This window comes from Nocardia spongicola (assembly GCF_047200775.1).
GTDB lineage: Bacteria > Actinomycetota > Actinomycetes > Mycobacteriales > Mycobacteriaceae > Nocardia.
The window spans coordinates 346,030-461,372 of record NZ_JBJZOO010000003.1 but is presented as its reverse complement, the minus strand read 5'-3'; the positions used below and the strand labels follow the sequence as shown (position 1 = coordinate 461,372).

Here is a 115,343-nt window from a genome sequence, read left to right as displayed (position 1 = left end):
CAAGGTGCCGTTCGTGGAACTGGCCGACGGACGCCTGCAGGGTGTGGTGTCGAGTGGCTCCGATATCTCACGCGTGTACGTGGCGTCGGTGACCGCGGGGACGCACGGGCTGAGCTGTAGCACCAACAACAATCGGCCATGCGGCGGATTGAACCAGGGGTGGATCTGCAAGCATCTGGACGCGCTCATCAATGAAGCTGCGCTCCAGTACGGGCAGGACCGGGTGGCGCGGTTCCTTCGGGTCGAGGTCCCCGAGGGCGACCGGCTCGCGAACTGTCTGGAAGGAACTCGCGATCCAGCCCCGGCCGCCGCCGTGTTCAGCCGGTTCCTGCGGCATCTGACCTACTTGGAGCTGCCGGGTAGTACGACGCCGATTCCGGAACTGCACTGGTTCCCGGCGGGGGTGGGTCGCTGATGCAGGCTGTACAACTGGCCGCGCTGGCTGAGGCGCCCGCAGGCGTCGCTGCGGCCATGGACACGGTGAGCGGTTTCGATGCCGCGCTGGTCAACGGCTTGGCCCGGGTTTCGGAACCACAGAGCGCGGCGCTGGCGGCGCTGGCCGGAGCCATGGCGGGTTCGCCGCTGGCCGAGACGGTGGCAGCGGCGGTGTCGAAAGTGAGCACGGGGGCGATCGGCACGGATGAGCTGTCGGCGCTGGCCGCCGCGCGCGCCGCCTTGCTCGGCGCGGTGCACGACGCACTGCTCGACCAAGCCGATACGGCAATGGGCCGCAACCGATCCGAATGGACGGCCACGCCGGATGCCGCCGCGCCGAACCCACTTGCGGCGGGTTCCCGCGCCTGGCTGGGCGAACTGGCCATCGCCGGATGGCGCGGCGTGGACCACGACCTGGTGGCGGCCGCGGATCGCACCGTGGAAACGCTGCTCGCCGAACCCGCGCTGCGGCGGCTGGCGACACTGCTGGACGGCTTCACCGCCGAACTGGGTGCTTGCGTACCGATCGCCACCATGGATCGGGTGCCCGCGCGGCGCTGGGCCGATCTGTGGACGCGCGCTCTGCTGCTGTCCTGGCGTGGTGCGGAATCCGCGGCCGACGAGCCGGTATCGGGTCGCCTGCTGCCGCTGGGTGTGGACGTGCACGAGCACGGGACTGCCGTGCAGGCACAGGTGCACGCGGTACTGGAAGCAGCGGGTGCACCGACCCGCTTGGTTCGGGTTTCTGTGGCTGCGGCCAAAGTGGACACCATTGTGGGACCGGCGGTATGGCAGCTGCTGAGTACGCATCAGCAATTGCTCACCGCGCTAGCCGAGCGACGCGTGCTTGAGCTCACCGAGATGCCGCTGACGGCGACCGGCGACCTACTGTGGGATGACGATAGGGCGAAGGCAGGGGAGGCCGCCGATCCGTTCGTCACCGCGACCGTGCAACTGCCGAAGGCGCAGGCCGCCGCCGTCGCGCCACTGGATCGCGATCCGGTGCACATCGCCGAACCGGTATTACTCGAGGGGTACCGATTCCGCGACGGCGTGCTGGAGTTGGGTGAGCAGCGGATTCGGGTGGAAGTGGACGCACTGCCGTCCGCCGGACCACTCACTCCGGCCGGAGTGACCGGCTCCGCCACCATGATCGGATTGCTGCGCTGGGAAACCTGCGGCTGGTCGGTGCGACCGCTGGCCGTGCAGCGCAAGGTCAAGAGCGCACTCACCGCCTTCCACAACGGTGATTGGGCGCTCGGGCCGACCGATCCGAAAGTCGCCAAAGCACAGGCCAAATCGGGCGATGCCGTGGCAGTGCTTCGTGAACGCGCGGGACGGTTATTGCGAAAATGACAAATCACGAGACGCGACGCCAGATCCTGTACTGGCGTCTACTTGCCGGTGTCTTCACCGGAGATCAGCAACCGACGCTGGAACAGGCGAGCGCGGACATCGTCGACGATCTCGGGTTACCGCTGGCCGTGCTCGATCCTGGCATCACCATCGACACTGTGACGCAACGCTATCCGGAGATGAAGGCGGAGTTCGAAAGCCTCGACTTCGCCGAGACCGAGGAGCCAAGGGTCGAGAACTCCGCAGTAGAGAACGACACCACGGCGGAGGCGCCCCAACCCATCTGCGCGGCCGATGTCCGCACCGCCGCATTGGTTTCCAAGCTGCTGTCGAATGTCTTCGCCACCGGCTCCGGCCAAGTCAGCGCCACGCAGCTGGCGGGCTGGCAGTCCGATGCGCAGTGGCTGCGCCGCTGCCTGGGCGAAGAGCAGGCGGGCAGCGTACAAGGAGTGCTCACCGGGCTGGAAGGCGAACTAGTATCCCGTATGCGGCTACGCGAAGTGCTGGCCGATCCGCATCTGGCCGCCCAGCTCACCCCGAGCATGTCACTCATCGAACAGCTGTTGCGTGATAAGCACAATCTGTCCGGTGTGGCGCTGGCCAACGCCAAACGCCTCATTCGCCGCTATATCGACGAGGTCGCCGAAGTTCTGCGCACCCAGGTGCAGCAGACCAGCGTCGGCACCGTCGACCGCTCGGTCCCGCCCAAGCGTATCTTGCGCAACCTGGACGTGGACCGGACCATCTGGAAGAACCTGCCCAACTGGAATCCCGAGAACGAGCGCCTCTACGTCGACCGGCTCTACTATCGCCAAACCGCCAAGCGCACCGTCCCCGCCCGCATGATCGTGGTGGTGGACCAGTCCGGCTCCATGGTCGATTCCATGGTGAACTGCACCATTCTGGCGTCGATCTTCGCGGGCCTGCCCAAGGTGGATGTCCATCTCATCGCCTACGACACCCGCGCTCTCGACCTCACCCCATGGGTACACGACCCGTTCGAGGTACTGTTGCGTACCAATCTCGGCGGCGGCAACGACGGCCCGGTCGCCATGGCCATGGCCCAACCCAAGATCACCGACCCGAAGAACACCGTACTGGTGTGGATTTCGGACTTCTACGAGTTCGACCGCTCGCAGCCACTGTTCGAGTCGATGGAAGCGGTGCACCGCTCCGGGGTGAAGCTCATCCCGGTCGGCTCGGTGAACAGCTCTGGCCACCAGAGCGTCAACCCGTGGTTTCGCGAGCGGTTCAAAAACCTCGGTACCCCGGTGATCTCCGGACGCATCCAGAAGCTCGTGCACGAACTCAAGAACTTTCTCGACTAGGAGACCAGCCCTCATGAACGACGTTTTGCGCGCCCCCGCCGAAGTCAAGTACGCCGACGAACTGGATTGGCTGGAGTCCATCGACGACGGCCCCAAGCCGTTCGCGTGGCGGTTGAGCCCGAAGATGGTGCGGCTGTTCATTCTCGGCTCCGAACGCGCCGATGGATTGGACCGTGAGGTGGAGCAGAAGTGGTTCGGTGACCGCAGCTTCGTCGAACGCAGTATTGTCACGCTGGCCTCGGACCGGGGGCTGCTGCTCATCGGTGATCCCGGTACCGGCAAGAGCTGGCTGGCCGAGCTGCTGTCCGCGGCCATCAGCCGCAATTCCACCCTGGTGGTGCAGGGCACCGCGGGCACAACCGAGGACCACATCAAGTACTCGTGGAATATCTCCATGGTCATCGCCAAGGGCCAGTCGCGGGAATCGATGATCCCCTCCCCGATCATGACCGCCATGGAGCAGGGCGTGATCGGCCGCTTCGAGGAGCTCACCCGCTCCACCAGTGATGTGCAGGATGCGCTGATCTCCATCCTGTCGGAGAAGTACGTCTCGATTCCCGAACTCGACGACGACAATGTGGTGTTCGCGCAGCCTGGTTTCTCCATCATCGCCACCGCCAACAGCCGCGACCGGGGTGTCAACGATCTGTCCTCGGCACTCAAACGGCGCTTCAACTTCGTGCGTATTCCGGTCGTGTCGAACAAGAAGAGCGAAGCGGAGATCGTGCGCTTCCGCACCGCGGAACTGCTACGCCGCCATTCCATCGAACTGGAACTGCCGCCAACACTGCTGGACATCCTCCTGGAGAGCTTCGCCGATCTTCGCGCCGCCGCGGCCGCCGCCACCAGCGACGACGACAAACTGGAGTCAGCGCTGTCCACCGCCGAGCAGATCGGTGTGCTCGAGGACGCCATCCTGCACAGCCAGTTCTTCGGCGAGAAGGTATTGCGCGCCGAAACCCTTGCCGGTTCACTGATCGGGTCCCTGGCCCGGCGCACACCCGAGGACCTGGCCATTCTCAATAAGTACCTGCACGGCGTTGTCGAGCCGCACAGCAAGGGCAGGGGCAAGAGCAATGCCGCATGGGGCGAATTCCTGGAGGGTGGCCGGGCGGCGATCGCGAGGCTGTCGTGACCATTTCCGATACCCGAACCACGCCGACTACCTTCGCCGCGCTGCGGGATCAGCTGGCCGACGCGGCCGTCGCGTTCGCGGGCACACCAGGGGCGGCGGGCGATATCCTGGCAGGCATGGTCGACGATGTCGACCGGGCGATGTCGGAGCGACTGGAGATCTTCCCGGTATGTCACCACTCTCCCGCCTCCGGTCTGGCTATGGTGCGGCGGCTGCGCGAAAAGCAGCCGAGCGTCATCTACCTGGAACTGTGCGAAGACTTGCGACCATTGCTCGACGAATTGCGCAACTGCCGATTGCCGGTGGCATTGCAGGCCTTCGCCACCGATACCGAGGGTTTCCCGGCGGAATGGGCGCCGCTGTCGGTGGTCGCGCCGATCACCGAATCGTCGGCCGAGTACCAGGCCATCGCCTACGCGCTCGATACGCCGGGCGTCGAACTGGTGCTGGTGGATCGCTCCACCGATCACGTTTTCCAGTGGGCTCCCGAAGCGGAGGAATCGCAGCCCACGGAAACACCGGCCGATAGCGAGCAGCCCGAAGACGACGGCCTGCACGGCGCCGCGGTCGGTATCGACATCGGTGATCTGCGACCACGTTTCGCCGAACTGGAAGAACACCTGCTGCATCACGGCAAGGTCCGGCACTGGTCGGAATGGTGGGATCAGTACGTCGAGCAGCCCCTCGCGGACACCGACTACGACACCTACTGCCAGGTCATGGTGATGATCGGCAGCCTGTTCCGGCGGCTGCGGCGCGGCAGCACCGCCGAGGACGAGGACCGTGAACGGTATATGTGGACCCGTATACGGGAACATGTGGCCGCAGGCGATATCGACCCGGCACGGGCGCTGTATGTATGCGGCGCGGCCCATGCGGCCAGCCCGGTCGAACAGTTCGGGCTGGACTCGGACGCATCGTTCGAGATCTCACCACGCTCGGCCACCACATGGCACTACGGATTGATTCCGTCCAGCCACTCCGCCATCGAGGCGCAGTTCGGGCTGGCAGGCGGCGCGGTGTCGATCGCGGCGGCTACCTGGGCGAAGGGATTACGACGCGGCACCTTACAGTCGTTTCAACTGGAAGGCCAGCAAGGGACGAAGAAGCGCGCCAAGAAACCGCCGCTGCCCCCGGTTACATCGGAAGCCGCAGTAGAAGATCAACTTTCGAGTTTCCTGTCCCGACCGCCCGCACTGGACCCACTCGATGAGGCCGAACTCCTGGAATGGTCGGTGGATATCGTCCGGCTTGCCCGGCGCAACGGCTACCTGGCAAGCACTGCCGATGCGATCGCCGTCTTCGAGACCTCGATCCTGCTGGCGGGCTTGCGCAATCGCACCCGTCCGACACCGTACGACTTCCAGGACGCGGCCATCACCTGTATCGAGAAGGATCGAGTGCCGGGACGGCGCGATATGCGGCGGCTGTGCGAAATCCTGCTCGGCGGCGACCGAATCGGCCGAGTCGGATATGCGGCGCTGCCGCCGCTGGCCCGCGATGCGCTCGACCGGCTGGAGCCGCTTGGACTGGATCTGTCCAAACGGACGCTGCAACGCGCGCTGCTCGACCTGAAGGTGAATCCGGATCTGCGACCGTGCTCGGATCTGCTGTGGCTGCTGCGCAAGCTGCTGCCGCAGGACGCACTGCGGCCCATCATGGGCTCACGCGGACTCGGTGAGACCTCGATCCAAGAGAGCTGGGATATCGGGCTCGGCAAATACCAGCGGTCGCTGGTAGAGCTCGGCTACGAAGGCGTATCGGTGGAACAGGTATTGGAGCAGCGTCTGCGGCGTGCGGTCACCGCGCCGGACGCGACAGCGGCCGTTGCGCTGGGCGCGGTCGAGGACGCGCTGGTGTATCTGAGATCGGTCCGCCTCGCCGACGAACTCGGTAATCGCGCGGTCGAACTCCTCGCCACGGAACGGACCGTGGACGACGCGCCCGTCGTCCTACGGCGCATCCGAATGTTGCTCAACTACTTCCGCTCCACCGAAGACGGCTTGCCCGTGTGGTGCGAACGCTTCGTGACAGCCGGGTACGCGCACTACTGCACTCTGCTGCCTACCGCCTTCGCCGCCGAGGACACCGAACCGGCACAGGTAGCGGCCATGCTCGGCTTCCTCTTCGGAATGGAGAACCTGGCACTGTCACTCGGCTGCGATCACACCCAGCTGGAATTAGCGGTACTGCAATCACATCCGGAAGCGCCTGCCAAAGTAGCCCTGCTGTGGGCGGCGCGGTTCCAACTCGGCATGCTGACCATGGCCGAGCTACGCGAGCGGTGCGACGAAATGCTGGCCAATCCACTGGTATTGCCGACAGTTCCGCAATACGTGAGCGGTTTCGTGCAGGCTATCGACCCGACTCCGGCATTGAAACCCTTCGTGGTGGAGCTGTTGTCCAAGGCATTCGGCACCCTGCCGGACGCGGTGCTGCTGCCGTGGCTGCCGAAACTCATCACCACCCTGAAGGATCAGGCAGGCGACCTGATCCCCGGACTGGTCCGGGAAGCGGGCCGTACCTTCCCCGGCGCACTGCCCGCCGTAGACGCCTTCGTCCCGCCCTGGTCGGCCGAAACCACCACGGCCGCAACGCCGATAGTGGCAGCGGCACCGCGCGGGCCCGTCACCGAACTCCTGGTCGCCCACCCCGCCGCCTGCGACGCGCTCACCGGACTGCTCGGCATCGAGAGTGGATGGCAGGAGACCGGACCGCCCGAAAACTGCGATGTAATCGGTTTGCTCGACCGCTTCCCCACCACAACCGCCGCACTGGCAGCGCAGCTCGGAGCTCACTTCGGCGACAACAAGAGATGAACGTGGGATCGGTTGAATAGTACCGGTCAGGCCCGGCGGATTGCCGGTCCTGACCGGTATATCCGTGTGGTCCTGATGCCTCCCGAACCATGGGTATCCAGTCGCTGGTCACTTTGGGATACGACGTATCCTCATCGGGCACGGCCAGCTCGCCGAGAAGTACCTCATGATGCTCCCGTTCAACGAAGAGCGGCAGGGACAAGGAGGTCGGACTCTCGACGCGGCAGTTCGGGCGTAGCACACACGACACTCGTGGTCGAACATATTTTCGATAGCGATTTGGTTGCGATATGCCGCGCGACGCGCGGATGGCCAGTGCAACTGGCGATATCCGCCCCAATCGGGTGCTGTTGTCGTACGGTGTCGAGGATGGCAGGGGCTCAACCTCACAGGGCGGCAAGGGATCTACCGGGGGTAATCGTCCATGCCACGAGCTGATCTTCGGTCTCAGGCGAGGGAGGGATGGCTGGATGACTGTATCGATTCCGGATTACATAGAGGGTTTCGACGGGTACGAGGTTCTGCCCCCAGGCCGCTATACCTGCAATCGGGATGAGTTCAAAGAACGCTTCGTTCAGAACCTGCCCGACAGTGAGCGGCGAATGCAGATCTTCGAGGATCTGGAAGAGTATCAGAAACAACAGCTTGCATGCGGCCTGATAGTGATCAGCTACTGGATCGACGGAAGCTTCACGACCAACAAGCTGAACCCCAGCGACATCGACATTACCGCAATAATCGACGGTGCCGCATCCAGCCCGACTCCAGTGGCAGACGATTGGATAAACCCCGCCGACTGTTGGAAGAACAACGCCCATCCGAGCGTCGGCCGCACTCTGCTCGTGGACGGGTATGGCGTGGTCAAATTGCCCGACACTCACCCCGACGTGAAGAAGTATCACGAGTTGCGTGGGTACTGGGATGATTGGTGGCAAAGGTGCCGCGGTACCAATGAAGCAACGCGCAAGGGCTATGTGGAGGTGAAGCCATGGACATAGATCCCGAGTTATTTGCTCGCGACCGCGAGCTCGCTGCCTACGCCTCGCAGCGCCCTATGTCAGATGACTGGATGACCCAAGCGAATCGAGCATCCGCACGCAGCCTGCGCAACCTCGTTCACGAAGCCTGGATGCCGAGTCGACGCGGCGTGATCGCACGGTTTCATGATGGCGATGTCGCAGGCCATACCGCACCCGCCTACCAGATACTGAGAGCCGCGTACGAGTTCAATGATGCTGTCGTAGCGGTCGCAAATCGGATGCTGGACAATCCCCATACCGTCATCACTGATGCGGTACGGAAACGGTTGGGACTGCTGATCCGGCCATTGATGACCGGCTCCGTTCAAATCGATCTCGTTTGTCCGATTCCCGGCATAGATGAGTCAATGGAGCTTCCCCAAGAGGCTCCGGGGCAAACTGTGATACCAGATCTTCAGGACCTCTCTTCACGCAGCGATCAGGCGCTTCAGCACGTCCTCGAAGTGCTGAGACAGATAACCCATGCGTCCACCCAATCAGAAATAGCCAAGCACACTCTCTCAATCGGACCAGATGGCTGGCTCAAACTGGCGCGGCTCGCGGGCCGCTGCATCGACGGCGACTTCACCATCGACTTCTCGTCCCGGATAGAGCCGAGCGATCGGTTCTCTTTCGCGCCGTCACACGCATTGGCGCTGAAGGCATTCATCAAAGAGCGGTCGCTGACCACCACAGAAGTCCCCTATACCGGGATATGGCAAACCGCGAGTTCGGTACGCAGTTGGTTCGATCTCCAGACTGATAGCAACAAGCGGATCAGTGGTTCGGTGCCAACGGAACTCACTGAAGTGTCGATACAACTTCTGAATCAGCGGGTGCGAGCTCTGATCCGCGAGGAAACAGATCAGGAGCAGGAGGGCCATACCGTGAAACGAACAGTGGTATCGCTGGAAGCGATCCCGCAATCTGCGTAATGACCAGTCCGGTGTCAATCCCCTCCTATGCAGCCTCGTCTTGTGACAGGGGCGCTGTAGAGGCCGCGCGAGCGGGCATGTGGATCGCAATTTGCAGCTCTACGCCGCAAGGGCGAACCTGTCGGTCGGTGTCGATACAGTGAGCCGACAAATCCTGGATGTCGCACATGGCTCCTATGCACGCCGGTGAGGACGCGTGTGTGCTGAATCTCCTCCGCGATCCCGGCCCCGCCATCCACGCCGCACGCGACCAGCAACGCATCCATACCTACGTTCAGGTAGCACAGCTACTGCGGCATTGACATCCGTCCAGCCGGGAGCCTTCCCGCACCGCGCCGCGGCGACACGTTTTCGACCCTAATTCCGTTACTACGCAACAACGTAACGTCGCCAGTGGTTACAGCGATGTGGACCTGCGGAGTTTTGATCCGGAATAGCCGGGAAACGAAGGATTTTTCATTGAGGCATGGATTGTTCAGACGTATCACATCGCTAGCGATCACGGGAGTCGTCTCAGCTGTGTTGGCCACGGCATTCGGCAGCAGCCCCGCACTGGCGGACGGCAGCGACCCGATCGTCACATCGAAGAAGCTTCTGGCGGAACCTATTTCGCCCAATGGATCGAAGATCGTCTCCGGAACAATCGATGGTCGTAAGCTGACACTACAAGTGCACTCCGTTGCCATGGATAAGCTGATCACCGTCAAGGTGCAGCGCCCGAATGATGCTTCGAAGCCCCGGCCGGTGCTGTATCTGGTGAACGGTGCTGGTGGCGGTGTCGACCTTGCCACCTGGTGGTACAACACGAATGTGGGCGACTTCCTCGCCACCAAAGACGTGAACATCGTGATGCCGGTCGGCGGAGCGTTCGCATACTACGCGGACTGGAAGCAGGAAGACCCGGTACTCGGTGTGAACAAATGGCAGACCTTCTTCCTCGACGAGCTGCCACCGTTGATCGACCAAGCACTCGGCACCAACGGAATCAACGCCATCGCGGCGAATTCCATGACTGCCACCGCGATCCTGCAGATGGCTATCCGCAAGCCCGGCTTCTACCAGACCGCAGCAGGCTACAGCGGCTGCGCGCAGACCTCGGATCCGATCGGCAAGGAATTCATCAAACTGGTCGTCGAGACGTACGGCGGCGGCGATGTCAGGAACCTCTACGGCGACGACAACGATCCCGCGTGGGCCGCCAATGATCCCGTGCTCAACGCCGAAGGCCTGCGTGGGACAAAACTGTTCATGTCTACCGGCACCGGTCTGCCCGGTCCGCACGACACCATCGACAGCGCCTTCACCATGAACAAGACGCAGATCGGTCTCGCCAACCAGCTCATCGTCGGTGGCGTCATCGAAGCAGCGACCAATTGGTGTACCCACAATCTCCAGTCGCGCCTCGACGAGTTGCGGATCCCGGCCACCTTCGATTACCGACCGAACGGTACCCATTCATGGGGATATTGGCAGGACGCTTTCTATCGCTCGTGGCCGCTCCTCGCCAGCGGATTGGGCATCCCTGAATAACCCTCGCCAGATGCCGCCACAGCTCATCGATCTGTGGCGGCATCTGGCGAGCGGCGCGAAAGCTATAGACGACGGGCTGACATTCAATGAATCCGAAGGTACGGCAAGCAGGATTCGGCGGTCATTACGCTGGTCGACCTACCCGTCAAGTTATGGCGGAGGTACCATAACCATATGGCGTTGAAGAAGACTACTGTCATGGTCGACGAGCATGACCTGGAACTGATCAAACAGGCCGCCGCCCGTGAAGGCAGGCCCGAGTCCGAGCTCTTCCGCGAAGCATTCCATCTCGCGGCGATCCGCAGTCGCCGCTGGAACGAAGACTGGGATATCCCCACCTTCGATTTCGGCAGGCCCGTGAGTCCAGTCGAGATCGATCGCTCTGTCCGAGAAGGAATCCACCAGACCGAGGACAGGTGAGCCGGTGATCCTCATCGGGGACACCTCGGGTCTCGTCGCCGCATTCAACCCCGCAGATCCAGCACACAGGCTCTCCCGGTCCGCATTACAGCAAGCAGCCCTGACAGTGCTATCACCGTTGGTTCTCCTGGAAATCGAGCACGTGCTGACACGCAACGTGAATCGAAACGCGGCTTATGCCGTCAACGATTGGCTACTCGCCCAGGAGAAGATCGGGCGCATCGAGATCGCCGACGTGTCAGCTGCGGTGCTCCTGGTCGCCCGGCGGGTCCAACGACAGTACTCCGCACTCGAGCTCGATCTGACCGACGCCACGAATGTCGCTGTCGCGGAGCGATACGAAACCGCCGACGTGCTGACACTGGACCGCCGGGACTTCCGGGCTGTCACCCCACTGACCACGCACGGATCGTTCCGCATTCTGCCGGAAGACCTGTGACAATATGCTGACACGCGGCGCGGGAACCTGCGCCCGGTGCCGAATAACGATCTACTCGACAAGACGAAACGCCCTGACCTGAGTCGGCGAAGCGCGATGCGCTGGATTCGATGGACACTCTGTTCGGCACCGCCGTCAATCATCTCGGCAGCCGAATATCTGAGAACTGAGATAATCAGAAAGGGCCAGGTCCGATAAATCTCCGAACCTGGCCCTCCATTCGAGTGGAGCTAAGGGGACTCGAACCCCTGACCCCCACACTGCCAGTGTGGTGCGCTACCAGCTGCGCCATAGCCCCTGGTTGTCGCGCTCCGGGCTTCCCCTTCGCGCTTGAATGAAGTTACACCAATGGTGTGCCGGCAACCAAATCGCCTCGATCCGGCGCTTCGAAATACACGGATCGGCCCACACGGCGGGCCTCCTACCGTGGCAGAGCGGCAGGCGGCAGGAGTGCAGACGGGCGACTTCGATAGCCATACACATCCGCGACGAAGCTCAGAGATGTCGCCGACGCAGACGCTTGTCGATGGCGACGATGAAGACGGCCACCATAGCGATGGCGAGAATGCGCAGCCATACTCGACCGTCGATCGGTGCCGTATCGAATATCGTGTTCATCGCGGGCAGGTAGGTGATGGCGAGTTGGCCGATAGCCTGACAAACGACGCCGACGATGATCCAGGGATTGGTGAACACGCCGATCCGCCACGTCGAGTGAATCAGCGAACGGCAGCTGAACAGGTAACAGGCTTCGACCACGACGAACAGATTCAGCGCAGCGGTTCTGGCTTCGGCGAGATCGGCGCCGTGCGCGAGTTCCCATTCGAACAGCCACCAGGAACCCACGACCAGCAGTGCCGATACCAGCAACGTTCGCATCAGGAGAGCGCGGGTCAGAAGCGGCTGGTCCGGGTCGCGAGGCGGCCGGGCCATGATCCCGGATTCCTTGGGTTCGAAGGCGAGCATCAATCCGAGTGCGACAGCGGTGGTCATGTTGATCCAGAGGATCTGAGTGGGCAGGATCGGCAGGGTGGCGCCTGCCGCGATGGCGACCAGGATCACCAAGCCTTCCCCGATATTGGTCGGCAGGGTCCAGGTGATGAACTTGACCAGATTGTCGAATACGCCGCGACCTTCTTCTACGGCGGCTTCGATGGTGGCGAAGTCGTCATCGGTGAGCACCATATCGGCGGCGTCCTTGGCGACCTCGGTGCCGCTTTCGCCCATGGCTACGCCGATATCGGCCTGCCGAAGAGCGGGAGCGTCGTTGACGCCGTCGCCGGTCATGGTCACTACATGGCTGCGGGCCTGCAGGGCCTCGACCAACCGCAGCTTCTGCTCTGCCGAGACGCGGGCGAACACGCGAGCTCGGTCGACTGCCTCGGGGAACTGCTCGGCGGATAGCGCGGTCAGCTCGGTGCCGGTGAGTACCGTCGTGTCGTTCTGATCGTGCGGATCGAGCAGGCCGACGTGGGTGGCGATAGCGGTGGCGGTGGCGGCGTGGTCGCCGGTGATCATTTTCACCGCTATGCCCGCGGTATGGCAGGCCGCCACCGCGGTGGGTGCGGCGGTGCGGGGCGGATCGAGCATGGCCTGTAATCCGGTCAGGATCAGACTGTGGGCCAGGGCCTCTTCGCGAAATTCGCCAGGGTCGGATACCGGGCACATGGCGGTGGCCAGGACCCGTAATCCACGACCGGCCAGGTCATCGGCCACGCGCAGGACCTCGTCCCGGTGCAGGGGCTCGGCGCTCCCCGCGGAGTCAAGCTGCGCGGCGCACAGGTCGAGTACCCGTTCGACAGCGCCCTTGACCAGAGCGACATGCTCCGCCTCCGACGCGGAAGTGGTGTCGCGGTGCAGGGTGGCCATGTATCGGCGGTGGGAGTCGAAGGGGATTGTCGCTATCCGGGGAATGGTCGCCGCAATGTGATCCCGGTCGAGCCCTGCCTTGGCGGCGACCACCAGCATCGCGCCTTCGGTCGGATCGCCGATGACATCCCACTGCCCGGTCTCATGAGTGAGAGCGGCGTCATTACAACCAGCTCCGGCCAGCAACGACCAGTGCAATGCCGGATGCGATCGCACGGCGGGCGGTTCGCCGTCGAGGTCGTGCAATGTCCCCTCCGGGGCATAGCCGGAACCGGTGACCTCGAATCGGCCCGCTGGTGTCCAGACGATACGCACGGTCATCTGATTCTCGGTGAGAGTGCCGGTCTTATCCGAACAGATGACGGTGGTACTGCCGAGGGTTTCTACTGCAGGCAACTGCCGGATCACTGCCCGCCGCCGCGCCATACGCGCGACCCCGATCGCCAGAGTGATCGTGACCGCGGCGGGCAATCCCTCCGGAATGGCACCGACCGCGAGCGCGATCGCCGCGGTGAATGTCTCCACCGCGTCCTGCCCACGCAACAACCCGATCCCGAATGTCACGGCGGCCAAGGCGAGGATGCCGACAGTAAGGATCTTGCTGAACGCGGCGAGCTTCTGTGTCAACGGCGTCGCCAGCTTCTCGGCGGCTCCTACCAGGCGGTGGATCTCACCGAGCTCGGTGTCCGCACCGGTGGCGACCACGATTCCGGCTCCATTTCCAGTGGTCACCAAGGTGCCCGAATACAACATATTGCAGCGATCGGCCACCGGGATCCCCTCGGGCAACATCATCTCGCCTTTACGCACCGGTACGGACTCACCCGTCAATGCCGACTCGTCTACCCGGAGTTCCGTCGACCGCAGCACGCGCAGGTCGGCGGGAATCTTGTCGCCCTCGTCCAGCAGAACGAGATCGCCGGGCACCAGGTCGGCGGAGGACACGGTCCGTTCGTGACCGTCACGTACCACTGTGGCGTCGGTACGCACCATCGACCGCAATCCTTCGAGCGCGGCCTCGGCTTTGGACTCCTGGATGAAGCCGATCACCGCGTTGACCAGTACTACGGCGAATATCACCGCCGCGTCGACGTATTCTCCCAGCCCTGTGGTGACTATGCCCGCACCGAGCAGCACATAGATGAGCGGGTGGTGGAACTGGCGCGCTAGCCGCACCAGCCGACCAGCGCCGTCGACGGCGGGCAAGGTATTCGGCCCGAACCGGGTCAACCGCTCAGCGGCCTCCTGGCTGGTTATGCCGTGGCGTCGGTCGGTCTCCAGCAGCAGCACTACCTCGTGGACCGGTAACCCATGGTGGGCAGTGGACGGTCGGGCTACCGACTGGGATACCGACATTGCCATCACATCACCTCGCCACACCCTGTTCGGGTCCCGCCGCGGATTCGTATTCTCGGGGCTGCTCGACCCCGGCACACGCCGAGAACAGTCGCCCAGCCGTAGTGCCTTCCCAGGGTCCACGCCGCCGATCACCGTCGGATAGAGCCAGTCGACCCGACGGATCGAGGGCTTCCGACCTACATCCGTACCCACACGCGGGCGATGCGCCGCACCGGCCGCCATATCCGCACGGTCCGCTCGGTGCCGTGCTCCGCCTACCGGTCACTCGGTGAGTGCGGCCACCCAATTCTCGTCACCGACATCGACCTTGGTCGTACCGTCGAAGACCGACGGGGTGGCCGCCGACCCACCGAGCGCGTCGCCGAGGGCGGTGGTCTGCGCTGTCGCAGTGGTGCGGGCGGCATCGACCTCGGCGCCGGTCTCGATGCACTGCATTACCGGCTCCCCTGCTCCGGCAGTGCGAGCGAGTGCGGCGAGCTCCGTATTATTCAGGTCGGCGCCGCCTTCGCTGGGGCGTTTCGTCGTGAACAGATCGGTGTGGAATCGGGAGTAGACCGGGCCTGATCCCGCTTCGGCGACACACCGGCTCGCGGCAACAGCGCGGGTGGAGTAATCCTTGCTCTTCGAGCGGTCGTCCAGGAAGTTCACCAGGCGGTATCGGACAGCGAGTGCGCCGGTATCGATCTGCTCGGCGATCTCCTGGCCGTAGATGCGCTCCAGGTTGCCACAGCCGGGACACAGCGGGTCTTCGAAGATCGTGATGGTCTTCTTCGGCTCAGGGCGACCGAGCAGAATCGAGCCGTCCTGCTCGAGCACTGCTCGCACCTCGGTATCCCGCACCGAACCGTAGCCGTCATTGCGGACGGCCACGTCGTCCCGTCCCCACTGGAACGCGGCGATGACAATCAACACGATCAACGAGACAGCGACCCCACCCAATGCGTAGGTGGTCGCATTGGACATCGGTCGCGGTGTGTAATTCGAACGCGATTCGCTCACAGGGACACTGTGCCGCAACCAGCCACCGATCCGGTATCCGGGCCGGATATTCCTGATTCACCCGGCCTGCGTTCGGGTGGCCGGCGAGAGCACACCACAGCTGTCCGCGATCAGCCGGCCGATACCTGCTTGCGGTAGGGGGCCTGCCGCACTGCTCCCGGATCATCCCCTACCACTGCGTGCTCCCCCGCGATCACCGCGGCTCCGACCACGGTGGGTGCAGCAGGCTCGGCCCGAACCGGCTGTGGCTCGGCGGCAGCCACACCGCCGCTCATACGGTCGGAGGCGGGCTCCGGGTGGGCGGCATCCCGGCGCCGGAGTGGCTCAGGCACCGTGGCCCAGCCGATCGCGGCGAGAGCGAGCAGCGCACCGGTCACGCCGAGAGCGAGTTCATAGGAAAGTTTCTGGGCGAGGTAGCCGATGGCGATAGGACCGATGACCGTGCCGAAATCCGCGGCCATCTGGAAGCCGGCAAGCACAGGACCGCCGCGGGCCGCCGGACCGATGATGTCGGCGACGGCGGCCTGTTGTGTCGGCGTGAACATCCCTGAGCCGAGCCCGGCGAGAAAAGAGCTGGCCAGCAGCCACGGAAAAGTCATCGCCAGGCCGAGTCCCGCGGTACCGGCTGCGCACACCAGCAAACCGGCGATCACGAACGGTTTTCGACCCCATCGATCGGATGCGCGTCCCGCGGCGAACAAGACCGAGACATTGCCTGCCGCGAAAGCCGTCAACGCGACACCAGCCATCCCCGGTGCTCGGTGCAACACTTCGACGACCAGCAGCGGCACCAGCGCCATCCGCACCCCGAACACAGCCGCGCCATTGGCGAAGTTCGACAGCAGCACCGCCCGGTATTCCGGCCGCGCCCATCCCTCCCGGAACGACATCAGTCGTACCCCACCGACCGGCTCCGGAGCGGCCAGTGCCGAATTCCGCAAGCTCAGATACACCGCGAGGGTCACGCCGAGCAGCGCGACCGCGTAGATCACAAACGGCCAGCGCAGCCCGAGCCCGGACAACATGCCGCCGACCAGCGGTCCGGTCACCGAGCCGACCAGGAAGCTGGTCGACCACAACCCGGATACCCGGCCGCGTTGGTCGGGCGGCGACATCCGGATGATCAGCGCCAGCGACGAGACCGTGAACATGGTCGACCCGATGCCGCCGAGAGAACGCAGCACCATGAGTTGCCAGTAGCTCTGGGCCGCGGCGCTTGCCCCGGTGGACAGCGCGACGATCAGCAGCCCACTGAGATAGACCGACCGCTCCCCCAGCCGTTGCACCAGCCGCCCACTCGCCGGAGCGAACAGCAGGCGCGTCAAGGCGAACGCGGAGATGATCGCCGAGGCGGCCGCTACGCCGACACCGAACCCGCGCGCGAACTGTGGCAACACCGGAGCTACCAGGCCGAACCCGATAGCGATGACGAACGCGCCCGCGAGCAGCACCCAGATTTCGACCGGCAGTGACGCGGCTCTCTTGGTGGTCGACCTACCGAACACCGGACAGCGCCTGCCCTACCAATTCCTCCGCGGCTGTCTGCACCTCGGCGAGGTGCTCGGGGCCGTGGAACGACTCCGCGTAGATCTTGTATTTGTCCTCGGTACCGGAGGGGCGAGCGGCGAACCACGCGTTCTCGGTGGTCACCTTGAGGCCACCGAGCGGCGCCCCGTTGCCCTGTGCCCGGGTGAGCACATCGGTGACCGGCTCTCCGGCGATCTCCTTGGTAGTGATCATGTCCGTAGTCAACTGCGCGAGCAGCCGTTTCTGTTCCGCGGTGGCGGGCGCGTCGATCCGCGCGTAGGCGGGGCTGCCGTAGCGGCGTTCGAGTTCGATATAGCGCGCCGACGGGCTCTGTCCGGTGACCGCGGCGATCTCGCCTGCGAGCAAGGCGAGCAGAATACCGTCCTTATCGGTGGTCCACACGCTGCCGTCCATCCGCAGAAACGACGCGCCCGCGCTCTCCTCCCCACCGAAAGCCAGGCTGCCACTGAATAATCCGGGCACGAAGAACTTGAATCCGACCGGCACCTCGTACACGTCCCTGCCGAGCACCGAGACCACCCGGTCGATCATCGATGAGGTCACCGCGGTTTTACCGATCTTGGTCAGCGCGTCCCAGCCCATCCGGTTGGCCACCAGATACTCGATGGCTACCGCCAAGAAATGATTCGGGTTCAGCAACCCGCCATCGGGTGTGACGATGCCGTGGCGGTCGGCGTCGGCGTCGTTTCCGGTGGAGACATCGTAGTCGTCCTTGATCCCGATCAACGAAGCCATGGCATACCGCGAAGACGGGTCCATCCGGATCTTGCCGTCGCTGTCGAGGGTCATGAACCGCCAGGTGGGATCCACGGACGGGTTGACGACTTCGAGTTCGAGATCGTAGCGCTGGCCGATCTCCTCCCAGTAGTCCACGCTGGCGCCGCCCATCGGGTCGGCACCGAGCCGGATGCCCGCACCACGGATCGCGTCCAGATTCAGCACATGGGGCAGATCGGCGACGTAGTGATCGAGGTAGTCGTAGCGCTGCACACCGGTTTTCCGCGCTCGCTGCAGGATGGTGCGCTTGACCTCGGTGAGCCCGTCGCGCAGCAATGCGTTGGCGCGGGCGGCGATGGCATCGGTGGCCGTGTTGTCGGCCGGGCCACCGTGCGGTGGGTTGTATTTGAAACCGCCGTCGCGCGGCGGGTTGTGCGACGGCGTGACCACGATGCCATCGGCCTGATGGGCAGTGCCGCCGCGGTTATGGCGCAGCACAGCGTGGCTCAGAGCGGGGGTCGGTGTGTATCGGTCACGTGCGTCGATCATCGCGGTCACCCCATTGGCCGCCAGCACTTCGAGCGCGGTGGTCCACGCGGGCTCGGACAGTGCGTGGGTGTCTCTGGCCAGATAGACCGGTCCCGTGATGCCACGGGTGGCACGGTATTCGACGATCGATTGGGTGATCGCGAGGATATGTGCCTCGTTGAAGGAATTGTCCAGGCTGCAGCCGCGATGTCCCGAGGTCCCGAAGACCACCCGCTGCGCTGGGTCCTGCACATCCGGTACGCGGCTGTAGTAGGCCGTCACCAGATGCGCGATATCTTCCAGATCAGTGGGACGCGCGGGACGCCCGGCTCGATTGTGGGCCATGCTCGGGTCTCCCTTCCATATCGGCTGCGCCCGGCTCGTCATCAGAATCATGCCCGCGACCACCCGGTCGCCGCTGACCCCGCGGCCACGTCGCTCACCTCTACCATCGACCGGATGTCCGCGCGGCCGAACCCGAGCGACGTGGTCGGCGCGGCACGGAAGCCGGTCCCCGCAGCAGCATGCCACGGAACGCCGGTCCCCGCGCCGCTCAGATCGCCGAGCCGCGCCGAACCCACAATGATAACGGCCGATCCGAGCCGCGCCGTCATTGATCACCTCCCTGCCACGCCGACGACCTGTCGGTCCGTCGGCGTACTCCGCCGGTCACCTTCCGCGTCGAACAGCACGGTGCACCGCGCCGCGGGCCACCACTGTCCTCCTGCGGGAGAACTCGTTCGCGAACCACTCATTGCCTGACCACCTTCGGTCGTGCCGTTCTCGTCGATCGCCGAACCGAACTACCTACCACCGCGCCATACCGAACCGATCACTGCCGCCCTGCCGCCCCCGGACGGATCGAGCGCTCAGCGCACCACACTCGATCCGAGGAGTCTACGAACCCCGCCAACCGAGCAGAGCGGGTGGTGCGGCCATGGCGCACACCGAAACCGAGATGCGGGCCCAGCAGCCTCTTGGCTACCCACACTGTCGCGGTCGGAATCATCGATATTCCGGTTTCCTGCCGATGCCGAAGCAGCCCATGACATTACCGACGAGCCGGAGGGAAAACCCTTGCGCCTTTTCGGAAAGAAAACGGCCCGGCCGCAACGATGCCCGGCAGTGCGGGGAACCTGTCAGTGGGCGAGCACCGGCTCTCCCTCAGCGGGCGCGGGCACCGTGCTCGGCATCAGCATCGCGGTGAGGACACCACCTGCCACGAAGATCGCTGTGGCCCACCAGAAACTGGTGACGTAGCTCTCGATGGCGGCGTTGGCGACGGTCAGCGGATCGGGCGTGCGAACGGACAGGTAGTCGGTTGCCGCGGAGGCGGCGATCGTGCTGAGCAGCGCTGTGCCGATCGATCCACCGACCTGCTGGCTGGTGTTGACCATGGCCGAGGCCACCCCGGCGTCCTCGTGCTGCACACCCGAGGTCGCCCCTTGGAAGGCGGTCGCCATCGCGCCACCGAGACCGAGACCGAGCAGGACCAAGGCAGGCAGGATATGGGTGAGGTACCCGGTGTCCATACCGATCCTCGTCAACCAGGCCATACCAGCCGCCGAAATCAGGAATCCACCGCTGACCACGATCTTCGGCCCGATCTTCGGCAATAGCAGCGAAGGGGTGGTTGTCGAGGAAACCACCATCGCGGCGACCATCGGCAGGAACGCCACACCGGTCATGATCGGCGAGTAGCCGAGGGTCAACTGCATGTAGTAGGTGAGGAACAGGAAGATCGCGAACATCCCGATGCCCATGACGAAGACCGTCAGATACGAGGTGCCGCGCATACGGTCCAGCACGATCCGCATCGGAAGCAACGGATGCGCGGCTCTGGTCTCCAACCAGACGAACACTGCGAGCAATACGACGCCACCGAACAGGGAGGCCAGAGTGACACTATCGGTCCACCCGTCCGATTCCGCGTGCGAGAAACCGTAGACGATGCCGAACAGGCCCGCGGTGACCGCGACAGTGCCGGGGATATCGAGCTGTGGGCGTTCGGTGCCCGCGTGCTTAGCCAGCAACAGCACAGCGCCGACCAAAGCCACCGCCGCGAAAGCCAGGTTGACGAACATCACCCAGCGCCAGGAGGCCCACTCGGTGAGCGCGCCGCCGAGCAGCAGGCCGATGGCGCCGCCGGTACCGGCCACCGCGCCGAAGATACCGAATGCCTTCGCCCGCTCGGCTGGCTCGGTGAAGGTCACCGTGAGCAGCGATAGCGCGGCAGGCGCCAGTAGTGCGCCGAAAACACCCTGTCCGACGCGTGCCGCGACAAGCATCCCGAAACTGGTGGCAGCGCCACCGACCGCGGAGGCAACCGCGAAACCGACCAAACCGATGATGAAGGTGTTACGCCTGCCGAACAGATCGCTGAGGCGCCCACCGAGCAATAAGAGACTGCCGAACGCCAACGCGTACCCGGTGACCCCCCAGGAGCGGTCACCGTCACTGAAGCCGAGGTCGTGCTGCGCGGCGGGCAATGCGATGTTCACCACGGTCGCGTCGAGCACCACCATGAGTTGAGCGACACCGAGTACGGCGAGTACCCACCACCGCAGTGCGTGCGAGCCACGCCTGCCGCTTCCTGCCCCATCTCCCGCCTCATCGAGGCCGGACGCACTGTAGTCGACCGTGCTTGTCATGTGTTTCCTTCATATCTTCGAAGTCTTAAACGGAGGAAGCATCTCCACTTGACTGAAGAAGCTATCACAATAACGGAGATCACTCCTCCACTTAATCCGGAAGGTTGATAGAATGGGGGTGTGAATCACGCCACGCTCGCCTCTCCACCCCGGCGCCTGCGAGCCGATGCCGCACGCAATCAGCAGCGGATCATCGCCGCGGCGCGCGAACTGTTCGCCGACCACGGACTCGAGATCACCCTCGACGACGTAGCCGAACGAGCAGGCGTCGGCGTCGGCACGGTCTACCGCCGCTTCGCCAACAAGAAGGAACTGATCGGCAAGGTCTTCGACCAGAGCCTGAGCGATTTCGCCGACGCGGCCGATACCGCCTGCCGCAACCCCGACCCCTGGTTCGGACTCGTCGAATTGTTCGAGTACGCCTGCAGGCATATAGCCACCAACCGCGGATTCAGCGAGATAGTCCTCGAACTGGAAGACGACGAGACCGACCGTTTCGCCATCGTGCGCGACCGAATCAAACCCGCCGTGACCTCCCTCTGCGCGCGGGCACGCGACGCGGGCGTCCTCGCAGAGGGCATCGAGCCACCGGATTTCTTCGCACTCGTCCATATGGTCGATGGCGTCGCCGAATTCGCCAGGCCGGTCAATCCCGAGGTATGGCAGCGGTACATGGCTATCGCACTCAACGGCGTACGCGCGGACGGCACACCCCGCCGGGATCTCGCCGTCCCACCGCTGAGCGACGAGGAATTCGAACAAGCCAAACAACACCTCAGCTGCTCTGGCCGCAGAAAAATAGCAGAACCACGCTAGAGGTAGCGCGGGCCATACTCACTCCGTAAAGTTGGTCACATGACCAACTCGTGGGTGAACTGGGCGGGCGATCAACGCTGTACCCCCTCGACCCTCGCCACACCGCATTCCGTCGACGAGGTGGCCGATCTACTCGCCGCCGCCGAGGCCGACGGGCACCCCGTGCGAGTAGCCGGCGCAGGCCATTCGTTCACCGACACCGTCCTCACCAACGGCACCCTGCTGAACATGGAGAAGCTGAACCGCGTTCTCGACATCGACCGGGAGACCGGCTCGGTCCGGGTCGAGGCCGGCATCACGCTGAACGCCGTGAGCAATTCCATGCACGAACACGGCCTCGCCTTCCCCAACCTCGGTGATATCGACGTGCAGACCGTGGCCGGGGCCACCGCCACCGGCACCCACGGCACCGGCTCGACTCTGCAAAACCTCTCCGCCGCAATGCATTCGGTAGAACTGATGCTCGCCGATGGCAGCCGGGTCGAGCTGAACGAACAGAGCGACCCCGATGGCTGGCGCGCGGCCAGGGTCAGCGTGGGCGCCCTCGGCGTGGTCACTGCCGTAACCCTGCGGATGGTGCCCTCCTTCGTACTGGAGGGCATCGAGCGTCCGATTCCGGTGGACGACATACTCGCCGATCTGGATTCTTTCGTCGACGGCAACGAGCATTTCGAGTTCTATATGTTCGCGCACAGCCCGCTGGCCATGACCAAACGCAACAACCGTGTGGCGCTGCTCGAGCAACCACGCGGTAAAGCAGTGGACTGGTTCGCCGATATCCTGCTGTCCAACTACGCCTTCGACGCGTTGTGCAGGCTGGGCCGACGGCAACCACGCCTGATCCCGGCGATCCAACGCGGCGCATCCCATGCGGGTAGCTATCGCCGCCAAGTGGATCGGTCCTACCGGGTGTTCGCCTCACCACGGTTGATCCGCTTCACCGAGATGGAGTACGCCATCCCCCGTGCGCACTCCGTCGAGGCGATCCGCGAGATCAAAGAGGTGACCAAGAAATTCGATACGCCGATGCCCATCGAGGTCCGGTGGGTCGCACCCGACGACGCGTTCCTCTCCCCGGCGGGCGGCCGCGACACCTGCTATATCGCGGTGCACCAATACCGCGGTATGGATTTCGAACCGTACTTTCGTGCCTGCGAAGCGGTCTTCGACCGATATCAGGGACGCCCGCACTGGGGTAAACGCCATTTCCAAACCGCTGCGACCCTGCGCGAGCGCTATCCCGAATGGGACCGGTTCGCCGAGGTGCGCCGTCGCTTCGATCCGAAAGGTCGCTTCACCAACACCTATCTCGATCGGGTGCTCGGTCCTATCGGCTGAACCGGGGCCACCTGAGTAGTTCGACCGCGGTCGACAGAACCCTGCTCAGCCGCGGTCGGCGAGAATCTCCGCGACCAAACGGGGCACGGCGGTTCCGATGGGGTCACGGATGATCTCGGTAGCCATGGCGTCATAGGGTGTTGCTTCGGCGTTGACGATGACCAAGTCGGCGCCGTTGCGTACAGCGATCGAACACATCGACGCGGCAGGCTCGACCTGCAGCGAGGTTCCGATGGCCAGGAAGATATCGCTGGTCCCCGCGATGATCGTCGCCTCGGAAACGGTCCGGCTGTCCAGTTGCTGACCGAACATGATGGTGTCGGCCTTGAGGATCCCGCCGCAGTCCGGGCACGGCGGATCGGATTCACCGGCTGCCACACGTGCCAAGGTAGCGGCCATGGTGCCCCGGTACTGGCATCCGACGCACACCACATCGAACATATTTCCGTGGATCTCGATCACTCGCTCCGGTGCGAACCCGGCCCGTTGATGCAGACGGTCGATGTTCTGCGTAATGATGGTGACCTCCCGGCCCGCCCGCGCCAGATCCGCGAGTGCGATATGCGCGGCATTGGGCGCGGCCTGCCAGGCCGGATTGTCCCGCCGAGCCAGCCAGGCCCGCTTCCGTAGTGCCGCGTCGGCCATATAGCTCTGATAGGTCGAAAGCAGTTCGGCGATCGGGTCCTTCGTCCATACCCCACGCGGGCCACGAAAATCCGGGATGCCCGAATCGGTCGAGATACCGGCACCCGTGAGGACCCCGATCCGACCGGTACGACTACGCCACTGAGTGGTCACAACTATCAAGCCTAGAGGCCACGGCGACCACGACTGTCCCCGGACGAAAGCGTGCCGCGATCCGCACGAGTCCGGTAAGGCGGGGCCGAGCCCGCCTGCCACGGCCGGCACCTGCCATATCCCGGCTGCACCACAATGATCGACTGCGCACTGGTATACGTATCTCGTACGCTACGAATGCGTTTCGTCTCCGCACTATGTCGAACAACAGAGATATGCCGGCCGATGGATCCGGCAGCAGGCACACACGCTCCACCGCTCCGCGAAAGGGTTCCCATGCCACACAAACCCAGTGTGCTATTCGTCGGCGTGCGCAACACAGGCCGTTCGCAGATGGCCGCCGGGCTGCTCACCGCACTCGCGGGGGACCGATTCGATGTGCGATCCGCGGGCAGCGCACCCGCGGAGACACTCGACCCGACGGCACTCGAGGTGATGGCCGAGATCGGTATCGCTCTCTCCGGCCTGCGCCCCAAACCACTCACTATGGACGCGGTCGGCATCTCCGATGTCGTGGTCACCATGGGATGCGCTGATGTCTGCCCGTTCTTTCCCGGTATCAGCTACCGAGATTGGATGCTGCCCGATCCCACCGGTCAACCCATCGATGTGGTGCGCGCCCTCCGGGACCACATCCGCATCCTGGTGGAGAACCTGATCGCCGAACTGGTCCCGACGCCGACCCGCTGAGCTCCTGCCGGATCCGGTTGCCTGCCTGTCCGAATTGTTCAAGACCATGTCCGACCCACTGCCTACGCTGTCGATATGACCCCACAACTCGACTTCATCGGCATGATCGTCACCGACATGGCCGCCTCGGTGGCCTTCTACCGGCGTCTGGGACTCGACTTCCCCGCCGATTCCGATCAGCAGGAACATGTCGAGGCCGCCCTGCCCAACGGGCTACGACTCGCGCTCGACACCGAAGCCCTTGTCAAGTCCTTCCACTCCGAGTGGACACCACCGACCAGTCGAGGGCGTCTCGGAATCGCCTTCAGTTGTGCCGACCCAACAGAAGTGGACACGATATACGACGAGCTCGTAGCCGCCGGGTACCACGGCGAGAAAAAGCCATGGGATGCCTTCTGGGGGCAGCGATACGCAATAGTGCACGACCCGGACGGCAATAGCGTCGACCTGTACGCCGCCCTCCCGACCGCCACCCCGTAGTCGAGACGGGTGTCACCGTGACCCGAGCAACGGTCGACGGTCATGACAGGTGCGCAGCGCGCTCCCTGTCCGGGCGTCGGCCGTCTGCGCCCGAATGTACATACCCGAGAACGTCATTCGGGCTCCGGACGCAGGGAGACCATGCGGGTCGGAGCCGGACCGGGATCAGGGCCTGGCGAGCAACTGTCCTAACGGAATCCCGGTCAGTGCGCGTATCTCCCTGGACAGGTGCGCCTGATCGGCGAAACCCGCCATGATCGCGGTATCGGCGAGCGGCATACCGCCGCGTGCCACCGTCAGAGCACGCTGTAGGCGCAACACCCTGGCCAGTGTCTTGGGACCGTAGCCGAAAGCGGCCATGGAGCGCCTGCGCAGCGTTCGCTCACCCAATCCGGCCGCTGCGGCGACCGCGGGCACCGATAGACCCGCCCCCAATCCGGCAACCACCTGCCGCATGAGCGGATCGGCCGGTTCGGCATCGGCCGCCCGACACAGCACGATGTCTTCCAAGGCCATAGCCCGATCCGCAGCGACCTCCAGCCGGCCGATCAGCGCCCTGACCACCGCTGCGGGCCACAGCTCGGCGAGATCGAGGCGTAGATTCCGCACCTGGTGCGCCGGGACTCCGAGCAGTGCGGGCGCCGTCCCTGGAAAGAAACGGATACCGGTGTACTGCTCGCCTTCCGATACGACGGGGTAATGCGCCCGCGTATCCGGTCCTGCGACGATCAGCCGACCTGGCGCCCAGATCAGATCCATACAACCGTCAGGAAGCACAGGTAGCGCTGAACTGCGGCCACAGACGGTTTTCGTCCACAACACAGCACCCTGGTACCGCGACGCTCGCTCACGGTAACCACCCGCGGCCACGACATCCACCTCGCCGAGGCTATCGGAGATCGTAGATACTGACATAGCCAGCCGTTGTCCGGAGGAGCATTGTGGAACTGACGCACAGCGAAGTGAAAGCCGCGGCCGAGCGCATAGCCGGCCGGACAAGGCCGATTACCGTCGCACCGGCCGATAACACGGGCACGCTGTGGTTCGCACTGGAATTCATGCAGCACACCGGTAGCTTCAAAGCCCGTGGGGCGCTGAACTTCCTGCTCGCTCATCGAGAGAACGGCACACTACCGCAGGCTGGTGTGACGATCGCCTCCGGCGGAAATGCCGGGCTGGCCTGTGCCTGGGCGGCCCGCAGCCAGGGGATCGCGGCGACGGTGTTCCTGCCGACCACCGCACCGCGGGTGAAAGTGGACAAGTTGGCTTCTTATGGTGCCGATGTCCGGCTGGTGGGTACGCAGTACGCCGATGCGCTCGCCGCCAGCCGTACATACGCCGATACGACCGGCGCCCTGCTCTCTCATGCCTACGACAATCCGCTCATCGCGGCGGGCGCGGGCACACTCATGCTCGAGATCCATGAACGCATCCCCGATCTCGACGCCGTCGTGGTCGCCGTAGGCGGAGGTGGGTTGTTCTCCGGAATCGCTACCGCCGCCGATCACTACGGCATCCGGGTCATCGCCGTAGAACCCGCCCGTTGCCGCGCGTTGCACGCCGCGCTCGAGGCCGGGCAGGTGGTCGATGTGGATATCGACTCGATCGCCGCCGACTCGCTCGGCGCCAGGCGGGCCTCGGCAATGGCGCTGGCCGCCGCGCAGCACTACGACGTGGACTCGGTACTGGTCGATGACGCGGCGATCATCGCAGCCCGCGACGCACTGTGGCGGGAACACCGGATCGCCGTCGAGTACGGTGCGGCGACCGCGCTGGCCGCCGTCTCGCCGGACGCACCAGCATTCCGGCCCGCATCCGGCGCTCGGGTATGCGTGGTGCTATGCGGGGCGAACACCGACCCATCGGATCTGACCAGGTAGAATCGGCGCCACGCCGAGCGACGATTTATCGGTGGATTTCCGACGAATCGGACGATTCGGGGTACGCTCGCGCTGTCGTCTTCGATCCCGACGGAAGGCACACCATGGCGCAGACCTCCCTCATGGTTCCACTGGGCACCGCACTACCCGACTTCGCTCTTCCCGATCTCGACCAGCGCGTCTACACCCGCGCCGACTTCGAAGGCGCCCCGCTGCTTGTCGTCTTCGCCTGCAATCACTGTCCTTACGTCAAGCACATCGAGGCGGCTCTCGGCGAACTGGTCGACTCGCTGGGGCCGGCCACCGTGGCGATCTGCGCCAACGACGCGACCGCCTATCCGGAAGATGCGCCACTGCGGTTACGTGACCAGGCGATCCGGGCGGGCTGGACATTCCCTTATCTCATCGACGAGACCCAGAGCACAGGGCGAGCGTTCCATGCCGCGTGCACCCCGGATTTCTTCCTCTATGACGCGAATCTCGAACTCGCCTACCGCGGCGCGTTCGACGAATCGACGCCGGGAAATGGGAAACCGTTGACCGGAAACAGCTTACGCGCCGCCATCGAGGCCGTACTGGCAGGCAGACCCGTCCCAGAACCGCACCAGCCGAGCATGGGCTGCTCGATCAAATGGCGGGACGGCTAACCCCTTCCTGACACATACACGATGAACCGGGACGAGCCGATTCGGCCGCGCCGTCGACCATCGCCTCCCGATTTCCCGGTCGAGCCTTCTGCACGGTCACCGACCGCATGACGCCGGTGCGCGCCGGATAGCTCCACACCCGCTGGATACCGCAGCATCAGGGACCGAATGCGATGCGCTGCTTCCGGCCACCCGCGATATCCGCGGGCACATCCGCCGGCCAACCGGTTCGCACTCAGCGCCAGAACTCCTTCGCCAACCCGGCTCCGTCGGATCTTGCACCAGGATCACGCGGAATATAATATAAGTTATAACTTATAAAAGGAGGGTATGTGTTATCGACCGACCCCACCACCAGCGCTGGACTGGTGATCCGCGAAGTCCGCACCGGGGCCCGTAACGGTGTCCCGACCAAGATCGCCATTGCCCAGCGCGACTACCCGACCGACCGAGCCGACCTCTGGGAGGCACTGACCGATATCGAACGAATTCCGCGCTGGTTCCTGCCGATCAGTGGTGAGCTACAGGTCGGCGGGCGCTATCAGTTCGAGGGCAACGCCGGCGGAGTCATCGAACAGTGTGACGCCCCGCAACGCCTGGCCATGACCTGGGAGAGGGGGGCGCAGATGTCGTGGCTGACGATCGAGTTGACCGCCACCGACGAAGGCACCCTACTGGAGCTGAGACACGAAGCACCGGTCGATCCCGAGCTGTGGTCGCAATACGGACCTGGTGCGGTAGGCGTGGGATGGGATCTCGCTCTACTCGGCTTGGCTCTGCACCTGTCGAGCGGAACCCAAGTGGACCCAGCCGAAACACTGACATTTCCAGCCACCGCAGAAGGAAGAGCCTTTATCCAGGCAACCGCCCTCGCCTGGGCCGAGGCAGCCATTGGCGCCGGTGACGACCCAGCTGCCGCTCACATGGCCGCGACACAGACCATCGGCTTCTACACCATCGCACCGGAGGACGATCCACAGTCCTGATGGAGCACTCCCCAGCGAAGATCTTCGAAGCCCTCGGCGACCCGGTGCGCCGCTACATCCTCGAACTGGTGGCGACCGGCGAGCAGTCCGTCAGCGCGATAACCTCCGCGGTGCGACAACGCTCACCGATCTCCCAGCCCGGTGTCTCGCAACACCTCAAAGTACTGCGAGACGCCGGGCTGGTGCGCGTCCGCGCGGATGGCACGCGACGGCTCTACCGCATCGAAACCGATGGTCTGCACACAGCCCTGACCTGGCTGTCGCGGATAGCCGACCCACTTGCGCCGTTCACTCAGCCACTGGATGCCCTCACCACCGAGATCGCCCGCGGCAAACGCGCTCGCCGCATCAGCGGGCCCGGCGCAGACACCGGAGCGGAAACCGGCAGACAAGCAGGCCATGCCTGATACGTGCGGCCGCTCAGCGCGCAGTACGGATCGCACCCTGACCAACACCGAGCAAGCAGCATCCGGAGTACAGCCGGGAGCACCGTGGGAAATCCGTTGGCACCACGCGTTCATCAGCCGTGACACACCCTGCACACTGCGAGCACGGACCGACCCCACCGACCTGCCGAACCCTGAATCCAGCTAAGCTGACCGAAGATTCGAAAGGGGTGGGAAGATTGGCAACGATCGTCCTTGTCCACGGTATTGCACAGCAACAGGGCTCGGCCGATACTTTGGAGGCCCGCTGGCTGCCCGCTCTCGCCGGCGGTGTACGCAACCACGGCGCTGAGGAACTCGCCGATCGACTGTGGCGCGACGGCGCCCCTGGCAGCCTGTCGACGCGTATGGCGTTCTACGGCAATCAATTCCTGGCCGAGGGTGCCCAAGGCGCGGGAACCGAACTCGACGATACACAACTCGATCTCATGGAGCAGCTCGCCGCGGAATGGCTGACGACGGCCGCGACACACGCGAGTGACAAGCGCGACCGCGCGACCGCTTTCCGCCTCGGCACTCCCCCGCCACCGGATGCGGTCGCGCAAGGCGTAACGGCGACACTGCGGCCCGCTATCAACGCACTGATGCGACTACGCTGGTTCGCGCCATTCGGCTTCGGGCTGGCACAGAAGTTCGTGGTAAGCGCCCTGTCTCAGGTAGTCGGCTACTTGACCGACGAGAAGATCCGGGAGTACGCCCAACAGCGAGTACTCGAACAGATCGGTCCGGATACCCGGCTCGTCATCGCACACTCGCTCGGCAGCGTGGTCGCCTATGAGGCGCTGCACCACACCGACCACCCGGTCACCCTGCTGACCATGGGCTCGCCGCTGGGGCTGCGCACGGTGATCTACGACAGGCTGCGCCCGCAGCCGACCATTGTGCCGAAATCGGTGACGGATTGGCGCAATCTGGTAGACGAGGACGATATCGTGGCGGCTCATCTCGAGCTCGCCGAGCTCTTTTCGCCCTGCCCCGGTTCCACGGTCGTCCCGATCACCGAGCAGTACCTCGACAACGGTTCATCACCACATGACTCGACCAACTATCTGACAAAGGCCACCACCGGCGGCATCGTGGCAAAAGCACTCGGGCACTGACCGACCCGGTTAATCGAGGTCACCCCACCCCGGCCATGGCCGCATGCCCCCGTCGCCCCGTAGATATGCCAGGCGACGAACCGCTTGGCGCTGATAGACGGGATGATCCGCCGCGGCTCGCATCGTGTGCAGGGCCATACGAAATTCTTGGATGTCACGTAACAGGTAGAAACCATCCCAGCGCGTCACATCGCAGCCGTACCCAGTGCAGAAGTCGGCGTATTGCGCCGCGTTGATCGATGCCATCGTCCAACATTCGATCGCCGCGTGCACCAGATCCCATTCCGGCGGGCCGATCACCATCCGCCCCAACCCGGTCAGAATCACCTCATCGTCATCGGTGACCACCACATCGTCATCCCAATCATCGGCATGGATCACCGACCATGACCTGCCCGGCGGCAAGGCCTTCCATCGACCGCGCAGTTCTTCCAAATGCGCACGCATCCAATGCCGGTCGTCCTCGGACATCGTCCGCGCGGCGGTGATGTCCTCCGCCATCCGCGCCAGCGGGGCCAGCCTGCGCAGCTCGAACTCCGGCAACGGCAACCGATGTAACCGCCCCAACGCCCCGGCAACCTGTGTGAGTGTCCCGGGGTGATGCGGGGGCAGATTCTGCCAAAAGGTCACCGCACGACCGTCGACCAGCACCGGCTGCGGAATATCCGGGACCAGACGTACCGTGGATACCCCACATGCGTCCAGCCATCGAGCCATGGCCACCTCTCTACTGGCCACCAGCTTCTTCCCTCGGCCACCGATCCGTACGACCACCCCATCGGGCAGCTTGTACGCCGTCTGCGGTCCTACGACCTCGGCACCCTCGGCATCGATCCCGACGCGTACGCAGGCGGCCCACAGAATCGACCGCATGCCGTTTTCCGCGACGCCCGACGTCATGTCGACCCCCGGCGTCCCCACCGACCGCTGCTCCCTATCTGGGAGCAGTAGTACTGCATCTCGGCTTCGAACGTCATAACAGCCATCCAGATATTAGGGGGCTAACACCCGTTTTCCCTGCTCAACAGACGTTACCACCCCATGCTACCCACGATTAGCAATCGATCAGAATCCTACCGATTTGACTGAATTGTCCGAATTGCCGATAGCTCGGTCGTATGACATGGCGGAACATCGAGACAACTCCAGCAACAGCGAGAAGCACCCGCGCAGCAGTGCGTGCATCTGGTGCGATCACCCTTCAGCGCCCAGGAACTGTTGCGTGGCAAAATATTCGACTGTCACTACAGCACCGGCATGAGTCCCCGGCTACCCAGCCGCCGAGCGATCGGCCCACCGATCGAGAACACTGCCGTAACCGGACAGCGTGATCACCGAGCAGATCCCGGACTCAGCGGTATATCCGACCACCCGCCCTCCCTCCGGTCACGCCTGGGCATAGGCGATCAGGGGCCCGACCCCGAACTTCCCCACACCGCGCACTCATGAGATGCCTTGCAGCACTGGCTCACCCCCGAAAATCTATCGATCCAGCTGTGTCACATACCTTTCGATGAGGCCCCGATGAAATCCGGCCCTCCATGGCACTGACCCGAGCTGCCTTCGACCGCCGAACCGATCCCGGACTCACCCAAGCCGATCTCGCCGAACGCACCGGCCGCACCCGAGCCGAAATCTCGTGCATCGACGGCTCCGACACCGCGCCAGCCCTCCCCTGCTCACCAAACTCGCCGCCGCCTTGGACGCAACCCACTCGGACCGATCTGTTAGGAAACTTCACCGAACTGTGGAAACGGGGTAGGCAATACCGCTGAGTCAGGAATTCCCGCAACTATGATCAGGCGTTGATCACTAACACCGAGCGCCAACTCAGCAGACTTCTTGCTATATGTCGTTGACGACATATATTCTTGATACCGTGGGTGAACTGTTCACCATCGAAATCGAGCCCGAAGTGCGGGACTGGCTGGAGGCGCTACCAGCCAAGCACTTCCTCAAAATCGACGAATATGTCGGCCTGCTCGCCGAACAAGCAGAGTCGCTGGGCGAACCATACGCCCGATATCTCGGCGACGGGGTCCGCGAGCTACGCCCGACGCTGGACGGTGCCGCCATCCGCATTACTTACTGGATTGCACCTGAACGGCGAGTGATCCTGCTTACGGTATTCCGCAAGACCCGCATGAGGGAAGATGTCGAGGTCAAGCGTGCAAAACTCGCCCAACAGACCTGCCGGACCCAACACGAGCCCGCTCATCAAGAATTCATCCGCACAATCGAGAAGGGAGAACTGGACCGATGAACCACACACGCTGGAAGACCCTCCGGGAACGCAAGCTCGCCGAGGGCTACACCGAACCCGACGACGTCACCGAGGCCCGACGCGAAATCCGGCTCTCCATGGCACTGGCCAAAGCCGTCTACGACCGCCGAACTGAACTCGGACTCACTCAGGCCGACCTCGCCGCACGCGCCGGCCTGACCCAAGCCAAAATCTCGCGCATCGAAGGCGCCGACACCGTGCCAACCCTCCCCTTGCTCACCAAACTCGCCGATGCCTTGGACGCCACCCTCAACATCGCCATCGACGCCGAGGACACCCGAGTCACCTTCACCGACCACCACACCGACGCCGCCTGAACCTGGCCCTCTCCCACATATCTCGACCTCCGGCAAAGCAATTCGGATAAGGGCGCCACAAGAACGAGAAAGGCGGTCCTACCCGTCCCCGAGGTCCTTTCGGACCTCGGTTCGAATAAGACCGCCTCGGTGGAGCTGCCGGGAATCGAACCCGGGTCCTCCGCCGTGTTTCCAGGGCTTCTCCGTGTGCAGTCCGCTGTGTCTCTACTCGGATCTCCGGGTCCCGCGAACAAGCCCGGATGACGATCCCAGTCGCTGTTCGATGTTCCGTCCTACTCCGCGACCGAGTAGGACGGTGAGCCCTCTAGCTGATGCCGGCACCGGAGCCGAGGGCATGCTCCGGGCCGACAGAGTCGCTCTGCTGATCAGGCAGCGAGAGCGTACTCGCGCTGATGAGAATCGGCGCTTAATTGGTTGCAACGACGCTTACGGTGGTCTCTTGCCTGCACCGACACGCTTCCCCTGAATCTACGTACGCAGTCGAAACCGTTCAGCCCCGTGCGTCCCGGCGCTTTGCCGGGCTGTTCATGTTAACACCGTCCAGCACACGGATCATCCCGTTATTTCGGGCGGCGATCACCGCATGCCTTTGACCCGCCGTCCCAGCTCCCTGGTGACCTCGCGCTCGGCAGTGCGCCGGGCCAGGTCCTGACGCTTGTCGTAGTCCTGCTTGCCCTTGGCGAGAGCCAGCTCGACCTTCACTTTGCCGTCGGAGAAGTACATCGACAGCGGTACAAGCGTCTGATTGCCCTCGCGGGACTTTCCGACCAGCCGCTCGATCTCGCGCTTATGCAATAGCAGCTTGCGCACCCGGCGCGGCGAGTGGTTGGTCCAGGTGCCGTGACTGAACTCGGGGATGTGCAGCCCGCGTAGCCACACCTCGCCGTTGTCGACCGTCGCGAACGCGTCAACGAGCGAGGCCTTACCTTCCCGCAGGCTCTTCACCTCGGTGCCGACCAGCGCGATCCCGGCCTCGTAGGTGTCCAGGATCGTGTAGTTGTGCCGCGCCCGGCGGTTGGTCGCGATGACCTTGCGGCCCTTCTCTTTCATGTCTCCTCTATCGTCCCGTATGCCCAGCTGGGCAGTTCTTTCTTCACCGACATCCGCACCTCGGTCCCGCGTTGGTCCGTTTCAGCAGGCCCGACCCGTCGTATCAATGCCGTAAGAGTCTTCCGCACCGGACGGCCACAGGTGTGGGTACCGATGGTCAGCGCCACCGCCGTGCTGGAGTGCCCAACCAGCTTACGGATGCGCTCAGGATCGACCTCGGCACCGAACGACAACGAGACGAGGAGGGATCTTCCGTCGTGATGGCGGTCGGCCTGCCGTTCGGATACGAGCTGGTAAATCGTCCGCCCTCAGGTGGCAGGAACGCAAACGCATTACCTTTCCCTCGGTGCACCCGAGCGCGAGGCCGAGTAGCGCGATGCCGGGGGAAGTATCCGGTCAGCACACTGCCTGGACCCATCGGTCAGCCGAGTCCGGCGGTCCGCTTCGCGGCGTCCTCCAGCTCGGCCCTATGGCGCTGCCACCACTTCGGGTCGCTGGTGGACATATTGTCGTTATCGGCCAACAGGCCGGTGGCGCCGTCGACGAGCTCGCGGATGATATCGGCGTGTCCGGCATGTCGGTTGGTTTCGGCGACCACGTGTACCAGAATCCGGTGCAGGGTGACGATTCGCTGATCTTCCGACCACAACGGAACCGAACCTTCGGCGGTGAGATCGAGACTGTCGATCGTGGCATCGGCATGTGCCCAAGCCCGACGATAAAACCCGATAATGTCCGCACGCGACTCTTCGGCGGTGGCCCACATATCGGCAGTGGGATCGGCAGCGAAATCCTGTTCGGCGATAGGTTCATCGTATGGGCGGCCGAAAGTATCACCGAAGTAGCCGAACTCGATGAAGCCCAGGTGTTTGACCAGGCCGAGCAGATTCGTCCCTGTGGGAGTCAAGGGTCGGCGAACGTCGTACTCGGACAGGCCGTCGAGCTTCCACAGCATGGCTTCGCGGGCATAGCGCAGATAGCGGTGCAGATCCGATTTCAGGTCAGAGCCGGTCATATCGGACAGTCTGCCGAAAAACCCTGACATTCCCGACCGGTTTTCCGGACTCGGCTCGCTGGATCAAGGGTTACGTGACGGCTGTCCGGGATCAGCTCCCTCCCGCTTCTCACCTTGCTTCCCCTGCTCGGAATCCGGATCAACCTTGTCCGCGCGCTCCCACTCCATATCCAGTTCACTTCGCGAATCCGCTGCCTCACTGCGACGCAGCTGCGCCTGCTCGGCGAGCTGCTCGGCCTGGGCCGCTTTGATCTCACTTTCCGCCTTTGCCGCCCTGCTCCTGGCAGCAGCCTCCTTCGCCTGCGCTTCCTGCCGACCGACCTCGAATTCCCGCTCCGCCGCGCGGTCACGGATACCCTCGGCTTCGGCCCGCTGATGCTCGCGCCGTCGGCGCATCACTACCCATGCGCCGACCACAAGCGCAACAACGGCGACGATCACGATCACGATCACAACGGTGGTGCTCATCCTTCGACTCCTCGCACTCACCCCCAGTTACCCTTACGCCATTCGGCTACCCCGGAACTGCGGATATATGCGATCGGATGCCTGAATCCGATCCCCAAGCGGCAGGATCGGGCCCCCACGGATCGCTCGATGTGTTCTTCGGCCCGGTGCGGCCATGGGGAGCCCGATGCCGACGCGCGGGAACGCGGGATGACCGGGCCGAGTTCATCGGCACGGATCGCTCTTACTGCAACACGATGTAGAGCGCGAGCACGGCACAGAACGCGACCAACAGCACTATGGTCGACACCCGCGGCACCCCGCGCCTACTCGGTCGGCGACGACGCAACCACATGCTCTCCACTACCGGATCCGGCCTGCCTCGGACCTGTGTCGGGGCATCCGGAGCGTCGCCGCCCGTCTCGTTCTCCGAAAGATCGTCACCTTCATCGCTCGAACCCTCGTCCGGTGCCATAGCCAGCACGTTAGCCGCCGCGACGACAGTATGCCCTGGTTCGGCGCGTACCGTACCCGGACGAAAATCAGGCGAGCCTGCGCTGGAATGCCTCGACGGACGCGCCGGTCGCCGGATCCACGGTATGGACGCCCACATCGGCCCGGTCGGAGGTGAGTTCGAGCACCATGAACCCGAGTTCGTGGTAGTTCTCGTACAGTGCGGCATTGTCTGTCCTGGTACCTGACCCGCTGCTCGATCCACTGGACCCGCTGCTCGATCCGCTGCCCTGAGGCTTGGCCCCGACCGTCTTCGCGGCGGCGCCGCAGACGATCTGCCTGGTACCCACCGAAGCCGCGCTCGGCTCCAGCACCTGCAGCGTGTGGTCGTGCCCGGACAGAATGAACTGGCATCTACCGACTACATGGTCTTCCATGAAGCGCTTGACGTGTACACCATTGGCCCATTCGAGCGGCAAGCCATCGTAGGAGCCCGCGTTACCGTGCGGGCCGTTGCTCAGATACGGATGATGGGTACAGGCGATTTTCCAGGTCGCGGTCGACTCGGCGAGAGCGCGATCCAACCAAGCGCGTTGCTCGTTCATGAACGGACCGTCGACTGCCCAATAGGGCAAGAAGACCGGCGGTAGATAGGCGGCCAACGGGTTGAGATCGAGCACGAAGAACTCGACCACCGGGTTGTGCTCCGGAATCCGCACCGAGTAGTAGCGGCTCGGCATCCACCAACGCTGTGAGTCGGCGTGGTACTCCACTTCGGTGTTGCCCCGCCGCAGACAGCCGCCATCGCCGGGAAGAACCGAGCTGTTGTCGTGGTTGCCGAGCACCATCAGCCACGGGAAATCCAACCCCGCGTTGGGCTGCTCGAATTTCTCGGCGAACTGCGGGTCGTCGACGTTCTCTGGGCCGTGATCGTAGAGATTGTCGCCGAGGCCGAGCGCCAGCGAGAACGGTTCGCGGCCGTGCAGCGTGCGCATCGCGTCGGCGACCGCCCATTGGGTCCTGGTTCCGGTGCCCGCATCGCCGGTTACCAGAACTCGCAGTCGGCGGTCATCCGGGAGGGGAAACTTGGTGACCCCCTCCGCCACCGGTACCGCTTGCGCGGGCGTGCGGCCGAGCAGAGTCGCGCCTGCCGCGAGTGTGGCAGCACCGGCCAAGAACTCCCGGCGCCCCACTGTGTAGTTGTCACTCACCATATTCTCCGCAGTCGTACACGGCCCGCCGGGCGACCCTTCTCATCTGTCGTGTGACACGGTAGATGATCAAGCTTCGGCGAGTACTCCGATTACGTGTTCTCCGTATTTCGCGAGTTTGTTCTCACCGATGCCGCTGACCTCGCCGAGCTGGGCGAGGCTGGTGGGTTTACGTGCCGCGATCTCGCGCAAGGTGGCGTCGTGGAAAACGACGTAGGCGGGAACGCCCTGCTCCTTCGCGGTGGCCGCGCGCCACGCGCGCAGCTTCTCGAACAGCGGCAGATCGGCGGCGGCCAGCTCGGTGGCCGCGGACTTGGCTGCGGCGGACTTGGCGGCCTTCGCCGCGCGGGCAGGCTTGGCCGCCCGTTCCGGTTCCCGGCGCAACATCACCTGCCGTCCGCCGAACAACACCTCGTTACTGGCCTCGGTGAGCGTCAGCACACCGTAGTCGCCGCGTACCGCCAGCAGGCCGTGGGCAAGTAATTGCCGCACCACACCGCGCCATTCCGTATCGCGTAGATCGGTGCCGACGCCGAATACCGTCAGCTCGTGGTGGTCGTACTGCAGGACCTTCTGGTTCTTCTTACCGAGCAGGATGTCCACGATATGACCCGCGCCGAAACTCTGGCCGCGTTCACGCTCCAGCCGAAGTATCGCCGACAGCACCTTCTGCGCGGCCACAGTGCCGTCCCAGGACTGTGGCGGCGACAGGCAGGTGTCGCAGTTCCCGCATGCCGAGCCCGGCTCACCGAAATAGGCGAGTAGCTGGGTGCGGCGGCAGCTCACCGTCTCACACAGCGCGAGCATCGCGTCCAAATGCAGTTGGAGCTGGCGGCGGTGGGCGAAATCGCCGTCGGAGGCGTCGATCAGCTTGCGCTGCTGGACCACGTCGCTCAGGCCGTAGACCATCCACGCGGTGGAAGGCAGGCCGTCCCGACCGGCCCTGCCGGTCTCCTGGTAGTACCCCTCCACCGATTTGGGCAGGTCGAGATGGGCGACGAAGCGCACGTCCGGCTTATCGATGCCCATGCCGAAGGCGATGGTCGCCACCACGATCAGCCCGTCTTCCCGGAGAAACCGCGCTTGGTTCGCCGCGCGGGTGCGATTGTCCAGGCCCGCGTGATAGGGCACGGCAGTGATGCCGTTCTCGGTGAGGAAGGCGGCGGTCTTCTCCACCGAGTTGCGCGAAAGGCAGTAGACGATGCCCGCATCGCCAGGATGCTCGGTGCGGATGAATTCCAGCAGCTGGCGCTCGGGGCGGTTCTTCGGCTCGATCCGGTACTGGATATTGGGCCGATCGAAGCTGGACACGAAACGGCGGGCCGAATCGAGGTCGAGGCGCTGGATGATCTCGTCACGCGTCTTCGCGGTCGCGGTCGCGGTCAACGCGATACGCGGTACATCAGGCCACCGCTCGTGCAGCACTGAAAGGCCCAGGTAGTCGGGCCGGAAGTCATGTCCCCACTGGGAGACGCAGTGCGCCTCGTCGATGGCGAACAGCGCGACCTTGCCCCGATCCAGTAGCCGCGCGGTCGACTCCAGGCTCAACCGCTCCGGCGCCAGGTACAGCAGATCGAGCTCGCCTGCGACGAACTGCGCCTCCACCATGCGCCGCTCATCCGGGTACTGCGTGGAGTTGAGGAAGCCCGCACGCACGCCGAGGGCACTGAGCGCGTCCACCTGGTCCTGCATCAGCGCGATCAGCGGCGAGACCACCACGCCGACGCCGGGGCGCACCAGGGCAGGTATCTGATAGCACAACGATTTGCCGCCGCCGGTCGGCATGAGCACCAGCGCGTCGCCACCTGCGATCACATGGTCCACGATCGCGTGCTGTTCGCCACGGAAACTGTCGTAACCGAAGACTCGACGTAGAACCTCTTGCGCGGCAAGGAATCCAGCATCGGCATCGGAGGTATCGCCGATCGCTACCCCGGCGAGATCATCAGGGGGAGTCACCCGGCCCATCCTAGAGGCGCTCGGACTCGCCTGTACCGGCGCGGTTCGGCGTTCCCCCTGCTCGACCGCACGCTTTCCCCACTGTGGATAGCCGAATGCGCGCTCCCGGTACAACCGACCGGGTAACTTCGGACACCTGCAGCGTTTCGGATGTCGCCGGGTAGCTGGGCGCACGCACTCGCAGAAAGGGAATTCGTGATCGACGTGCTCGAATCGGCGCCTATGGCGGCGGCTACCGCGATGGATGCCGAGGATATCGCGGCTGAGGGATCGACTGGCCGGATGGATGGTCGACAACGGCATCCAGCAGTGGCTACCAGGAGAATATCCGGCAGCGCTCGTCGCCGACGAGGTGGCGCGAGGTGAATGGCTCGTGTGGCGTGATGAATCGGCGACGCCGCGCTATCGGTCAGCCACGCAGGCGGTGCAGGACCTGATCGTGGAGCAGGCCGTTGCTGGCGATGGCGTCGCCGCCGTGCGGACCCGGCGCACCGGCCAGCGAGGAGAAACGGCCGCCCGCTTCGCGTACGAGGATGTCAAGGGCGGCCAGGTCCCACAGCGATACCTCCGGTTCGGTGGCGATATCGACAGCACCTTCGGCGAGCAAGCAGTAGCTGAGGAAATCGCCGTAGCCACGCACCCGCCACACCTCATCGGTCAGCGCGAGGAAGTTCTCGCGCAGACCACGCTCGCGCCAGCCGGACAGACTGGAGAACGCCAGGCTGGCCGAATCCAGCTCGCCGACGGCGGAGACCGCGATCCGCTCGGCCACCTGCGCATCGAAGCTCGACCACGCGCCCGCCCCTAGCGCGGCCCACCAGCGCCGGACCAGCGCGGGCGCGCTCACCACGCCGACGACCGGCTGCCCGTCCTCCAGCAACGCGATCAGCGTCGCCCAGATCGGTACCCCGCGCACGAAGTTCTTGGTGCCGTCGATCGGGTCGACCACCCACTGCCTGCCACGGAATTCGGCGGCGCCGCCGAATTCCTCACCCAGCACCGAATCCTCCGGCCTTGCCTCCGCCAACACCCGCCGGATCTCCTGCTCTACCGCCAGATCCGCGTCCGATACCGGCGTCAGATCCGGTTTATCGTCCACCTTCAGGTCCAGCGCACCGAAGCGCGCCCTGGTAATGCCGTCGGCCGTATCGGCCAGCCGCAGGGCGAGGTCGAGATCCGACGAGTACGAGGAGTGCGCAGCCACGTCCCGCACCCTATCGGCCCGGTCGTCCCTGCCACGGAGCCGGACCGGTATGGGGCCGGACCGATGGCGAACCGCAGCTCGTATCGGCAGCAGACCGCCTGGCCTCGGGCGGACTGTCCGCGCCGCCACTCCCCCGATCCGCTGCGTGCTCGATCACCCCACACGCACTCATGTGCTACAGCCACCGAGGGCCAGCTAGGCTTGACGATCGTGCATCCCGACGTTTCCGCTGATCTCGCCGAACTCGACGCCACCCTCAAGACGGTCGAATCGGTGCTCGACATCGACGAGCTACGCCGTCGTATCGACGAGCTCGAGCACCAGGCCGCCGACCCCGAGCTGTGGAACGACCAGGACCACGCTCAGCGGGTCACCAGCGAGCTCTCCCATGCCCAGGGTGAGCTGCGCCGAGTCGAGGAGCTGCGGCAACGGCTCGATGATCTGCCGGTGCTCTACGAACTGGCCGAGGACGAAGAAGGCGAGGCCAGGACCACCGCGCTCGCCGAGGCCGATGCCGAGCGCGCCGCGCTGCACGGTGATGTGGAGGCGATGGAGGTCCGCACGCTGCTGTCGGGTGAGTACGACAAACGCGATGCGCTGGTGAACATCCGCTCCGGCGCGGGTGGCGTCGACGCCGCCGACTGGGCACAGATGTTGATGCGCATGTATGTCCGCTGGGCCGAACGGCACAAGTATCCGGTGGAGATCTACGACACCTCCTACGCCGAAGAGGCCGGGATCAAGAGCGCCACCTTCGCGGTGAAGGCGCCCTACGCCTACGGCACGCTGTCGGTGGAGATGGGCACGCACCGTCTGGTGCGGATCAGCCCGTTCGACAACCAGGGCCGCCGCCAGACCTCCTTCGCCGAGGTCGAAGTGCTCCCCGTGGTGGAGACCACCGACCATATCGAGATCCCTGAGACCGAGATCCGGGTCGACGTGTACCGATCCTCGGGGCCTGGTGGTCAGAGCGTCAACACCACCGACTCCGCGGTACGGATCACCCACCTGCCGACCGGCATCGTTGTGACCTGCCAGAACGAGAAGTCCCAGCTACAGAACAAGATCTCGGCCATGCGCGTGCTGCAGGCCAAGCTCTTGGAACGCAAGCGGCAGCAGGAACGTGCCGAGATGGATGCGCTGAAGACCAACGAGGGCGCGTCCTGGGGCAATCAGATGCGCTCCTATGTGCTGCACCCATATCAGATGGTCAAGGACTTGCGGACGAACCATGAGGTCAACAATCCGTCGGTGGTGCTGGACGGTGAGATCGACGGGTTCATCGAATCCGGTATCCGCTGGAGAATGGCGCAGAGCTCATGAGGCGGCGGATGCGGGAACGGGTCCACTAGATGGAGGTCGTGGAAGTCCAGGCGATCGCCTCCACCGGTTTCAGCACCTGGTTACGCGGTTCCGGCCTGGAGATCGTGCTGCTCATCCTCGGCGCGATACTGTTCAGCCGGTTCGCCACCTTCATAAGGGACCGGGTCACCAGCAAGATCGATGCCGGCTTCCACAGCAGCGACGCGCTGGTACGTACCGAGGCGGCCAAGCACCGCCATGCGCTGGCCCAGGTTATCACCTGGGTGGTGCTGACCATCGTCTACGTGCTGATCACCATGGAGGTATTGCGGCGGCTCGGCTTCGCCGTGACCGGGTTGATCGCGCCTGCCGCGGTACTCGGCGCCGCCCTCGGCTTCGGCGCGCAGCGTATCGTGCAGGACATTCTCGCCGGGTTCTTCCTGATCACCGAACGGCAGTACGGTTTCGGCGATGTGGTCCAGATCTCGGTGGCCGGGGCCGCTGGGCAGGCCGAGGGAACAGTCGAGGATGTTACGCTGCGGATCACCACCTTACGCAACGCGGACGGTGAGGTGATCACCGTGCCCAACGGGCAGATCGTCAAGGTCACTAATCTGTCGAAGGATTGGGCGCGCGCCGCGATCGATGTCCCGGTAGCCGCCAGCGCCGACATCAACAGGGTCAACGAAATCCTGCACGAGGTGGGTCGCGAGGCGTACCGAGACGCTCGCCTCGAACCGCTACTACTCGACGAGCCCACCGTCATGGGTGTGGAAGACCTCACTGTCGATCAGATGAACATCCGAATGGTCGCTCGCACGCTACCGGGTAAACAGTTCGACGTCGGACGCGAACTTCGGGTGCGAGTGGCCGCAGCATTGCGCCGAGAGGGGATCAGTGCGGCCACGTAGATCCACCGCGATCCTGATGACAACCTGGATCGCCACATTCGTGCTGTACGTATTCGTCAAACCAGAGGCAACGCCACAGGGTCCCGCCACCCTGGTCGACAAATTCCCCGCGGCGGCGGTTACCGGACCACCCGGCCAGTGAACTGGGCTGGAGCGGAGTGCCGCCCGGTCGTCTGCCATGGTTGACAACCCTGAATGTATGTGATTACTGACTACACTGGCTCCTCGTGATCACCATGCGGAACGTGACCAAGTCGTACAAGACCTCGACGCGACCCGCGTTGGACAACATCACGGTCGACGTCGGCAAGGGCGAGTTCGTCTTCGTCATCGGACCCTCCGGCTCGGGGAAGTCGACCTTCATGCGGTTACTGCTGCGGGAGGAGTCGCCCACCGCGGGTGAGATCACCGTTGCCGACTTCCAGGTCGACCGGCTACCCAGCCGCAAAGTGCCCCAGCTGCGCCAGCGCCTCGGATGCGTCTTCCAGGATTTTCGGTTGCTGCAGCAGAAAACGGTCTACCAGAACGTCGCGTTCGCACTGGAAGTGATCGGCAAACGGCGCCAGTTCATCGACCGCACCGTCCCCGAAGTACTCGATATGGTCGGCCTCGGCGGGAAGGCCGATCGGCTGCCGACCGAGCTGTCCGGCGGTGAACAGCAGCGGGTGGCAATCGCCAGGGCCTCGGTGAACCGGCCACTGGTGTTGCTGGCCGACGAACCGACCGGCAACCTCGATCCCGACACCAGCGCCGACATCATGCTGCTGCTGGAGCGGATCAATCGGATCGGTACGACAGTGGTGATGGCCACCCACGACAACCACATTGTCGACGCGATGCGCAAGCGGGTAGTCGAGCTCGATCACGGGCGTCTGGTCCGTGATGAGGCGACCGGCGTCTACGGGGTCGGCCGGTAATGCGCGCGAGCTTTCTCTTCGGTGAGGTCTTCGCGGGGCTGCGCCGCAATGTCACGATGACCATCGCGATGATCCTGACCACCGCGGTCTCCCTCACCATGCTCGGTGGCGGCCTGCTCGCCGTGCGGATCGCGGACAAAACCGAGCAATACTTCCTCGACCGGCTCGAAGTCCGGCTGTATCTGACCGAAGATATCTCGGCCGACGACCCGGATTGCTCGCAGGAGCCGTGTCGATCGCTCATGGCGGATCTGAAGGCGACCGCGGGCGTGGAGTCGGTGCAATTCCTCAATCGGGAGGAAGCGGTCAGGGAAGCCAAGGAGAAAACCTTCAAAGACCAGCCCGAGCTGGCGAAATATGTGAGCGAGACGCCACTGCCCGCCTCACTGCGGGTGAAGATGGAAGACGCGCAGCTGTATCCGACGATCTACGCGGACTTCCACGACCGGCCCGGCGTCGGCATGGTGCGCAATGACAAGGACATCGTGGACCGGCTTGTCAGCCTGTTCGACGGGCTGCGTAATGCGGCGTTCGGCCTAGCGGTGCTGCAGGCACTGGCCGCCTTGCTCTTGATCGCGAACATGGTGCAGATCGCGGCGTTCACCCGGCGTACCGAAGTCGGCATCATGCGATTGGTCGGGGCTACCCGCTGGTACACCCAGTTGCCGTTTCTGCTGGAGGCGATGGTCGCGGCATTGGCCGGTTCGGTACTCGCGGCACTCGGCCTGCTCGCTGCCAGACCGCTGATCATCGATCGTGCCCTCGGCGACCTGTTCGCCAGCAAGGTCTTCCCACATATCACCGCCGACGACATTGTGATGACCGCGCTGGTCATCGCCCCGGTCGGGATCGTATTCGCTGCCCTCACCGCCTATGGAACGCTGCGATACTACGTCCGCGAGTGATCGTTTTCCTCGAGTCTCGAGTGATAACCGCCTCGAGTAATGGGCCGCCGACGCTGCCGAGCCGGGATCCGGCGGCGCCTGATCGCCTATGGCCGGACCCATTCCATACGCGCTGAAAGCCACAGGCGCGCCGAAACGTCCGGTGAGCGCCGCTGAGACGCCTGCGGCCGATGCCGAGCGGGCCGTCATGCCTGTGTCCGGCCACCCACGGGCTCACACTGCGTACAGCGGGAACACAGACTTCGGTCGATCGGGCTCGAATTCCCTCGTGAGCTCGATCGAGAACTCGTCGCGTGGTCGGCCGTAGCCCGCATACCTCGCAGTTTCTGCATCTCGACGCTCTTCTTACTCTGGAGTAAGATAGGTCCGGATAGATCGCACCAATAACACCCGAGAAATACAGGTGATGATGAGTACTCGAGACAGCGCAACGAAGCGACGTCCAGATACGTCCGCAGTCGGGCTGCACCAGCCCAAACGAGACTGGATGGGTGCGGCGATGCGGGTCATGACCACCTTCACCGGGTCCGACCTCGCCGAGAAGTACAACCTGCGCAAGCCGATCGAGCGCGTCACCTACGAAGGCGCCAAGACCGGCTTCCGCACACTCGGCGCCGCGACCCGCGCCTTCGCCAAGGTCGCAGGCACCGGCACCCCGCAGCGGCTGGCGGCCACCGACGCGAAGACCAAGGACTTCTTCGACCTGACACCGACCGACGAACAGCAGATGATCGTCGAGACGGTACGAGAGTTCGCCGGCGAGATCCTGCGCCCGGCCGCTCCCGAAGCGGATAGCGCCGCCAAGGCGCCGCTCGACCTGCTCGAGCGGGCCGCCGAACTCGGCATCACGGTGATCAATGTTCCCGAAGAACTCGATGGCGCGGCCTCGGAGCGCGGTGCGGTCACCAACGCACTGGTCGCCGAGGCACTGGCGCACGGCGATATGGGCTTGGCCCTGCCCATCCTCGCGCCGAGCGGCGTCGCGGTCGCGCTGGCGCAATGGGGAAACGACGCACAGCAGAAGACCTACCTGCCCTCTTTCGCCGGTGAGAACGTGCCGCAAGCCTCGGTGGTGATCAGTGAGCCACGCGCACTGTTCGATCCCTTCGCGCTGCAGACGAAAGCGCGGCGCTCGCCGAGCGGCTATCGCATCTCCGGGGTGAAGAGCCTGGTACCCGCCGCGGCCGACGCCGAACTGTTCTTGGTCGCCGCGGAACTGGACGGCCGTCCCGCGCTGTTCATCATCGAATCGGACGCGCCAGGCCTGATCGTGGAAGCCGACCCGAGTATGGGGCTGCGTGCCGCTGGTCTCGGCCGGTTGATCTTGGATGACGTTATGGTCGGCACCGATGCCATCCTCGGCGACGGCGACGCGAGTACCCGCGCCGAGGACTACGCCGACGCCGTACGCTTGGCTCGGCTCGGCTGGGCCGCGCTCGCCACCGGCACCGGCCGAGCGGTGCTGGACTACGTGATTCCCTATGTGAACGAACGGGAAGCGTTCGGCGAACCGATTTCACACCGCCAAGCGGTGGCGTTCATGGTCGCTGATATCGCGATCGAGCTCGACGGACTACGGTTGGTGACCCTGCGCGGCGCCTCCCGCGCGGAGCAGGGCCTCTCGTTCGGCCGGGAGGCAGCGCTGGCCAGGAAACTCGCCACCGATAAGGGTATGCGGATCGGCCTCGACGGCGTCCAGCTGCTCGGTGGTCACGGCTTCACCAAGGAGCACCCGGTCGAGCGCTGGTATCGCGATCTGCGGGCCATCGGCATCGCCGAAGGCATCGTGCTCATCTGACCTGCCGCTGTCGTTTTCAGGAGACTTCACCATGATCAATCTCGAACTCCCCAAGAAGCTGCGGGTCAGCTCGAATCAGGCCTATCAGGTCGCCAAGGAGATCTTCCGCCCGATTTCGCGCAAATACGATCTCGCCGAACACGCCTACCCCGTCGAACTGGACGCCATGGCCGCCATGATCGAGGGCTTGGCCGACTCCGGCACCCAGAAGATCGGCGGCGCCTCCGGCGGCAGGGCCGAGGAAACCGAAACCGATCCCCACGCCACTGAGCTGCTCGGAAACACCAACGGTGGAAACATGTCCGCGTTGTTGAATGCGCTGGAGACCTCCTGGGGTGACGTCGGCTTGATGTTGTCGATTCCCTACCAGGGCTTGGGCAATGCCGCCATCGCCGCCGTGGCCACCGACGATCAGCTGAAACGCTTCGGTAAGGTCTGGGCCTCGATGGCGATCACCGAGCCGTCCTTCGGTTCCGACTCCGCTGCCGTGTCCACCACCGCCGTGCTCGACGGCGACGAGTGGGTGCTCAACGGTGAGAAGATCTTCGTGACCGCCGGCCAGCGCTCGACCCACATCGTGGTGTGGGCGACACTCGACAAGAGCCTCGGCCGGGCGGCGATCAAATCGTTCGTGGTGCCACGCGACGCCCCTGGTCTTTCGGTGGCCCGGCTCGAGCACAAACTCGGTATCAAAGCTTCCGACACTGCTGTGCTCTTGCTGCAGGACTGCCGGATTCCGAAGGACAATATCCTCGGTAATCCGGAAGTCAACGTGGAGAAGGGTTTCGCGGGGGTCATGCAGACCTTCGACAACACCCGTCCGCTCGTCGCCGCGATGGCGATCGGAGTCGCCCGCGCCGCACTGGAGGAACTGCGCTCGATCCTGACCGCCGCGGGAGTCGAGATCTCCTACGACACTCCGGCGAACAACCAACATGCCGCCGCTGCCGAATTCCTGCGGATGGAAGCCGATTACGAGGCCGCCTATCTGCTCGCCCTGCGTGCGGCCTGGATGGCAGACAACAAAAAGCCCAACTCGCTCGAAGCATCCATGTCCAAGGCGAAGGCGGGCCGCACCGGCACCGATGTCACTCTGAAAGCGGTCGAACTGGCCGGTGCCATCGGCTACTCACAGCGCACGCTGCTGGAGAAGTGGGGCCGCGATGCCAAGATCCTGGACATTTTCGAAGGCACCCAGCAGATCCAGCAGCTCATCGTTGCGCGCCGGGTCCTCGGCAAGACCAGCACCGAGCTGAAATAGTCTGGCCGGCTGTCGAGCCGGAGCCCGCGGCAATGCCCGCGGGCTCCGGTAGCCAGGTCGGCTCTTTCGTCCGATCCGGCGTGGCGATAAGCCTCGCGGTACGTGGACGCGCGGTCCATTCGACACGACGAGTTGCATTTGCCCGATTTTACTGTGATCTGACACACTTCACCCTGCTACGGTGACTACTGACACGCCATCCTGGTTTGCTGGGAGCAAGTACGGGCGTGCGGGTTTGTGGAGGTGTTCGACATGAAGATGGCCCACGCACTAGAGGCTGTGCAGGCGCTACGCGTGCTGTCCGACCATCGCATCATCGATGTCCGGAGTCCTAGGGAGACCCTGCGGACGATCAAGGAATCGAAGATCCTCGGCCCGCAGGCATCGATACTCCGGCACTCCACGCGAATGACGCCGGATGCGCCCGCACTCACGGACGAGGCGGGCACGCTGACCTATCGCGAACTGGACGATCAGTCGACCGCGATCGCGCAGGGACTGCGTGCGGCCGGTATCACCGAGGGCACGGTGATCGCCGTGCTGGCACGCGACCACCGTGGCCTGATCCTGACCATGGCCGCCGCGGGCAAGCTCGGGGCACGACTGGTGCTGATGAACACCGGGTTCGCCAAACCGCAGTTCGCCGAGGTATGCCGACGCGAACAAGTCAAGGTAGTGCTGCACGACAGTGAGTTCCTCGGCCTGCTCGACGCCCTGCCCCCCGAACTGCCGCGCTACCTGACCTGGGTAGACGAGGGCACCGAAGTGCCAGATGGCGAGAAGACGCTCGACGACTTGGTCACGGCCGGCTCCACCGACCCGCTGCCGACACCGAGCACCGCGGGCGGCTTCATCATTCTGACCAGCGGCACCACTGGCTTACCGAAAGGCGCTCCACGCAGCAAGGTCTCCCCGTTCGCCACGGCACAATTGATCGATCGCATCCCATTCCCACGGGGTGGTGCGCAGGTGATCGTGTCACCCATCTTCCACAGCACGGGGTTCGCGGCGTGGGCGGTCGGCACGGCCTTGGGCAACAAGGTGGTGGTGCGCCGTCGTTTCGACGCCGAGGCGACGCTGCGGATGATCTCCGACCACAAGGCGGAAATGCTGGTGGCAGTGCCGACCATGCTGCACCGGATGATCGAACTGGACCCGGCGATCCGGGCAAAATACGACACGTCCTCGCTGAAGGTGATCCTGCTCGCCGGCTCGGCCCTGTCACCCGAACTCACGATCAGGGCCACCGAGGTATTCGGGCCCGTGCTCTACAACCTCTACGGCTCCACCGAATGCGCCGTGGCGAGCGTCGCCAATCCACGCGATCTCGCCCTGGCGCCGGGTACCGCGGGCCTGGCGCCGGTCACCTGCGAGATCCGGCTCTACGATGACAACGATCAGCAGGTCACCGCGAGCAACACCACCGCGCGCATCTTCGTTCGCAGCGGCTCTCCTTTCGAGGGCTACACCGACGGCAGGAACAAACAAATCATCGACGGCTACATGTCCAGCGGTGATGTCGGTCACTTCGACGAGCACGGCTTGCTCATGGTCGACGGTCGCGACGACGACATGATCATCTCCGGCGGAGAGAACGTCTTCCCGCAGGAGGTGGAGCACCTGCTGCTGGAGCGGCCCGATATCTTCGATGCCGCCGTAGTCGGTGTCGACGACCCCGAGTTCGGAAAACGCCTGCGCGCCTTCGTCGTCCCGGAGCAGGGCTGCACGCCGGACGAAGCGGAGATCAAGGCGTATGTCAAAAGCAATCTGGCGCGCTACAAGGTACCGCGTGAGGTGATCTTCCTCGACGATCTGCCCCGCAACCCGACCGGCAAGCTGCTGCGCCGGGTACTGGTGGAGTACGGGAACCAGGCCTGATCCGAGCCGAGCACCCGATCGTTCCCCGCGAGTCCGAATTCCTGAGATAGATACCACATTCGGTGCTGTTCGCTTGCTACTGTCAGCACCAGCACTAACCCCTGTCACTGCGGTCCACACCACTCGGGGGGCTACCCAGTGGTGCCGCCGGAAGGTTGTCTTCGATGTCTCTCCCCTTCCCCGTGCTGGGCGAAACCGCCCGCAAAGCGGGCGATTTGGCGCTCGGCGTGAATGTGATGTTCAAGCGGAAGTTGTTCAACCCGCTGCGTCCCGACCATATGGCGCGGTCGGCGTTCAACGTGCTGAAGTTCGGCCCGTTCGCCGGTGTCGTCATGCATGCCGCGCAGACCAGAGCGAACGCCACGGCGATCATCGATGAACGTGGTGCGCTGACCTTCCGCCGGCTCGACGAGCAGTCCAACGCCTTGGCGCGCGGACTGCAGAGCACGGGCATCGAACCCGGCGATACGGTGGCGATTCTGGCACGTGACCACCGAGGCATGGTGCTGAGTTTGCTGGCCACGGGCAAGCTCGGGGTGCGCGCAGTGCTGATGAACACCGGCTTCGCCAAACCACAGTTCGCCGACGTGGCCGAACGGGAACAGGTCAAAGCCGTATTGCACGACAGCGAGTTCATCGACCTGATGAGCGCGATCCCCGCCGAGATCCCGCGTATTTTCACCTGGGTCGACGCGAAGGACGCCGTCGATGCCGCGACCCCGACCGTAGACACACTGTGCGAGAAGCACACCACCGCACCATTACCCGCGCCGGCCAAACCCGGCGGTGTGATCATCCTGACCAGCGGTACCACCGGCACTCCGAAAGGCGCACCGCGCGATCGGGTGAACCCTTTCGCCTCGGCGCAATTCGTCGACCGGATACCGCTGCCCTGCGATGGCACCATGATCATGGCGGCACCGGTCTTCCACGGCACCGGTCTGTCCCAGTTCACACTCGGTCTCGCACTGGGTAACCGGGTGATCTTCCAACAGCGCCGCTTCGATCCGAAGCAGACCTTGGCCAATATCGCCGAGTACCAGGCCGATTCGCTGGTCGTTGTGCCGACCATGCTGCAGCGCATCCTCGATCTCGGCGATGATGTGCTGGCCGAATACGACGTCAGCAATATCAAGGTGGTCTTCGCGGCAGGATCGGCCATCCCCCCGGATGTGGTGACTCGGACACTGGACTACTTCAACGACAGCCTGTACAACCTGTACGGCTCCACCGAATGCGCGGTGATGACGGTCGCCACTCCCGGCGATCTGCGCACGGCACCGACCACCGCGGGCCGGGCACCGGTCGGCATCCGCATCGCACTGCTCGACGAGAACCGCAAACCCATCACTCAACCGGATGTCACGGGAACCATCTTCGTAGACAACGGCTTCGCCTTCACCGGCTACACCGACGGCCGCACCAAGGAGATGGTGAACGGCATGATGTCCAGCGGTGACGTCGGTCATTTCGATGCCGACGGCCTGCTCTACATCGATGGCCGCGACGACGACATGATCGTCTCCGGCGGCGAGAACGTCTTCCCGCTCGAAGTGGAGAACCTCCTCGCGGGCCGCGAGGATATCTTCGAAGCCGCAGTGGTCGGCGTCGAGGACCGCGAGTTCGGCAAACGTTTACGGGCCTTCGTCGTCCCCAGCCCGGACTGCGCGCGGGATCCGCAGGAGATCAAAGATTATGTCAAGGCCAACCTGGCTCGCTACAAGGTTCCACGCGAGGTGGTCTTCCTCGATGAGCTGCCGCGCAATGCCACCGGAAAACTGCTGCGCAAGGCGCTGATCGAGATGGAGGTCGAGGCGGGCTGAGCCGCACGTCCACGGCGGTGCCGGCAGCGCGGCAGGCGTCTGCCCGCACCGCCGAATCGTTTCACCTGGAGCCGATACCTCTCGCGGCATCCGGCGTACGATACGTAAATTCACTTGTAGTTCGTCAGCTATTATCAGCGGATGATTCTCGAGTTCGACCGGTCTGCCGCGCCGTGCCGCGGCGCTGCCGCGCGGCTGCGCGGCGGTTCGGCCGGTGCGATCTCGGCTGCCGTTTCCGTTGCGGCACACGGCTGGACGACCGGCGGAAAGCTGCCGGACACCACCGCACTGTCACTACTCGCCACCGCCTCCATTGTGACCGGTGTCATAGTGGCGGGCCGGGGCGCCGAACGGCGTAGCTCCGGCGGACTGATCGCTGTGCTCCTGGCCGGACAGCTGCTCGGCCATCTCGCCATGGGATTCAGCTCGGGACACCTGCACCACGGTGATCTCCAGCTGTCGCCGACCATGCTCATCGCGCACCTGTTCGCCACCATCGTGGCCGCCATCGCGATCCGCGGCGCGGAGAACGCCTATCGAATCGGGACCGCGGTGCTGGCCCGGGTACTTCCGGCACGCCACACCCCACCCGTCGCCGCACACCACGTACCCCTGCGTACCACCTATCGCGACCGCGCCATTCTCCGGGTACTGGCCACCGAATCACTCCGCACGCGCGCACCGCCAGTGCCGGTCGCCTGCTGAGCTTTCCCGCCCGCACTGCCCTGGCAGATGTCCCGCGCGTACCGCTCGGCGCCACCACCTCTCATCGTGGAGCACAACGGTGCCACATAATCCCTAGACATACGGGCCATTCCGGCCCGCCGAATGCGCATGCCCGCCACACACATCTGTGTGGTGAGTTCCCGGCTGCGCGAAATGACTGTGCCCACCTTTCCCCGGCGGGCGCATCCGGCATGGCCAGGTATCCACGATGCGCACGCCGGTCGGCTACCGACCGCGCGCTACCCCACCGCCACGGCGCCCCGCGCCGACCAGCTATCCGGACGACGGCTCGTACCCTCCGGGGTCCCCGCGTCAGAAACGAAACAACCAGTGAGTACATCAGAAACAACGACACCAGCCCCCGACGCGCCTACCGCACCCGCGGCAATGGCGGAATCCGCCACCGAACACCGGCCGAGGCCACGGAACAACCTGTCCGCACTGGCCATGCGGTTGCATTTCTACGCGGGCGTCTTCGTCGGCCCGTTCCTGCTCATCGCCGCCGTCACCGGCGCGCTCTACGCGATCGCGCCGACCGTCGAGTCGATCATGTCCCGAGATCTGCTGACGGTCAGTCCGAGCGGAACACCGAAATCGCTGGCAGAGCAGGTCGGCGCCGCGGTAAGCACTCAGCCGGATCTGCAGGTGGCCGCGGTCGACCCTGCGGCAGGCCCGAAGGACACCACCCGCGTATTGTTCAGCGACCCCGGGCTGGACGAGTTCGAACAGCGCGCGGTGTTCGTCAACCCGTACACCGCGGAGCCGGTAGGCGATTCCGTCGTATACGGCAGTTCGAGAGCACTGCCGCTGCGCACCTGGATCGACGGATTGCACCGCGATCTGCATCTGGGCGAGCCAGGACGGATCTACAGCGAGCTCGCCGCATCATGGCTGTGGATCATCGCCCTGGCCGGCCTGGTCATCTGGGTGCGCCGGGTACGTAGCCGCCGCACACGCAACAGCTGGGCTTGGCTGTTCGCGGCCGATCGTTCGCTCGCCAAACGTGGGCGCACCATGAATTGGCACGGCGCGGTCGGCATATGGGTGCTCCCGTTGGCCCTGGTGCTATCGGTGACCGGTATGACCTGGTCGACCTACGCCGGCGAGAATATCGCCGAGCTCCGCAAACAACTCAGCTGGACCACTCCCGCAGTCAGCGCCGCGCTGCCAGGAGCCAGTGCGGCCGGAGCCACCGCACCCGAGCACGATCACGGTTCCGGCTCGCACGACGCAGGCGCCACGGTACCTGCGCCCACCGCGGTGGCCGACCGGATCGCACAGCTGGACCTGGTGTACGCGACCGCCAAGGCCGAAGGCATCACCCGGGCTGCGGAGATCACCATTCCGGCCACGCCGGAGAAAGCATTCGTGGTGAAAGAGCGCCGGATACCCGGCACCTACACCGTCGACGCGATCGCCGTCGACGGTGCGACCGGTACGGTCATCGACCGGCTGCCCTATGCCGAATGGCCGCTGATGGCCAAATTCACCAACTGGGGCATCCAGTTCCATATGGGTCTGCTGTTCGGGCTGCTCAACCAATTGTTGCTGCTCGCGGCGATGATCGGACTGATAACCGTCATCGTGCGCGGCTATCTGCTGTGGTGGCGTAGACGACCAGCTCGTGACGCGGGACAGTTCACCTTCGGCCGGGCGCCACGACGCGGCGCATGGCGTAAGACCGCGCCGTGGCTGCTCGTACCACTGCTGCTCGCGGCCTTGGTGATCGGCTGGTTCGTCCCGCTGGTCGGGGTGAGCCTGCTCGGCTTCCTCGTGATCGATGTCCTGATCGGTCTCGTCGGACGGGCACGATCCGCCGCATGAGCACGGCTTCGCCCGGCGCGAGAGTCCCGTAACACACGCGCCAGGCGAGCAGGCTCCGGCCACTACGGCCGAATTCGGTGAGCGGTCCACGCTGTCGGTGTCGTGATTTCACCACCTGGCGTGGACCGCTTCGCCGCCTCGTCCCGCACTGTGCGTACCCCTGCTGAATCGCCTGGCCGCGACGAGCTACGGTCTCCTAGCCGACCACGTGACCGCAGCACCCGAGCACGGTCAGCCGCAGCAAGCGGCGCCGGAGCCAACCGCGTCCTGTTTCGCGGCGCTGCCGCAGCAAGCGCCCTCGGCAGCGGCCTCATCCGCGGTGCCGCAGCATGGCTCGGCAGTGTCCGCCGGCGCGGTACCGAAGGTTTCGCTATCGGCGAGGACGGTATACACCTCCCAGCGCTCCTGACCCGGCGCGGTGACCCAGACCTTGTCCTGTGTGGCGAAGCAACAGGTGGTCGCGATCTGCTCTTCGGTGAACAGCCCTGCCTCCGATAAGCGTGCGATCTCGGCGTGGACCTGCTCCGAGGTCTCGACCTCGATACCGAGATGGTTCACGCTGCCACCCTGGCCGGGATTCTCGATCAGCACCAGCTTCAACGGTGGCTCGGCAATCGCGAAGTTCGCATAACCGGGCTTGCGCTTGGCGGGCTCGGCACGAAATAACGTCGAGTAGAACCGTACGGCCTGCTCGATGTCGTCGACATTGAGGGCGAGCTGGATCCGGGACATGACTACAACCTCCACTTGTGTGACTTATATCGAAGAACTAGCACCGTCGAGTGTGGTCACCTCTTCGACATATGTCAATACCCCCGGTATTGTTGATCTCATGCCCAAGGCGTTACCCGTCATCGATATGTCCGCACCCCTCTGCTGCCCGCCGGTCGCGGCGGGGCCGGTGGACCAGAACTCCGCGCTGGAGGTGGCGCTGCGTTTGAAAGCGATTGCCGATCCAGCGCGGGTCCAGCTGCTGTCTCTGCTGCTGACCAGCCCGGATGGGCAGAAGAACAGCGGCGATCTCGCCATGGCTGTCGGATTGTCGGAATCGACGGTCAGCCATCACCTCGGCCAGCTACGCAAGGCAGGCTTGGTCGAGTCCGAGCGTCGGGGCATGAACACCTTCCATCGAGCCCGTCGTGACGCATTGGCCGCACTGTGCACTGTGCTGGATCCGAACTGCTGCCGTTGAACTCATCTGGAACCGAATTCGGCGTGGACCCGGTATCCGGGCTGGTCACTGGTAGCGGACAGCCGCCAGGAGTTCGGGGCCTCGCTTCTGGAGTAGACGCTCGGCGGCTCTGGCGCCGAGCACCGCACCGGAACCACCGACGGCGATACCGGCGCCAACAGCCACCCAAGCCAGCGCGGTGAGCTGGAAGTGGTCGGCGAGGCCGAGGATCGCGAGCACCGGCAGCAAGGCGGCCAATTGGCCTATGCTGACCGCCGTCTGCGCCAATCCCTTCGCACAGCCCGGATTACCCGATACCGCGAAGGGGTTGCCGGTTCGAGGCGGCACGGCATAGGGGGCCGCGACGGAGAGAAATACTCCGGCGCCCGCGGCGATACCGAGCACCGCTGGCAGCAGAGACAACACCCAGGGATAGAGCTCCCAACGGCCGAGGGCTCCTGGCAGCACGAGAGTGGCCAGGGTTGTCGGAATCCCGATCACCAACAGCACTGCTACCAGCCGTCCACGGATATCGACGCGAGCCGCGCCAGGGGTGACGAGCGTCTGCCAGACAGCAGTGCCGTCGAAGCCGTAGAGGTTCGTCGCGGCCAGCCCGGAAAACCAGGCAGCCGTAATACCGGCGAATGCCACGCCACCGGTACCGCTGCCCTGGACCGAGAAGAATACCGGCAGCAGGAATCCGGTGATGAGCACTGGTAGCAGCGTCGCGCGGCGACGGCTGTCCCGCCACCAGGTACGCAGTTCCTTGAGCACCACCGCGGTGACCGGCCCGTTCGGACGTACCCGGCGCAACAGCACACCCGAGCCTGTGGTGACCGCGGGGTGTGGCGGAACGGTCAGCCGACGGTCGAGCAGCACCGACCACGCCTGCCACAGCACCAAAGACAACACTGCCAGCCCGGCCAGCGGCAGTAGCGCGCCCAACCGATCCCCGCGCTGTACGGACTCGACCGCCGCGGGCGCCCATCCCGATGGGACCGAGCGCAACGCCGTAGTCACCTCATGCGGCGCCGCACGCACGGATTCCAGCCGGGAAATCAGCAGACTCATCGGGTAATACGCCAGCCCGACCACACCGGCCAGCACCACACCCAGATCCTTACCTCGTCTGGAGCGCAACGCGACCCCGGCCCAGGCCAGTATCACCCGGGACAGCAGCACCACGAAAATCAGCTGCAGCACTACACCGGCCACCGCCACCACTGTCGCCGTCCAGCTCAATTGGACCGCCAGCACGATCAGCCCACCGAAGGCCACCAGATTCACCAGCGATACCGGCCCGGCAAGTGCCGCGGCCAACAGACCCGCCGCCAACTGCCGATTCGGCAAAGGCAACAACCGCAACTGCTCCGGTTGCACGGTCTCGTCACCGCCACCCATCAGCACCGGACCGCACAGCCAGCCGAGGGTCCATATCCCGAACAATGTGGCGGCCACCGTGACAGCACCGGACACATCGCCATCGCGCACCGCGAATCCGATGATCGCCGCGGTGATCACGGCGGCGATCATCCCGATCGACAAGCCGAGGGCGAAAAGCACGCCCTGCCACCCAGTCGTCAGCGCACGCCGGGTCGACAACAACCGCATCCGGATCAGGACGCCAACCACGACAGGCCCTCCGCGCCGCCGACCCGGCCACCGACCAACCGGACGAAAGCTTCCTCCAGTGAGGCATCGCCGCGCACCTCGTCGAGCGTGCCCGCGGCGACCACCCGCCCGCCGGTGAGCACGGCGACCCGATCGCACATGCTCTCCACCAGCGCCATCACATGGCTGGAGAGCACCACCGCACCGCCTGCGGCGACGAATCGCTGCAGGATGGCGCGAATAGTGCCCGCCGAAACCGGATCGACCGCCTCGAACGGCTCGTCGAGCAATAACAGTTTCGGCGCGTGCAGCAATGCGGTGGCCAAACCGATCTTCTTACGCATACCCGCGGAGTAATCGACCACCAACGTGCGCTCCGCACTGGTCAATTCGAGCACTGCGAGCAGTTCTTCGGCGCGCTCGGCGACAGTGTCCGCAGACAGACCACGTAAAAGTCCGGTATAGCCGAGCAATTCCCTGCCGGTCAGCCGCTCGGGCAGGGCGAGCCCGTCGGGGAGCACCCCGACCATGGTCTTCGCGCGTACCGGATCGGCCCACACATCGTCGCCGAAGATCCACGCCGTACCGGCATCGGGCCGTAACAGCCCGCAGGCCATGGACAATGTGGTGGTCTTCCCCGCCCCGTTCGGACCGACCAGGCCGAAGAATGAGCCGGAGGGCACGAGGAGATCGACATTGTCGACTACCGAGAACTTGTCGAAGCGTTTGGACAACCCCGCAAGCCGCAGCGCGGGCCTGTTGTCGACCTCCATGAAACCCCCTGTGGAGCCTACCTTTTCGTGGCACACGATTGCCAGAAACACAGTTGCCTGGAATCCGAAACGATCTTCTCGACAGTACCGGCTGGGGCTGCGCAATGCTTTCTTCCAGCATGACGGCCCCTAGTAGACCCGCGGCGGCGGAGCCGGACAACGGTTCAGCCGATCCGGTGCGCTCCAGCCGCTGGAACCACGAGGAAGGTGCGTGGATCGGGCAGAGCGGCACCGGTGAAGTGCCTGCGTACCGACTCCGTCACCAACTCGACGTGCCCCCGGTCGACCAGGGCGATGACACTACCCCCGAAGCCGCCGCCCACCATTCGCGCACCGTATGCGCCTGCGGCCAGCGCGGCATCGACCGCGATATCCAGTCCAGGAGTGGAGACCTCGAAATCATCCCGCAGCGAAATATGCCCCTCGGTCAGGATGGGGCCGATTCCCCGCGGATCGTTCCCCGCGCGCATTGTCTCGGCGACCGCGAGCACTCTGGCGTTCTCAGCCACCACGTGCCTGGCCCGCCGCCGCAATATCCCCTCGGCAATCCGGTCGGTATCCGCGACGGACTCGATATCACGCAGCGTGGCGACGCCGAGCGCCCTGCCTGCCGCCGCGCATTGTTCCCGCCGCCGCGCGTATCGGCCATCGACCAGCTCGTGTGGCTGACCGGTGTCGATGACCATGAGTTCGAGCCCGAAACGGCTCAGGTCGAACGGAATCTGCTCGTAGGCACCCGTGCACAGCGTGGTGGCATCGGCGGTGAGACTACGCATATCGAGTAACAATGCGTGCCCGGCCGTACACAGCATCGCGGCCGATTGGTCGAGCAAGCCGGTCGGCGCACCGACGTAGTCGTTTTCCGCACCGCGCGCTATATCGATCACTACGCGGTCGGACAGGCCGGGGGCGAACATATCGCGCAGCGCGACGGCCACCGCGCAGGACAGTGCCGCCGAGGAGGACAGCCCGGCGCCGATCGGCACCTCACCATCCAGCTCGAGGTCGATACCGGGAATCCGTATCCCGCGCCGGACGAATTCGGCGACCACGCCGAGCGGATAGCGGGACCAGCCCGGCAACAGCGCCCGCTGTGCGACGAGGCCGGATACCTCGGCCAGGGCGGGCTCACCTGGCCGCTGCCGGGAGACTGCCCGCACCCGGCCGTCGGCGCGCGCCACCGCGGTACACCGCATAACCAGCGGCACCGCGATCGGCAGGACATAGCCTCCGGTGTAATCGGTGTGCTCACCGATGATGTTGACTCGCCCCGGCGCTACCCAGGTCCCCACCCACACCTCACTGATTCTCCTCGCCGAGCACAGTCCACTCGGAACAGAGTACGAGCTACCCGGCGGGAACATTGCTTTCGACGCGCTCACAGACCCGATCAGGGTGCGGTGCGTTGGTTTCGCCTTTGTTACGCCAAGTGAGCGACAGACAGTCATATTCCATGCCATGATCAAAACAGTTGTCCAGTTTCTGGTAGCCGAACGCATGACAGTCGGCTGGGACATCTGCTCGTAGAACAACACTCGGTTCTCATTCGCCGACGGCATCCGAGCCGTGCTCGAAGAAACAGGCGGATGACGAATTCGCCGTGGCAGATGCACAGATCTCCGACGCGGCCCGAATTCACCGGACAGAGCGACCAAGGGGGGCTGATGACACCCAGTACCGGGACACAGACCAGCCGGCGGCGGCCGCTCGGATTTCGCTGGTACGCGGCATTCTTGGGGGGGAGCGTCGTCGCGATCACCGCACATCTGATGATCAACTCGCGGCTGGTGTCGTTCACAACCATGGTGATCGTCATCGGCGCGACGATCACGACGATCGCCATCGGACTACACACCCATCGGCCCGCCCATCCGCTGCCGTGGTATCTGCTTTCGGCCTCTGCTGTGGTATTCACGATCGGCGTCGCGCTCCGGGATACCCCAGGTCATTGGATCCATCCGCTCGATGACGCGGTCACCCTGCTCGGCTACTTCGGTGTCGGCCTGGCCGCGCTGATCTGGCTGCGTCCGCGCGAGGTACGCGGCAACTACGCGCTGCTGCTCGACTCCGCCCTGATCGGGCTCGGCGCGCTCTTGGCCGCATGGACCTTTCTCATCTCGCCGATTCTGCAATCACCGCCTGCCGGAGTCAATGTCCTGCTGGCGGCAGCCTATCCGGTGCTCGACGCGCTGCTGCTCACCCTGGTCGCGCATTCGATGACCACCTCGACCCGTTCGGAGATCGCGCTGTGGCTGTTGCACGCCGGATTGATCTCGGTGCTGCTCGGCGCTCTCGGCTACAGCCTGACAGCGGCGGGTACTGCCACTCTCGGCGGCAAAGTGCTGCTGGCTCCGCTGTTGCTCGCCTTCGCGACCGTAGGGGTGGCGGCACTGCACCCGACCATGGCCGCGCTCGGCACGCCGCGACGCATCCATCCACACCACTCCAGACAGCGCGCCAGTCTCATCGCGATCGCGCTGATCGTAGCCTCGCTGGTTCCTGTGGTCGGGTCCAGGCTCGACCTGCTCGACCGGGTGGTGGTCTCCTCCCTGTTCGCACTGCTGCTGATCGGCATGCTGGTGCGTAGCGAGCACGCTATCGTGCGCAGCATCCGCAGCGAGCGACGCGCGAAATACCAGGCCGAGCACGATACGCTCACCGGATTGCTCAACCGCGCGGCTCTACTACGCGCACTGCGGCAGCGGCGGGAACAGTGGCCCGGACGACCGATCTGCCTGTTGTTCATCGACCTGGACGGCTTCAAAAGGGTCAACGACAGCTACGGACACGCGGTGGGTGACGAGTTGATCGCGACCGCGGCGGACCGGATTCGGCGAGTAGTGCGCGGAGAGGACGTGGTATCCCGTTACGGCGGCGACGAGTTCGTCGTGCTGTCACCGCTCAGCGTACCCGAGGCCGCCGTACTGGCCGAACGACTGATCGGCGCCTTCGTCCGGCCGTTCGGGCTGAGCGCGGGCGAGATCCCGATCACCGCGAGTATCGGCGTCGCCGGCATCGGGCCGTGCGGCTCGGAGACCGATGTGCACCATCTGCTCCGGCATGCGGACGCGGCTATGTACCACGCGAAACAGTACGCACTGGGCTACTCATTCCACGAGGATGTACGGCGCGCGGCCGGCGGTACCGAACACCGGGCCTGGCACGCGGCCGCTCGCCCCACTGGCACCACGGTGTGATTCAGTCGCTCAGCTCTTCCAGCAAACGCTTGGCCTCCTCCAATTCGGCCTGCAACTGCTGCACCTTCGCCTCCTGCACACCACGCAGCGTCTCCAAGACCCCGTCGACCACCTCGGCGACCTCGGGGTGCAGGATCTTGGACGCTTGCGCTACCGCCGAACTGGGCACCGGAAGACCGCGCACTGTGCGCTTCTTACCGCTCATCACGTCGACCGACCAGTCCCCGTCCGCTGTGCCGGTGAGAGTCACCACCACCTCCGGCGATTTGGCGGTCTTACGCGCGCCCATGGTCTTGGCCGGCTTCGCCGCCGGGGCAGATTTGGCCACCGACTCGGCCGCGTCATCGGGTTGCTTCGCTCCCGAGGTGCTGCCGTGTGTTTTCGGGGTCGGTGCCGGAGCGGAAGCGCTCGCCTGCGAACTCGGCGGCTGGGGCACAGTGGGTTCCTTCCTCGCTGTTTGTTTCGGCTCGGCCTGTTTCGGCTCGGCCTGCTTCGGCTGAGCGGCGCCGGCCGGCCCGCGCGGTGGCTTGGTCAATGTCACCTCGGTAGGGGAAAAAGACAGTACATCCTTCGACCCGGTCGGCCTGACCTGGAGGAAGTCTCCGTCCGCCGGGTCGCCGAGCGCGATCACCTTGCCCGAGCGCCCCTCCGGCACCCCCACCGCGGCCGCGGTGAACCACACCATAGGCGGACGACCACCGGCGATGTCCGTGGCGATCTGCTCGATCTCACTGTTCGACAAAGGTTGCGGGGTAGTTCGTGGCGACGGCATGGGTAACTCCGAGCGATATTCGTGGTTGGCTGCGTGCACAGATGATGCCCCATGGCACCGACAACCATTCGAGGCACCGTAGGGATGCACCGGTACACGGGTAACTCCGCGCACGCCGGATCGGCGCCCGCCTGCCACTGCATCCACCATCGCCTCCAGCGAACAAGCTGGTCAACGCACAGCCCTGGATCGCCCTAGTGCCACCGAGCAGCCGAGTGCGCCGGTGGGCCGAGTACGACGATGCGATCGTGATCGACAACCTGGATCATCAGCTCACCTCTGGCTCTACCATGAACCGCATGGCCCCGGCCTGATCGGCTCGGTCCGAGCCGATGCTTACCTGCGCGCGACGTTCGCAGCGGTCCACGGATGATCCCGATCGACTCCATCCCGCAACCGAACTCCGTCGAACCGTCCGCCACAGTGATAGTGATGAGGAAGTACCCGAGATGACCACGCCATTCGATCCACAGACCTTCCTGACACAGGCGATGGACCAGCTCACCGGTCCAGGCGGCCGATTCGAGATGGTGGTCGAAGACGTGCTCGGCGCCCCGATGCCGGTACTGCGGCAACGGCAACTCTCACTCGGCGATGTGCTCGCCGACTCGGTCGAACACGGCGCACGGGATTATCTGATCACCGCGGAGCGCAAGATCTCCTTCACCGAACATGCCGCCGCCGTCGCGGCATTGGCCACAGCGTTGCGGGAGCGATACGGCGTCGGCAAGGGCGACCGGGTGGCCATCCTCGCGGCGAATACACCCGAATGGGTAATCACCTTCTGGGCGGCGCAGGCGCTCGGCGCGATCGCGGTGGGCTACAACGCGTGGTGGACGCCCCGCGAGATCGCCTACGGCGTAGCACATACCGAGCCAACGGTGCTCGTCGCCGACGCGAAACGCGCCGCGCTGGCAGCAGAGCTGGATATCCGGATCCCGGTACTCACTATGGAGCGCGATATCCCCGCGCTCCTGGCCGATTTCCGGACCGCCACCTTGCCGCGTACCGAAACGGACGAGGACGACCCCGCGGTGATCCTCTACACCAGCGGCACCAGCGGGCGTCCCAAAGGTGTGGTGCACTCACACCGGAATCTGGTGGCGGTCATCGGATACCACATGCTCAACGATGCGCTGGCCGCCATGGCGACCGGAGCCACCGAACCGCCGAGCGGCCGACGCTACCTGCTCACCTCACCGCTGTTCCACATTGCCAGCCTGCACAACCTGATAGTGCCCCGGCTGGTCACCGGGGATGCGGCGGTCATCTATCAAGGGTCTTTCGATCCCGGCCGGGTACTGCGGCTGATCGAGCGGGAACGAATCACCAACTGGGGCGCCGTACCGACCATGGCTACCAGAATGCTCGACCTCGACCTGTCCGGTTACGACCTGAGCTCACTGACCGCGTTCTCTCTCAACTCGGCACCGTCCTCGGCCGCGCTGCAACAGAAGCTGCGTGAACAGCTCCCCGCCGCGCGTACCGCCCTGGTGACCAGTTACGGGCTCACCGAGTGCAGCACCGCGGCGACTCTGGCCAGTCCGGTCGAGCTCGCCGCGTTCCCGGATACCGTCGGCCGCCCGGTCGTCGGAGTCGCGGTGCAGATCCGCGACAGCGCGGGCAATACCGTGCCTGATGGTGTCGAAGGGGAGATCTGCCTGCGCAGCCCGTATGTGATGCTCGGTTATTGGCAGGATCCCGCGGCGACCGACGCGGCGATCACCGCGGACCGCTGGCTGCGCACCGGCGATATCGGCGTTATGGAAGACGGCAGGCTGCGGATATCGGCTCGGCGTTCGGATCTCATCCTGCGGGGCGGGGAAAACGTCTATCCCGTCGAGATCGAGCAGTGCCTGGAGGAGCATCCCTTGGTACGCGAATGCGCGGTCATCGGCATACCCGACCCCGACCTCGGACAACAGGTCGCCGCCGTAGTCGTGGTCGAAAGCAGTACCGCGACAACCGAAGAAGAGCTGCGCGCGTTCGTCGCGGAACGACTCGCCTACTACAAGGTGCCAGTGCGGTTGCGGCTCACCACCACCGCGCTGCCCCGCAATGCGACCGGCAAGGTGGTACGCACCGGCCTCACGGTGTAGTACCCGCCCCGCAGACCACCCCCAACACCGGCGAAGTCCCCTTCGAACCCGAGGCCACCACGTAAAATTGCGAGACAGCAGCGATTCGTTCGCCAGGTGCACTCGTAAGGAGTCGGCGTGGACGTTTTCGAGTACCGAGGCAGGGCTGTAGTCTTCGAGCGCACGGGCGGTGGAACCGCGGTGGTGTGTCTGCACAACGCCGGTGCGCAACGCCGGATCTGGGACGCCCAGGTCACCGCACTGTGCCGGGATCATGAGGTCTTCACCCTCGATCTCCCCGGATACGGACAGTCCGATCAGCCCGCCGCCGGTTATCGGCTCGTGGACTACGCGGATATGCTCGCGGCATTCCTGGCCACCTATCGGCTCACCGATGTGACGCTGATCGGCAACTGCCTCGGCAGCGCCACCGCACTGCGCTACACGATGGACCATCGCGACGAAGTGCGTGCTCTCGTCCTGATCAACCCGCTGACCTGGGACACCGTCAGCTCAGGGCGATCGGCGGGCTTGGCATGGGCAGACGCGCACCTGCCGCTGGCCGGGCTGGCCGACCGGATCAGCGTGCCCGGATGGATCGTCTCACTGATCCTCGCCAACCAGCTCGGCGCGCGTGGCCGCGGGCGCGGGCTGCAGCACTCGCCGCACGTGCGGGCACACTGGTCCGATCGGGGCAGGCTGACCGCACTGCACGGTCTGGTCCAGGATTTCCCCGCCTATCGCATTGTGGACGAATTCACTCCGCCCGGTGATTTCCCACCGATCTGCACCATCTGGGGCAAGCAGAACCGTGTCCTTTCGGCAGCGGCGGGCAAGCGGCTCAACCGCGGACTACGTCCGCATACGGCGGTGGAGCTAGCCGATTGCGGCCACCTCCCGATGGTGGAGGACCCGGAACGGGTTACCGCGATAATCACCGGTTTCCTTGCCGCAACCGGTGCCGCGCACCCGCGTGCACACAGTGCTGAGCACTCCCCTGAACACAGTGCCGAGCACTCCCCTGAACACAGTGCTGAGCACTCGCATACACACAACGCCGAGCGCCATCGTAAACACAGCGCGACACACCCGCGTGCACACGACGACGGCTGAACGGCGGAAAGCGACAGCGCCCCAGGTCCAGCGGGCGTGTTTGATCCCGAAGATCGCGGGCATCCGATCGGTACCGATCTAGAGAGAAGGGGTTTCGTCATGTTGTTGCGCCGACTCGCCCGGCCGCTGCTTGCTGCTGCGTTCGTCGTCGATGGAATCGATACACTGCGACGTCCGGACGAGCGGGTCAAGACCGCGACCGAGCTTCTGCAGCGGGGGCAGCGCGGGCTTCCCAGTGGTATCGCCGAGAGATTGCCTGCCGATCCGGCTGCCGCGGTGCGGCTCAACGCGGCCGCCCAGGTGGGTGGCGGACTGTTCTTGGCGCTGGGCCGGGCCCCACGGATGGCGGCTGTGGTACTCGCGGCGACCGTGGTCCCCGCGACCGTCACCGAGCAGGATTTCTGGAACGAACAAGACCCGGCTAGGAAGTCGGCGAAACGGACCGCGTTGTTGAAAGACCTCGGGCTGCTCGGTGGGCTGTTGATCGCCGCGGCCGATACCGAGGGCAAACCCTCACTGGCTTGGCGTAGCCGCCGGGCCGCGCAGGATACGGCCGCCGCGGTGTCGGCGGCACTGCCGTTCAGCACGACCGGAAACGGTGCGACCGGCGACGCATTGCGTAAGCATGCGAACGACGCGGCTGAGCGCGCACGAGAGATCGGCGCGGCGGCGGCAAGCAAGAGCGCGGAGCTCGCCGAAACGGCGCAACAATACGGACCGGAATGGGCGGAAACCGCCAAAGAGCGCGGCAGCGATTTGGCCGAGACGGCGCTGGTCTACGGCTCCGAGTTGACGGAGGTCGCTAAGGAACGCAGCGGCAAACTCGCTGAACTGGCCAAACAGCGGAGCGCGGAATGGGCCGAACAGGCCAGGGAACGCGGCACAGAGCTGGCCGAACAGGCCAGGGAGCGCAGCACAGAGCTGGCCGAGCTCGCCAAACAGCGTGGACCCGAAATCGCCGAAGCCGCACGGGAACGCCGCGCGTACACCATGCGCACCGCGCGCGACAAGATCGAAGCGCGGCGGCGCTGACGCGGCACCTGCTCGGCGATCTCGGCAGGGCGCTGTCGCGGACCACGGTTCGGCCGTCCCCAGAACGGTTCAGGACATATTCGCGCTGAGCCCGGCCGAGATCGTCACGGCTTCCCCGTTGAAGTGCCTGCCGTGCGCACCGACCAGCAGCAACATCGCCTCGGCCACCTCGGCGGGTTGGATCAGATCCCCGTTCGGCGGACCGGATGCGATAAACGCCATCCAATCCTCCTTGGTCGGATTCTCCTGGTCCGGCATCATGAGACGCCAGGTGGCTGGGTTCTGGGTCATATCGGTGTCCACCCCCGCAGGCAGCAGCGCATTGACCGTGATGCCGTACTCGGCCACCTCCAATGACAGCGATTTCACCAGGCCGAGTACGCCCCATTTACTCGCGGCGTAGTGTCCCACGTTGGCTAGGCCCATCCTGGCCAAGCAGGACGAGATAGCGATTATCCGACCCCAGCGACGCTCGATCATGTGTGGGAGGACTGCGCGGAAGCTGTGGAACACGCCGGTCAAGTTGGTGTCGATCATGTCCCGCCACATCTGCTCGTCCATCTCGGCGATGGTCGACTGCGAGGCGATACCCGCGTTGGCGATCAGAATGTCGATACGACCGAATTCGTCGATCGCCCGCTCGGCAACCGACCGCATCTGCTCCAGGCTGCGCACATCGGCCGGTACGGCAACGCATCGCCGACCGATCCGCTCGACCAGTCCGGCCGTTTCACCGAGATCCTCGGGAGTGCTCAGCGCATAGGGAAGGCCCGACACCGGCTGCGCGGTATCGCACACCACGATATCCGCTCCCGCGCGGGCGAGCGCCAGCGCGTGCGCGCGGCCCTGCCCACGGGCCCCACCGGTGATCACCGCTACCCTGTCGTCGAGATCTCCCATCTCGGGCCTCTCTCCAGTCGGTACCTGCCTCGGCAGCCAGTCAGTGTGCCATGCGCGAGCAGTGACTTCGCGGATCTACCGCCTCTCACCGGCGCGCCTCCTGGCCGACACCACAGTCGAACCTCCCACCAACGGGAAGCGAACTCCGCGCCATAGGACAGCGCCTCCCGCGCGGCACGGGCCGCGTCGTTACGACGAAATTCGTACCGACAGTGTGATAATCGTGCGCGTCCGTACCGCGGGGCCGTCCCCGACCGTGGCAACGGGCAACCCACGAGGTGTGTCGATCCGATTCCGCAACGAAGCGGGCACGATGTACGCTGCGCGCCAGAAGAATTCCGTTCGTGCGCCCGCACATCGCTGAACTGGAGCCGACGCATCCACCGCGGTTCCCGGGGGCCCGATAACCGATTGTGAGTATTTCGCCGTGGATCTCCACCAACAGCTCGGCACCGCACACACCGAGCACGACGCCACCGTGGCGGGCATGTTCGCCAGTCCACAGTTACGCAGGCTGATACACACGGCCATCGGCCTTTCCGATGACTCCATCGACTTGCTCACCACCATGTCCGGGCGCTTACGCGCCGCCGCGGGTATGACGGTGCGCGACCCACTCGACGATTACTGACCCATCCGCCCGGAAAGGCCGGAGAATATTGCCGAGTCGGCAATATTTTTGCCGATCACCTGCCCTGGACGGATCGTGGGGACATGGATGCCACCCACCACACCGAGTCGACCGCGCGCCGAGCGAGCGAGTACTGGGAAGCCTTCTACCAAGAGCGCGAACAGGTCTGGTCAGGACAGCCCAATACGCTGCTTGTCCGTGAAATCGACTCACTTCCAACGGGTTCCGCCTTGGATCTCGGCTGCGCCGAAGGTGCCGACGCGATCTGGCTCGCCGAGCGTGGCTGGCGGGTCACGGCGGTCGATGTGTCGGAGACCGCGCTCACCCGCGCACGGGCGCGCGCACAGCGGCAGGGAGTGGCCGAGCACATCGATTGGCAGCGGCACGATCTCACCGAGAGCTTCCCCGCCGGGCACTTCGATCTGGTATCGGCGTACTACCTGCACTCGCCTGTCGCACGAGACGGTGAACGGATGCACATCCTGCGCCGAGCGGCCGAAGCGGTGGCGCCGGGCGGGCTACTGCTGATCGCCGGACACGCCGCATGGCCGTCCTTGGTAGTGGAGCCACCCGTGATCGCGGAATTCCCGACCACCGCCGAGGTGCGCGCGGGCCTGGATCTGGCGCACGCCGAATGGCAGGTGGAGCTCGAAGAGCTCGTCGAGCGCGCCCACCCGAGCCCAGAGGGGCAACCGGGCACGCGACTGGACAACATCCTGCGCATCCGCCGCAGCTGACCGAAGTCCGGCCGGTCTTGGTGCACAGGACCACACGGCATCGAAGCCCTTGTCGGCTCTGCTCAGGACCGGATGGACACTTCTGATCATCGAGCGGAGTGAAATGGCGGCCCGACTGAGCCCCCGATACCGCCATTTCACTCCGCTCGATCGCGTACTGAGCGGGCACAGCGAAACTGCTGCACCGCTGCGCCGGTCGCGGCGAATAACGCCGCACGGTACGGAACCGCTGCACGGGCCGGGTGACCGCAGCCGGGGCGACGGCCCGATACGTGGTTCGAGTGATCCGACCGGCAGGGGCTCAGTCCAGGCCGAAGACGCGGCGGGCAGTGCCCGCGAGGAACAGTTCGCGGGTTTCGTCGTCCAGACCGAGGTCGTCCAGGGCCGCGAGCGCATGCTGCGGGGCGATCATCGGGAAGTTCGTGCCGAACATGACCTTTCCCCGGCCGTGCGCCTTCAGATAAGCCACCAGCTCCGGTGGATAGCGGCGGACGGTGTAGGCGGAGGTATCGATGTAGACGTTCGGATACTTCGTCGCCAACGCGATCATCTCGGCGGTCCACGGGTAGCCGATATGCCCGGCGACGATGGTCAGTTCCGGGAATTCCAGGGCCACGTCATCGAGATACGGGATGGGGCGGCCGGTTTCGGAGGTGCGCAGCGGCCCGGTGTGGCCGACCTGGGTGCAGAACGGTATACCGAGTTCCACGCACTCGGCATACAGCGGATAGTACCGGCGGTCATTGGGCGGCAGCCCCCACAACCACGGGACTATCCGCAGCGCCTTCATCCCCGACACGGTGACCGCCCGGCGCAATTCACGCACCGCCGCCATCGGATTGCGCAGATCCACCGAAGCGACACCGACCAGCCTGCCGTCCGACTCCGCGACGAACCCGGCTACATCGTCATTGGAGATCAGCGTCCCTTCCGGTCCGTACCAGGCGGAAATCAAGGCGAGGTCGACACCACCAGCGTCCATCGCGGCCAGCGTCGCGGCGACCGGCGGCTGTTCGCTCGGCAGCGGCGCGCCCCAGCGGCGCAGCGAATCGAACATATCGTGTTCGAGCATGCGTAGGGTCGGATGCTGCGCCCATACATCGATAATGGCCATCGACACTCCTCACGGCGGTTCGGTCGTTCCGCCAACAGTATCCACAAGGCGTGGCGGACCACCGATGATCCGTTGGGTGTCCGAGCGATCGGGATGATGTCGAACCGCACCGAGGAACCTGTTCGACGACACCGAGGTCCGACGCGCCGCACTCGGCTACCGCCGGTATCGGGGGGCTCAGTTGTCGTACGATGCGACACCGACCGGTCCTGTCCCGACGCACAGATCCAGTTCTTTTGCGCGAGAAGCGATCCGAAGTAGCGATCCACTGCCCTTGATGCGAACGAACACGGTGTGCATACCTTTACGGACCGGAACCTCGACTACATCACCGTGCTCCAGACCGACTAAAATCCGACCGTCACGATCGGCGAGATAGTTGAGCTGGGCGGTCCAGCCGTGCTCCTGCATCGGCCCGTCGAGTGGCAGCCAGACCGGTGTGGTCCCCTGGATCCGATACCCGCAGTCCGGCTCCGGTCCTGGGAGAATGGCTCGATTCCACCAGACCGCCGCGTCCACGATTTCTCCGGTGTCGGTGATCATGCGCAAATGTGGTGTGGAATCGGCGAAAGTGCCCGCCTCGGCGATTGGAGCGAGCACCCGGCTGACCAGGTTCTCCGGATAGACCACTGGATTCAGGACATTCCACGGTACTTCCTGGTCCAGCAGGGGTGCGCCGTCCAATTCGGCCAACGCCGAGCGCAGATTCATGACATAGCTTCTGGTCGGGCCGTCACGCCACAGCCGGACATAGGTATAGGTGGACCAGAGACTACTCACCACGAACAGCACTGTGAGCGGGATCAGCGTCCTCGGGCCGGGAAACCACCTCGGCATCCGGCCGGACGACAGCGCGGGCCGCGGATGAGCGCGCACCAGCAGCGCACCCGCGGCAGCCAGCACGACAGCCAGATCGGCGAAATAGCGTAAGGATTGCATGAGTTCCGCCGCGGTGTTCGGGCCGCCGCGAACCAGCGCCACGGTCAGCTCGACGATCAGAACGTAGACCACGACCGCCACCCAGATCGGCCATACCCGGAGCCGAGCGAGTATCGACGCCGCCACCAGCACGGCCAGCACGAGCCACGCCGACACCACTACCCAGCCCGGCGGATCCGCCCACGGCGTCGCCGGTAGCCACCGCTCCCAGGCCAAGGGCCCGCCGAACAACGCGGGAACGATCCCCAGGGACGCGGCATTCGGCAGCAGGTCCAGCAACCCGCCCATGCCATCGGTCGGCACACCATCGGTCGGCTCGCTACCTGGTAGTTCGCTGTTGTGCAGTTCGGGACCGCCGGCCACCGTGAGATATCCGGCCAGCCAGCACGCCAGCACCACACCCGATCCGGCCCATAGGGCCGCCCCGCGGCGCACCACTACACGCACCACGCGCACCAAGCCGTCCTGACCGTCGACGTAACGAGCGAATACCACGACGGCGAACGCGACGAACGCGACGATCACCGACTTCTCGAAGAACAGCAGCGCCACCGCGCACACCACGATCCCGGAGAGCGCGTACCGCCGTCGGCCACTCCGGACCAACAGCACCGCGTCGGCACTCACCCAGGCGAGGGCGAATTGCAGCGGTAGCGCGTTCAAGGCGGCCGCCCACCACGCGAACGCCGGGAGCGTCAACGGGCAGAACAGATAGAAGACCATCGGGAGCAGAATCGCCCACCGCGCACCCGCGAGCACGACGAGCATGCGCAGTACGGCCACCGCTGCCCCGAGCTGCATAACCAGCAGCGATACCACCGGCCCGGCCCAGGCCAGCGGCGCCACCGCGGTGACAACCCAGGCCGTGGCGAAGGCCAACGGCATGAAATGCCCGTCATGGTTGTACAACAGCAGCTGCTCCGACCACAGCGGATAACTGGCCGCGCGGCCGACCACGATGAGATCGTCCCAATAGAAGTATCCGCTGTCGGCTATCCACCAGCGAAGCACCAGTTGCAGCAGGATGAGACACCCCGCCGCGACAACCACCGGCCGGGCACTGCGGACCCGCCGCGGTAACCGAAGGGCCGCCGTACCCCGCTGCGGAGGGATGGCCACAGCCACTGGCGAGGCGGGCGCGGCGGTGTCCATAGCCACTTCACCCTAGCGGCGCCGGAAGCCGAATCCGCCTGTGACCATGCCGGAATGTTGCCGATTCGTAGTTCTCGTTCGGGTGTACTCGTCTGCGCGGGCCGATGTGGCGCTACATACCGGCGACGTCGAGAAGCGGAGCCGGATAGCAGGCCGGGTCGACCTGCTCGCGCCACGGCCGATGCACCCGAGCGCCGGGCAAGTGCGCCAGCTCGGGAATCCAGCGGCGTACGTAGGTGCCATCCCGGTCATAGCGCTCGGCCTGCCGCAGCGGGTTGAGCACCCGGTTCGGCCTGGTATCCGTTCCTGTGCCCGCGACCCACTGCCAATTGAGCTGGTTGTCGGCCAAATCCGCGTCGACCAGCCAGCGCAGGAAGTGCTCTGCGCCGATACGCCAGTCCACGCGCAGTGATTTGGTCAGAAAACTGGCCGCGATCAACCGGGCCCGGCCGGGCATCCAACCTTCCGCGCGTAGCTGCCGCATGCCCGCGTCCACGATCGGGTAGCCGGTGCGTCCGTCCCGCCAGGCGTCGACAGCGTGCGGATCATCACGCCAACGGATCGAGCGGTCGCGGTAATCCGACCACGCCGCGGCCGGGCGGGCGGCCAGCAGCTGATGATGGAAGTCGCGCCAGGCCAGTTGTCTGGCGAATGCGTATCCCCCTTCGGGGGCGGTATCGACCCGGTGCACCAGCTCGACCGGAGACACACAACCGAAATGCAGATACGGCGAAAGCCGGGATGTGGCGTCGGCGGCCAGATCGTCATTGCGGGACGCGTAGTCGCCGATCGGCCCGGACAGCCAGTCGTGCAGCATTTTTCGTCCGGTACGCGCACCTCCGACCGCCAGGTGCGGTGACGAAGGGCCCGAGCAGAGCTTATCCGCCTCCGGTAACGGCAAGCCGGTTATCGGCGGCATCGTGAGATCACGTGGCTTACCGAGGGGTGTGCGCCGGGGGGCTGCGATCCAGCGCTTGAAGTACGGGGTGAAGACGGCGAAATGATCGCGCCCGGTGGCAGGAAGGAGCGCCGCGGGATCGGCGGCGGTGACGGTCATCGGATGTGTATGCACCAGGCAATGCCGCTGGGCGAGACGATCACGTAACGCGCGTTCGCGGCGACGGCTGTAGCCACTGACATCCGCGGCGATATGCAGACTTTCGGCGTGCACTTGCGCGACCACCGCATCGACCACATCGACCACATCGCCGCGCCGCACCACCAGGCTGCCGCCGATGGCACGAAGCTCGGCATCCAATTCGGCGAGCGCGGCGGTGAGGAACCGAATCCGGTTCGCAGCGGCACGATGCTTGGCGAGGATGGCCTCGTCCAGTACGAACAGCGGCACAACCGCCGCACCCTCCCGATGCGCGGCCATCAGCACCGGATTGTCGTTGACCCGTAAGTCTCGGGTGAACAGTGCGATCGTGACCGTCATCGGAGGCAACCCCGATCCGCCGCGCGGCCGCTCATCGGCCACGCTCCTGATGGTGGTGACGTACCGAGTTCATAGCCGGCGCCGCGCAGATCATGGCGAGGCGGCGATGAGCCACCCAGGCGGTCTTCGTCGGCGCGGCGTTCGCGACGCCGCGCCGACGAATTCACAGTGTGCACAACGGCAGGATGCGTGACTCGCCACCGGTCGTCGGCGAGGTCAGATAGGTGCACAGATTCTGGCCCGCGGCGGTGATCGTCGCCCGCACCTGCTGCCAGGCGTCCGCGTCCAAAGTGGGGGTACGAGACAGGACGAACCCCGATATCCGGCTGGGATCGGTGACCACCGCCCAGGAGTAGTCCGGGGCGAGCCCGGTGACGATGTAGTTGGTCGGTCCCTCCAGGCTCCCTTGCGTCGGCACACCGGGGAAGCTGACATGCAGTTGCGCCTGGGTCTCCTTATCGTTGACGACCGCGGTGCCGTCGATTTCATTGAGTGTGTTCGCCCAGGTGATGCAGGAATTGTGCACTGCGATATTGCCCTGCGGGTCGAGCGAGTAGTTCGCCTGGGTATCGCGCGCGCAGACCAGGCTGAAATATTGCGGGACGGCGGCCAGCTGAAGCCAGGTGCCCTGGTATCGATCCAGGTCAAGGCGCGGCACCGGCGCGGGCCCGGCAACCGATACCGCCTCGACGACAGGTACTCCCCCGGTATCCGTGACCGGTGCGGGGGCTGCCACCGCAGTGGTCGTGGCCAGAGTCATCCCGGCTAGCGCGGACACTGCACAGGCGAGCAGGCGGGTAGACATGGATGACATTCGGCGAAGGGTCACGCTAACTCCTCGAAAATGGACGATGCGGACCCGCATCATTATATAGCGATGCATAATTGATGCATAGCTGTTGACCAAGACTCACCGAAGGAGGATTCATGAGGCAGATGACAACTCCCCGTATCGCGGGTATCGCTACCGCCGCATACGGTCTCGCGGTAGCACTGCGGCCCGTGGTCCTGCTCGGACCATGCGGGTGGCCGGACAACGACACCGGGCGGGCCGCCATGGCCAGGATGGCCGGGACACGCGATATCGCCTCCGGTCTCGCGATGGCGCTCGCACCGACACCGGAAGCGATGCGACTGGCCATCGCGGCCCGGGTCGCCTCGGATCTGAGCGACACCATTGTGCTCGGACGCGCGCTACGCGGACAACCGCAGCGCTCCAAGGCAATCGCGGTCACCGTCGGCTGGGGCCTGGTGTGCGCCGCGACCGCCGCCGCGACCCGTCGCGGGTGACGCCATGCCACGCTCGCGCGACCCCACCGGGAAACCCGATCACCCTGGCGGAACGGATCGCCCGGATAACGACAGGCAGAATAGGGCGATGCCCGCCGGTTCCATCCCCGTATCCGACGCGGCCGGATACACGGTACGCGCGGTCGCCGAACGTCTCGGCATCCCGACCGCGACGCTGCGCAGCTGGAACCGCCGCTACGATATCGGGCCGCCACAGCACCAACCGGGCAAGCACCGGCTCTACACCGAAGCCGATATCACCATGCTGGAGCGCATGCTCACCCTCATTCGCGAGGGCGCGAGCCCGGCCGGAGCCGCGGCGGCGGTACGCGGGCCCGCACCAACGCGCGGCGAACGCTCTTCGCTGCTGACCGCGGCTTTCGCCTTGGATACCAGGTCGGTGTCGAATCAGCTGGAGGCACATATCCACGCATTCGGCGTAGTGGACACCTGGGACCTGCTGTGTCGCCCGGCTTATACCGAAATCGTCGACCGCCAGCTCGGTGGGGAGGGATGCATCGATGTCGAGCATCTACTGTCCTGGTGCATCATCTCGGTACTGCAGCGCACCAATCCACCGCCACAGCACCCCGGTCCCGAGCCGGTAGTACTCGCCTGCACCAGCGGCGAGACTCATTCGCTTCCGATGGAGGTACTGCGCGCGGCGCTCGCCGAACGCGGCGTCGGAGCGCGCATGCTCGGCGCCGATGTCCCCGCCACCGCGCTCACCGACACCCTGGCCCGGCTCGACCGCCCCGCCGCGGTGCTGCTGTGGTCACAGCGGGAATCGACCGCCCTGTCCTCCGCCGTGCGCGCCTGCCTCGACGCGGGCGCCACGATCCTCGTCGCCGGATCGGGATGGGAAGCGATCCTCCTGCCCGACGCCGTCATCCGCGTCGACAACCTCCAGGACGCGGTCGACCGGCTCACCTGAGCACACCGCCGCCGTTCGACATCCCACCCGGTCCACCCCGGCGAGAATGTCCGCCGAGTTCACCAACCGAGCTCACTCAGCCCATGGTGTTCGCCGCCCAGATGCCCGGTTTTCTGACGAATCGGTTTCCATCCGAGAGCAAACGATGCATAATTGATGCACAGCTGTCGCCGTAACCGCACGGCAGCAACCGCAGTGCGAAGGAATGCAATGACCCAGCACACCGCATCAGAACGCACCGCCGTCCGCCGAGTGGCGGTCATCGGCAGCGGTGTGGCCGGATTGACCGCCGCCTGGGTACTCGCCGGATCCGCCGAGGTAACCCTGTACGAGGCCGCGCCAAGGCTCGGTGGCCACGCCGACACCCATCGCGTCACTGCGGGGAACGGCGAGATCATCGGCGTGGATACCGGATTCATCGTGTTCAACGACCGCACATATCCCACCCTGCTGCGCTTGTTCGGGGAACTGGGCATCGCCACCAAGGACTGCGATATGAGCATGTCGGTCCGCTGTGACGGATGCGGGCTCGAGTACGCGGGAGCGCGGGGCGCGGCCGGATTGTTCGCCACCCCGCGCTCACTGGTCCGCGGACGCTATCTGCGGTTGCTGGCCGAGGTTCCGCGCTGGCACCGGCTGGCTCGCGCACTGCTGGATTCGGACCAGGAGAATAACCGCACGCTCGGAGAATTCGTGCGCGAAGCCGGGTTCTCCCGCTATTTCATCACGCATTTCCTCACGCCGCTGGTCGCCGCGGTATGGTCCTGCGATCCGGCCACCGCGCTGCGCTATCCGGCCAGGTATCTGTGCACGTTCTTGGACCATCACGGCATGCTGACCGTGTTCGGCTCCCCTACCTGGCGCACCGTTACCGGTGGCTCGGCGACCTATGTCCGCGCTATCACCGATCGGCTGGATCATGTGCTGATCGGTACCCCGGTACGTGCGGTACACCGGCGACCCGACGCGGTCGTAGTGCGCGACGACGCCGACGACGTACGGGTCTTCGATGCCGCGGTGATCGCCACACACCCAGGACAGGCGCTGGAGATCCTGGCCGAACCGACCGAGGCCGAACGGGAGATCCTGGCCGCCATGCCGTATTCGGTGAACCACACACTCCTGCACACCGACAGCTCGGTGCTTCCAAGGGCACGGCAGGCCCGCGCGTGCTGGAACTACCGGTTGCCCTCGTGCACTACACCGGCGGACCGGGTACTGGTCAGCTACGACCTGACCCGGCTGCAGCGGCTGGAACACACCGGCGAACGCCGGTTCCTGGTCACGCTCAACGGCGAGGACCGGGTAGCTCCGCATACCGTGCTGGACCGGATGGTCTACGAACACCCCAGCTATACGCCCGACTCGGTCGCCGCACAACGCAGGCTCGGGGAAATCGGCAGCACCAGACTGGCATTCGCCGGGGCTTATCACGGCTGGGGTTTCCACGAAGACGGCGCCGCATCCGGTCTACGCGCCGCGCAACGCCTCGGCGCGCGCTGGTCGGCACAGCTCCCGGCACCGGTATCGACCTCATGACCGCGCAGCTCGTCCACACCAGGATCCGGCATGTGCGGCTTACCCCGGTACGCCATGAGTTCCGCTATCGCAGCTATGGCTGGCTCGTCGACCTCGACGACCTGCCGCGGCTACCGCGTTGGCTACGACCGTTGGCCGGGTTCAGCGCCACGGATCATCTCGGCGACCGCGACCGCGACCGCGACCGCGACCGCACGCTACGCGAGAATGTCGATGCCTTTCTCGCCGAGCACGGCATAGACCTACGCGGTGGTTCGGTGCGCATGCTGACCAACGCACGGGTATTCGGTTACGTGTTCAATCCGCTCACCTTGTTCTGGTGCCGCGATAACGCGGGTGAACCGGTCTGTGTGATCGCGGAAGTGCACAACACCTATGGCGAGCGGCACTGCTATCTGGTGCGACCGGATCGACACGGTAGCGCGAACACAGCGAAACAACTGTTCGTCTCCCCGTTCAACCCGGTCCGCGGGGAATACCGGTTACGGGTTCCCGAACCTGACCACCTGGTGCGAGTGTCGATCGTGCTCACCGACGAACATCCGGTTTTCGCCGCCACGATGACCGGACGTTGCCACCCGGCCACCCCGATGACAATCCTGCGCGCGGCACTTACTTCGCCCCTCGCTCCCCTTGTGGTCTCGGCACGTATCCGCTGGCAGGGCATCCGCCTATGGGCACGCGGCCTATCCGTCCACCCCCGCCCCAGCTCGCTGCTAGAGGAGCCTTCCCGATGAACACCGGTTCCCCTGTCACCTCCGGCTCCGATGGCTCATCGCCGACACCGTGGCCCGATATCGAACAAATCCCCACCGGCATCCGCGCCCGCCTCGCCGCGAAGATAGCGCATCGGCTGTTCCACAGAGCTGTTCGCGCACTCGCGCTCCGGGTGGAATACCCGGATGGAACTGTCCTCGGCCGCGATCCGAACGACCAGAACGCACCAAGGATGATCCTGCACCGGCCCGAGGACTTCGCCCTGCGGCTCGGCGCGGGCGGCCTGATCGGATTCGGTGAGTCCTATATGGCCGGTGATTGGTCGGCACCGGATCCCGCCGCGACACTGACCGTATTCGCTTCCTCGATCGAGACCCTTGTTCCCGCCCCGCTGCGCGCGCTGCGCCACCTCTATGTCGCGCGCCATCCCGCCGCTGAACGCAACTGCGAAGCGAACACCCGCGACAACATCGCCCGCCACTACGACCTGTCCAATGAGCTGTTCGAACTGTTCCTCGATGAGACGCTGACCTATTCCAGCGCGCTGTTTCCCAGCACCACACCACCACCGCGGTGGGACGATCTGGCCGCTGCCCAACGCGCCAAGATCGAGCGGATCCTGGACCACGCCGCGGTCGGCCCCGGCACCCGCCTGCTGGAAATCGGTACCGGCTGGGGTGAACTCGCGCTGCGTGCGGCTGAGCGCGGCGCAGTGGTGCGTTCGGTGACGCTATCGGTCGAGCAGCGCGATGCGGCCCTGCGGCGGATAGCCGCGGCAGGCCTTTCCGATCGAGTGACTATCGACCTACTGGACTATCGTCGGGTACAAGGAGAATTCGACGCGGTGGTCTCGGTGGAGATGATCGAAGCGGTCGGCTACGAGTACCTGGATACCTTCTTCCGGACGATCGACCGGGTGCTGGCGCCGGAAGGCAGAGCGGTACTCCAAGCGATCACCATGCCGCATCATCGAATGCTCGCCACCCGGCGCACCTACACCTGGGTGCACAAGTACATCTTCCCCGGCGGATTCCTGCCCTCAACGCAGTTACTCGCCGAGGTGGCAGTGCGCAGTACCGGATTGGTCATGCGCGAGCGGTTGTCGATGGGTGAGCACTACGCGCACACCTTGCGGCTGTGGCGACAGCGATTCGACAGCCACACCACCCAGATCACGCAACTCGGTTTCGATCCGATCTTCCGGCGCATGTGGCGGCTGTATCTCGCCCACTCCGAGGCCGGATTCCGGTGTGGCTATCTGGACGTGCAACAGCTCCGGTTCGAGCGGCGTGGTGAATCAGCCGATGGATCTGCCGAGCAGCTGCCGCAGCGCCGGTTCCAGTGTGGGCGTACGGAATCGGTGCCCTAGCTGTTCCAGCCGAGCCGGGATGACACGCTGGTTCGCGGAAGCCAGCTCCCGGTTCCCGGCACGACCGAGCAGCAGCGCGGGAGCGAAACCGGGCACCGGGAGCAGCGCGGGACGGTGCAGCACCTCGGCGAGGACCTCGGTGTACTCGGCATTGCGGACCGGGTGCGGGGCAACGGCGTTGACCGGTCCGGATAGCTCTTGGTCCCATAGCGCCCGGTGGTAGATCTCGACCAGGTCGTCGATCCCGATCCAGGAGAGCCATTGGTGTCCATCGCCGATACGCCCGCCCAGCCCTGCGGTGAACAACGGACGCAGCAACCGCAGCGTGCCACCGCGCGGGGACTGCACGATCCCGGTACGCACCCGGACCACGCGGACACCGGATTCGGCCGCGGGCAATACGGCGGCCTCCCAGTCATCGACCACATCGGCGAGAAAACCACCACCGCGTGGGGCGTCTTCGGTCAGTATCTCCTCGCCACGGTCGTAACCGTAGTAACCGATCGCGGAGGCACAGACGAAAACCGGCACCCGTGACTTGGCCGCGACCTCCGCGAGCTTGCGCGTCGGCTCGATCCGGCTGCTCGTGACAGCACGTTTGTGCCCGGCGGTGAACCGGCCTGCGATCGATGCTCCGGCCAGGTGGACCACCGCATCCACACCGTCGAGCACATCCGGCGCTGGTGCCGCCGGATCCCATCGCCGTTCGTCCGCGGCACGCGGTACCCGGCGCACCAGCCGTAGCACTCGGTGCCCTCCGCTGGTCAAAAAAGCGGTCAGCGCCGCACCGACCAGGCCGGAAGACCCGGTCACCGCGATGGTTCCGGCCACAAGACCTTCCTGCCGCGCGCGCATATGGGCCGCCAGGTCATCGGCGAGCTGCCGGTGGCGGTAGGCGAACATCGGGCGCAGCAGCGCGGCGGGTACCGGTGTGTCGACCCGATCCACTATCCGGGTGTGCGTCTGATCGACGACCTCGAAATCATGTGTATGTCGCCACGGCAGCAACCCGACGGGCAACGAGCCGACGCCGGCTATGCTGACCTCGTCGACGAACCGGTGCGGCGGGTCGTATGCCCGCGGATCATGCTGCGCTACCCAGCGCAACCCACCCGGCAGTCCGAGCACTGCCTGCCCATCCGATAAGGAAGCCGCTTCGGCGCACGGTGACACCGGCTGCCAGGGCGGGGCCAACCGGGTCAGGGCACCGGGGCGGGCGTGCCACGCGAATACTTCGGATCGAGGAATATCGATGACACTCGAATACTCGATACCCATGACTCGACTGTAGCCCGGAATGCACAGTCCGAAATACCTTATATGCAGCAATTTCGCATCGCTTGATAGCGTTCGATCGCCCAAAACGGAAGAATCGGGCTATGCGAATCGCATCCGACGCAATATCGTTTCTCGATACCGTACTCGATCGGACCATCGCCCCTGGCTACAGCCGCGTCGGATTCCGCATGCGCAAACGACACTGGCCCGACAACGATCCTCGCCCCGAGTCGATGCGCGGTCGTACCGCGCTGGTGACCGGTGCGAATTCCGGTATCGGTAAGGCCACCGCCGCGGCACTGGCCGGGCTCGGCGCCACGGTGCTGCTCGGGGTCCGCGATCTCGAGCGCGGCGCACAGGCCTGCCGGGATATCCAGGCCACCGACCCGGACGCCGACGTATCGGTAGTCCGGTGCGATATCGCCGACCCGGTGTCGGTCACCGAGTGCGCGGCAACCCTCGCCCACCGGTTATCCCGGCTCGACGTGCTGATCCATAACGCGGGCGTGCTGCCCGACACCCGCCAGGAGACCGCCGAAGGGCACGAACTCACCCTGGCGACCCATGTACTCGGGCCACTGTTACTCACCGAACTGGTGGCGCCCCTGCTCGGCGCGGCTACCGACCCGCGCGTGATCTTCGTGGCCTCCGGGGGGATGTACACCCAGCGACTCGCCGTCGACGACCCCGAATACCGGGAGAGTCCCTATCAGGGGGTGACCGCCTACGCTCGCACCAAACGCATGCAAGTGGCACTCACCCCACTACTCGCCGCACACTACGCTCCCCGAGGTATCTCGGTATCCAGCATGCACCCCGGCTGGGCGGATACCCCTGGCGTGGCCACATCCCTACCCGGATTCCATCGACTCACCAAACCATTGCTGCGGGATGCGGCCGAGGGCGCCGATACCGTGGTCTGGCTCGCGGCCACCGAGCCAACGCCCGCTTCCGGACACTTCTGGCATGATCGACGCTCCAGGCCGGAGCACTATCTGCGCCGGACCCGTTACTCCGATGAACAAGCACAGCGACTCTGGCGGTACTGCCGCGACGCGATACACCCCGCGTCGGACCAGCCATCCTGATTAGAACTCGTTCTATCATAGGCCGAGTCAGGCCCGCGTCAACGGAGGTATTGTCATGCCGCTGGACCCCGCAGCGCTGCTCACGGCTGTCCAGGCATCACCACGCGCGGTCGCCGCGCACGACAAGTCCACATGGGTCGGCCTTTTCGCCGACAACGCCGTAGTCGAAGATCCGGTGGGCGCACGTCCGCACATCGGCCGCGCCGCCATCGCGCGCTTCTACGACACCTTCATCAAGCCGAACGTCATCACCTTCCAGGTCGACCATGATGTCGTGCACCCGCCGACGGTGCTGCGCGATCTGGCCGTGGTGACCACGATGTCCACCGGCGCCGTCGTCATCGTCCCGATGCACCTGCGCTACCAGCTGGTCGAGCAGGAAGGCGAGTGGAAGATCGTCCACTTGGCCGCGCACTGGGAACTGGCCGCCATGGTCTGGCAGTTACTGCGCACCGGATTACCCGGCCTGACCGCTGTGCTGACACTCGGCCCGCGACTGCTCGTCAATCAGGGGCTCGGTGGGCTGCTCGGGATGATGCGCGCGCTCACCGGGGTGGGACGCGCCGGGAAAATCACCACAACAAGAGTTTTCACGGCCGCCGCGAACACCGATCTGGCCGGCGTACGCACCCTGCTCGGCCATCGGCCCGATATCGAACTTCCGGTGGGAACACCGGTATCGGTGGAGGAATTCACCAACCGGGCGCGAAACATGCGCTGGAGCAAGATGATCGCCGCTGGACGAACCGTCACCGCGAGTGTGCTTGTCAGTGAGGCGCGTGGCGTAGCTGTCGTGGAATTCGGCACCGGAGCCGGCCACATCACCAAGCTCCGGTTCTTCCTCGACGCAGCATAATGCCTGCGTGGCAGCCCCTGGGCCGAAGAAGCTCGCTAGGATCGCTCGCGGAACTCGAGATCGAACCGAGGCGGTGGTGGACTGGTGGATATCGGCAGATCGCTGGCCGGCCAGTCCATGGTGGTCGCGGTCGTGGCCGCGCTGCTCGATGTACTGGCATTGCATGCTGTGTTCGCCGTGGCGCCCTGGCAGGCGGCCCTGGCAAGCGCGGCGATCATCGCCGCCGATCTCGCATTGGCCGCACCGCCGCGTACGGCAGGTGTGGTAGCCGCCGTCCATGTCCTGGTGCGCTTACTGACCGCACTACTGCTGTACCGGCACGGACTCCCGATTCGATTCGCCGATGTGGGGTTCCTGATGGCGGTCTATCGAGCGGGCGCCTGGCTCACCGGACCGACATCGGTGCTGACCATGCTGCTGCTGTGCGGTGGAATAGCCACTGGGCACCTGCTCACCGACAGTCCCACCGCACACGACTGGCGGCTGCTGCTCATCACAACGGTATCCGCTGGGTTCATGCCGTGGCTCGTCGGCCACTACACGGCGGCGCGAGGCGCCTACCTCGCCGATATCGAGCAACGCGCCAGGCTGCGTAAGCAGGAGCACCGGGCCGCACTGGAACGCGCTGTGGTCGAGGAGCGGGCCGCGATCGCCAGAGACCTCCATGATGTGATCTCACATCACGTCAGTGCGATCGGCATCCACGCGGGCGCGGCACGGCTTGCCCTCGACGGCGCGGCGAACGCGACAGCCGCTCGATCACTGGCCGCCGTGGAAACCAGCAGCCGGGCGGCGATGGTCGATCTGCGCCGCCAGCTCGATCTGTTGCACGGACGTGACGACCACGGACAACGCCAGCCCGGACTCGCCGATATCGACGGGCTGATCGACCATGTCCGCACAGCCGGACTGGACGCCGAAGTGACCACCCACGGCGCTCCCATCGAACTGCCGGACTCCCTGAGCATCACGCTGTACCGCATCGTGCAGGAGATACTCACCAACGCACTGCGCCACGGCAACGGTGCGCACGCCCAGCTGGATGTGATTTATCTGCCGAAGCGGGTGATACTACACGCGACCAACCCGCTCTCGCCCGACCCAACGCCCCCGGAGGACGCAGAAGCCGATACCCCGGTCCCGCGCGGCCTCGACGGGATCCGCCGCCGCACCGAGTTGTTCGACGGCGAATTCACCTATGGGCGGGATGCCACCCGCTGGCACATCACCGTATCCATGCCGATCGGAGCATCATGAATCCCCCTCTCCGGGTACTGATCGCCGACGACCACAGCATGTTCCGGTCCGGACTCCGCGCGGTTATCGACAGCCAAGCCGACCTGGATTGCGTCGCGGAAACCAGCAACGGACGCGACGCTATCGCCGAGACCTCTCGGCTGCGACCGGATGTCGCGATCCTCGACGTCCGTATGCCGAAGCTCGATGGCTTGGCCGCCACCGCGGCGATCGTCGCCGCTGGCGGCACCTCCGTGCTGATACTCACCACCTACGACAGCGAAGCCAATCTGTATCGCGCATTGCAGGCCGGCGCGAGCGGGTTCCTGCTCAAGAGCCTGCCGCCGGAAGAACTGATCACCGCCATCCGCATCGCGGCACGCGGTGACGCGCTGATCGATCCGTCCTTGACCCGGCGGCTGGTGTCCCGCTTCGCAACCACTCTCGCCCCGCCCCGCACACCCGCGGAGGTGCACCAGCTCACCGCCCGTGAACTGGAGGTGCTGTTGCTGCTCGCCGACGCGCGCAGTAATGCCGAGATCGCCGCCGAGCTCGGTGTCGGTGAGGAAACAGTGAAAACACATGTCTCCCGCGTCTTGGCCAAACTCGGCGTCCGCGACCGCATCCACGCGGTTGTCTACGCTCACCAGCACGGCTTGGTCGATTCGGAGCCACGACGCGCGGACTGATCCGCCGCTGGGTTCGCTATCCGGTGGCGGGGTGACGGGTGCCGCCGCCCCGCCACCGGGGGTTCAGCTGCCGGTCGGCGGTTCGTCGACCCTGGTCATGGTGTCGATGATGCCGAAGATCTCCCCTTGTGGACCCTGCACGACACCCATTCGGCCATAGGGACTGTCGTCCGGTCCGGTCATGACAGTGGCGCCGAGATCGCGCGCTGTGGCGAGTGCGATATCGGTATTGTCGACCTGGAACCACGCCAACCAGTAGGACGAGTTGTCGCCCGGCATCTTGGTCGCGTCGTTGACGCCACCGACTTCTCGGCCATCGTGCGTCAGGCTGAAGGTGGAGTAGACGAAGTTGTGTCCGTCGCCGGTTTCGGTGTAATGCCAACCGAATACATTGGCGTAGAACTCCTGGGCCTGCTTGTAGTCGCCGGTGTTCAGCTCGTTCCAGCAGTAGGCGCCGTGTTCGTTGTAGACACCGGCACCGCTGTGGGCCTTGGTTTCCCAGACCCCGAAAACCGCACCGGTCGGGTCGGCTCCGACGAACATACGACCCATATCGAGCACGTCGAACGGCTCCGTGATCAGCGAACCGCCTGCGGCGACGATCTTCTTGGCGATATCGTCAGCACTGTCGGCGGCGAAATAGGTGGTCCACACCGAGGGCATCGGCATACCCTCCGGCTTCGGACCGATGCCTGCGGCCGCGCGGCCCGCGCGCATCGCCATCAGGTATTCCCCCGCCCCTGGCGGGCTGTCTTCGATCTCCCAGCCGAAGAGTTCGCCGTAGAATTCGCGGGCGCGCGCGGGATCATCGACTTGGCAGTCGACCCAGCACGGTGTTCCCTGCGGCCAGCTTCCATCATGAGTGGGCATTGCGGTGCCTCCTGACATGGATTGCTGAAGTGCGGCGGAATCAGCCTGCACCGGGCTAGTCAACCATCCGCACCCCCGCGAGATGGCCCGAATCGCCGACAGTTCCGGTTGAGCTCGATATCGCAGCCCGCGCTATCGCCCCACGTACCGGACATATCCCCACACACCGGACAACCCCCTACACAGAACAGTCCCCGGCAGCCTTCCTCGAATCCGTGAGCATCGGTCGTCGCCTCTGCTCCCCGTTTCCGATTCGCTTGCCGGGGGCCTGGCCGGATCTTGAAAAAGCGTCATCCACATCCACGGACGTCTCCGCCGACATGTACGGCTCTTTCTCGGTTTTCCGGTGTAATAACCAGTTTCCTCCGAATTCGCCAGCAGTCAATAGGTTGGTAGCCGCCAATTTGCCAAATCCGCTCTGGGCAACACCTCTTCGATCACACCGGTGGGATGCTCGCGCTATCGGTACGACCGGACGGCTTCTGCCGGGAGGGTTCGTTCCGGTCCATCCCGGAGCCGGACCAGGTACGGGCGATGATCATCCGGCCACAATGCGGTGCGGCGAACAGCACGGATACCACCACGGTTTCCGAGGGCGGCAGCTGAAACCGCGAAGAGTTGCCGAGCCGGAGCGGACCAGCATCACAAACTGATAGCCACCGGAACGAATAGCACGACCCGCGCCTCGCTTGATACTGCGGCCACCACACGCGCCGGATAGTCTGCGGCGCAAGACAACACCGGACGAACAACACTCCGCCCTGAGCCGAACGTGATCGGCTCGACACTCGAAGCCGATTGCTTTCGAAGCAGATTCGAAAGCGTATGACGGCATCGTTGCCGAATATCATTTCGAAATATATTCCGGCGGAATGTAATCGGTCCGATATCGTGGACACCGAGCTTGCCGTACCGGAATACGAGGACGAGCTGAACAGTCTCGCCTGCCGCATCCGAGTGCATATCAATCTTCGAACCGGCAGTGCAGAAGGAGACCGTCGGCACGGACAGAGCCCCCGTGAAAACTACGTAGCGAAAGAAACAGAGCTTTCAATCCGAAGGGCTGGTCGGCGGCTCATATGATCGCGGTATCGGAGCGGAGCATCTCGACACCGCATGCGCGACCGGTACGACAGACCGACAGCCGAAGGTCGCATGAAGGACCGAGAAGAAGAAAAAGCCCTGGTCGAGGAGGTTTCACTCTCCTCGACCAGGGCCATCAGTAGCGGGGACAGGATTTGAACCTGCGACCTCTGGGTTATGAGCCCAGCGAGCTACCGAGCTGCTCCACCCCGCGTCGGTGAACACAACATTACACACAGGTTCACAAAATCTGCAAATCGCCTGGTCGGCAGGATGTTCATCAGACAACCCCCGAGGGCACGCGATCAACAGAGCCGACTGGTCCGGATTTTCACCGAACCTCCGACCGTCCACGCCACGGAACCCACCCGCTTATCCGCATGTGGGCGCGCGAATGTCACATGCTGAAACTTTCAAACGTGTCATGAATCACGATTTCATAGTGATATCGATCACATGACAATGGTGTAACTCGTGGCGTTTCTATTGTCCGAAAATCCTTTCCCGCCTGCAAAGATTCGGATATCCGCGTCATTCGTTTCACGCAATTCCGGGTGTTATCAAGACGTGATCTGCCGAGATTTCTTCGTTACCGTCACTCCAAGGCCCTGATCAACCGTGATGGGCTCGAACTCGAACCGTTGAACACCGGCGACCCTGTCCCGCGGTTCGAGGATCCCCGACGACCTGGGGACAGGGGCACGGCAGTTCAACGCCGGGCCGGCGGGCGCAGGGAAGGAAACGACCATGACTGAGAACCGGAAGTTCAGCACCCGCGCCCTCGGCATCGCCGCCGTCACCGGCGCTCTTGTTGCCATCCCGTTCACATTCTCCACCGCCTCGGCCGCCGCGGCACCCACCCACAACTGGGACGGTGTCGCCCAGTGTGAAAGTGGCGGTAACTGGGGGATCAACACCGGAAACGGCTACTACGGCGGCCTGCAGTTCTCGCACAGCACCTGGACCGCGAACGGCGGCAGGGGCTATGCGCACAACGCGAGCAAGGCAGAGCAGATCCGCGTCGCCGAGAACGTGCTCGCCACCCAGGGCGTCGGCGCGTGGCCGACATGCGGTCAGTACCTGCGCCCCGGCACCTCCGCTCCGGCACCGGTGACCGCGCCTGAGCCCGCACCTGCCGTACCCGCTCCCATGCCGAACAGCCCACAGTCCGTCCTCGAGCAGGCAACATCCGCCGCTGTCGATCTCGCCGAACAGTACGGCTTGGGCGGCCCGCTCCAGCAGATCCTGGACCAGAACAGCGCGTTGATCGACTCGATGGGCCGCTGATCCCCCGCCGATTCATGGCGACCGGATACATGATCCCATAGAGACCGACAGACGCCGCCATCACAACGATGGCGGCGTCTGTCGGTAGTGTGGTGCCCTATTCGCAGCGGTGGCCTATCTCAGCGGCTCGCCTCCTGATAGGCCTTGACCGCGGCGTCCAATTCGTCGAGTGCCTGACCGAAGTCCTGGAAATTCCCGCTGCGCATGGCATCTCGGAGATTTTGGATCTTCCGATCCAGTTCGGCCGCCGCGGCGTCCCTGGCGCTGGACGATCCCGTCGCGGGCTCAGGCGCAGCCGCGGCAGGCGGGGTTTCGGTGCTACCGGTTTCCCCATCGGTGCCTTGTTCACCCGTCGATGGAGTGGTGCCGGGTTTCGGCCTGTTCGCCGATTCCCCACCGAATGGCGTCGCCAACGCACCCGCACCTGGGATCACCTGATCCAACGCCTCCGCCAAGGTCGAGGCATAACCCACCTTGACGCTGCCTGCCGCATCCCGGTAACTCACCAATACCCGCAGCAGCTGCGGGAAGGTCGCGGTATTCGGGCCGGTGTTTCGTTCGTTGTAGAACGGCTCCACGTAGAGGATGCCACCGTCAGCCACCGGCAAGGTCAGCAGATTCCCGTACTTGATCTTGTTCGAATTGGACAGCAGCGTCTTCTCCCGCGAGACCTCGGGCGCCGTGGTCATGCGGTTCTGCGTCTGCTGCGGACCAAGTGTCTGGGTGTCGGTGGGCAAGCGCAGAATCGTGAATTTGCCATAGCCCTCCGGGTCCGACCGCACGGAGATATAGGCCGACAGGAACTGCCGGTTGTACCCGACCATGGCGCTGGTCAGGTTGAAGGTCGGCTTGTTCGTCTTCGGGTCACCCAGCAGCACGTAATACGGTGGCTGATTGGCGGTGGTCCCACCTTCCGCGGTCGGATCGGCGGGTACCGACCAGAACGCGTTGTTGGTGAAGAACTCTCGTGGATCGTTCACGTGGTACTTGGTCAACATTTCCCGCTGCACCTTGAACAGGTCTTCCGGGTAGCGGAAGTGGGCCCGCAGTTCCGGCGAGATATCGCTCTCCGGCTTCACCGCGCCGGGGAACACTCCGCGCCATGCCTGCAACACCGGGTCGGTCGAGTCCACCTCGTACAGCGTGACAGTGCCGTCGTAGGCATCGACGGTCGCCTTGACCGAGTTGCGGATATAGCTGACCGACTTGCGTGGCAACAGCCTGCCGGTCCGCTTGTCGATGCTGTCCTCGACCGCGCCCTCCAGCGAGGTGCTCTGCGCATAGGGGTATTTGTCCAGCGTGGTGTAGGCGTCCACGATCCAGACGATGCGGCCACCGACGACAGCGGGATAGGCGTCGCCATCCGCGGTCAGCCACGGGGCCACCTTCTGCACCCGCTCGCGCGGATTGCGATTGTAGATGATCTTGGAGTTCTCCCCGATGGCCGAGGAGAACAGGATATTGCGCTCGGCGTACTTGGCCGCGAAGGCAAGCCGGTTGAACCAGTTGCCGATCGGCACACCACCCTCACCGGTATAGGTGTACTGCGCGGTATCAGAATCGTATTCGCGGGGACGCTGGCCCTCTGTCGCACCGACGATCGCGTAATCCGGATCGGACTGCGAGATCAGCTCACCGAAGTACACCCGAGGCTGATCCACCTTGATCTGCTGCTTGTCCGCAGGCGTGAACAAGTCGCTGACCATGAAGATCGGGTAGCCGCTGTCGGTGCTGCCCCCGGCCGCGTTGGGGTCGTCGGACTGCGGCTTGTTCACCCGGTTGGCCGGTGCGGCGACGAAACCGTTGCCGTGGGTGTACACCGTATGCCGGTTGATCCAGTCGGTCTGATTACCGCTCAGTGCCTCGGGAGAGAGCTCACGGGCCGCGACGATGTAGTCCTGCATATCGCCGTTGATGCTGTACCGGTCGATATCCAGCGACTCGGGGAAACCGTAGAAGTTCTTCAGCTGACGCAGCTGGGTGAAGGTGGGCGAGAGAATATTCGGGTCGAGCAGTCTGGCATTGCCGATGGTCGCGGCATCCGCGGGAACATCGAGCGGGCTCTTACCGCTCTCGCCCTTGTAATCCTGGTAATCGATCTTCTCACTGGTGATGCCGAACGCCTGCCTGGTCGCGGCGATATTGCGCTGGATGTACTCGCTCTCCTTGTCCGCGGCGTTCGGGCGCACGGAGAATTGCTCGACTACCAGCGGCCAGACCGCACCGACCAGGATCGACGACAGCACCAGCAGCGCCGCCGCCATCGCGGGAACGCGCAGATCACGCAGCACCACCCCGGCGAAGAACGCCAACGCGCAGATCACCGCGATGGACAGCAAGATCAGCTTGGCGGGTAGCACCGCGTTGATATCGGTGTAGGAGCCACCGGTGAAGGTGGGCTCTTTGCGGCTACTTGAGAGCAGCTCGTAGCGGTCGAACCAGTACGCGATGGCCTTGAGCAGCACGAAAAGCCCGGCGAGCACAGCAAGCTGGATACGGGCCGGCCGGGTGAGCACACTCTCGCGCCCGGTCAACCGCAGCCCACCGAAGATGTAGTGGGTGACCAGGCTGGCGAAGAACGCGATGATCACCGCGACGAACAGCCAGTTCAGCACCATCCGGTAGAAGGGGAGATCGAAGGCGTAGAAACCGACATCGAGACCGAATTCGGGGTCGGTCTCGCCGAACGAACCGCCGTTGAAGAACAGCTGTACCGTCACCCAATTCGACTGAGCCACCAAGCCGGACAGCAGACCGAGCAGCACCGGGATGCCGACGCCGAACAGCCGCAGCCTGCTCATCACGGTGGTTCGGTACCGCGCGATCGGATCGTTCGGACCCGCTACCGGCACGAATACCGGTCTGGTCCGGTAGGCCAGCAGCAATGCCAGCCAGATCGCCAGCCCGACGAAGGCCGTCACCGCGAGGAATAGGAGGATGCGCGTAAGTAGCACGGTGAGATACACGTCGCGGAAACCGACTTCACCGAACCAGAGCCAGTTCGTGTAGGTGTCGGTCAGCCGCGGCCCGAGTAGCAGCAGCACCGCTAGGACGATGGCCGCCACCAGCAGCGCACGGCTGCGTCGGGACAGCGAGGGTAAACCGGTGGGGGGCCGCATGCCCACGATGCCACGCTCCAAAGGTCCGGCGACGCTCGTACCGATACGCTCAGCCGTCGCGCCGCAGTCCGATGTTCGGTTGATGTGATGTCGGGTCGATCCTTCCGGACCGTCTCGGCCTACTCTACGGAAATCGGACATGCTTCCACCGACGGGGGTTGTGCTTGTCGCGCGGAACAGCCGATCGTCCGGGGTGGCGGCGCCGTAGGCAGGAGATTTGGTTGGATGGTCGCGTGACTCGAGACCTGCACGCCGAACTCGTCCTCGCCCGCTCCGTCCGGGAGGTGGCGGAATTCGTCGATGCCGAAGGATGGGGGCATCCGCCGCAGATGTTCGCGCTGGTGCCGACCGCGGATCTGGTCGCAGCGCAACCGGAACTGGCGGATCAGCTCGACGCGGGCGACGAACTCACCCCGGTGGCACAGGAAGCCTTTCCATCGGATGTGACCGGCGGATCCATGGCACTGGACGAATTCCTGGCCACGACCAGCTGGCCACCCGCCGTCCAGGGGTGCCTGCTGGTACAGGAGATCGTGGTACTCCCACCGGACGCCGAATCGACGCTGGACGACGCACTCGTCCCGGTACTGGCCGATCCGGATGCCGTCGATGCGGCCGCGCGCGCCGCCGCCGAAGCCTATCCGCAGCGCCGGGAGGCGCGGCTGTTCGCCGCGGTACTGCGCGAGGGCGCCTCGCTGTGCCTGCTCCAGCTGCGCCCCGAAGCGGACGCCGAGGATGCCGAGGACGATCTCGACCTACGCACCTACCCGAACCTGGCGCCGAATCTCATCGAGGCACTGCACCACACCCTTGGGTGAGCACTCATCCGCAGCCGACCGGCTCTTTACCCGCGTTGAGCGCGTTGAGCGATTCGACCGCACCGGCGAGATTCTCGACCCGCACCAGACGCAGGCCCCCAGGAGTCCGTTGCCTGGCCTCATCGCAGTTGGCGGCTGGCACAAGAAAGGTATCCGCTCCCTTCTCCTGCGCGGCCATCATCTTGTACTGGATACCACCGATCGGACCGACAACGCCGTCCTCCTCGATGGTCCCGGTACCCGCCACGAACCTGCCACCGTTCAGTTCCCCCGGAGTCAGCTTGTCGATCAGCGCCAAGCTGAACATCAGCCCCGCCGAGGGGCCGCCGATATCGGCGAGGTTGAAGGTAACTCGCATGGGTGGCCGAGCACCCTCCCGTACGGTCACGCCGAGATAGCCCTTGGTTTCGTCGTCGGGGCGGGCGCCGAGGGTGATAGTCGCCTGTTGCTCGGTACTGTCCCGCAGATACACCACGGTCACCTGGCTGCCCGGTCCTTGTCCTGACACCGCGGCGATCACGTCCTTCGGCGTGGTTATGGGCGCGCCGTTGACGCTGACCAGTTCATCGCCCGAACGCAACACACCATCAGCCGGACCGGAGTCGACGATCTCATCCAGCATCACTGCTGTCGGCAGGTTCAGATAGCGCAACGCGGCGAGCTCGGCATTGTTCTCGGAGGCTTCGAAATCCCGCTGATTGGACTCATCGATCTTCTCGCGCGGGATATCGGGCGGATAGACCTCCGCACGCGGCACCAGACCGTACCTACCACTGGCCCAGAAGCCGAATGCTTCGAAGATGCTCAGCCCATCGCGCACCGAGACCGTAGTCATATTGAGCTTCCCCGTGGTCGGATCGACCTCGACCCCCTTGACGTCGACAACCTCGGCACCCTCGCCCTCCACCGTGCCAAGGGTGTTGACCGTCGGCCCCGGACCGAATGCGACGAACGGCACCGTCAACGTGCTGCCGACGGCACCGAGTACCAGGACCGGGAGCAACGCGGCCACCAGGGTGAGGATCCGACGATTCACTCGGCCCACAGTAGCGATCACTGCTGGCGCGCTGTGGCGCAGGCGGTCATTTCCCCCGGACGCGCCGCCGCCGGTTTCGCACCGCGCGAACACCGAGACGATGTGCTGCACGCGTAACGTAAAGGGCATGAACGACCTCCCCTTCGGATTCTCGAACCGCGACGACGACGAACGTAAACGCGGTGACGAGCCGAGCGGCCCCGGCCCGAACGATCCGTTCGGCCTCGGGATCGGTGGGTCCGGCGCAGGCGGATTCGACCCGGCGCAGCTCGGGCAGATGCTGACCTCGCTCGGCCAGATGCTCAGCGGTATGGGACAGCCGGGATCGGCGCAGGCCGGGCCGGTGAACTACGACGTCGCCAAGCGGCTGGCCCGCCAGCAGCTCGGCGCGAATGTCCCCCCGGTGACCTCAGGGGCCATGAGCGCGCTGGCGGATGCCGCGCACCTGGCCGAACTGTGGCTGGACAGCGCGACCACGCTACCCGCCGGCGCGACCAAGACGGTCGGGTGGACCGCCAATGATTGGATCGAACAGACCTTGCCCACCTGGCAGCGACTGTGCGACCCGGTGGCCGAACAGGTCTCCGGAATGTGGACCGCGGCACTGCCCGAAGAGGCCAGGCAGTTCGCCGCACCGATGGTCGGCATGCTCGGCCAGATGGGCGGGCTCGCCTTCGGCTCGCAACTCGGCCAAGCGCTCGGCCAGCTCGCCAAAGAAGTACTGACCTCGACCGATATCGGCTTGCCGCTCGGTCCCGCGGGTATCTCGGCACTGCTGCCCGCGGCGATCGCGGAGTTCAGCGCGGGACTGGAACAACCGGAAAGCGAGATCATGGTGTTCCTCGCCGCGCGGGAAGCGGCGCACCAGCGGCTGTTCCGGCACGTGCCGTGGCTGCGCCAGCAGGTGCTCGGTGCGGTCGAAGACTACGCACGCGGCATCCGGATGGACTTCTCCGCGCTGGAGCAGGCCGCGCAGAACATCGATCCGATGTCCCTGGGCGATCCGTCGAAGCTGGAGGAGATCCTCTCGCAGGGCACCTTCGAACCGCAGACCACTCCGGAACAGAAGCAGGCGCTGGAACGACTGGAGACACTGCTGGCGCTGATCGAAGGCTGGGTTCAGGTGGTCGTCACCGACGCGGTCGGCGATCGGTTGCCCGGTGCGGGTGCTCTGGCCGAGACGCTGCGCAGGCGACGTGCCACCGGCGGTCCCGCCGAGCAGACCTTCGCCACCCTGGTCGGCTTGGAACTGCGCCCGCGTAAACTGCGCGAAGCGGCGGTACTATGGCGCAGGCTCACTACCGACGCGGGCATGACCGCGCGCGATCAGGTCTGGGCGCACCCGGATCTCCTGCCGGACTCCGCCGATCTCGACGCGCCCGCGGGCTTCATCGACTCGGTGATCGGCGGCGAAGCCACCTCCTTCGACGACCCGCTGGCGCAGCTCGCCGAAACCGAAGCGCGGGAGCGGGCCGAACGCGAACGTAAGGGCGGCAGCACCGAGACCGACCAGGGCGAACAGGGCGATACGAATACCTGACGCCGTCCTGTGAGTGGCGCACCGCCCTGTGGACAACCCCCGATTCGGCACCGAAGTGGTCATCACGCAGTGCGCATACTGCTGTTATGCCAACAACATGTCGCGGTCCACGGTTGCGTCCGAGGGTGACCGTCCTGGTCCGCCCGACCGGCATCGTCCAGCTCGGATGTGACCCCGAGACCGCGGTGCTACTCGGCCCGGAGGGCATGGACTCCGACACCGTTCTCACCTTCTTGCGCCTGCTGGATGGTTTGCATACGAAACCCCAGATCATCTGGCAGGCCGGGGAGCGTGGCATCGAACCAGAAGACGCCGGGACGCTACTCACGCTGATCGACGAGGCAGGGCTGCTCGAACACCCGGGGAATCGGGCCGGTCCGGTCCGGGCGGTGCGGGTACACGGACTCGGCCCCCTGTCCGACTCGGTCTCGGCCGGACTGTGCACACTCGGTATCCGCCCGAGCCGTTCCCTCGACTATCCATACGGTATGGCGACAGCCCGCACCTGGGGCGCGGACCTGGTGATACTCGCCGACGCGTTGATGCCGGACCCACGGCTGGTCAACGATTTGCTGCTATACCGGATCCCCCACCTGCAACTACGTATCCGGGACAATAAAGGCGTCATCGGACCATTGGTGCTGCCCGGCGCCACCAGCTGCCTGCGCTGCGCAGAACTGATCCGCGCGCAGCACGACACCGACTGGCCTCATCTCGCCGCTCAACTACTCGGCCGAGTCGGCCACGCCTCCCCCGCCGGGATCACCGCGACCACTGCGGTAGCACTCGGCGAACTCGAGGCGATCCTGGAATGTTCGCCACACCGTCCACCTGCCACATTGAACGCGACCATGGAATTGGATCTGGATTCTCACGCTCTCGACCGGCGGATCTGGCACCGCCACCCCGCATGCGTCTGCGCGCGGGTGCTCTCGGATACCGGTGCGGAAACAAACCGGTGATCAAGATTTCCGTAGCAGAACCATGACCACGTCCGCCATGATGGGTACGTGTCAGAGATTGCGCGCCGTCGCTCGTCCCGCAACGCCAAGTTGGCCAAGATTCCGCTCGGCATCGCCGGTCGGGCCGCCGTAGGGTTCGGTAAGAAACTGGCCGGAGGCGACAAGTCCGAGATCAACGCCCAGCTCAATCAGAAAGCCGCTGAACAGCTGTTCACCGTACTCGGTGAGCTCAAGGGCGGTGCGATGAAGTTCGGGCAGGCGCTCAGCGTCATGGAGGCCGCGGTCCCGGAGGAGTTCGGCGAGCACTATCGCGAGGCACTGACCAAACTGCAGGCCGCGGCACCGCCGATGCCTGCCGAAACCGTCCACCGCGTGCTGGATCAGCAGCTCGGCCTCCAATGGCGCACCCGCCTCCGTGACTTCGACGACACTCCGGCCGCCTCGGCCAGCATCGGCCAGGTACACCGGGCGGTGTGGTCGGATGGGCGGACGGTCGCGGTGAAGGTGCAGTATCCCGGTGCGGACGAGGCGCTGCGCGCGGACCTCAAAACACTCTCCAGGATGACCGGCTTGATCTCCTCGGTGATCCCAGGCGCGGATGTGAAACCGATTCTCGCCGAGATCTCCGAACGCACCGAAGAGGAACTCGACTACCGCAACGAGGCGGCGAATCAGCGCGCCTTCGCCAAGAGCTTCGACGGCCACAGTGAGATCATGGTGCCGAAGGTAGTGGCGAGCTCGCCGAAGGTGATCATCACCGAGTGGCTCGACGGCACCGCCGTTTCCACGATCATCAAACAGGGCGCCGAGGACCCGGAGGGCACCCGCGCACTACGCAATAAGGTCGCGGGTCTGATGGGACGGTTCCACTTCTCCTCTCCGGAGGTCGTCGGACTACTGCATGCCGATCCGCACCCGGGCAATTTCATGATGCTGCCCGACGGCAGGCTCGCCGTCATCGATTTCGGTGCTTGTGCCCCGATGCCCGACGGCTTTCCCCCGATACTGGGCAGAATGCTGGCTCTGGCAGTAGAGGAGCGGTTCTCCGAACTCACCGAACTGCTCCACGACCACGGCTGGGTGATTCCCGGCCGCACCGTCACTCATCAAGAAATCGCCGACTACCTACGGCCGTTCACCGACCCGATCCAGACCGACTCGTTCCACTTCACCCGTCGTTGGATGCAACGAGTAGCGGGCAAAGCTTCCGAATTCTCCAGCCCGGAGATGAAAACCGCACGGGCACTGCAGCTTCCGGTGGACTACGTGATGATCTTCCGAGTGCTCGGTGGTTCTGTCGGCATTCTGGCCCAGCTGGATGCCGAACTGCCGTTCATGCAACTCGTCCGTACCTGGATGCCCGGATTCCGCGAGGAGCGCAACACGGCGTAGCGGGGAACGCAGGACGGCCGCTCACCGGGGATCGGTGAGCGGCTGTCCTGCTTTCTCGTTCGTTGGCTCGATGCGGGCCGGTGGGGACCCGATCGGGCACATCGACCGGAGGGAGGGAAGTCGTACCCGGCTCATGCGGTATTCCGCTCTCGGATGAGCCGGGCTTTCGGTAGCGATATCGGCTACTGTTCGCGGGGCTGACGATCACGCCAGAACCGGAACTTTGCGCGGACGGCCACGCGGGCGCTTACGGGCGATCACGACGCCCTGGTCGAAGATTTCTCCGCCCCAGACACCCCACGGCTCCCCCCGATCCATGGCCGCGGTCAGGCAGCCTTTACGGATCGGGCAGGTGGCGCAGAGCGCCTTGGCCTGCTCCAACTGAACCGGGCTTTCGGCGAACCAGAGGTCGGGGTCGCCCGCACGGCAGGGCAGAGTTGTGTTGACCTCCTGGGTCTGGGTGGTAGACGCCACGGTGCGGCATGTCACGTCAGTAGCGGCTTGTGGCCAGCTCTGGGCGGTGAACACGTCGTTCTCCTTCAGCTATATGCAGCGGTTCGTTTTGTTATGCCGCGAAACCGCTGCCGGTGGCTGAAGGCCGGAAGAGAATTGGCCACGATTTCGCTGTGATGCGATCCGTGGCCAGGAGGTCAGGGGAAGAGGTCCCTACCTAGGTCGACATCTGTGTCGAGTCCTGATCACGGTCGCTGGATGTGCGGTGCGGAGGCGCGTTGCCTGCGAACCTGCCGGTTCGAAGGCGGCTTCGTCCACACGGACGCCTGCTGCCACAACAGGCAGCGGGTACCGATCACCGCCGGGCTTGCCCTGGATATCAGCGCAGCGGAATAACGGCATGGCGGCGACATTCGCGTATGTGCCGAACATGCCTGAATCGCTGATTCCGGACAGGCCGATCCCCTGCAAAGCGAGGATCCCCCGGGAGGCCGCAGTGGGCGCATAGGCCGCGACGCCATCGGCGCCGTAAGTCGTGATGCTGTCCATCGCTCTGCCTCCCTCCTGTACTCGTGGTGTGTCGATAGTAATACGCGCCGAGATGCCATCCCGGTGCGTTGAACCCACCTTAAAACAATTTCTTCGATACCGACAACATATTTTCTACCTGCGGTTTTGCGAGACCGATCTGAGTCTGGACGCGACAATCGCGAGCACATCGGCACCGAACTGCCGCATCTTGTAATCCCCCATACCGGGAACAGCCGCCAGAGCTTGCTCATCCCTGGGGAATTGCTCGGCGATGGCGGTCAGCGTATTGATGCTGAGCACCGATTGCACATGGATCGACGACTCCGCGGCCTTCTCACGCCGCCAGTCCTGCAGTGCGGCGAAGAGTTCGGCGTCCAGCTCTGCCGGACACCCGGAACAGCGCCCGAGCAGGGTGTCGGTGGCATTCAGCAAGGATCGGCCACACACCCGGCAGGTGGGCAACCGCTTCTGCTCGCGGGCATCGGTGGCAGGCGCGATCCGTGAGGCGGGCGAGTGGTCGGGAACCAGACCGGTGAGGAAACGCGAGCGCCGCCGGGTACGCCTGCCGCCCGCGTTCCTGGTCAGCGCCCACGACAGCCGCAACTGCTCGCGCGCCCTTGTGACTCCGACATACAACAGCCGCCGTTCCTCCTCCAGAGCGGCTTCGTCGGCGACCGAACCGTCATCGGCGAGGACATGCGCGATCGGCAGGGTGCCGTCGGACAGGCCGACGAGGAATACCGCATCCCATTCCAACCCCTTGGCGGCGTGCAACGACGCCAAAGTGACACCTGGCACCGTGGGATGGTGTCCGGTCTCCGCGCGAATCGCGAGTTCGCGCAGCAGCCCGGTCAGGTCGAGCCGATCGTCGTGCGCGACCAGTTCCTCGGTCAGCCGCACCAGCGCGACCAGCCCGGACCAGCGTTCCCGTGCCTGGGTGCCTGCCGGTTCGGTTGCGGTGAGGCCGATCGGAGCCAGCGCCGCGCGAACCAGTCTGACCAGCGCGCTACCACTGCGCGCCTGTTCGGGCAGATCGTCGCGGGACGCGGTCTGGCGCAGCGCCCGCACCGCCTGTCCGATCTCGGCCCTGGCGAAGAATCCCGCACCACCACGCACCTGATAGGGAATGTCCTGGCCGGTGAGTGCCTGCTCGTAGCTCTCCGAGTGGGCGTTGATCCGATAGAGCACGGCGATCTCCGAGGCAGGAGTACCCGCCTCGATGAGCTGGGCGATCTGACTCGCCACCGCCGCGGCCTCAGTGGGCACATCGCTGAATTCGGCGAATGTCGGCTCTGGTCCGTCGGGCCGCTGGCCTATCAGACGCAGCCTGGTGCCTGCGATGCGGCCACGCGCAGCCCCGATCACCCGGTTGGCCAGCGACACCACTTGGGGAGTCGAACGATAGTCGCGCTCCAGCCGGATCACCGTCGCATCCGGGAAACGACGGGAGAAATCGAGCAGGTATCGCGGTGTGGCGCCGGTGAACGAATAGATCGTCTGGTTGGCGTCGCCGACCACAGTGAGATCGTCACGTTCACCGAGCCAGGCGTCGAGCACCCGCTGCTGCAGCGGGGTGACATCCTGGTATTCGTCGACGACGAAGCTGCGGTAGCGACCACGGAATTCGTCGGCCACTGCCGGGTAGTTCTCCAGCGCGGCCGCAGTGTGCAGCAACAGATCGTCGAAATCCAGCAACAGCCCTTCCGGCGTCACTTTGAGCTTCTCGTAGTCGGCGTAGACCTGGGCGACCCGCCGCGGATCACGAGGCGTCTCGCGCCCGCGCTCGGCGACCACCCCCACATAATCCTCCGGCGCGATAAGCGAAGCCTTCGCCCATTCGATCTCGCTCAGCAGATCACGAACACTTTCGGCGGCCGTCGGCAGCCCTGCCTGGCCCGCTGCCTGCGCGACGAGCGGGAACTTGGCCTCGACCAACCGCCACGGCACCTCACCGACGACTTGCGGCCAGAAATACTTCAACTGCCGCAACGCCGCCGCGTGGAAGGTGCGGGCCTGTACCTGGGTCGCGGCACCACCGAGGTCGAACCCGCGTAACCGCGAGCGCAACTCCCCCGCTGCCCGCGCGGTGAAGGTCACCGCGAGCACTTGGTCGGCCTTGACGTGCCCCTGTGCGATCAGATGCGCGATGCGATGGGTGATGGTTCTGGTCTTGCCGGTGCCTGCACCCGCGAGCACACATACCGGACCGCGCGGCGCGCGTACCGCTGCGGCCTGCTCGGGATCGAGGTCGGCGAGGTCGAGAGCGGACACGCGGTCCATCATGACACCGCACCCGGACACCGGGTCCGGCACCATCGGCCGCGAGGTCTCGACCACAGACCTGGTACACATACCCACGGAAAACGGACGGATCGGAACAGTAATCGGTTGTCCTGCGTTGCATGATCCGTGACGGAAACCAACCCCGCTGTGACGATGTACTCGACCACCTGGTGTGGCTACTGCCGCAGGCTGAAGAAACAACTGGACGAGGCAGGTATCAGCTATATCGAAATCGATATCGAACAAGATCCCGCGTCGGCCGACTTCGTCGGCAGTGTGAACGGGGGCAACCACGTCGTGCCGACGGTGAAATTCGCCGACGGTTCGACCGCGACGAATCCGTCACTGGTCACGATCAAGCAGACCCTCGCAGGCCTGTCCTGATCGACTGGTGCACGTGGGCCGCGGCAACGGGTGCTCACCCCGCTGCGGCCCAGGATTCGACAATGGTGCGTGCGATCGAGATCGAACCAGGCAACAACAGCCGGGTGCGCTCATCCCGTGCCGACCAGTCGCCCACCGCCAAGGCCGCACGCACCTCGGCGCGGGTGAACCAACCTGCTTCGGCGATCTCGCCATCGGAGAAGACCAGCGGCTGGGCCGGATCGGCGACCGCGGCGAAGCCGAGCATCAACGAGCGCGGAAACGGCCACGGTTGGCTGCCGAGATAGCTGATCTCGCGCACATCGAGACCGACCTCCTCGCGCATCTCACGTTCGACACAGCGCTCCAGTGATTCGCCCGCTTCGACGAATCCGGCGAGCAGGGAGAACAACGACTTCGGCCAGCTGTGCTGACGCGCGAGCAGCGCACGATCGCCACCATCGTGGATCAGACAGATCACCGCGGGATCGATCCGAGGGAATTCCTCGTGGCCATTCTCGGTGACCCGCGACCACCCCGCCTTGGATACCGTGGTCACCGTTCCGTCCACGCTGTTGAACGCGGCCTTATCGTGCCAGTTCAGCAGCGCGAACGCGGCGGAGAGCAGACCGGCGGTGCGGTCATCGATACTGCTGCTCGCCAACATCCGCAGATCGGTGAGCTTGCCCTGTAAGTCCGGATCACGCACCGCCCACACATGCACGCCCTCCTCGATACCGAGGAAGACCGCGTCCCGGCTCGGCTCGACGGATAGTTCGACTGCCACGTCCAGCACCAGGGCGCCGTTATCGAAGCGCACCTGCCCGCGCCGGTTGATCCGTAACAGCTTCGCGGTGCCCCAGCCCGCCCGCAGTGCCTGTTCGTCACGCCGGATCTCCTCGGCCCGGTCGATGACGGAGCGGGACAGCAGCGGAACACCATTGAGCTGAAATGCCGACACAGTTCGAGAGTATCGCGACCGCGTTACTGCCGGGCCCGCAGCGGTATCACTTACCAGAACGGCGGATGTAGAGCAGTTTGTCGCCGGCTTCGATCGCGTCCACCGAAGGATCACCGACCCGGACCAGTACTCCGCCGCGCACCACGCCGAGCACGATATCGCTGAGATGCCGTGGCGAGCCGCCGATCTCGGCCTGCTCCACATTGCGTTCGGCAACGGCGAAACCCTGTTCCGGCGTAAGTAGATCCTCCATCATCTCCACGACGGTCGGCGTGGTCGTCGCGATGCCGAGCAAGCGGCCCGCGGTCTCCGAGGAGACGACCACCGAGTCCGCACCGGACTGCCGCACCAGGTGGGTGTTCTCCGCCTCCCTGATCGCGACGACGATCTTGGCGGCCTGGTTCAGCTCGCGGGCGGTCAGGGTGACCAGCACGGCGGTATCGTCGCGGTTGGTGGCCACCACGATCGAAGAGGCGTTCTGCACGCTCGCCAGCCGTAACACGTCGGACTGGGTGGCCGAGCCCTGCACGGTGACCAACCCGGCGTTCGTGGCCGCCTCGAGGGCGATGGCATCGGTGTCGACCACGACGATATCGGCGGGCTGTACGCCGTCGCCGATCATGGCGTCGATCGCGGTCTTTCCCTTCGTTCCATATCCGATGACCACGGTGTGATCGCGCACGCTATGCCTCCATCGCTGAATCTTGAAAGCCTGCCGGGACCGCTCCGTCAGCACGCTGAGCGTGGTTCCGACGAGAACGATGAGGAAGAGGATGCGCAGGGGGGTGATGAGGAGGGTGTTCACCAAACGCGCTTCGGTGGTCACCGGATGGATATCACCGTAGCCCGTGGTCGACAACGACACCGTCGCGTAGTACAACGCGTCGAGGAACGACAGATCGCCGCCTGTGGAGTCGCGGTAGCCACTGCGGCCGATGTACACCACGCACGCGGCCAGAATCAGGAGCGCTATCGCGAACAGCACCCGCCTGGTCAACGAAATCCACGGGCTGGTCTGAGCTTCCGGAATGCGCACCACACCGCCGAGGGCGAAATGCGGACGACCGCTCAGCCCGAGACCGCGTGTGCGATCACTGAGCACCGGACACACCTGCCGTACTGTTGCTCGTGTCGGTCATCTCCGGTACACCTCGTCCTTCCGGCACAGCACGGGAGCCTACTCGGTTCCCGCGCCGCACCCGACCTCGCCATCATTACCGGGTGGGTGTAAGGGTTCCTCATGGCAGAAAATACGCTGACACCCGCGCGCGATACCGGCAGACGCCAAGCCCTTGCTCTCGCCACCTTGCTGTTCGGTAGCGGAGTGCTGCATTTCGCGCGGCCCGAACCCTTCGACTCGCTTGTGCCACGCATACTGCCCGGACGCGCCCGCGACTATACCTACGCCTCCGGCGTGGCCGAACTCGGTATCGCCGCCGCCTTGGCGATACCACAGACCCGCGGCATCGGCGGCCGTCTGGCCGCTTGGTTATTCCTCGCGGTGTTCCCGGCCAATATCCAGTTCACTGTGGACACCCTGAGCAGCGAGAAGGCACCGCGCCTTTACAAGGTCGGCTCGATACTGCGGCTGCCGTTGCAGATCCCGCTGATCACCCAGGCCCTTGCGGTGAGCCGGCGGGCGCGGCGTTCCTGATCAGCTCGGCCAGTTCCGCCGGACCTGCCAGCCGCGGCGGCGCGATGGTGCGGCCGGTACGCACATAGTGGAACGCGGCGCCGACACGGGGCAATATCTCCTCCTCTGGTCTGCCTGTACGCGCGGCCAGCAACCGGGCCCAAGCCACCCGGTAGACGGCCAGTTGCATGGCCACCACAGGCTCATCGGCCTGGCTCGGCTCGGCACCGGTCTTCCAGTCGACCACGATCCAGCCGCCGTCCGGTGCGGCGAACACCGCATCCATCCGCCCCCGGATCACGGTGCCCGCGAGCGAGGTCTCGAAAGAGATCTCGACCTCGAGCGGGCTGCGGGCGGCCCATGGCGAACGCAGAAAAGCCTCCTGCAGTGCGGTCAGTTCCGCATCGGCGCCTGTCTCGGCCGAACCACCGTCGGCCGCCCCTGGTAGTTCGTCCAGCCCGAGCAGGCTGGTGGAACCGAACCACCGCTGCACCCAGGCGTGGAACGCCGTACCGCGCCGTGCCAGTGGATTGGGCGGGTAGGGCAGCGGACGACGCAAGCGGGCGGCGAGTTTGCCTGGGTCGGCGCGCAATTCGACCAGCGCTGTCGCCGCGATCAGGCTGGGCAGCTCGACCTGCGCGGCAGCGGCAACGGTCGCGGTGCGCTCGACCAGCAAGGCATCCACATCGGCGGCCCAACCTTCCGGATCTTCCTGGTCGGGTGCGTGGTCGCGGTGTTCCGGCTGGTATTCCTCCTCCGGTGGGGGTGCGGCGAAACCGGTTGCCGTGCGGAGCGGCTCATCAGCCGACAGATACTCCTGTATCACGCGGTCATCGAGATCGATATCCGCATACGGGTCGGCGTAGTCGTATGCCGAGAAGCTGTCGGAGGTCGTCTCGGTGAAGCCGTCAGCAGACATATCGACGAAGCCGTCCAGTGGGTCCGGAGGAAGATCCTCGAGCAGATCCGGCGGGGGTTCCTCCAGCAGATCCGGCGGGGGTTCCTCCACTATCTCCGGCAGAGATGCCTCGTCGAACCGGGTGTCGGGGCTGGGGCAAGCCGGTTCGTCTCGATCCTCCGCGTCGCCCTCCTTTCCTCGGATGCCGTGCACCGCTGCGGCGGCGGTCGGTGTATCCGCACCTCGGTGCACAGTGGCGTCCTGGCGGGAACGCAGATCGGCAAGAGCCGCGCGGACCAGCGCGGCGCCTTGTTCGACCGGTTCGCGCCGGGCGCCGAGCGGATCGCGCGGCCACTGCGCACTGTCCGGGTTACCGGTGAAAGGGTTGACCGCATCGAGCGCGGGTGGATCGGCCCAGGATTCGACTACCAGAACGTCGTGCGCGCCGCTGCCTGATTCGGCGGCATGTTTCAACTCCAGAAGGAAATCCGAAGGTCCCCGTGGCGTACTGCCGGTTTCCGCCCAGTGATGCGCCGAAACCAGCAGTACCCGTTCGGTTCTGGTGAGCGCGACATAGAACAGGCGGCGCTCCTCATCCATCCGCCTGCGTTCCAGCGCTTCTCTGTGCTCGCTGATCGCCCGGTCGAGATCCGCGCGGTCGTACAACTCGGTGCAGTCGAGCACCGGGACACCGTCGGCGGCGTCGTCCTGCCTGCGGTCCCCGCGTAATGCGGTCGGCAGCTCGGCGAGTGCGCCCAACCAGGTGCCGGAACCGGCCTTGGACGGGAACACCCCTGCCACCACATGGGGAACCGCGACGATCTCCCATTCCAGGCCTTTCGCCGCGTGCACGGTCAGCACCTGCACGCGATCTCTGGCAACCTCCACTTCTCCCGGCTCCAAACCGTTCTCGACCTGCTCCGCCGCAGCGAGGAACGCGAGCAGCCCACCCAATGAGGCACCGGTTTCCGCGGCATACCCGGCCACTACCTCTGCGAACGCGTCCAGATGTTCGCGTCCGGCGCCGGTCCCGGCCACCGCTCGCCTGGTCTGGGCCTCTACCCCGACGCCGATGGTGCGTTCGATATCGGCGATCAACTCCACCAGTGGCTGCCCGGAGCGTTCCCGTAGCATGGCCAGCTCCCGCCCCAGTGCCTCGATACGAGCGAACCCGGTGACCGAGTATTGCGTCGCCGGACCGGGATCGGCGACGGCATCGGCCAGACCCGCTTGTTCGGCCGGTTCCGGCGCCACCGCACGCAGCGCCTCGTCGAGGGCGGCGCCATCCCCCATCTCGGCCGAGCCCTCGGCGGGAGGTCGCCGGATAGACAACTCCCTGGCCCGCCGGGCGAGCGCGGCGATATCGGCGACACCGAGCCGCCAGCGTGCGCTGGTCAGCACCCGCATTGCGGCGCTACCGGCCCCTGGATCGGCGATCAACCGCAAAGTGGCGACGATATCGGCGACTTCGGGTGTGGCGAGCAAACCGCCGAGGCCGACGATCTCCACCGGCAACCCCCGCGCGCGGAGTGCTTCCGCGAGCGGTGCGGCATCGGCATTGCGGCGCACCAGCACCGCCGAGGTAGGCGGCTGTTGCTGTGCCGCGTGCCTGGCCGCCCATTCCGTGGCGATTCGCTCGGCCACCCATTCACGTTCGGCCGCCACGGTCTCGGTCAGTGCCAATGCCACCACACCCGGCTCGGCACCGGGCTTGGCGCGCAATGCGTCGACGGTCACCCCACCGGAATCGATCGCCTTGCGCCGCAACGGCTCCGCGACCAGATTCGCCAGCGCCAGCGCCTCCGGCGGATTACGCCAGCTGGTCAATAGCGCCAATGTGGGCGCTTGAACACCGGGCGCGCTGGGAAAATCAGTGGCGAACCTGGGCAGATTCGCCGCCGACGCACCCCGCCAACCGTAGATCGACTGCATCGGATCGCCGACAGCTGTCACCGCGAGCCGCCGCGGCGCATCCGATGCCTCCGGATTCGACAGGCCGGGCAGATGATCGGCCGCCTGCCGCGGCACGCCACCGAACAGCGCGGCCAGCAGTACCCGCTGCGCATGACCGGTGTCCTGATATTCATCGAGCAGGACCAACCGGAAACGACCGCGCTCGGCAACGGCGACCTCGGGGTGATCGGCGGCCAGCCGCGCGGCCAGCGACATCTGCGCACCGAAATCGAGGGCGCCACGTCGTCGCAGCGCCTCGGTGAGCTGCTGCACCAACGGCAGCAACGCCACCCGTTCCCGCTGCACCCGCACGATGTTCTGCAATGCTTGGCTCGGACCGCCGCGCTGGCGCGGTCCCGCGGGCAATGTGTGCACCAGTTTCGCCAGCTCGGTATGTGCCTCGGCCAATTCCTCCGGTTCCACCAGATGTTCGGCCAGCTGCGCGGACAGCGCGAGTACCGCCTCGGTCACCGATACCGGGCTGCGTTCGGTATCCAGATCGCCATCCCAGGTCCGGACCACCTGATACGCCAGCTGCCAGAGCTGGGTCTGGGTGAGCAGTGTCGCCGAGGGTTCCACCGGGAGCAACAGACCGTGTTCGGTCAACAGCCTGCCCGCGTAGGAGTGATAGGTGCTGATCTCCGGTTCCGTACTGGTCAGTTGCGCCCGCAGCTGCGCGGTGGGGTCGAGATCGCGCAGTAGCGGCGCGCCCGCGAGCCGGGCGAGCCGGGTGCGGATGCGAGCGGTCAACTGCTGTGCGGCTTTCCGGGTGAAGGTCAGCCCGAGCACCTCATCGGGCCGGACGATGCGGTTGGCGACCATCCACACCACCCTGGCGGCCATGGTCTCGGTCTTACCAGCCCCGGCACCCGCGACCACCAACGTCGGACCCACCGGAGCCGCGATGACAGCAGCCTGTTCCTCGGAGGGCGGCGGCAGGCCGAGCGCCTCCGCGAGCTGGTGTGGCGTTACCCGGTCGCCACTCACAACGATGCTCCGGCAGCAGGCCGCGACGGCGCCGCGGGCACGGCGGGCACGGTCGGCTCGCTCACTCGTCGGTCACCTGGCGCCCGCCTGCCTGTACCGGGCAGCTGCCCGCGACCGCGCAGTGGCGACACCCGTCGTTACGCATGGCCAGATAGCTCGGCCCTCGGGTCGCCGCGGCGGCCTGGTGAATAGTGTCCCGCCACTGCTCGAGCGCTTCAGCATCCAAGGGGGGCTGCTCACGCTGGGTCGCGCCCGCACTTCTGCTCGGCTTGCCGACGTATACCAATCGAGCCCCGCCGGGTTCACCCTCCATCCCGGTTGCGGCGGACGCGCCCGATTCGACAGTTGTGACGGAGTCGCCCTCCGAATCAGGCACCCCCATGGCCACCGCGACCTGATAAGTCGCCAGCTGGGCATGCTCGACAGCAGCCTGTTTGCTGACCGGCGACTTACCGGTCTTCACATCGACGATCACGAAGCGGCCGTGCGCATCTCGCTCCAACCGGTCGACCCGGCCCCGAATCCTCACGGGGCGTTCGTCTTCCGTACGCGCGGGCAGCAGGCAATCGACCGGCACCTCGACTCCGGCCTGGGTGAGTTCCGCGCGCGTATTGCGCACCCAGGCCAGAAAGGTTTCCAACATGGACTCGGTACGCCGCAGCTCCTGCCTGGAATGCCAGCCGGTGCCTGGATCCACCGTCCGCCACGCGCGCGCCAACGCGGCGCGTACCTGTGCCTCTGGCACCTTGCCTGCCAGCGCTTGCACCAAGGTATGCACCAGATTGCCCTTGACCGCGTGCGGATTGTCGCCGTCGGTACCTCCGTGCCGTTCCAACGCCCAACGCAACGGGCAGGTACGCAGCAGTTCGACAGTGGAGGGAGACAGCGCGATCGCATTGTCGTCGTCGGTCCACAACGATCGCTGCGAGCTGAGGCCCGCGATGCCGTACCACTCCTCGGGGTCGGCGCCGCGTATGCCCGCATGCGCCAGCCGGGCCAGCTGCCGCGCGGCCCGGTGCCTGCGTTCCGAACCCGCATCGGGATCGCAGACCACACCACGCAATTCCGCCACCAAAGAGTGCGGCACCAGGGCACGGCCCGGATCGACCACAGGGAGGGCACCGTCCTCGCTGTCGCCACCGTGTCCGAGCAGTTCGGTGAGAAAACGCGAGGGCACCAGATCCCGTTCACCGGAAACCGACTCCACGGCGGTCACCAACAGCGAGCGCCTGGCCCGGCTACACGCGATAAGCAACAGCCTGCGCTCCTCGGCGAGAATCGGCGCGGCGCGACTCACCCGCTCCCCGGTATCGGACACACCTGCGATGAGGTCGACCAAGTCCTCGGTATGCAGCAACGTGCCACGCGCCCGTAGGTCGGGCCAGATTCCCTCTTGGACGGCGGCGACGGCGACCACATCCCACTCCCGCCCCGCGGCAGCGTGCGCGCTCAGCAGCGTGACCGCGTCGACCGGCGCGGTGCGCGGCGCCTCCTGGTACGGAATCTCTTGCTGCACCATGTATTCGACGAAACCCTCGATACTCGCGTGCGGTAGCCGATCGACGTAGCCCGCGGCCGCGTCGAACAGCCCGACGACCGCGTCCAGATCGCGGTCGGCCTGCATACCGACCGCCCCACCGCGCTCCGACTGGGCCACCCAGCGCCGCTCCAGCCGAGAACCGGTCCACAGTGCCCACAGCACATCCTCCAGGCCCGCACCACGCCCGCGGGCCCTACGCGCCCGCTCCAGCGCGCCGAGTACCCGGCGCAACGGCGCGGCCTCGACCTCGGTGAGCCGGTCCAGAAGCGCCGGATCACCGGATCCGATCAACAGATCGCGCAGCACCAGCGCGGAAGGGCGATCCACCTGCGCGTCACGATCCGCGGCGGGATCATCCTGGTCGGTCTCGGCGCGTGCGGACTCGAATGCCGCACGCCGAATGCCACGCTGCAGTCTGCGCATCGTGATCTGGTCCGCACCGCCGAGCGGCCCGGTCAGCAGGTCGAGGGCGTCCTGCGGCTCGAACTCCGGTTCTACGCCACGCCGCGCCGCCTCGCCTGCCAGTACCGCACGCAAGGACAACAACAACCAGGCCGCACCACGTCTGCGCGCCAGCGGAGTATCGAGGACGGGTTGCTGCATCGGCACACCCGCCGCAAGCAGAGCGCGGCGCAGCGGCGCTGACGACAGCGGCACCGAGCGGACCAGCACAGCCATCCGCGACCACGGCACCCCCGCAGTGAGGTGTGCGCGGCGCAGATGATCGGCGATGAGCGCGGCTTCCTTCGCAGGTGTAGCCAGCACCCTGACCCGCACCTCGGCACCGCCCCGCTCCTCGATATCACTGCTCGCGGTATCACTGCCCGGCGGCACCACCGGATCGGGTGCCGGAAAACGCTGCGGTGCGGCGCCGGGCAGCCGCGCGGCGATCCGCGCGACCGCTACCTGCACCTGACCGCTGAGCCGATGGTTCTCCCGCAGCACAATGCGCTGCCCGGCAGGTGCGTCGAGCTCGGCGACGAACCGTGCGTCCGCGCCACGGAAAGTGAAGACGGCCTGATCCGGATCGCCCGCGATCACTGTGGTCCGCGCGCCGCGCCCGAGTACCCGGACCAGCAACGCCGCCTGTGGATCGAGGTGCTGAGCGTCATCGACCAGCAGATACCTGATCCTGGCGCGTTCACCCGCCAACAGTTCCCTGTCGGCGGCCAGCGCGTCCAACGCGGCACCGATCAGTTCGGCCGCATCCAGTGCGGGCGCCGTCGCCTCCGGTGCCTCGACCCCGACCGACCAGCGCAGCAGCATCAGCTGCTCATAGCGGAGGGCGAAACCACCCGCCGCCACCCACTCCGGTGTGGCGTGCTCATGACCGAGCCGCACCAGATCCTCCGGGCCGATACCACGCTCGGTGGCGCGCAGCATGAGGTCGCGTAACTGCTCGGCGAATCCACCGAGCGCGAGCGCGGGCCACAGTCGCTGCGGCCACAATTCCTCCGCGCCCTCGGCGATGTCGGCCAGATCACCACGCAGCATCTCGCGCAGTACCGCGTCCTGCTCGGCGCCGGTCAGCAAACGTGGTGGTGGATTGCCGTGCGCCGAGGCGTGTCTGCGCAGCACGGAAAAAGCGTAGGAGTGCACTGTGCGCACCAAGGGCTCCCTGGTGGCGCCGGGCACACCACCCTCGGCCCCTGGCTCCGATCCGCTCAACCGCGCGGTGATGGCGTCGCGCAACGCACCCGCCGCCTGCTTCGAATGGGTCAGCACCAGCACCGATTCCGGATCGGCCCCGGCCGCGATACGGCCTGCGGCGATATCGACGAGCAGGGTCGTCTTACCAGTACCTGGTCCGCCGAGCACCTGCCAGGGCCGCCACCCTCGGTGCGGCGGTTCCGGCTCGGCCGGGGCATCCACCAGCGCGCGAACATCGGCCCCCCAGGCACGTGGCCGGGGCGCCCGCACCGTCCGGCGCACAAGTCGCACCGCGCTATCCGATCGCACCACGCGGGCTATTGCAACAGATATGACCGACACCCGCCACGTCCTCCGCGCGACCAGACGGCGGATTCCCACCACAATGGACCGATGTCTGCTTTACACGTGCATCGGTTCGGCCCGGCAACCGGACCGGTGGTGCTCGCTCTGCACGGGGTGACCGGCCACGGCAAACACTGGGAAAACCTGGCCACCCGGTATCTGCCCGAGATCCGCGTACTCGCGCCCGACCTGCGCGGGCACGGTCGCTCGACCGGGCTGCCGCCATGGAATTTCGAGACCATCGTCACCGACCTGATCGAACTGCTCGCCGCCGAAACCGACGAACCGGTGGTGGTGGTGGCGCATTCCTTCGGTGGCACCTGCGCACTGCACCTGGCCCACCATCATCCCGAACTGGTGCGGCGGCTCATCCTGCTCGAACCCGCTGTCGCGCTCGACCCGGAATGGCTCAACGAGATAGCACTGTCAGCGCTGATCTCGGCCGATTACGACAGCATAGAAGAGGCCAGAAGCGACAAGCTGGAAACCGGCTGGGGCGATGTGAAGCCACACCTGCTCGACGCCGAACTGGCCGAACATCTGATGCCAACCGCGGACGGGCGCTTCGGGTGGCGGATGAGTCTGCCCGCGATCAACTCGTACTGGGGCCAGCTGGCCCGCCACTGGGTGCTTCCGCCAGCCGAGCTGACCACCGTGCTGGTCCAGGCGATGCGGGTCGACCCGCCCTACGTCACACCGGAGTTCCGCGCGGCGCTCACCGAGCACCTGGGCGCCAACTTGACCGTACTCGAATGGGATTGTGATCACATGGTCGCCCAGACATATCCGGACGAAACCGGCGAACTCGTGCGCTCGATGCTGTAGTGCCGATGCCGACCACCGACGCCCAGATCGAACAGGTGCGCGCACTGGTGGCCGCGATCCCTCGCGGCCGGGTGGCCACCTATGGTGATATCGCCACGGCCGTGGGCCTGTCCACACCGCGCACAGTGGGCTGGATCATGCGCACCGACGCGGCCGACCTGCCCTGGCATCGGGTGCTCGGCGCAAACGGCAGACCCGCCGCGCACCTGGCACAACGCCAATTGGCCCTGCTCACCGCGGAAGGCGTGCCGATCCGGAACGGACGCGTCGACCTGCGCACCGCACGTTTCCCGCTCCCCGCGACATAGACCCGTGCGGTACCGCTCGCCGAAAGAGCCCCGTGACAGCCAGGCGGGCAGTACCGTTGATCCATGCCTACCCGCTTGGCATGTATCGCGTTCGATGCCGATCGGCCACGGCTGGTCGCGGATTTCTGGGCCGAGCTGCTCGGCTGGACTGTGACGCTCGATCGACCCGACGAAGTGGATATCGCGGCGCCCGATGCGGACGGTCCCGAACTCGCCCTCGCCTTTCTGCCCACGGTGCGAGCCAAGACCGGGAAGAACCGCCTGCACCTCGATCTGGCCACCCGCTCGCTCGATCATCAGCACACCCAGGTGGATCGAGCATTGGCGCTGGGCGCGCGCCGGGTGGATATCGGCCAGGGCGCGGTGCCATGGACCGTGCTCGCCGACCCGGAGGGCAACGAATTCTGCGTGCTAGAGCCACGGGAGGAGTACGTGGACACCGGCGCCCTCGCGGCCATCGTGGTCGACACGCGCGACCCGACGCGGCTCGCGGAATTCTGGTCGGTCGCCACCGGATGGCCGCTCGCCTACCGTGGCACCCGGCTGACCGGACTCCGCGCACCGACCGGGCTCGGCTCCTGGCTGGAGTTCGTGCACACCCCAGAGGCCGGATCCGGCTACACCAGGCTGCACCTGGATCTCGCCGCGTTTCCGACCGATGACCGCGCCGCTGAGGTGGCCCGGTTGCATACCGCGGGCGCCACGACAATCGGCAAGGACACCCCGACACCCGGCTATGACACCGACCTGATACTCGCCGACCCGGAAGACAACGAGTTCCGGCTGCGGCCACCCGCCCGCTTCTGGACGAACGCCTGACTCGCACCGATGGCTGCACCGCCCGCGGGCGGTGACGAATTACCATGTCCGCCGTGGGATACCCAGCTTCAGGTTGTAACGCGTGACGGCCACCGTCGCGATCGTGCTCGCGGGCGGCCGGGCCAGCCGGATGGGTGGCGTGGACAAACCCGCGATCGTCATCGGCGGCCGTTCCATGCTCGAGGTGGCGCTCGCCGCGGTTGCCTCCTGCACCCGTATCGCGGTGGTCGGCCCCCACCGCCCTGAGCTGGCGCCGGAGATCATCCAAGTCAGGGAGGTGCCGCCGGGCTCGGGTCCGGTGGCGGCGATCGACGCGGGACTACGCGCGCTCGGCCCCGCCGCACCTCTGGTCGTGGTGCTTGCCGCCGACCTGCCGTTTCTGTCCGGACACGCCATCGCCGAACTCATCCGGCACGAGACCGAATCCGGAGCGGACGCGGTCTTCGCGGCCGACGAATCGGGTCGTCCGCAGTACCTGATCGGTGTGTGGCGCCGCTCCGCGCTGGCGGCGGCACTGGCCGAGCTCGACTCGCCGATCAATCAACCGATGAAAGCTCTGGTGCCTGCCCATGCCGCGATCATCCCGCTGCGCGGGGTCGGCGACTGTGACACCGAGGAACAGCTGCGCCAAGCCGAAGCCGCGGTCACCGCATCACAACGTATCTCCCCACTCGATCTAGCGGAAGCACGAAATATTCTGTGCGGCAACCTCTCCCGATTGACCGCCTATTCGGCCGACCTTCGCTCGGTTCCTGGAGCGACACTCGCTGACGCACTGCGTGCCTCCGCCGCACTGCCCCGTTTCGATGTATCCGCGATGGACGGCTACGCGGTCGCGGGCGAAGGACCATGGCGGCTGCGCCGCGATATCGGCTTCGCGGGCGGGCGGCGACCGGTAGGGCTGCTGTCCGGCGAGGCGGTGCGGATCGCCACCGGCGCACATGTTCCGGACGGCACCACCAGGGTGCTGCGCGACGAGTTCACCCACCGCACCGGCGAAACCCTCACCTGTCTGCCGGACACCCCACCACGCACGGATATCCGCCGCCGCGGTGAAGACCGGCACGCAGGCGATCTCATCGCACCGGAGGGCACTCCGGTCACTCCAGCGCTGATCTCTGCGGCCGCGAGCGTGGAGGTCACCACGGCATCGGTGCGTGGCCCCGTCCGCGCCCGCATCGTCATGACCGGCGACGAGATCCGCGGCGAAGGACCACTCCAGGAGGGCCAGACCCGCGATTCACTCGGCCCTATCCTGCCCACACTGCTGTCCTGGTACGGCATCCACACCACCGACCGGGTGCACCTACGCGACACCCCGCACGGTTTCGACGAAGTCCTGGCCGCCGCGACGGACTGCGATCTGCTGGTGATCATCGGCGCCACCGGCAGCGGGGCAGCCGATCAACTCCGCGCCGCGGTGCACCGCGCACAGGCCACGATACTGGTGCCGCGCCTGCGCCTACGCCCAGGCGGATCCACCATCGTCGCCGAACTTCCTTCCGGCACTACGGTATTCGGACTTCCCGGCAACCCGTTCGCCACGACCGCGACGCTTATGGCCCTGGCACCCGCGATCGTCGCGGGCCGCACCGGCGCACCCCTCCGGCAGCCGCTGCGCGGACCGCTGCGCAATGCCGCGGAGATCAGCGGCGAGGTGCCCCGCATCGTCCCCGCACGCGCCACCGCCGAGGGCGGCTGGATCGGCGACCCGGCCATCCGTACCGCACACCTCGGTGGATTGATCGATCGCGATGGCTTGGTCATCGTCCCGCCAGGGGCCGCGGACGACGCACTCGTCGAATTCCTCCCGCTGCACCATTGACCACCGCCACACCCCGGCATCAGTAGTCCGGAACAAAACTCCCGAAAATACCGGACAGATGAAGAGAAAATTACCCTCCAGCCCGAACCGCGTAATTCAGCTGCGAGAAACAGCAAGAAAACCCCACCAACCGGAAAACGAAAAACAATCACTGCTGTCCATCTTTTTGATTTCCGCTACCGCAAGCCACAATCGATCGCTATCGTGTGTTTCGTTAGGCGAATATCAATCCCCCGGAAAGGACCGCGTGGAGATGGCTGAAAAGTCGAAGAAAGCGCCTAAAAAAACGCCGAAGCAGATGCCGAGGCAGCAGCAGCAACAGCGCCAGGAGCAAGGACTCGCCCAAGGCGCGAATTCCGGAGGCCGTCGGGGCGATAAATCGGAGATGCCCGACCGGCGCGGCGAGCAGGACCGCCGTAACCAGTAGCTGATCTGCGCCCCTGCGGCCGCCGGTCCACCTCTTCCCGGACCGGCGGCCGCAGTCGGTCGAAACCCACACCGATACCGGGCCTGCTGCGCCGAGACAGCGCGACACCGGGCGTGATTTCGGCCATGGTGCGATTCAGCGCACCGGGAAGTCGAAGTAGGTGTCCGCAAAGGGCTCCTGCCGCAGGGTGAAATGCCACCACTCCTCGGCGAGATTGGCGAAACCGTGCTCGCTCATCACTTCCGTCAACAGTGCACGCAGGGCACGCTGGGTACCACCCACGGCCGGGTTGGCGGTGTGCGCCAAGGGGTCGAAACAGTCGAAGCCGGTACCGAAATCGAGAGCGCTATCACGGAATCGCTGCTCCGCGGGTAAGAAGCAGGCACGCAGCGGTTCCCCTTCCTGGTACCGCTCGGACTCGGCGGCGGGCAACGCGACGATAGCCAGATCCACCGTACTGCCCCTGCTGTGACTCGACTTCGCGGCGATGTAACCATCGCGGAACAGATCCGCCTTGTCGACATTCGGATAGAACTCCGCTTTCATCCGCACATCACCGAGATCCTTCGCCCATGCGACGAATTCATCGACGGCACGCTGCGGGCGGTAGCAGTCGTAGGTCTTCAGAGTGAGATCCATCGGGCGCAATTCCTGTTGCACCCTCGCCAAGGCCGCCGCCGCCTGCCGAGTCAGCAGGCACTTCGGCGCCTCATATCCCGCAATACGGGAACCGATGAAATTGTGGTCACCGTAGTACCTGGCATCGACGATGATCGTGGGATCGACATCGGTGATCGATACGAAAGCACGCTCATCGGCAACCGGCCGATCCGGGCCGTCCCCGCAGGCCGCGAGCACCGCGACCACCAAGCAGACCAGCACCGGCGAGCCGAGCCGCCGGAACGAAGGAACGAGTCTCATACATCGCCTCCTGAACCAGGGTGACCTCGGACGCGAACGCGGTGTGGGACCACTCCATGGCGATAGCAGCGGCGACTATCCATGATGTAGCGCCCATGCCGGGAGTGGCCGTTCAGGAGTATATCGGCGACGCGAGCTCGAAAAGTCCGTATCCCACCGCATCCAACGATGATTGTCCGGCACGTCATAAGCACAACCAGCCGGTCGATCTCGCTGCTCATCGGCAGTTACGCGGGTATGAGGGCCGCAAGCAGAAGCCGGTGTGCTCGACCTCTCGACTACGGCGTCGTCGACAGCATTCGGTGTCGGACTGCTCGGGTACCGTGCGTCCAATCGTTGGGAGAATCGGAGTCGGTATGGGATACACCAGAGGAAGCTCGTGCGCGGCTGATCGGTGCACAGCCTGAACACAAGTGACGTCGATCTCTGATTGTCGACGTCACTACTTTCGATCGATACATAGAACTGTTTCCGCGGAGATCCAGGCCGAACCGGGCCAGGAACATATCCTTCGGGAATCTCTTCGAGGTTGCCGAAACGCCCGCCGGCGTGGAATGATCACCACTGTGTCACTGAAATCACTGCGGCACAGGTAATTTCAGGGGAAATAATGATCGACCCGACATCCGACCGACAGCCCACATCTGACGCGTTACCGCCCACGCCGCCGCCGACTCCCCCAGCGATAGTCGGCAACCACTCGGCATCGAACGGCGCATATGCCATCATCACCGGAATACTCGCGCTATTCGGTGCGTTTCACATCATCTGGTCGTATTCTCCGGTATGGATCTACGGTATCGATTCGATGGAATATCCCTACTATGTCTCCGATCATTTCCCCTTACTGATCATATACCTATCGGACATTTCTTCCATAGTTACGCTTCTGGTAGGTGCAATCCTTCTGCTTCGACGACACCACACCGGTCGCATGATGGTGATATTAGGCGTAAGTCTCTACATTCTGTCGACTTCCATTCTGCTGCTGCCCGACATCACATACGACATCACATATTACATCACATATTACATCACATACGACATCGTCATGTTGATTTTCCCCTTCATCACATTGATACTCGCTTTATCGAAACCCACTAAGACCTGGGCCGCTTCAGGCTATGCACCGTGACGCTTCGGCGATAGAACCATTTCATGCAGGGAAAGATATTCGCCCTCAACCGTTGTCGACGCGATAGTTTTCGACAACTTGTCCGCGACCGGTCTGCCAGGTCATCACACATCTGCCCCGACCCTCGTGCCGCGGAAGCACCCTGCGGACGTGACCACCATCGACGATGACG

At 65.1% G+C, this 115,343-nt stretch carries 102 protein-coding genes, 2 tRNA genes and 1 other RNA gene (2 of these 105 only partly in view); 63 read left to right on the top strand and 42 right to left on the bottom strand.

Features of this window, described 5'->3' with window-relative positions; all coding sequences use genetic code 11:
* The 11 genes from ACL02S_RS09985 to ACL02S_RS09935 form a co-directional block, all read left to right on the top strand.
* Window positions 1-415 carry the 3' portion of a hypothetical protein gene (locus ACL02S_RS09985; protein ID WP_412802034.1) on the top strand. 95 nt of this gene lie to the left of the window's left edge, so the window shows 415 of its 510 coding nt (coding positions 96-510); its start codon lies off the left edge, out of view; its stop codon occupies window positions 413-415.
* Window positions 415-1,791, top strand: a complete 1,377-nt coding sequence (locus tag ACL02S_RS09980) for a hypothetical protein (protein ID WP_412802033.1) — start codon at window positions 415-417, stop codon at window positions 1,789-1,791. Before ACL02S_RS09985 ends, ACL02S_RS09980 begins: the two co-directional genes overlap by 1 nt.
* Window positions 1,788-3,119 (top strand): vWA domain-containing protein, encoded by a 1,332-nt coding sequence (locus ACL02S_RS09975; protein WP_412802032.1) that lies wholly within the window; start codon window positions 1,788-1,790, stop codon window positions 3,117-3,119. Before ACL02S_RS09980 ends, ACL02S_RS09975 begins: the two co-directional genes overlap by 4 nt.
* A gap of 13 nt (window positions 3,120-3,132) precedes the next feature.
* Window positions 3,133-4,254, top strand: a complete 1,122-nt coding sequence (locus tag ACL02S_RS09970; protein WP_412802031.1) for an ATP-binding protein — start codon at window positions 3,133-3,135, stop codon at window positions 4,252-4,254.
* Entirely contained in the window at window positions 4,251-7,073 is a 2,823-nt protein-coding gene (locus tag ACL02S_RS09965; RefSeq protein WP_412802030.1) for a DUF5682 family protein, read from the top strand. The genes ACL02S_RS09970 and ACL02S_RS09965 overlap by 4 nt, the downstream gene beginning before the upstream one ends.
* Before the next feature lie 470 nt (window positions 7,074-7,543).
* Window positions 7,544-8,071, top strand: a complete 528-nt coding sequence (locus ACL02S_RS09960) for a DUF6932 family protein (RefSeq protein WP_412802029.1) — start codon at window positions 7,544-7,546, stop codon at window positions 8,069-8,071.
* Entirely contained in the window at window positions 8,062-9,027 is a 966-nt protein-coding gene (locus tag ACL02S_RS09955; protein ID WP_412802028.1) for a hypothetical protein, read from the top strand. Before ACL02S_RS09960 ends, ACL02S_RS09955 begins: the two co-directional genes overlap by 10 nt.
* Before the next feature lie 167 nt (window positions 9,028-9,194).
* Window positions 9,195-9,329, top strand: a complete 135-nt coding sequence (locus tag ACL02S_RS09950; RefSeq protein WP_412802027.1) for a hypothetical protein — start codon at window positions 9,195-9,197, stop codon at window positions 9,327-9,329.
* Between the two features lie 217 nt (window positions 9,330-9,546).
* The gene (locus ACL02S_RS09945) at window positions 9,547-10,557 is read left to right on the top strand and encodes an alpha/beta hydrolase (RefSeq protein ID WP_412802026.1); all 1,011 of its coding nucleotides are present in this window, start codon (window positions 9,547-9,549) and stop codon (window positions 10,555-10,557) included.
* A gap of 174 nt (window positions 10,558-10,731) precedes the next feature.
* Window positions 10,732-10,977 carry a ribbon-helix-helix protein, CopG family gene (locus ACL02S_RS09940; protein WP_412802025.1) on the top strand — a complete coding sequence of 82 codons (246 nt, stop codon included), beginning with the start codon at window positions 10,732-10,734 and terminating at the stop codon, window positions 10,975-10,977.
* 4 nt (window positions 10,978-10,981) lie between these two features.
* Complete coding sequence (locus ACL02S_RS09935; RefSeq protein ID WP_412802024.1) at window positions 10,982-11,416, top strand: type II toxin-antitoxin system VapC family toxin; 435 nt, start codon at window positions 10,982-10,984, stop codon at window positions 11,414-11,416.
* 225 nt (window positions 11,417-11,641) lie between these two features.
* Here the strand turns inward: ACL02S_RS09935 and ACL02S_RS09930 are convergent.
* The 7 genes from ACL02S_RS09930 to ACL02S_RS09900 all read right to left on the bottom strand — a co-directional run bounded on the left by ACL02S_RS09930 (window position 11,642) and on the right by ACL02S_RS09900 (window position 21,087).
* A tRNA-Ala gene (locus ACL02S_RS09930) sits at window positions 11,642-11,714 on the bottom strand.
* 197 nt (window positions 11,715-11,911) lie between these two features.
* Complete coding sequence (locus ACL02S_RS09925) at window positions 11,912-14,641, bottom strand: cation-transporting P-type ATPase (RefSeq protein WP_412802101.1); 2,730 nt, start codon at window positions 14,639-14,641, stop codon at window positions 11,912-11,914.
* Between the two features lie 264 nt (window positions 14,642-14,905).
* The gene (locus ACL02S_RS09920; protein WP_412802023.1) at window positions 14,906-15,643 is read right to left on the bottom strand and encodes a DsbA family protein; all 738 of its coding nucleotides are present in this window, start codon (window positions 15,641-15,643) and stop codon (window positions 14,906-14,908) included.
* Window positions 15,644-15,753: 110 nt separating this feature from the next.
* Entirely contained in the window at window positions 15,754-17,148 is a 1,395-nt protein-coding gene (locus tag ACL02S_RS09915) for an MFS transporter (protein ID WP_412802022.1), read from the bottom strand.
* Window positions 17,138-18,781: a phosphoglucomutase (alpha-D-glucose-1,6-bisphosphate-dependent) gene (pgm, locus tag ACL02S_RS09910; RefSeq protein ID WP_412802021.1), complete on the bottom strand. Its 1,644-nt coding sequence runs from the start codon at window positions 18,779-18,781 to the stop codon at window positions 17,138-17,140. The genes ACL02S_RS09915 and pgm overlap by 11 nt, the downstream gene beginning before the upstream one ends.
* Before the next feature lie 47 nt (window positions 18,782-18,828).
* A complete protein-coding gene (locus tag ACL02S_RS09905; protein WP_412802020.1) occupies window positions 18,829-19,050 on the bottom strand; it encodes a hypothetical protein in 222 nt (73 codons plus the stop codon).
* Between the two features lie 525 nt (window positions 19,051-19,575).
* On the bottom strand, window positions 19,576-21,087 hold the full coding sequence (locus ACL02S_RS09900; protein ID WP_412802019.1) for an MFS transporter: 1,512 nt from the start codon (window positions 21,085-21,087) through the stop codon (window positions 19,576-19,578).
* A gap of 120 nt (window positions 21,088-21,207) precedes the next feature.
* Between ACL02S_RS09900 and ACL02S_RS09895 the strand changes: the two genes are divergently transcribed.
* Window positions 21,208-21,903, top strand: a complete 696-nt coding sequence (locus tag ACL02S_RS09895) for a TetR/AcrR family transcriptional regulator (protein ID WP_412802018.1) — start codon at window positions 21,208-21,210, stop codon at window positions 21,901-21,903.
* 39 nt (window positions 21,904-21,942) lie between these two features.
* On the top strand, window positions 21,943-23,241 hold the full coding sequence (locus ACL02S_RS09890) for a D-arabinono-1,4-lactone oxidase (protein ID WP_412802017.1): 1,299 nt from the start codon (window positions 21,943-21,945) through the stop codon (window positions 23,239-23,241).
* A 45-nt stretch (window positions 23,242-23,286) separates the two neighbouring features.
* Here the strand turns inward: ACL02S_RS09890 and ACL02S_RS09885 are convergent, their stop codons facing one another.
* The gene (locus tag ACL02S_RS09885) at window positions 23,287-24,039 is read right to left on the bottom strand and encodes an SIR2 family NAD-dependent protein deacylase (protein WP_412802016.1); all 753 of its coding nucleotides are present in this window, start codon (window positions 24,037-24,039) and stop codon (window positions 23,287-23,289) included.
* A 276-nt stretch (window positions 24,040-24,315) separates the two neighbouring features.
* Between ACL02S_RS09885 and ACL02S_RS09880 the strand changes: the two genes are divergently transcribed.
* Window positions 24,316-24,729 (top strand): arsenate reductase ArsC, encoded by a 414-nt coding sequence (locus ACL02S_RS09880; RefSeq protein ID WP_412802015.1) that lies wholly within the window; start codon window positions 24,316-24,318, stop codon window positions 24,727-24,729.
* Window positions 24,730-24,804: 75 nt separating this feature from the next.
* Window positions 24,805-25,209, top strand: a complete 405-nt coding sequence (locus tag ACL02S_RS09875) for a VOC family protein (protein ID WP_412802014.1) — start codon at window positions 24,805-24,807, stop codon at window positions 25,207-25,209.
* A 165-nt stretch (window positions 25,210-25,374) separates the two neighbouring features.
* On the opposite strand, the gene ACL02S_RS09870 is transcribed toward ACL02S_RS09875, so the two are convergent.
* Window positions 25,375-26,124 carry a helix-turn-helix domain-containing protein gene (locus ACL02S_RS09870; protein WP_412802013.1) on the bottom strand — a complete coding sequence of 250 codons (750 nt, stop codon included), beginning with the start codon at window positions 26,122-26,124 and terminating at the stop codon, window positions 25,375-25,377.
* Between the two features lie 26 nt (window positions 26,125-26,150).
* On the opposite strand from ACL02S_RS09870, the gene ACL02S_RS09865 reads away from it, so the two are divergent.
* The 5 genes from ACL02S_RS09865 to ACL02S_RS09845 all read left to right on the top strand — a co-directional run bounded on the left by ACL02S_RS09865 (window position 26,151) and on the right by ACL02S_RS09845 (window position 30,268).
* A complete protein-coding gene (locus tag ACL02S_RS09865) occupies window positions 26,151-27,089 on the top strand; it encodes a serine/threonine dehydratase (protein WP_412802012.1) in 939 nt (312 codons plus the stop codon).
* 104 nt (window positions 27,090-27,193) lie between these two features.
* Window positions 27,194-27,736 (top strand): thioredoxin family protein, encoded by a 543-nt coding sequence (locus ACL02S_RS09860; RefSeq protein ID WP_412802011.1) that lies wholly within the window; start codon window positions 27,194-27,196, stop codon window positions 27,734-27,736.
* A gap of 332 nt (window positions 27,737-28,068) precedes the next feature.
* Entirely contained in the window at window positions 28,069-28,722 is a 654-nt protein-coding gene (locus ACL02S_RS09855) for an SRPBCC family protein (protein WP_412802010.1), read from the top strand.
* On the top strand, window positions 28,722-29,129 hold the full coding sequence (locus ACL02S_RS09850; RefSeq protein ID WP_412802009.1) for an ArsR/SmtB family transcription factor: 408 nt from the start codon (window positions 28,722-28,724) through the stop codon (window positions 29,127-29,129). The genes ACL02S_RS09855 and ACL02S_RS09850 overlap by 1 nt, the downstream gene beginning before the upstream one ends.
* A 209-nt stretch (window positions 29,130-29,338) precedes the next feature.
* A complete protein-coding gene (locus ACL02S_RS09845) occupies window positions 29,339-30,268 on the top strand; it encodes a hypothetical protein (RefSeq protein ID WP_412802008.1) in 930 nt (309 codons plus the stop codon).
* Window positions 30,269-30,277: 9 nt separating this feature from the next.
* Here ACL02S_RS09845 and ACL02S_RS09840 read toward each other — a convergent pair whose 3' ends face one another.
* Window positions 30,278-31,141, bottom strand: coding sequence for a phosphotransferase (locus tag ACL02S_RS09840; RefSeq protein WP_412802007.1), 864 nt, complete (start codon window positions 31,139-31,141; stop codon window positions 30,278-30,280).
* Between the two features lie 1,006 nt (window positions 31,142-32,147).
* On the opposite strand from ACL02S_RS09840, the gene ACL02S_RS09835 reads away from it, so the two are divergent.
* Together ACL02S_RS09835 and ACL02S_RS09830 are read left to right on the top strand one after the other, a co-directional pair.
* Entirely contained in the window at window positions 32,148-32,531 is a 384-nt protein-coding gene (locus ACL02S_RS09835) for a type II toxin-antitoxin system RelE/ParE family toxin (protein WP_412802006.1), read from the top strand.
* A complete protein-coding gene (locus ACL02S_RS09830; RefSeq protein WP_412802005.1) occupies window positions 32,528-32,869 on the top strand; it encodes a helix-turn-helix domain-containing protein in 342 nt (113 codons plus the stop codon). Before ACL02S_RS09835 ends, ACL02S_RS09830 begins: the two co-directional genes overlap by 4 nt.
* Window positions 32,870-32,996: 127 nt before the next feature.
* Here ACL02S_RS09830 and ssrA read toward each other — a convergent pair.
* The 9 genes from ssrA to hisN form a co-directional block, all read right to left on the bottom strand.
* Window positions 32,997-33,367, bottom strand: a transfer-messenger RNA (tmRNA) gene (ssrA, locus tag ACL02S_RS09825).
* A 78-nt stretch (window positions 33,368-33,445) separates the two neighbouring features.
* Window positions 33,446-33,919, bottom strand: a complete 474-nt coding sequence (smpB, locus tag ACL02S_RS09820) for an SsrA-binding protein SmpB (RefSeq protein WP_040781289.1) — start codon at window positions 33,917-33,919, stop codon at window positions 33,446-33,448.
* Window positions 33,916-34,152: a hypothetical protein gene (locus ACL02S_RS09815; RefSeq protein WP_412802004.1), complete on the bottom strand. Its 237-nt coding sequence runs from the start codon at window positions 34,150-34,152 to the stop codon at window positions 33,916-33,918. The genes smpB and ACL02S_RS09815 overlap by 4 nt, the downstream gene beginning before the upstream one ends.
* A 188-nt stretch (window positions 34,153-34,340) precedes the next feature.
* Complete coding sequence (locus ACL02S_RS09810; RefSeq protein ID WP_412802003.1) at window positions 34,341-34,934, bottom strand: DinB family protein; 594 nt, start codon at window positions 34,932-34,934, stop codon at window positions 34,341-34,343.
* Window positions 34,935-34,997: 63 nt separating this feature from the next.
* Window positions 34,998-35,402, bottom strand: a complete 405-nt coding sequence (locus ACL02S_RS09805) for a hypothetical protein (protein WP_412802002.1) — start codon at window positions 35,400-35,402, stop codon at window positions 34,998-35,000.
* A gap of 223 nt (window positions 35,403-35,625) precedes the next feature.
* Window positions 35,626-35,856 carry a WLR motif membrane protein gene (locus ACL02S_RS09800; protein ID WP_412802001.1) on the bottom strand — a complete coding sequence of 77 codons (231 nt, stop codon included), beginning with the start codon at window positions 35,854-35,856 and terminating at the stop codon, window positions 35,626-35,628.
* A 67-nt stretch (window positions 35,857-35,923) separates the two neighbouring features.
* The gene (locus ACL02S_RS09795) at window positions 35,924-37,045 is read right to left on the bottom strand and encodes a metallophosphoesterase (RefSeq protein WP_412802000.1); all 1,122 of its coding nucleotides are present in this window, start codon (window positions 37,043-37,045) and stop codon (window positions 35,924-35,926) included.
* A 69-nt stretch (window positions 37,046-37,114) separates the two neighbouring features.
* Window positions 37,115-39,004 carry a DNA helicase RecQ gene (gene recQ, locus ACL02S_RS09790; RefSeq protein ID WP_412801999.1) on the bottom strand — a complete coding sequence of 630 codons (1,890 nt, stop codon included), beginning with the start codon at window positions 39,002-39,004 and terminating at the stop codon, window positions 37,115-37,117.
* A 409-nt stretch (window positions 39,005-39,413) separates the two neighbouring features.
* Window positions 39,414-40,208 carry a histidinol-phosphatase gene (gene hisN, locus ACL02S_RS09785; protein ID WP_412801998.1) on the bottom strand — a complete coding sequence of 265 codons (795 nt, stop codon included), beginning with the start codon at window positions 40,206-40,208 and terminating at the stop codon, window positions 39,414-39,416.
* A gap of 210 nt (window positions 40,209-40,418) precedes the next feature.
* Here hisN and prfB point away from each other — a divergent pair, with 210 nt between their 5' ends.
* The 11 genes from prfB (at window position 40,419) to ACL02S_RS09730 (ending at window position 53,553) form a co-directional block, all read left to right on the top strand.
* Entirely contained in the window at window positions 40,419-41,531 is a 1,113-nt protein-coding gene (prfB, locus tag ACL02S_RS09780; RefSeq protein ID WP_412801997.1) for a peptide chain release factor 2, read from the top strand.
* Window positions 41,532-41,560: 29 nt separating this feature from the next.
* Window positions 41,561-42,421 carry a mechanosensitive ion channel family protein gene (locus tag ACL02S_RS09775; RefSeq protein WP_412801996.1) on the top strand — a complete coding sequence of 287 codons (861 nt, stop codon included), beginning with the start codon at window positions 41,561-41,563 and terminating at the stop codon, window positions 42,419-42,421.
* A gap of 16 nt (window positions 42,422-42,437) precedes the next feature.
* Window positions 42,438-42,563, top strand: a complete 126-nt coding sequence (locus tag ACL02S_RS09770; protein ID WP_412801995.1) for a hypothetical protein — start codon at window positions 42,438-42,440, stop codon at window positions 42,561-42,563.
* Window positions 42,564-42,657: 94 nt separating this feature from the next.
* The gene (gene ftsE, locus ACL02S_RS09765) at window positions 42,658-43,338 is read left to right on the top strand and encodes a cell division ATP-binding protein FtsE (protein WP_412802100.1); all 681 of its coding nucleotides are present in this window, start codon (window positions 42,658-42,660) and stop codon (window positions 43,336-43,338) included.
* A complete protein-coding gene (gene ftsX / locus ACL02S_RS09760) occupies window positions 43,338-44,243 on the top strand; it encodes a permease-like cell division protein FtsX (RefSeq protein WP_412801994.1) in 906 nt (301 codons plus the stop codon). The genes ftsE and ftsX overlap by 1 nt, the downstream gene beginning before the upstream one ends.
* Window positions 44,244-44,649: 406 nt before the next feature.
* The gene (locus ACL02S_RS09755; RefSeq protein WP_412801993.1) at window positions 44,650-46,041 is read left to right on the top strand and encodes an acyl-CoA dehydrogenase family protein; all 1,392 of its coding nucleotides are present in this window, start codon (window positions 44,650-44,652) and stop codon (window positions 46,039-46,041) included.
* A gap of 31 nt (window positions 46,042-46,072) precedes the next feature.
* Window positions 46,073-47,302: an acyl-CoA dehydrogenase family protein gene (locus ACL02S_RS09750; RefSeq protein WP_412801992.1), complete on the top strand. Its 1,230-nt coding sequence runs from the start codon at window positions 46,073-46,075 to the stop codon at window positions 47,300-47,302.
* Between the two features lie 252 nt (window positions 47,303-47,554).
* Entirely contained in the window at window positions 47,555-49,180 is a 1,626-nt protein-coding gene (locus ACL02S_RS09745; protein WP_412801991.1) for an acyl-CoA synthetase, read from the top strand.
* Between the two features lie 164 nt (window positions 49,181-49,344).
* The gene (locus ACL02S_RS09740; protein WP_412801990.1) at window positions 49,345-51,003 is read left to right on the top strand and encodes an acyl-CoA synthetase; all 1,659 of its coding nucleotides are present in this window, start codon (window positions 49,345-49,347) and stop codon (window positions 51,001-51,003) included.
* A gap of 141 nt (window positions 51,004-51,144) precedes the next feature.
* Entirely contained in the window at window positions 51,145-51,708 is a 564-nt protein-coding gene (locus ACL02S_RS09735; RefSeq protein ID WP_412801989.1) for a hypothetical protein, read from the top strand.
* A gap of 408 nt (window positions 51,709-52,116) precedes the next feature.
* Window positions 52,117-53,553, top strand: coding sequence for a PepSY-associated TM helix domain-containing protein (locus ACL02S_RS09730; RefSeq protein WP_412802099.1), 1,437 nt, complete (start codon window positions 52,117-52,119; stop codon window positions 53,551-53,553).
* 231 nt (window positions 53,554-53,784) lie between these two features.
* On the opposite strand, the gene ACL02S_RS09725 is transcribed toward ACL02S_RS09730, so the two are convergent.
* Window positions 53,785-54,285 carry an ArsI/CadI family heavy metal resistance metalloenzyme gene (locus ACL02S_RS09725; RefSeq protein ID WP_412801988.1) on the bottom strand — a complete coding sequence of 167 codons (501 nt, stop codon included), beginning with the start codon at window positions 54,283-54,285 and terminating at the stop codon, window positions 53,785-53,787.
* Window positions 54,286-54,385: 100 nt separating this feature from the next.
* On the opposite strand from ACL02S_RS09725, the gene ACL02S_RS09720 reads away from it, so the two are divergent.
* Complete coding sequence (locus tag ACL02S_RS09720; RefSeq protein WP_412802098.1) at window positions 54,386-54,745, top strand: Rv2640c family ArsR-like transcriptional regulator; 360 nt, start codon at window positions 54,386-54,388, stop codon at window positions 54,743-54,745.
* Window positions 54,746-54,790: 45 nt separating this feature from the next.
* Here the strand turns inward: ACL02S_RS09720 and ACL02S_RS09715 are convergent, their stop codons facing one another.
* The 3 genes from ACL02S_RS09715 to galK all read right to left on the bottom strand — a co-directional run bounded on the left by ACL02S_RS09715 (window position 54,791) and on the right by galK (window position 58,400).
* Window positions 54,791-56,356, bottom strand: coding sequence for a hypothetical protein (locus tag ACL02S_RS09715; protein ID WP_412801987.1), 1,566 nt, complete (start codon window positions 56,354-56,356; stop codon window positions 54,791-54,793).
* Window positions 56,341-57,108: an ABC transporter ATP-binding protein gene (locus tag ACL02S_RS09710; RefSeq protein WP_412801986.1), complete on the bottom strand. Its 768-nt coding sequence runs from the start codon at window positions 57,106-57,108 to the stop codon at window positions 56,341-56,343. Before ACL02S_RS09710 ends, ACL02S_RS09715 begins: the two co-directional genes overlap by 16 nt.
* Window positions 57,109-57,272: 164 nt before the next feature.
* Window positions 57,273-58,400: a galactokinase gene (gene galK / locus ACL02S_RS09705; protein WP_412801985.1), complete on the bottom strand. Its 1,128-nt coding sequence runs from the start codon at window positions 58,398-58,400 to the stop codon at window positions 57,273-57,275.
* A 372-nt stretch (window positions 58,401-58,772) separates the two neighbouring features.
* On the opposite strand from galK, the gene ACL02S_RS09700 reads away from it, so the two are divergent.
* Window positions 58,773-60,305, top strand: coding sequence for a diguanylate cyclase domain-containing protein (locus ACL02S_RS09700; protein ID WP_412801984.1), 1,533 nt, complete (start codon window positions 58,773-58,775; stop codon window positions 60,303-60,305).
* 1 nt (window position 60,306) lies between these two features.
* Here the strand turns inward: ACL02S_RS09700 and ACL02S_RS09695 are convergent, their stop codons facing one another.
* Complete coding sequence (locus tag ACL02S_RS09695) at window positions 60,307-61,077, bottom strand: DUF6319 family protein (protein WP_412801983.1); 771 nt, start codon at window positions 61,075-61,077, stop codon at window positions 60,307-60,309.
* A gap of 449 nt (window positions 61,078-61,526) precedes the next feature.
* Here ACL02S_RS09695 and casG point away from each other — a divergent pair, with 449 nt between their 5' ends.
* From casG to ACL02S_RS09680, 3 genes are all read left to right on the top strand, one after another.
* Window positions 61,527-63,176, top strand: a complete 1,650-nt coding sequence (gene casG, locus ACL02S_RS09690) for a steroid-24-oyl-CoA synthetase (protein ID WP_412801982.1) — start codon at window positions 61,527-61,529, stop codon at window positions 63,174-63,176.
* Window positions 63,177-63,293: 117 nt separating this feature from the next.
* Complete coding sequence (locus ACL02S_RS09685) at window positions 63,294-64,268, top strand: alpha/beta fold hydrolase (protein WP_412801981.1); 975 nt, start codon at window positions 63,294-63,296, stop codon at window positions 64,266-64,268.
* Between the two features lie 99 nt (window positions 64,269-64,367).
* Window positions 64,368-65,300 carry a DoxX family membrane protein gene (locus ACL02S_RS09680; protein ID WP_412801980.1) on the top strand — a complete coding sequence of 311 codons (933 nt, stop codon included), beginning with the start codon at window positions 64,368-64,370 and terminating at the stop codon, window positions 65,298-65,300.
* Between the two features lie 69 nt (window positions 65,301-65,369).
* Here the strand turns inward: ACL02S_RS09680 and ACL02S_RS09675 are convergent, their stop codons facing one another.
* Complete coding sequence (locus ACL02S_RS09675; protein ID WP_412801979.1) at window positions 65,370-66,200, bottom strand: mycofactocin-coupled SDR family oxidoreductase; 831 nt, start codon at window positions 66,198-66,200, stop codon at window positions 65,370-65,372.
* Window positions 66,201-66,627: 427 nt separating this feature from the next.
* Here ACL02S_RS09675 and ACL02S_RS09670 point away from each other — a divergent pair, with 427 nt between their 5' ends.
* Complete coding sequence (locus tag ACL02S_RS09670) at window positions 66,628-66,831, top strand: hypothetical protein (protein ID WP_412801978.1); 204 nt, start codon at window positions 66,628-66,630, stop codon at window positions 66,829-66,831.
* A gap of 83 nt (window positions 66,832-66,914) precedes the next feature.
* Window positions 66,915-67,568 (top strand): class I SAM-dependent methyltransferase, encoded by a 654-nt coding sequence (locus ACL02S_RS09665; protein ID WP_412801977.1) that lies wholly within the window; start codon window positions 66,915-66,917, stop codon window positions 67,566-67,568.
* Window positions 67,569-67,869: 301 nt separating this feature from the next.
* Here ACL02S_RS09665 and ACL02S_RS09660 read toward each other — a convergent pair whose 3' ends face one another.
* From ACL02S_RS09660 to ACL02S_RS09645, 4 genes are all read right to left on the bottom strand, one after another.
* Window positions 67,870-68,682 carry an amidohydrolase family protein gene (locus ACL02S_RS09660; RefSeq protein WP_412801976.1) on the bottom strand — a complete coding sequence of 271 codons (813 nt, stop codon included), beginning with the start codon at window positions 68,680-68,682 and terminating at the stop codon, window positions 67,870-67,872.
* Between the two features lie 177 nt (window positions 68,683-68,859).
* Entirely contained in the window at window positions 68,860-70,773 is a 1,914-nt protein-coding gene (locus ACL02S_RS09655) for a hypothetical protein (RefSeq protein WP_412801975.1), read from the bottom strand.
* A 112-nt stretch (window positions 70,774-70,885) separates the two neighbouring features.
* Complete coding sequence (locus ACL02S_RS09650; RefSeq protein ID WP_412801974.1) at window positions 70,886-72,211, bottom strand: cryptochrome/photolyase family protein; 1,326 nt, start codon at window positions 72,209-72,211, stop codon at window positions 70,886-70,888.
* Window positions 72,212-72,374: 163 nt separating this feature from the next.
* Complete coding sequence (locus tag ACL02S_RS09645; protein WP_412802097.1) at window positions 72,375-73,016, bottom strand: lipocalin family protein; 642 nt, start codon at window positions 73,014-73,016, stop codon at window positions 72,375-72,377.
* A 122-nt stretch (window positions 73,017-73,138) separates the two neighbouring features.
* Here ACL02S_RS09645 and ACL02S_RS09640 point away from each other — a divergent pair, with 122 nt between their 5' ends.
* From ACL02S_RS09640 to ACL02S_RS09620, 5 genes are all read left to right on the top strand, one after another.
* Entirely contained in the window at window positions 73,139-73,501 is a 363-nt protein-coding gene (locus tag ACL02S_RS09640; protein WP_412801973.1) for a hypothetical protein, read from the top strand.
* Window positions 73,502-73,589: 88 nt separating this feature from the next.
* Window positions 73,590-74,435 (top strand): MerR family transcriptional regulator, encoded by an 846-nt coding sequence (locus ACL02S_RS09635; RefSeq protein WP_412801972.1) that lies wholly within the window; start codon window positions 73,590-73,592, stop codon window positions 74,433-74,435.
* A gap of 210 nt (window positions 74,436-74,645) precedes the next feature.
* Window positions 74,646-75,974, top strand: a complete 1,329-nt coding sequence (locus ACL02S_RS09630) for an NAD(P)/FAD-dependent oxidoreductase (RefSeq protein WP_412801971.1) — start codon at window positions 74,646-74,648, stop codon at window positions 75,972-75,974.
* Window positions 75,971-76,711 (top strand): DUF1365 domain-containing protein, encoded by a 741-nt coding sequence (locus ACL02S_RS09625; RefSeq protein ID WP_412801970.1) that lies wholly within the window; start codon window positions 75,971-75,973, stop codon window positions 76,709-76,711. The genes ACL02S_RS09630 and ACL02S_RS09625 overlap by 4 nt, the downstream gene beginning before the upstream one ends.
* Window positions 76,708-78,060 carry a class I SAM-dependent methyltransferase gene (locus tag ACL02S_RS09620; RefSeq protein ID WP_412801969.1) on the top strand — a complete coding sequence of 451 codons (1,353 nt, stop codon included), beginning with the start codon at window positions 76,708-76,710 and terminating at the stop codon, window positions 78,058-78,060. Before ACL02S_RS09625 ends, ACL02S_RS09620 begins: the two co-directional genes overlap by 4 nt.
* On the opposite strand, the gene ACL02S_RS09615 is transcribed toward ACL02S_RS09620, so the two are convergent.
* Complete coding sequence (locus ACL02S_RS09615; protein ID WP_412801968.1) at window positions 77,989-79,338, bottom strand: TIGR01777 family oxidoreductase; 1,350 nt, start codon at window positions 79,336-79,338, stop codon at window positions 77,989-77,991. The two genes, ACL02S_RS09620 and ACL02S_RS09615, sit on opposite strands and share 72 nt — an antisense overlap.
* Window positions 79,339-79,439: 101 nt before the next feature.
* On the opposite strand from ACL02S_RS09615, the gene ACL02S_RS09610 reads away from it, so the two are divergent.
* The 4 genes from ACL02S_RS09610 (at window position 79,440) to ACL02S_RS09595 (ending at window position 83,207) form a co-directional block, all read left to right on the top strand.
* A complete protein-coding gene (locus ACL02S_RS09610; protein WP_412801967.1) occupies window positions 79,440-80,426 on the top strand; it encodes an SDR family NAD(P)-dependent oxidoreductase in 987 nt (328 codons plus the stop codon).
* Between the two features lie 55 nt (window positions 80,427-80,481).
* A complete protein-coding gene (locus ACL02S_RS09605) occupies window positions 80,482-81,282 on the top strand; it encodes a nuclear transport factor 2 family protein (RefSeq protein WP_412801966.1) in 801 nt (266 codons plus the stop codon).
* 84 nt (window positions 81,283-81,366) lie between these two features.
* Window positions 81,367-82,539 (top strand): sensor histidine kinase, encoded by a 1,173-nt coding sequence (locus tag ACL02S_RS09600; RefSeq protein ID WP_412801965.1) that lies wholly within the window; start codon window positions 81,367-81,369, stop codon window positions 82,537-82,539.
* Window positions 82,536-83,207 (top strand): response regulator, encoded by a 672-nt coding sequence (locus tag ACL02S_RS09595; RefSeq protein ID WP_412801964.1) that lies wholly within the window; start codon window positions 82,536-82,538, stop codon window positions 83,205-83,207. The genes ACL02S_RS09600 and ACL02S_RS09595 overlap by 4 nt, the downstream gene beginning before the upstream one ends.
* Window positions 83,208-83,270: 63 nt before the next feature.
* Here ACL02S_RS09595 and ACL02S_RS09590 read toward each other — a convergent pair whose 3' ends face one another.
* The 3 genes from ACL02S_RS09590 to ACL02S_RS09580 form a co-directional block, all read right to left on the bottom strand.
* On the bottom strand, window positions 83,271-84,077 hold the full coding sequence (locus ACL02S_RS09590) for a VOC family protein (RefSeq protein WP_412801963.1): 807 nt from the start codon (window positions 84,075-84,077) through the stop codon (window positions 83,271-83,273).
* A 437-nt stretch (window positions 84,078-84,514) separates the two neighbouring features.
* Entirely contained in the window at window positions 84,515-84,658 is a 144-nt protein-coding gene (locus tag ACL02S_RS09585) for a hypothetical protein (protein WP_412801962.1), read from the bottom strand.
* A gap of 642 nt (window positions 84,659-85,300) precedes the next feature.
* Window positions 85,301-85,374, bottom strand: a tRNA-Met gene (locus ACL02S_RS09580).
* A 533-nt stretch (window positions 85,375-85,907) separates the two neighbouring features.
* Here ACL02S_RS09580 and ACL02S_RS09575 point away from each other — a divergent pair.
* Window positions 85,908-86,447 (top strand): transglycosylase family protein, encoded by a 540-nt coding sequence (locus ACL02S_RS09575; RefSeq protein ID WP_412801961.1) that lies wholly within the window; start codon window positions 85,908-85,910, stop codon window positions 86,445-86,447.
* A gap of 119 nt (window positions 86,448-86,566) precedes the next feature.
* On the opposite strand, the gene ACL02S_RS09570 is transcribed toward ACL02S_RS09575, so the two are convergent.
* The gene (locus ACL02S_RS09570; RefSeq protein WP_412801960.1) at window positions 86,567-89,572 is read right to left on the bottom strand and encodes a UPF0182 family protein; all 3,006 of its coding nucleotides are present in this window, start codon (window positions 89,570-89,572) and stop codon (window positions 86,567-86,569) included.
* 227 nt (window positions 89,573-89,799) lie between these two features.
* Here ACL02S_RS09570 and ACL02S_RS09565 point away from each other — a divergent pair, with 227 nt between their 5' ends.
* Window positions 89,800-90,384: a PPA1309 family protein gene (locus tag ACL02S_RS09565; RefSeq protein ID WP_412801959.1), complete on the top strand. Its 585-nt coding sequence runs from the start codon at window positions 89,800-89,802 to the stop codon at window positions 90,382-90,384.
* A 4-nt stretch (window positions 90,385-90,388) separates the two neighbouring features.
* Here ACL02S_RS09565 and ACL02S_RS09560 read toward each other — a convergent pair whose 3' ends face one another.
* On the bottom strand, window positions 90,389-91,420 hold the full coding sequence (locus tag ACL02S_RS09560; RefSeq protein WP_412801958.1) for a YlbL family protein: 1,032 nt from the start codon (window positions 91,418-91,420) through the stop codon (window positions 90,389-90,391).
* A 127-nt stretch (window positions 91,421-91,547) separates the two neighbouring features.
* Between ACL02S_RS09560 and ACL02S_RS09555 the strand changes: the two genes are divergently transcribed.
* The 3 genes from ACL02S_RS09555 (at window position 91,548) to ACL02S_RS09545 (ending at window position 95,314) form a co-directional block, all read left to right on the top strand.
* Window positions 91,548-92,960 carry a zinc-dependent metalloprotease gene (locus ACL02S_RS09555; protein WP_412801957.1) on the top strand — a complete coding sequence of 471 codons (1,413 nt, stop codon included), beginning with the start codon at window positions 91,548-91,550 and terminating at the stop codon, window positions 92,958-92,960.
* A gap of 86 nt (window positions 92,961-93,046) precedes the next feature.
* Window positions 93,047-93,922: a hypothetical protein gene (locus ACL02S_RS09550; protein WP_412801956.1), complete on the top strand. Its 876-nt coding sequence runs from the start codon at window positions 93,047-93,049 to the stop codon at window positions 93,920-93,922.
* Window positions 93,923-93,970: 48 nt separating this feature from the next.
* Window positions 93,971-95,314 (top strand): ABC1 kinase family protein, encoded by a 1,344-nt coding sequence (locus ACL02S_RS09545; protein ID WP_412801955.1) that lies wholly within the window; start codon window positions 93,971-93,973, stop codon window positions 95,312-95,314.
* Between the two features lie 204 nt (window positions 95,315-95,518).
* Here the strand turns inward: ACL02S_RS09545 and ACL02S_RS09540 are convergent, their stop codons facing one another.
* Complete coding sequence (locus ACL02S_RS09540) at window positions 95,519-95,842, bottom strand: WhiB family transcriptional regulator (protein WP_412801954.1); 324 nt, start codon at window positions 95,840-95,842, stop codon at window positions 95,519-95,521.
* A gap of 588 nt (window positions 95,843-96,430) precedes the next feature.
* Entirely contained in the window at window positions 96,431-98,578 is a 2,148-nt protein-coding gene (locus ACL02S_RS09535) for an ATP-dependent DNA helicase UvrD2 (RefSeq protein WP_412801953.1), read from the bottom strand.
* A 156-nt stretch (window positions 98,579-98,734) separates the two neighbouring features.
* Between ACL02S_RS09535 and ACL02S_RS09530 the strand changes: the two genes are divergently transcribed.
* Entirely contained in the window at window positions 98,735-98,965 is a 231-nt protein-coding gene (locus ACL02S_RS09530) for a mycoredoxin (RefSeq protein ID WP_412802096.1), read from the top strand.
* A 34-nt stretch (window positions 98,966-98,999) separates the two neighbouring features.
* Here the strand turns inward: ACL02S_RS09530 and nudC are convergent, their stop codons facing one another.
* Window positions 99,000-99,905 (bottom strand): NAD(+) diphosphatase, encoded by a 906-nt coding sequence (gene nudC / locus ACL02S_RS09525; RefSeq protein WP_412801952.1) that lies wholly within the window; start codon window positions 99,903-99,905, stop codon window positions 99,000-99,002.
* Window positions 99,906-99,951: 46 nt separating this feature from the next.
* A complete protein-coding gene (locus ACL02S_RS09520; protein ID WP_412801951.1) occupies window positions 99,952-101,007 on the bottom strand; it encodes a potassium channel family protein in 1,056 nt (351 codons plus the stop codon).
* 138 nt (window positions 101,008-101,145) lie between these two features.
* Between ACL02S_RS09520 and ACL02S_RS09515 the strand changes: the two genes are divergently transcribed.
* Window positions 101,146-101,559 (top strand): DoxX family protein, encoded by a 414-nt coding sequence (locus ACL02S_RS09515; protein WP_412801950.1) that lies wholly within the window; start codon window positions 101,146-101,148, stop codon window positions 101,557-101,559.
* On the opposite strand, the gene ACL02S_RS09510 is transcribed toward ACL02S_RS09515, so the two are convergent.
* Entirely contained in the window at window positions 101,516-105,376 is a 3,861-nt protein-coding gene (locus tag ACL02S_RS09510; protein ID WP_412801949.1) for an ATP-dependent helicase, read from the bottom strand. The genes ACL02S_RS09515 and ACL02S_RS09510 overlap by 44 nt on opposite strands.
* Window positions 105,377-105,437: 61 nt before the next feature.
* A complete protein-coding gene (locus tag ACL02S_RS09505) occupies window positions 105,438-108,899 on the bottom strand; it encodes an ATP-dependent helicase (RefSeq protein WP_412802095.1) in 3,462 nt (1,153 codons plus the stop codon).
* Between the two features lie 60 nt (window positions 108,900-108,959).
* Here ACL02S_RS09505 and ACL02S_RS09500 point away from each other — a divergent pair, with 60 nt between their 5' ends.
* From ACL02S_RS09500 to ACL02S_RS09480, 5 genes are all read left to right on the top strand, one after another.
* Window positions 108,960-109,736 carry an alpha/beta hydrolase gene (locus ACL02S_RS09500; RefSeq protein WP_412801948.1) on the top strand — a complete coding sequence of 259 codons (777 nt, stop codon included), beginning with the start codon at window positions 108,960-108,962 and terminating at the stop codon, window positions 109,734-109,736.
* Between the two features lie 5 nt (window positions 109,737-109,741).
* Window positions 109,742-110,044: an MGMT family protein gene (locus tag ACL02S_RS09495; RefSeq protein ID WP_412801947.1), complete on the top strand. Its 303-nt coding sequence runs from the start codon at window positions 109,742-109,744 to the stop codon at window positions 110,042-110,044.
* A gap of 63 nt (window positions 110,045-110,107) precedes the next feature.
* Window positions 110,108-110,863, top strand: a complete 756-nt coding sequence (locus ACL02S_RS09490; RefSeq protein WP_412801946.1) for a VOC family protein — start codon at window positions 110,108-110,110, stop codon at window positions 110,861-110,863.
* 82 nt (window positions 110,864-110,945) lie between these two features.
* Window positions 110,946-112,688 carry an NTP transferase domain-containing protein gene (locus ACL02S_RS09485; RefSeq protein WP_412801945.1) on the top strand — a complete coding sequence of 581 codons (1,743 nt, stop codon included), beginning with the start codon at window positions 110,946-110,948 and terminating at the stop codon, window positions 112,686-112,688.
* Between the two features lie 58 nt (window positions 112,689-112,746).
* Window positions 112,747-113,115 carry a hypothetical protein gene (locus tag ACL02S_RS09480; RefSeq protein WP_412801944.1) on the top strand — a complete coding sequence of 123 codons (369 nt, stop codon included), beginning with the start codon at window positions 112,747-112,749 and terminating at the stop codon, window positions 113,113-113,115.
* Window positions 113,116-113,250: 135 nt separating this feature from the next.
* Here ACL02S_RS09480 and ACL02S_RS09475 read toward each other — a convergent pair whose 3' ends face one another.
* Complete coding sequence (locus tag ACL02S_RS09475) at window positions 113,251-114,036, bottom strand: M15 family metallopeptidase (protein WP_412801943.1); 786 nt, start codon at window positions 114,034-114,036, stop codon at window positions 113,251-113,253.
* 610 nt (window positions 114,037-114,646) lie between these two features.
* Here ACL02S_RS09475 and ACL02S_RS09470 point away from each other — a divergent pair.
* Window positions 114,647-115,171, top strand: a complete 525-nt coding sequence (locus tag ACL02S_RS09470) for a hypothetical protein (protein WP_412801942.1) — start codon at window positions 114,647-114,649, stop codon at window positions 115,169-115,171.
* A 150-nt stretch (window positions 115,172-115,321) separates the two neighbouring features.
* On the top strand, window positions 115,322-115,343 hold the beginning of the coding sequence (locus ACL02S_RS09465) for a hypothetical protein (RefSeq protein ID WP_412801941.1). Its footprint extends 119 nt past the window's final position; 22 of the gene's 141 nt are visible here — the first part of the coding sequence; its start codon is at window positions 115,322-115,324; its stop codon lies beyond the right edge, outside the window.

Excerpts from the sequence above, each read along its gene's own strand:
- ACL02S_RS09575 (WP_412801961.1), top strand. The coding sequence starts at position 85,908 with ATGACTGAGAACCGGAAGTTCAGCACCCGCGCCCTCGGCATCGCCGCC.
- ACL02S_RS09475 (WP_412801943.1), bottom strand. The coding sequence starts at position 114,036 with ATGAGACTCGTTCCTTCGTTCCGGCGGCTCGGCTCGCCGGTGCTGGTC.
- ACL02S_RS09730 (WP_412802099.1), top strand. The coding sequence starts at position 52,117 with ATGGCGGAATCCGCCACCGAACACCGGCCGAGGCCACGGAACAACCTG.
- ACL02S_RS09890 (WP_412802017.1), top strand. The coding sequence starts at position 21,943 with ATGACCAACTCGTGGGTGAACTGGGCGGGCGATCAACGCTGTACCCCC.
- ACL02S_RS09665 (WP_412801977.1), top strand. The coding sequence starts at position 66,915 with ATGGATGCCACCCACCACACCGAGTCGACCGCGCGCCGAGCGAGCGAG.
- pgm (WP_412802021.1), bottom strand. The coding sequence starts at position 18,781 with ATGGCCCACAATCGAGCCGGGCGTCCCGCGCGTCCCACTGATCTGGAA.
- ACL02S_RS09610 (WP_412801967.1), top strand. The coding sequence starts at position 79,440 with ATGCGAATCGCATCCGACGCAATATCGTTTCTCGATACCGTACTCGAT.
- ACL02S_RS09635 (WP_412801972.1), top strand. The coding sequence starts at position 73,590 with ATGCCCGCCGGTTCCATCCCCGTATCCGACGCGGCCGGATACACGGTA.
- ACL02S_RS09810 (WP_412802003.1), bottom strand. The coding sequence starts at position 34,934 with ATGACCGGCTCTGACCTGAAATCGGATCTGCACCGCTATCTGCGCTAT.
- ACL02S_RS09490 (WP_412801946.1), top strand. The coding sequence starts at position 110,108 with ATGCCTACCCGCTTGGCATGTATCGCGTTCGATGCCGATCGGCCACGG.
- ACL02S_RS09860 (WP_412802011.1), top strand. The coding sequence starts at position 27,194 with ATGGCGCAGACCTCCCTCATGGTTCCACTGGGCACCGCACTACCCGAC.
- ACL02S_RS09500 (WP_412801948.1), top strand. The coding sequence starts at position 108,960 with ATGTCTGCTTTACACGTGCATCGGTTCGGCCCGGCAACCGGACCGGTG.
- ACL02S_RS09960 (WP_412802029.1), top strand. The coding sequence starts at position 7,544 with ATGACTGTATCGATTCCGGATTACATAGAGGGTTTCGACGGGTACGAG.
- ftsX (WP_412801994.1), top strand. The coding sequence starts at position 43,338 with ATGCGCGCGAGCTTTCTCTTCGGTGAGGTCTTCGCGGGGCTGCGCCGC.
- ACL02S_RS09970 (WP_412802031.1), top strand. The coding sequence starts at position 3,133 with ATGAACGACGTTTTGCGCGCCCCCGCCGAAGTCAAGTACGCCGACGAA.
- ACL02S_RS09675 (WP_412801979.1), bottom strand. The coding sequence starts at position 66,200 with ATGGGAGATCTCGACGACAGGGTAGCGGTGATCACCGGTGGGGCCCGT.
- ACL02S_RS09655 (WP_412801975.1), bottom strand. The coding sequence starts at position 70,773 with ATGGACACCGCCGCGCCCGCCTCGCCAGTGGCTGTGGCCATCCCTCCG.
- ACL02S_RS09740 (WP_412801990.1), top strand. The coding sequence starts at position 49,345 with ATGTCTCTCCCCTTCCCCGTGCTGGGCGAAACCGCCCGCAAAGCGGGC.
- ACL02S_RS09710 (WP_412801986.1), bottom strand. The coding sequence starts at position 57,108 with ATGGAGGTCGACAACAGGCCCGCGCTGCGGCTTGCGGGGTTGTCCAAA.
- ACL02S_RS09725 (WP_412801988.1), bottom strand. The coding sequence starts at position 54,285 with ATGTCCCGGATCCAGCTCGCCCTCAATGTCGACGACATCGAGCAGGCC.
- ACL02S_RS09735 (WP_412801989.1), top strand. The coding sequence starts at position 51,145 with ATGATTCTCGAGTTCGACCGGTCTGCCGCGCCGTGCCGCGGCGCTGCC.
- ACL02S_RS09625 (WP_412801970.1), top strand. The coding sequence starts at position 75,971 with ATGACCGCGCAGCTCGTCCACACCAGGATCCGGCATGTGCGGCTTACC.
- ACL02S_RS09870 (WP_412802013.1), bottom strand. The coding sequence starts at position 26,124 with ATGTCAGTATCTACGATCTCCGATAGCCTCGGCGAGGTGGATGTCGTG.
- ACL02S_RS09495 (WP_412801947.1), top strand. The coding sequence starts at position 109,742 with ATGCCGACCACCGACGCCCAGATCGAACAGGTGCGCGCACTGGTGGCC.
- ACL02S_RS09720 (WP_412802098.1), top strand. The coding sequence starts at position 54,386 with ATGCCCAAGGCGTTACCCGTCATCGATATGTCCGCACCCCTCTGCTGC.
- ACL02S_RS09595 (WP_412801964.1), top strand. The coding sequence starts at position 82,536 with ATGAATCCCCCTCTCCGGGTACTGATCGCCGACGACCACAGCATGTTC.
- ACL02S_RS09660 (WP_412801976.1), bottom strand. The coding sequence starts at position 68,682 with ATGGCCATTATCGATGTATGGGCGCAGCATCCGACCCTACGCATGCTC.
- ACL02S_RS09940 (WP_412802025.1), top strand. The coding sequence starts at position 10,732 with ATGGCGTTGAAGAAGACTACTGTCATGGTCGACGAGCATGACCTGGAA.
- ACL02S_RS09900 (WP_412802019.1), bottom strand. The coding sequence starts at position 21,087 with ATGACAAGCACGGTCGACTACAGTGCGTCCGGCCTCGATGAGGCGGGA.
- ACL02S_RS09555 (WP_412801957.1), top strand. The coding sequence starts at position 91,548 with ATGAACGACCTCCCCTTCGGATTCTCGAACCGCGACGACGACGAACGT.
- ACL02S_RS09775 (WP_412801996.1), top strand. The coding sequence starts at position 41,561 with ATGGAGGTCGTGGAAGTCCAGGCGATCGCCTCCACCGGTTTCAGCACC.
- casG (WP_412801982.1), top strand. The coding sequence starts at position 61,527 with ATGACCACGCCATTCGATCCACAGACCTTCCTGACACAGGCGATGGAC.
- ACL02S_RS09550 (WP_412801956.1), top strand. The coding sequence starts at position 93,047 with ATGCCAACAACATGTCGCGGTCCACGGTTGCGTCCGAGGGTGACCGTC.
- ACL02S_RS09905 (WP_412802020.1), bottom strand. The coding sequence starts at position 19,050 with ATGACGGCGCGGCTCGGATCGGCCGTTATCATTGTGGGTTCGGCGCGG.
- ACL02S_RS09640 (WP_412801973.1), top strand. The coding sequence starts at position 73,139 with ATGAGGCAGATGACAACTCCCCGTATCGCGGGTATCGCTACCGCCGCA.
- ACL02S_RS09680 (WP_412801980.1), top strand. The coding sequence starts at position 64,368 with ATGTTGTTGCGCCGACTCGCCCGGCCGCTGCTTGCTGCTGCGTTCGTC.
- ACL02S_RS09480 (WP_412801944.1), top strand. The coding sequence starts at position 112,747 with ATGAAGAGAAAATTACCCTCCAGCCCGAACCGCGTAATTCAGCTGCGA.
- ACL02S_RS09535 (WP_412801953.1), bottom strand. The coding sequence starts at position 98,578 with ATGGACCGCGTGTCCGCTCTCGACCTCGCCGACCTCGATCCCGAGCAG.
- ACL02S_RS09620 (WP_412801969.1), top strand. The coding sequence starts at position 76,708 with ATGAACACCGGTTCCCCTGTCACCTCCGGCTCCGATGGCTCATCGCCG.
- ACL02S_RS09745 (WP_412801991.1), top strand. The coding sequence starts at position 47,555 with ATGAAGATGGCCCACGCACTAGAGGCTGTGCAGGCGCTACGCGTGCTG.
- ACL02S_RS09605 (WP_412801966.1), top strand. The coding sequence starts at position 80,482 with ATGCCGCTGGACCCCGCAGCGCTGCTCACGGCTGTCCAGGCATCACCA.
- ACL02S_RS09470 (WP_412801942.1), top strand. The coding sequence starts at position 114,647 with ATGATCGACCCGACATCCGACCGACAGCCCACATCTGACGCGTTACCG.
- ACL02S_RS09700 (WP_412801984.1), top strand. The coding sequence starts at position 58,773 with ATGACACCCAGTACCGGGACACAGACCAGCCGGCGGCGGCCGCTCGGA.
- ACL02S_RS09975 (WP_412802032.1), top strand. The coding sequence starts at position 1,788 with ATGACAAATCACGAGACGCGACGCCAGATCCTGTACTGGCGTCTACTT.
- ACL02S_RS09530 (WP_412802096.1), top strand. The coding sequence starts at position 98,735 with ATGTACTCGACCACCTGGTGTGGCTACTGCCGCAGGCTGAAGAAACAA.
- ACL02S_RS09630 (WP_412801971.1), top strand. The coding sequence starts at position 74,646 with ATGACCCAGCACACCGCATCAGAACGCACCGCCGTCCGCCGAGTGGCG.
- ACL02S_RS09515 (WP_412801950.1), top strand. The coding sequence starts at position 101,146 with ATGGCAGAAAATACGCTGACACCCGCGCGCGATACCGGCAGACGCCAA.
- ACL02S_RS09875 (WP_412802014.1), top strand. The coding sequence starts at position 24,805 with ATGACCCCACAACTCGACTTCATCGGCATGATCGTCACCGACATGGCC.
- ACL02S_RS09750 (WP_412801992.1), top strand. The coding sequence starts at position 46,073 with ATGATCAATCTCGAACTCCCCAAGAAGCTGCGGGTCAGCTCGAATCAG.
- ACL02S_RS09695 (WP_412801983.1), bottom strand. The coding sequence starts at position 61,077 with ATGCCGTCGCCACGAACTACCCCGCAACCTTTGTCGAACAGTGAGATC.
- ACL02S_RS09800 (WP_412802001.1), bottom strand. The coding sequence starts at position 35,856 with ATGGCACCGGACGAGGGTTCGAGCGATGAAGGTGACGATCTTTCGGAG.
- ACL02S_RS09805 (WP_412802002.1), bottom strand. The coding sequence starts at position 35,402 with ATGAGCACCACCGTTGTGATCGTGATCGTGATCGTCGCCGTTGTTGCG.
- ftsE (WP_412802100.1), top strand. The coding sequence starts at position 42,658 with ATGCGGAACGTGACCAAGTCGTACAAGACCTCGACGCGACCCGCGTTG.
- ACL02S_RS09645 (WP_412802097.1), bottom strand. The coding sequence starts at position 73,016 with ATGTCTACCCGCCTGCTCGCCTGTGCAGTGTCCGCGCTAGCCGGGATG.
- ACL02S_RS09950 (WP_412802027.1), top strand. The coding sequence starts at position 9,195 with ATGGCTCCTATGCACGCCGGTGAGGACGCGTGTGTGCTGAATCTCCTC.
- ACL02S_RS09955 (WP_412802028.1), top strand. The coding sequence starts at position 8,062 with ATGGACATAGATCCCGAGTTATTTGCTCGCGACCGCGAGCTCGCTGCC.
- ACL02S_RS09650 (WP_412801974.1), bottom strand. The coding sequence starts at position 72,211 with ATGACGGTCACGATCGCACTGTTCACCCGAGACTTACGGGTCAACGAC.
- ACL02S_RS09850 (WP_412802009.1), top strand. The coding sequence starts at position 28,722 with ATGGAGCACTCCCCAGCGAAGATCTTCGAAGCCCTCGGCGACCCGGTG.
- smpB (WP_040781289.1), bottom strand. The coding sequence starts at position 33,919 with ATGAAAGAGAAGGGCCGCAAGGTCATCGCGACCAACCGCCGGGCGCGG.
- ACL02S_RS09755 (WP_412801993.1), top strand. The coding sequence starts at position 44,650 with ATGATGAGTACTCGAGACAGCGCAACGAAGCGACGTCCAGATACGTCC.
- ACL02S_RS09880 (WP_412802015.1), top strand. The coding sequence starts at position 24,316 with ATGCCACACAAACCCAGTGTGCTATTCGTCGGCGTGCGCAACACAGGC.
- ACL02S_RS09770 (WP_412801995.1), top strand. The coding sequence starts at position 42,438 with ATGACAACCTGGATCGCCACATTCGTGCTGTACGTATTCGTCAAACCA.
- ACL02S_RS09980 (WP_412802033.1), top strand. The coding sequence starts at position 415 with ATGCAGGCTGTACAACTGGCCGCGCTGGCTGAGGCGCCCGCAGGCGTC.
- ACL02S_RS09590 (WP_412801963.1), bottom strand. The coding sequence starts at position 84,077 with ATGCCCACTCATGATGGAAGCTGGCCGCAGGGAACACCGTGCTGGGTC.
- ACL02S_RS09925 (WP_412802101.1), bottom strand. The coding sequence starts at position 14,641 with ATGTCGGTATCCCAGTCGGTAGCCCGACCGTCCACTGCCCACCATGGG.
- ACL02S_RS09830 (WP_412802005.1), top strand. The coding sequence starts at position 32,528 with ATGAACCACACACGCTGGAAGACCCTCCGGGAACGCAAGCTCGCCGAG.
- ACL02S_RS09615 (WP_412801968.1), bottom strand. The coding sequence starts at position 79,338 with ATGGGTATCGAGTATTCGAGTGTCATCGATATTCCTCGATCCGAAGTA.
- ACL02S_RS09840 (WP_412802007.1), bottom strand. The coding sequence starts at position 31,141 with ATGCGGTCGATTCTGTGGGCCGCCTGCGTACGCGTCGGGATCGATGCC.